This window comes from Polynucleobacter rarus (genome assembly GCF_003072505.1).
Lineage (GTDB): Bacteria > Pseudomonadota > Gammaproteobacteria > Burkholderiales > Burkholderiaceae > Polynucleobacter > Polynucleobacter rarus.
The window spans coordinates 1,270,002-1,385,344 of record NZ_NTGB01000001.1 but is presented as its reverse complement, the minus strand read 5'-3'; the positions used below and the strand labels follow the sequence as shown (position 1 = coordinate 1,385,344).

Here is a 115,343-nt window from a genome sequence, read left to right as displayed (position 1 = left end):
TCATTTGGTGGTCTAGTCGGTAGTCAATTAGTCCTCACTCGGGGTCATGTAGGGCATCTAGCCATCTTGGGAGCTGTGGGCCATCATGTTGAACGACGTCCACGGGGGGAGCTTGTTAATTGGAAAGAAGCCTACGCTAATAATGATCAGAAGGCTTTATATGATGCCATGCGACACAATTTATTAATGCACATGATTTATAACGAATCTGTCATTGATGATAACGCGGTTGATATTCAAACTAGAGCTTGTACAAGCTGTCGCTTTAGAAGTCGCGAAATTTCTTGGTCAGGTGGTCTTTTTGAGAAATTGGAAAGAATAAAGGAATCAACTGCCACTCAAGTCATTCTTATTTGGGGTGAATTTGATGTTACTGGCGATCCTGCAATGCTAGCGGAAATTGCGTTAATGAGATTTCCTCATTTTAGGGCTAGAGTGATGTTTGGAGCAGGGCATTGGGTACAGTTCGAAAAAGCGAATGAAATTAATGAACTTTTGTTAGAGTGGTTAAGCTTACCCAATTTGAAAATTGCTTAGCGAGTCCAATCTCCTAGCTTGCCTATTTCGATTTTAATACTAGAACGCTTTGGTTATCTTTTGAATAGTTCATTGATAACGGAAGGTAATTATTTTGACTCCACAGTCCGAGATATTCTCTATAGCGCTTACTTTGAACCCAGCCAGATTGCCCCCCGATTCCCATAAAAACAGATTGATCGAAGTTACTTAAGTCGTAGATAACCCTCATCCCAGGAGCTAAATTAGTCGCATAAGGCTCCTCTGCATTACTGTAATTCATGCGTCCAACATTGATCGTAAAAGTATCTCCTGGAAAAGGAGCTTTTAATTCAAATAACTTTCCTAATAGTGGAGCTTTACTGAGTGGGTTATGTTGACTAATTGCCGGATGGGCTTGACCCCATTTCCAAGAGTTAGGATTGGAACCATAACGATTTGATAAATAATCTATTGCCAAGTTCAAGGCCTGTGGACTTAGATCACCACACAATTCAATTTTTGGTGTTTTCGAATCGTCGCACCAAATAGAATCTTTATTATTCAGGATTTGGATAAGACCCTCTCTAAGATTTTTTTGATGATAAATATCGTCGAAAAATATACCTAATTTGGGTTTAAATACCAACCGTGTTAATTGATCAACCCAAGCGTTAAATATTAATGCGCCGCTATCATTGCTTTTCATATCACCTTGAAAATTTTCTATCAAGGGGTGAATTCTCTCCCGTGAAGCGTTTTTACTTACAGTATCTTTGAGTAATTCAATTAAGGGTGTTGCCGCAAGGGATAGCGTATCAGCTTGAAGAACCATATTTGATGCGACATCGTGTTTTGCTTTAGATTGTAAAAGTTGGTTGATACGATCATAGCGGTAGGGGGACGTCCAATCTGCAGTTAATGTGTAATTTACATTTTCGCTTTGTATTTTATGATTTGCAGTTGCAATCCAATTGAGGTTTGATGAAAAGTCTTGTGGTAGTTCTTGTGGGGTAAGGAGGGAGCTCCACTCATTTTTTACTTCCCAGCCAAAAACTGGGGCAACGCCGCTCATACCGGAATGTTTTAGTCTTTTGGGAGCGGTTCCTGCGACCATAAAGCCAATATTTCCATCAACATCTGCCATCACAATATTTTGAACTGGGGCATAAAAATTACTAAAGGCCTTCTTTAAGTCCTCCAAAGAGTTTGACTTATTTACTGCAAGGAGGGAGAGGATCGACTGGTTTTTTTTATCTAGCGCAGTCCACTTCATACTTACTACAAACTTCTCAGTATTGATTAATTTTTTCAAGGGCTCATAAACATCTGAAATTACTGGACCATGTATCGTTTCTCTGACCAGGATGGTGAGTGGCTTTTGTCCTTTGATTGAAATTGTTTCCCGGCGGATTTTGAAAAGCTCACTTCCGGAGGCAGTTTCATATTTATTTGGATTATTTGCTTGAATTTGATCGATATATAAATCTTGGACATCTGCTGCAGTATTAGTAAACCCCCATGCAACCTTTGGTGTATGTCCTAAAATCACGCCCGGTAGGCCAGGAATAGATCCGCCGATGATATTCATCTCTTTTGATTTGAGGTGTACAAAATACCATGTGGAGGGGGTAGATAAGCCTAAGTGTGGGTCATTGGCGAGAATAGGTTTACCCGAAATTGTTTTGTCTCCAGAAATGACCCAGTTGTTAGAACCCTTTCCATCTTGCCCCATTGGTAATACATCTTGCAAATGATAGAAATTGGAGGCAACAGTTTCATTACTATCTGTGACTTTTTGATAAATCCCCTTGTCTTTATATAGTTTGGCAAAATCGAGGTTGGTAGCGGGAAGATCATCTTCGTAGGGTGGCAGTATTTGCCAAATTTCTTCTGTGGTCAAAATACTGGCTAGTTGCAATCGCATGACTTCTTTAGACCAGTTATCCCCTAGATCTAGTGCCATCATCATCATCCAACTCATACTATCGATGGGAGTCCACAAGCCTGGCTTAGTGCCCAGTAAAATAAATTCAGTAGGCAAGGCCCAGCCAAGCCCTGCAAAGCCTGCATTAATACCATTCGTATAAGCCTCTAGGGCAAGTTTGGTTTCGCTTGGCAGCAATTCATATTGATTTCTTGCGGCATTTCTTATGCCTAGAGTTCGAATAAATTGATCAACTCGGATGGTTTTTTCCCCGATGATTTCAGATAAAGAACCGGAGGCTAGACGCCGGTTAAACTCTAATTGCCAACCACGCTCTCTGGCATGTAAATAGCCTAAAGAATACAATGCATCATAAGAAGATTTTGCTTCAATATGAGGAATATCACTCTGATCAAATGTAATCAATACTTCATCTCTTAGACCAGAAACTATTTCCTTTCCAACAGGTGATGATTTAGCACTGAACAAATAGAAGCCAATGACCAGACCTGCTAAAACAAATACTACAGAAAAAATAACAAAAAAATATTTACCTATTTTTATGAATGGGCGAAGGAATTGAGTTTTTCTCATTTATCAGGTTTAGATATTCTTATTTAAGTGTTTGTATTAAATGATGAAGTTTGAATATTTGAACAACTAAGTGATTGCATTTGATTTGGTGGGGGTATTTAAATAAAACTGTTGAAACCCTGAATAAAAAATGGCCTCATTGATTTGAGGCCATTCATGAAAGTATTTACGATTAATGGCTTCCACCAAGGTAAGCAGCAATCACAGCTGGATCATTTTTTAATTGTTCTGCAGGACCATGAACTTTAATGTTGCCATTTTCCATTACGTATCCATAATCAGCAACAGCTAGGGCTGCAGCAGCAAACTGTTCAACCAAAAGCATAGTAACCCCTTGGCTTTTCAACCTTTCTATAATACGAAAGACTTCATCTACTAAAATGGGTGCTAAACCCATTGAAGGTTCATCCAAAAGGATGACCTCAGGATTTAACATAATTGCTCTTGCCATCGCAAGCATTTGTTGTTCTCCGCCGGAGAGAGTACCAGCTAATTGGTTTCTACGTTCTTTTAAGCGTGGAAAGAGTTCCATTGCTTTTTCTAAATCACCTTTAACATCCCCTTTAGGTCTACTGAATGTCAATCTAGGAAAAGCACCGAGGATTAAATTATCACTGACAGACATCGTAGAAAAGACTCTTCTGCCTTCCGGAGAGTGAGCTAGACCAAGTCTTGCTACTCTAAAAGAGTCAGCCCCAGTAATATCTTTACCATCCAATAAAATTTGTCCATGGGTGGGTTTAATCATGCCAGTAATAGAGCGCATGGTCGTTGTTTTACCCGCACCATTAGAACCGATCAGAGTAATCACCTGACTTTTAGGTACTTCAATATTGATGCCGTGTAAAACCTGAACTTTGCCGTAACCCGCTTGTAAATTCTTAATTGATAACATGATGTAATCCTTCTTATTAGAGATGATGTTTTAGGCTGCAGAACCACCTAAATAGGCTTCAATCACCTTCGGATTACTCTGAATTTCAGAAGCAACTCCCTCAGCAATTTTTTCACCAAAGTCTAAAACAGAAATCTGATCTGAAACACTCATTACCACGTCCATATGATGTTCGATCAAAATAATCGTAATACCGTGGTCTCGTATTTTACGAATCACCACTAATAGTTCTTTAATATCAGGAGCCGTTAAACCAGCTGCTGGCTCATCTAGTAATAATAGATTTGGATCGAGTGCCAGCGCTCTCGCAATTTCTAACATCCTTTGCTTACCATAAGGAAGATTACGAGCTTCTTCATTTGCGAGTGATTCTAAACCCACAAATTTTAATAAGCCAAGAGCGCGTTGCCTTGCATTTTTCTCCTCTTTTGTAAAGCGAGGTAAGTGAAGCGCAACATCAACAAGGTTGGATTCAAAAGTATGATGAAGTCCTACTAAAATATTTTCAAGGGCGGTCATTTCGCCAAACAACTGAACGTTTTGGAAAGTACGAGCAATCCCAGATAAAGCAATTTCAGATGAAGTTTTACCTACGACACTTTGATTTTCAAACTTTACATCTCCGGCCGTTGGGATATAGATACCCGTTAGCACATTCATCATGGTACTTTTGCCGGAGCCGTTGGGACCAATTAAGCCGTGGATTGACCCACGTTTGATGGTGATGTCTACTAAGTTGAGTGCTTTAAGTCCACCAAATTGCATTAAGATAGATTCGATTGTAAGGATATTTTGTCCTCTATCTTTTGTATTGGCATCATTAATAATATTGTCAAAATTCTCATTTGTGATGATTGATTCTGTAAAGACATCAACCTTCTTCGTGAATAGAGATGAATAGAAGCTCCTAAAGAATCCAACAATACCATCCTGAAGATAGTAAACAACCAATAGGATCATGACACCAAAGATACTGAGACGCCAATCAGTAATATTGTCTAACCATAAAGAAAACAGGGCTAGGGCGATGGTGCCTGCGACGGGTATAGACACCTTTTTCAAAGTAGTAATACCTTTAGTAACAGCCAAAATTGAACCCAACGCAACGAGTGTTGCCAAAGTAATTGAAACGATTCTAAATAGTCCGATATCGTCTAGTAACTTTGGTAATAGAACGATAATAGTTGCTCCTAAAATCGCCCCTAAGCGAGATTTACGACCGCCCATAATAATCCCTAACAAGAATAGAACAGTAAGTTCATTGTTATAGGTGTTTGGCGAAATATATTTTTCTGAGTAAGAGTATAAAGCTCCAGCGAAACCTGCGAAACCGGCACTAATTACAAACGCATACACTTTGTAACGATATACCGATACCCCCATACAGTCACAAGCAACAGGACTATCTCTCAAGGCTTCAAAGGCGCGACCCAGTTGAGATTTTAAAATACGGTGAACCACAACTAATGCAAACAGCATCGCGATTGCTGCTATCCAGAAGAATTCTTTTTCGGAAGCTTCGTGACCGAAGACCATTGGTTTTGTCAACTTAATCCCCAAAGGTCCCTCAGTTAAAAAACTCATCTCATTGATCAAGATTTGTAAAATCGTTCCGAAAGCAAGTGTTACCATCGCCAAGTATGGACCAATTACCTTTAAAGCAGGAAGTGCCAGTAAGCCACCAAAAATTGTTGTAACAATAATTGCTGCTGGCAGTGTCAAGTAAAAGGGCACGTCCAAATGAAAGAAAAGAACGCCGGCTGTATAGGATCCAACACCAAACAAACCCGCGTGACCCAAAGAAACTTGGCCAGTATAGCCAACCACAATATCCAAGCCAAACAGCAAAATAATGTAAATCAGGATGGTTGAGGCGAGGTGGATGTAATAAGGGTTGCTCAGAACTAATGGAAAACATAGTAAAGCGACAACAGCCAACAACATAGGTAGTAATTTATTAATTTTCATCATCTTTAAACTTTTTTAATTGCAGTTTTACCAAATAATCCGGATGGTTTTAAGGCGAGAACTAAAAGGAGTAATAGCAACCCTGGAACATCTTTATATCCAGTGGAAATATAAAATCCAGTAGTTGTCTCAGTAATTCCAAGAATTAATCCGCCAATGATGATGCCAAACCCACTGGAAAGACCACCAATAATCGCAACTGCGAACGCTTTTAAACCTAAGGAAGCTCCCATAGTTGCCCCTGTTAGCGTTAAAGGAGCAATTAACACACCAGCAAAAGCAGCGGTGAGGGAAGAAAGGCCATACGAAAACATAATCACAATACCGGTATTGATACCCATCAAACTGGCAGCATCACGATCGTTTGATGTTGCTACGACAGCTTTGCCATAGATTGTTTTGCGATTAAACCATTCAACCATAACCATCATCAAAATTGCGCCTGCGACAACCAAAATCTCCATAGGCAAAATATTTGCCCCTAAAAATGGAATTGGATCCTCACTGATGGGGGATGGGAATCTTAAGTCATCTCGGCCCCAAATATTTTCTGCCACATTTTTAAAAATAATACCTAGAGCGATGGTGGACATAATCCAACCAAATTCGGACTTAATTTTGATGGCGGGTCTCACTCCAATAGCTTCTACAAAGCTACCCTGTAAGGCACCAAAAATACAAACAATTGGAATCATCAACCAATAATTGATGCCCAGATCCTCAACGCAGGTAAGTCCAACCAAAGCACCCAGCATTAAAGCCTCGCCTTGACCAAAGTTAAGCGTTCCTGATGTTGCGAAAGTCAGTTGATATCCAAAGGCAATGACAGCATAAATCATGCCAAGTGCGATGCCACTAAAGATTAATTGAATCAGAATTTCCATGGAATAACCAATAGTAAGTTAATAAATAATGAACAGGTCATTATAAATAAAAAGAGGGCAAAATAAACAATAGGCGCTATCTAAATAGCGCCTATTGTAAAAACTAAGAAAAATTAAAGAATTATTTTTTCTTTTTCAAGCGAATATCAGCACCTTTATCAGCATCTTCCTGATAAGCATAGACAACACGACCGTTTTTAACTTCACCCATTACTGGAATGTTGTCAGTTACAGATTCGTGATCAGTCTTGGAAAACGGCTTGTCATACACAGTCACAATACCATCAACTTTTGTATTTAAGTTTTCTAAGGCATCACGAATTTTTTCACCATCGGTTGATCCTGCTTGTTTAATAGCTGCTGCTAGTAGGTAAACTGAATCGTAACCTTGAGCAGCAGAAACTGGAGAATCGATACGACCATTTTTGGGCTTAAAGTTTTTCAAATAAGAGTCAATAAAAGTTTTACGCTTTTGGGTATTGCCTTCTTGAATGAAGGTTTGTGGCATACGTGCACCTTCACCATTTTTACCGGCTGTATCGATAAAGTTAGCCATTGACAAAGTCCAGCTGCCAATCATTGGTTTTTTCCAACCGAGTTTTGCCATGCCGTTTGCGATCTGAGCAAGTTCAGGTCCAATAGCATAAGTAAGAATGACTTCAGCACCAGCTTCTTTAGCTTTCAACAACTGAGATGTCATATCAACATCTTTAATGTTGAATTTTTCAACTGCAACTGGAGTAATACCTTTGGCTGCCAATGCTTTGATTAAGTCTGCTTTTCCGAGTTCGCCGTAGTTGGTTGAGTCAGCTAAGATCGCTACTTTTTTAAAGCCACGTTTTTCGATTGCTTCTTTAACAATCATTGGCGCTTGAATTTCGTCTCTAGCAGCGTTTCTGAAAATATAGTTATTTGGTTCTTTATCAAATTGCTTTGTAATGATTGTGCCTGTAGCAACGTTATTAAATACAGGAATTTTTGCATCTTGATAAATTCTTTGAGCTGCTAATGCAACACCAGTATTAATAAAGCCAACATCTGCAACAATCTTCTCGTTATTTACTAACTCTTGAGCAATGGCTACACCACGTGCATTTTGAGCCTCATCATCACGCTCAATCAATTGGATTTTTCTACCAAAAATACCACCGGCTTCGTTAATTTCTTTTGTTGCTAGACGGACACCGTCACGCATACTGACACCCATGGAGGATGATCCGCCAGTAAATGGACCTGTAACACCGATCTTGATCGTATCTTCTGCCATCGCATTGCCTACTAACATAGCACTGACGAGTGCAATTGCTTTAATTTGATTTGTAAACTTCATCTTTTCTCCAAGTTAAACGTTAAAAGTCAATTTAAATAACTGAAATTAATTATCACACTTATGAATTCTAACTGTAACAATTTTGTAAATCACTAGGGGTTTGCCCTTTGAGTATAGTTTGTGCTAGAATCTTTCTTTCGCGTGCCCGAGTGGTGAAATCGGTAGACACAGCAGACTTAAAATCTGCCGACTCAAAAAAGTCGTGCCGGTTCGATTCCGGCCTCGGGCACCAATCGAAAATAGAAACCTAATTCAGCACTACTCTACAGGCGCTTTCAAGGATGTTACTAATAGGTGATGTCTTTACATCAATCTAAACACGATTATTCACTTAGATCATTTCAATTTCAAACAATTTAAATTTCTAGACTATATGGATTAAAACACGATCCAATTGTTGTATTTTGAAGCTTTATGAGACCAATAATAACTTTTATCCACAACACCAGTTCATTGAAACTGGCTTTGTGTAGTGAACATATAGATTTGTAATCCCCGATAACAGATTTTGTTATCAGGGTAATTGCTTGAGTAATTAGTTCATCAAATTAGGTGAAACTTTACCGCCATTTTCAGCTAACTTCTTCATAACTTGTTTGATTAACCAAACATTCATCGTTGCTGTATCTTTGGTATCTCCGGTATATCCTAATTCGGTTGCTAACTCAACACGATGAGCAAGACTACTGTCTAAACCTAATAATGTCATTAAATCAACAATTGAAGTCTTCCAATTGCTTGGACGACCAGCTTTAGCAGCTAAATTGGTCAAAACTTCTTCAACATCCACTTGAGCTATTCCTGCTGCTGGGGCAGGGGCAGCAGCTGCAACTTGTTCCACCTGAGCGGCTTCTTCTTTTTTGCCAAAAATACTATCTTTAATTCTTCCAAAAATACTCATTTTTAACTCCAATTTAAATTAAGGAACTTTTATCCTATGCTATAAATATTTCAAAATATTTAGATGATTGAATTTTTAGTGCAAAATTAGACCCTTAAAATAAATTTTTACATATAGCCTTGAAATCATGACAATAAATTTGATGCGTTTTTTGCTTTTATTCATCGCTTTTTCTTTGAATCCTACCTTTTTAAAGGCTAAAGATTTCCCACAAAAACCGATCAATCTGGTAGTTCCCTTTGCGCCCGGCGGCGGAACAGATAGTATTGCTAGAGATTTAGCGAAGAACTTAACCGAGCAGTTGGGCCAAGCAGTAATTGTTGATAATAGAGCCGGTGGAGGGGGCGCGATAGGGGCCCAAATGGTAGCAAAGGCCGAACCAGATGGCTATACCTTATTGTTTGTGACTTCTACCTTCATTACCCATGCTGCCACTGAAAATACCTTAAGTTATGATGTGATCAAAGACTTTACGCCGATCGCAATGATTGGTCGTGGTCCATTAATGGTAGTTGCCAACTCTGAACTTGGACTCAAATCTATTCAAGATTTAGTCAAATATACAAAGACTAATCCAAATGGAGTTAATTTTTGCTCAGCAGGGCAAGGTAGTATTAATCACTTAGCCGGCGAATTATTCAAGCAAAAAACCAATTTAGAAATGACCCATGTTCCATATAAGGGGAGTGGTCCAGCTACCCTTGACCTTTTAGCAGGTAGGGTTCAAGTCTTTTTTGCCACGATGCCAACCATGTTGCAATATGTCAAATCCAATAAAGTTACCTTGCTAGCAATGACTAGCGATAAAAGGTCTAGCCTGTTTCCACTGGTGCCAACGGTTTCAGAGTCGGGTGTACCAGGTTTTAACATTACTACTTGGTGGGGTGTAGTTGCTCCGGCTAAATTACCCCCAGAAATTCTCAAGAAGTTAAATCAAGAAATCCGAATTGCTTCCACAAAAGAGCCCTTAAAAACAAGGTTAGTGAGTGAAGGGGCTACCCCATTTCAAACAGAACCGGATGAAATGCAGGTCATACTCGAGAAAGAGTTAAAGATGTGGCGGGATTTGGTAAATACAGCCAATATTAAAGTCAATTAATTTCCTTTTTACGACTTAGAGTAAAAAATAAGCTTAGTTAGCTTCAGTCACAAAACCGATTTTAGTTAAGCCGACCTTTTTACTTGTACTGAGAACCTGAGCAACGATTTCATACATCACTCGTCGATCGGCTCTCAGACTTACCTCTGGTGGTGGATTATTATTTGCCACTGCCTGTGCTTTTTGGGTATATTCGGCAAGAGTCACTATTTCATTATTCCAATAAATTTGACTATTTTTATCGATTGAAACTTGAATCATCTCTGGTTTTGCAGCGCTCACAGAACTACTTGCTTTAGGGAGTTCGATTTTGACTGAATGTTGGATGACAGGGAGGGTAACGATAAAAATAATGAGAAGAACCAACATCACATCCACAAAGGGTGTCATATTGATTTCGGCCATCAGTCCTTGGTCGTCATTGTCGGAAGAATTACTAAATGCCATATTAGTTCCTCTTATCAGCTGAAGTGGTCATCATGAAGGTATGTAGGTCCTCAGCAAAGTGTTTTAACTCGTTAACTAAGTCCCGGTTAGCTTTATTGAGCGCGTTGTAAGCAAGTACTGCAGGAATCGCAACAGTAAGACCCAATGCCGTCATCACCAAAGCCTCGCCAATAGGACCAGCAACTTGATCTAATGAGGCTGAGCCAGTTGAGCCGATTACCATCAACGCATGATAAATGCCCCAAACAGTGCCAAAAAGACCAATAAAAGGGGCTGTGGCACCCGTTGAAGCCAAAAATGCAAGGCCATTTTGTAAGCTCTTAATAATGCTATCAAGCTCTGATTTGATGGCACTTGCAAGCCAATCTTCGGCGGTTAAATGCTTTGATAAAGATTTATTGGTCACTAAAGCTTGGGTCGATTCGCGATGTTCTTGAGTGACGCGATAGGCTGAGATTGCTAACTGCTGAAAGGGGTTGATATCTGGTTTGGTAAAGTAATTTAAACCATCCTGCCAAGAAGTTTGTTTCCAAAATTCCCCCACTTCTTTGCTGAGAGATTTGATTTTCCAAAGGTGGATGAATTTAGTAACTAAAACAAACCATGAGCCAATTGACATGAGTAAAAGTAAGATAGCAACAAAGTGGGAAATAGTGTCCCCTGATGCCCAGAAGTGAGAGATGCCAAATTCGGATGAGGTAGTAGTTGGATTCATAATTTTTTCTCAGTAACTATTTTAATTTAACGGTTCATTTCAAATTTAATGGAAATTCCAGCACTTACTTTTGTGGGATTACCATCCACTAAGTAGGGGTTAAAACGAATTCTTGCACATAATTCCTCAGCAGCCTTATCTAGACGTTTAAAACCACTTGATCGAAGCACCTCTGTGCGAGAAACGGAGCCAGATTCGTCGATGTAAAGAATTACACCAACCATCCCTTGCTCACCAATGTCTTTTGAAATTCTAGGGTAAAAAACATTCGTATCCGGTTTATAAATCATTTTTAATTGGCTCAGCTTCACCGAGCCACCTTCAACACCTACATCATTTGTGCTGGGGGATTGCGAAGCTTTACTTACAGGCGCAGCAGTTTTTGCGTCTTGCGTGCTAGCCGTTGGCTCAGGCGCAGCTTCTGCAATTGCTTTTTTCTGGGGAGTTTCTTTGACAGGCTCTGGTGAAGGAGTGCTTAAAGGTTTAGCCTTCTCTGGTGCTATCGATAAAACCTTCGGTTTTGGGCTTGGTTTTTCAGGAGTTTGGGGCTCTTCTTTTTTGGGTGATGGAGGCTTTGGTGAACTTGGTGAGGGGATTAATTCTGCCTGTAACATCTCGATTTTTTCTAATACCGGCCGCTGTTGATCCTTTAGTTCTAAGATGATGAATAAGAGCGCATGCACCGCAATAATTGAAAGCAAAATGACTGAATCACGGAAGAATTTTAGGCTGAGCTGCATTAGATGATGATTGAAGACGCGTTAATCTGTATCGTTGGGTTTAGGGCTTGAATGAGTTGATTCGTTTGTTTTAGAATCAAATTAGAATCACCTGTAGAGAACAATTTTACCTCTGTTGCTCCTTTCCTGGGTTCTATTTGCGCTTTTCGACCTAATTGTTGAATAATTGCCGAGCTTGTATCAATCAGATGTAGTTGATCCCCAAAATTTTTATTAATAATAGGGATCAGAAAGGGGTAATGGGTACAACCAAGAACAAGGGTATCTGCACCGAAATCTAAAACCTTTTGCACATAATCAGTAATTAACTTTTCTAGTTCAGGATCATTCAAATCCCCCCGTTCTATGAGGGGCACTAACCCTACTCCGGCTTGGCTGATAAATTGACAATCGCCAACTAAAGAATCTAATAAATGCTTGAACTTTTCGCTTGATAGAGTACTTTGGGTAGCTAAGACACCAATCTTTTTTTTGGGGCTGATGGCTGCAGCGGGTTTGATACCTGGTTCTACACCGATGATTGGCGTATTTGAAAAATGTTCTCTGATGATTGCAATGGCTTGGGCTGTTGCGGTATTGCAGGCAACGACAATCGCCTCGCAGTGTTGCTTTTCAATTAACCAAGTACAGAGTTTTAAGCTTCTATTTGTAATCCACTCATCTGGGCGCTCACCATAAGGTGCATTAGCTGAGTCTGCTAAATAAATATATTCATGGCCCGGAAATTGGCGCAAAGCCTCGTTCAGAACTGATAGTCCGCCAATCCCCGAGTCGAATACGCCAATCTTAGTCAATGAGTAGCTTGGTTATATTAAATGATGACGATTTACACGATCTTGACAGGAATTTTACCAATCTTGACCTGCCATTCTTTTGGACCCGTATTATGTACGGAGGTACCTTTTGAGTCCACCGCAACAGTTACTGGCATATCTTTTACTTCGAACTCATAAATGGCTTCCATACCCAAATCAGCAAAACCAACTACCTTGGCAGTTTCAATCGCTTTAGAAACTAAATAGGCAGCACCACCCACGGCCATTAAATAGGCAGCTTGATGCTTTTTGATCGCTTCGATAGCCGTTGGCCCACGTTCTGCTTTGCCAATCATGCCGATAAGCCCCGTATTAGCGAGCATCATCTCCGTAAATTTATCCATCCGAGTGGAAGTCGTTGGACCTGCTGGACCAACAGCTTCATCACGCACTGGATCAACTGGACCAACGTAATAAATGATTTTATTTTTAAAATCAACTGGCAGTGGTTCACCTTTTGCAATCATTTGTTGAATCCGTTGGTGCGCAGCGTCGCGACCTGTGAACATTTTTCCGTTTAGCAATAGAGTCTGGCCTGGTTGCCAACTGGCAACTTCTTCGGGTGTTAAGGTATCAAGATTAATCCGTTTAGATTTTTCAGTATCTGCCTTCCAAGCAACATCTGGCCAATCATCTAAGTTTGGCACTGGGAGAATTGCTGGACCTGCACCATTTAAATGAAAATGAATGTGACGCGTTGCTGCACAGTTCGGAATCATGGCAACTGGGAGGGAGGCTGCGTGAGTTGGGTAGTCTAGGATTTTTACATCGACCACAGTAGTAAGTCCACCAAGGCCTTGGGCACCAATACCCAAGGAATTCACTTTGTCAAACAGTTCTAAACGTAACTCTTCAACTTTATTTTGTGGTCCTTTTTCGATTAAGTCATGAATATTGACCGGATCCATGAGGGACTCTTTCGCAAGTAACATCGCTTTTTCAGGAGTGCCGCCGATACCAATTCCGAGGATGCCAGGAGGACACCAACCCGCTCCCATTGTTGGTAAAGTTTTTAAGACCCAATCTACGATTGAGTCAGATGGGTTGAGCATGACTAACTTACTTTTGTTTTCAGAGCCGCCACCTTTTGCGGCGCAAATTACATCGACAGAATCGCCTTCCACAATTTCATAATGAACCACGGCTGGTGTGTTGTCCTTGGTGTTCGTTCTTTTTCCGGCAGGATCTCTCAAGATGGAAGCTCTTAACGGATTATCATGGTTCCCATAGGCACGTCTAACGCCTTCATTAACCATATCCGTGACACTCATCGTGGCATCCCACTGGACATTCATCCCGATTTTTAGAAATACGACGGCAATCCCAGTATCCTGGCACAAAGGACGTTTACCTTCAGCGCACATGCGGCTGTTTGTTAAAATTTGTGCAATGGCATCTTTCGCTGCAGGACTTTCCTCACGATCGTAGGCTTTCCCTAGAGCCTGGATGTAATCAAGTGGGTGATAGTAGGAAATATACTGAAAGCCATCAGCGATACTTTTAATAAAGTCTTCTTGTCGGATTATTGTCATAGTAGGGATTAAAGAGGGTTTATATTAATAAAAAGAAATGAAATGAAATTGAATAAACTAAAACTAAAACTTAAACAATAGATCAATTTTAATGGTTTTAAATCAAACACCTTAAAAACTACATTTTTACAAAAAATATCAAAAAATGATGGTTTATAAGGATGTCAAAATGATAAACAAAGTTGTATCCTTTATCGATTAGTTACTCATATTATAGGAGAGAAGCATGTCTGGAATGTCTCAAATGTTAGTTGAAGATCGCCTTTTTCAACCCCCTAAAGCTTTTTCTAAAAAAGCTGCTATTTCGAGTATGAAGCAATATAAAGCCATGTGTCAGGCTTTTGAAAATGATTTTGATGGTACTTGGGCGAGATTGGCGAGAGAGACTATCTATTGGAAAAAACCTTTTAAGACCGTTTTAGACGAATCTGAAGCGCCATTTTATAAGTGGTTTTCCGAAGGCACTACCAATGCTTCCTATAACTGTACTGATCGCGTTATTAAGGCTGGGTTAGGTAATAAGACAGCAATCATTTTTGAATCTGATGCAGGCGAAGTGACCCATGTTACTTATCAAGAATTACATGATAGAGTCTGTAAATTTGCGAATGGCTTAAGAGGTCTTGGGGTTGGTAAGGGCGACCGAGTTGTTTTGTATATGGCAATGTCGATTGAGGGTGTGGTAGCGATGCAAGCTTGTGCCAGAATCGGCGCAACCCACTCGGTTGTTTTTGGTGGTTTTTCTGCTAAATCCCTAGAGGAAAGAATTGTTGACGTAGGTGCTACAACAATTATTACCGCGGATGAGCAAATGCGCGGGGGTAAAAAATTACCTCTCAAGTCCATTGTTGATGAAGCGCTGGAATTAGGTGCAAAAGCAATTGTGAAAAATGTGATTGTTTACAAGCGTACTGGTTCTGAAGGGGTTCCTTTTACTCCTGGGCGCGATCATTGGATGCATGACGTCAGTGCCAAGCAATCAAAAAAATGTGAGCCAGAATGGGTAGAGGCAGAGCATCCACTCTTTGTACTTTATACCTCAGGATCCACAGGTAAACCAAAGGGCGTAGTGCACGCTACCGGGGGTTATCTTTTGTGGGCAAGTCTTACGATGCAATGGACTTTTGATATTCGTCAAAAAGATGTATTTTGGTGTACGGCAGATATCGGTTGGATTACAGGTCACAGTTACATCGCTTATGGTCCATTAACTGTTGGTGCTACTCAAATTGTTTTTGAAGGATTGCCAACCTATCCTAACGCTGGTCGTTTCTGGGATATGATTGAGCGCCATAAAGTGAGTATTTTTTATACAGCACCGACGGCTATTCGATCATTAATTAAAGCGGCTGACTTAAACCCTGCTACCCATCCAACAAATTACAATTTGAGTAGCTTACGTTTACTTGGTTCCGTTGGTGAGCCGATTAACCCTGAAGCTTGGATGTGGTATCACAAAAATGTTGGTGGTGAGAAGTGTCCTATTGTGGATACTTTCTGGCAAACTGAAACGGGTGGTCATATGATTACTCCTTTACCAGGTGCTACTCCGCTTGTTCCAGGCTCATGTACATTACCACTGCCAGGCATTATGGCCGCAATCGTAGATGAAGCAGGTCACGATTTGCCAAATGGGCAAGGTGGGATTTTAGTGGTGAAAAAGCCATGGCCATCCATGATTAGAACGATTTGGAATGACCCAGAGCGTTTTGTGAAGAGCTATTTCCCGGCTGATCTTGGCGGTAAGTTGTATCTTGCCGGTGATGGTTCCATCAGAAATAGTGAAACAGGGTACTTTACGATTACCGGTCGTATTGATGATGTATTGAATGTTTCAGGACATCGTATGGGCACGATGGAGATTGAATCCTGTCTAGTGGCGCATCATGATGTTGCGGAAGCTGCAGTTGTAGGACGTCCAGATGATTTAACTGGTGAGGCAATTGTTGCTTATGTGGTTCTCAAAGGATCAAGACCTGAGGGAGAGGATGCTCAGAAAAAAGCATTAGAGCTTCGTAATTGGGTGAATAAACAAATTGGCCCGATTGCCAAGCCTAAAGAGATTCGTTTTGGGGATAATCTTCCCAAGACACGCTCTGGAAAAATTATGAGAAGACTTTTAAGAGTTTTAGCGAAGGGTGAAGATATCACGCAAGATACTTCTACTCTAGAAAATCCTGCTATTTTGGAGCAACTTAAGCAGGCTGTTTAATTTTTAGATGAGTGAATTTGGGTTTGTAAAAGAAGAAATTCTTTGAAATTTGAAACTCAACGTATAATACGAAGTCTCACGGAAGGGTGGATGAGCGGTTTAAGTCACACGCCTGGAAAGCGTGCGTAGGTTAATCGCCTACCGCGGGTTCGAATCCCGCCTCTTCCGCCAGTAAGATGAAAAGTGCCACTTTTAAAGAAGTGGCACTTTTTTTTGGCTCTTCTTCATAAACTAGCCATTGAGCTGAGCTTTTATTGAGAGGCTCAAGATGATGTTTTAGCCCAAAAGAAAAATTGATCAATTTAAAAAAATAAATTGATCACCTTAACTCTATTAAAATTCATTGCATGATTAAAATTGTCTTCGTGTTAGTTTTTATTGTTCTTTGCTTTTTATTTTGGAGCAGGTTTTTAAGCTGGAATTCATTTTTGAAGCTTCTTCCAATATCAATTATTTCGGTTGTAATCTTCGCTATAGTAATTGGAGTAATCACAAACTATCGTGCACAAGAAACAAAAGAAATTGTGATTGATAAACCGCAGACTCTTGAATCAAAAAGAGACGATTTTGTTACAAGGCATCCTCAATACGCAAGAAAATGCGCGATTGCTGCAACTAATCCAGCCTATGATTGTTCATACGAAAATTTAAATTGGGAAAATTCAATCGATGAGGCGATTGAAGCGGAAAATAATAAAAAAGATCTGCCAATGCCACTCGTAGAAAAATTAGAAAATGATCGGATATGTCAGCATTTTATGGGCGAAGAGGCTTACGATGAAGAACGAGCAAAGTTCATTCAAAGTAGTCTGAAAAAATATTGCTCAAATGGCACTTTACGTTATTGGAAAAAATCAGGTTCTTTACACTAAAGGTAGAACAGGATTTACCTCTCAAGATTAATTAATTTCTCTGATCAATCTGCTTAATTAAATCTTTCCATCCGATGGCTTGACACTGATATCTCAAATCATTGCCTTCACCACCAAAGATAATTTGGGGGACTAAAGTTTCAGTTTGCTGGATTTTTTTCCAGTGCAACACATTTTTACACCATTCCATTTGGAACGTTGATCCAGACTTTACCTCGATCGCTTGTAATCCTAGAGCCGTATCACGAATGATGTCCATCTCAAAACCGGAATGATCCCGCCAAAAATAAAGGTCTATTGGATGACCTTGATTGAAGGTTTCTTTTAATAGCTCAGTAACTACCCAATTTTCAAATAGGTGTCCTCTTGATGGATGAATATCTAGTTGATTGACCTCTTTTATACCGAGCAACCATGCCATGAGGCCTGTATCGATAAAATATAACTTCGGTGTTTTAACTAATCTTTTTCCAAAGTTATTGAAGTAGGGATGGATAATTTTGACCACATAGGTAGCCTCTAAAACACTTAGCCATTGTTTTGCAGTAACCGATGAAATATCACAATCATTTGCCAAAGAAGATAAGTTTAATAATTGCGCAGACCTTGCAGCACAGAGTCTTAAAAAACGTTGAAAACGATTCAGGTCTTGAATCGCTAAAACATTCCTAATATCTCGCTCAACATAAGTTGCCACATAGTTAGAAAACCAATCATTTGTGCTGATTTCGCGATCATACAAAGCAGGATAACCCCCTGTTAATAAGAGTTCATTCAGTGAATTTGGTAAGACATTACAAAGTAATTCATTCCCTGCCAAAGGTAAAAGTTCTAGGCGACCAATTCTTCCCGCAAGTGATTGATTCATTTCTGACATTAAGTCTAGTTGAGCTGAACCAGTTATGATGAAGTCGCCCATAATTTTTCGATCATCTACCAGGGTTTGTAACCAGGATAATAGTTCTGGGCAACGTTGAACCTCATCCAAAATAGCACCATTTTTAAATCTTGCCAAAAATCGTTTTGGGTCGTTAATAGCGAAGTTTCGTTCATCTAAGTTTTCAAGGCTTACATAGGGTTTTTCATGAAAAAATGCCTTTGCTAGTGTTGTTTTTCCTGATTGACGCGGTCCAGTGATCGCTACTATCGGGAATCCCTTACTTAGCCTTAAGAGTGTAGAAGATGCTTTTCTTGGAATCATTAAGAATTTGTAAAATCTAAGTTTTAAACTTAAATTTTACACGAAAAGTAAAATATACTGCCCTGTTGACTAAGAATATTTAATATTTGCGCCTATCAATATTCCTTATCCATTAAAACTATCGAGAATCTCAACTAACGGTTGGGGGTTACCCCCCTACGCAAAACGTTTGAGAGCTCTTGAAAGTAAATTTTTAAGTTCCAATATGTAACAACTAAATTGGGATTGCTACAACAGCACATCCATGCACCATCAGAATAAATGTAAGGCAGATGAGTAGTTTCATAAGAGCTCCTAAGGTGAACTTTAAATATACTCCCGATTAACTAGCTGTTGAGCAGTTAATAGTGCTTTAAAAGAGAAACAAAAAATATACCTAGCTAAGTTCTTTAGAGCACTGAAGGCTATTAAATTTTGCCCCAATATGAATCCTTATCTAAAACATGAGGAGTATTGAAATGAAAAACAACTTAATGGTAATTACCATTGTTTCTGCAGTAGCAACAGTTGGAGTTCTTGGAACTGCTCAAGCTCAGTCAAAGTTCGAAGGTTTTTATGGGCAAATCGGTGTAGGGTATGAAAATACCCATCCTTCTCTCTCTTACGGCAATGTCAACGTTACAGGCACAGGGCCTTTTGTTGGAAGTTACCCAATGTCTTCGACAGTTGGAAATTCAAATAGTTTTGCAGGTACTGTAACTGCTGGATTTTTCTTTCCTGTAAATAAAGAGTTTTACATGGGCTTTGGAGCTGAGTATTCACCAATTGCGGGAAACACACAAAACTTTAGTGCAAATGGTTCCGGTTTGACAGCGAATGGCCAATACAACAAAGAAAACTCCTACAATATTTTTATAACCCCAGCCTTTCCTATTGGTGATGATGCAATGATTTATGCAAAAGTTGGTTACACAATAGCATCTGTTAAATCTCAATACTCTGGGGGCAACTCAACTACCGATAGCCTAAACGGATATTCTGTCGGTCTGGGATATAAACAGATCATTCAAGGCGGTTTCTACGGTTTTGGAGAAATTAATTATGCTAAATACGGCGACAAAACAATTAATCAAGTCGCCACCATCGGCACTTACAACTTATCACAAGACACCACTATGAGTGCTTCGACTTATAATTTATTAGTGGGAATTGGTTACAAGTTCTAAAACTGTTTCTGCAACCATTGACCCTCTGTATTTATTAAAAACACCAAAGGGTCAATGAGCATTAGATAATCACTCATTTCAATTAGTTCAATCAATCCCCGAAGATCTTTGTCTGCCGTCAAAGATTAAGCTTAAAGTCAAGATTTGTACCTAATAAGTAGCATATCTTAAAGACAATTCAGACCATGAGAATGTAACTTGATTAACTTATTTCTTTGTTAGAATGAGTTACATTTCATTGTGGAGTCACAAATTGACGTCTTTAAGATTTAAAAATCTATTAAAAACCAAAGAATATAAACCCAAAACTTTAGTTTATGCTTTTTTAGGCGTTTTATTGCTGTTGGCTATCCTTGGCTTGACAAGATATACTTTTCTTCAGAGTAATCACTCGCAACTTGAGATTGCCCTCATTGTAAGTTTTGATGATCAAAACGAATCTGAGTCAAAATTATTAGAAAAGGGACTCATCGATGGCTTGAATTCACTCGGAATGGCCAAACATTTCTTGATAAAAAACATCAACGATGACCAAACTAGAAACGGTTTAGCAGCAAATAAAACAAGTCTAGAGTCGAATAACTCCCTATTTACAATGGTTGGCCCCCTAAGCAGGGCATCTTCCTCAGATTACCCCGAGATTGCAGAAGAATTAAAGATCCCTTTATTAATTCCTAGAAGTACCCCAAAGGAATTTCAGGACCCAGAGTGGTCTTTCTCCATGCAACCAAATATGTTTACCAAGTCAGGCTTGGTAAATAGCGTTCTTTTAAAAGATATTCAGCCCAAGAGAATTGGTGTTGTTATTAATGCAGCAGATCGAGGCAGTCCCTACTTTACAGGGATCACTCAAACTCTACTAGATAGTAATATCCAAGTAGAAAGTACCGAATTAGTCAAATTAGCCACTTTGGATGATGCTAAATCTACTAGCTCTTTAGTCCAGTTTGATTTGTTATACCTGGATTTGAGTACTGATTTCGCAGCCGCAGTTGTCAAAAACTTGAAAGATCAAAACTACTCAGGAAATATCGTCCTTTTTGATGATCGTCTCAAACCGAATTTTTATCAAGAGTTTGCAACTTTCCCCAAAGAAAGGGAACGCCCAGGCTTTTATACCAATAACTTATTGATTGTTAGTGCTTTTTCTGGGGATGTAAGTAATGACCAAGGGCGCTTATTAGCTCAAAGCTATATTGATAAAAATGGTAAAAATCCTGAATCATCGTATGTCTCTGGATATGACACTGGAGTTTTATTAGCTAATTACTATAAAAATAAATATCAACTTGAGAAAAAGCATCTGACGACAGCAGAAGCTCGAGAGGATTTTAAAGTATGGTTGTCTAAATTAGAGTCAACCAACATCACCATGAGTAACTTTAGTGGCGATGTGAAGTTTGGAGTTACACACGAAAGAAATGTTCCTCCCCGTATTTTGAAATACAAAGACAATAATCGTTTAGAGCCCTATTCATCTCAGCTATCCAACATGCCGCCAATTCGAGTGGCTGACGATGATAGAACGATAGTTATAGATTACCAAGATCCAACTTACGCGATTGTTAACCATCTAAAGTACACAATTGTTCCAGTAGCCTTTACAGGCATTCACTTGCGTTCGATCTCCGATATTTCGATCAATAAGGGTATTTATAAAGGGGACTTTGATATTTGGTTTAGATCGAAGACTGTGATTGATCCGCAAGATATTATGTTTGACCCGGCCCCCGATGAGATTCCTAAAGCTGAGATTGTCGAAACTGAAAAATCTGGTGATATGCAATACACAAGGATTCGCTTTAAGGGCACTTTTCCATTTTATATTCAACCAATTGATATTGGATTGGGTACGATTAATGTTCAAATTCGTTGGTTCAATAAAAAACTAAATTCCTCGAACTTATTTTTTGTTATTGACTATGACGCATTGAACACTGGGAATAAAATTGATCCGATTTATAAGAAAATTAATCGTGAAGGAACGATTGATCCTTCTGCGGGTTATTCAGCGATTAACTCGATGCTTTCTGCTGCCGAGTCTCAATTCCCTTCTTATGGCAATCTTCGCACCATTGGCAATACGGATAGTTATTCCACCAGTTTATTAAAACTGACGATGAGCTCAAGTGGTGGTTTATTTTCTAAAGCTTCCATCGTAAATTTTTTACCTAACTTTACTTTAGGTTTAATTTGCCTTTTAATTGTGGCAGGTATTGTTGGCGTAAAATTCAGTAAAAAAATCATTCCTACTGTGAACGTCCCTCCGATCGTAGGATCTATTTTAGGCTTGGCCTTACTGTATTTTTGGGAGATGTTCTTCTTTACTAATAGTTATACTCAACTTCTCCCCAGAGGTTGGATGTTGTTGATTCGAAATTTATTAGATTTAGTCAACTACCTATTACTTGCTTCCATCCTATCTGATTTGGTTGGTGCGTTGTTCAGGTCGAGAAAAAACTACAGTGGTGTCGGTGGTACCATCATTAAAGCGATTCGCTTTATGATTTATGTGGTTGCCATTGCACTGTTTTATACCAATGTCCTAGAAAGAGATATCCTTCCAATTTTGGCAACCTCTTCTGTTATTTTGACGGTAGTGGGTTTGGCCGTTCGTGATGTGATTTTTGACTTTGTAGCTGGTATTGCTATTAGTTTTGATAAAACCTTCAAAGTCGGTCAATGGGTGAACTTTCAATCAAAAGAGCGCCGAATTGATGGAGTAATTGAACATCTGACTTGGCGTAATGTGATGATTCGTTCAAAAGACGAAACCAAGCACGTGATTCCTAACTCCCAAATTTACGCGATCATCATTTCAAATAATTCGATTACAGACGGAAATCGCCGGGTTGATGCTACTTTTTTCACCAATACGCATGTTGATATTCATACTGTGTATCAGGTAGTGATGGCAATGACTTTAGAAACCCTTAAAAAAATCCCAGGCGTGCCATTAGATAAGCCGGTTCGTATTATTTTTGAGAAGATTCATGCAGACGGCTTGCAATTAAAGTTACAGTTTTTCTTGCGCGATCGTGAGTCTGGCGAACAAGCGAGGTCTATCTTATTACATGACCTTCACTCAGAACTGGCAAAAATTAACGCTTTACCGGCAAAAATGGTTCAGAGTCAGGACTTTAGCTTTTTAGAAGACCAGGTGATAAAAAAAATGTCTGCTGGCGCAGAAGATTATTAAATAGGTCTATAAAGATCCTCTAAATGGGATGTTTACTCAAAATTTGTTCGTGCTTTAAAAAATGCATGTAACTAAAGTGTCATAAAAATTCATTATCATGAACAATGTATCCTTCTAACTTTCTTCTTTAAGTGATTTCTAAAATGGCAATTGATTTAAAGTATGACACACTCGCTAACGGTGTTACTGTAGTTAATTTAACTGGCACAATGGATGCGTTGGGTGCCCAAGCAATTGATTTGCGTTTTAATGCAATTTCGGGTAGCCAAACTAAAATAGTTGTTAATCTAGAAAACGTTGATTATTTATCTTCAATGGGTATTCGTACCATCATCATGGGCGCAAAAGTAGTCCAAAGAAATAATGGCAAGATGGTTATTCTTAAACCATCCTCAGATGTTGAAAAAGTGTTGACAGAAAGTGGTGTTGATACGCTTATCCCTATTCTGCAAGAGATGGATGCAGCTGAAGCACTCTTGTTAGGATAACAAGATCCTTTTCGGGTTTACTTTTATATGATTAGTCAAATAACTGTCCAAGGTAAACTTGAAAAGTTACTAAATATCAATCAATGGTTGGATAACCTGGCTGATCAAGGTGATTTATCCAAGTCGTCTCTCTTTGCCATGAAGCTGTGCTGTGAAGAAACGTTTATGAATATTGTGATGCATTCATATCAACCTGAGAATTTAGTAGTTCAAGAAGAGGATAAAGTTGTAAACCTAGCTGTAAAAAAATCCACAGAGGATATTATCTTATCAATAGAGGACAACGGATTTCCATTCAATCCTCTTGAAAAAGAAGAAAAAATAATTCCAACGGATTTAAAGGATGTACAAATTGGTGGACTAGGAATATCTTTGATGAAAAAGTTTTCCAAATCGATCCACTATGAGCCAAAAAACACCGGAAATCGTCTGATTTTCCAATTTCAACAATAGCAGTTGATTTTCCAACTGTCTATATTGAATTTATCAATGGGTGAAAATTTTTGTGATATTTTCATCTAATCATGAATATTAAATCAGCTTCTAAACCTCTACCTAACCATCTTCGAGAAATTGATTTGTGGGCTTCTGCCATTGATGTTGAGGCGCCGGTTTTTCAAATTGAGGCTGAATTTCGAGAGCAACCAAGATTGCCAGGTTTTATCCTTCTGCATGAAAATAAAATCGTAGGTATCGTTTCTCGTTCACGTTTTGCCTTTGCATTAAGTCGTCAGTTTGCACGCGAAATATTTATGAAGGGGCCGATTAAAGTCTTATTTGATTTTGATGTGATTGATAAAGATCCGATGATTTTGGATGAAAATTTGAGTGTTTCATCAGCAGTGCAAGAGGTACTTTCTCGTTCTTCACTCTTAGCCTATGAGCCGGTCATTGTGATGCATCAAAATACGCCAAAACTTTTAGAAGTTGATTTGTTAATGCGCTTGCAATCCGATTTACTTCAGGAGGCACTTCATCTTCATCAACGCTTGATCGATGATGAAAGAAATACTGCTGCTGAACTTCGGCAAACTATGCTTAATTTAGAACAAGCACGCGATCGATTACAACGGTCTGAAGAAAATTTAGAAGCCCAGGTTATTCAACGGACGCTGGAATTAAAAAAAGTAAATGAAGATTTAATTGCGCAGCAAAAGCAAATTAATGAGGATCTAGAAGTTGCTAGAACCTTACAGCAATCCATTCTGCCGAGCGTTTTTCAACAACATAATGATTACAAAGCACACGCATTTATGCGCGCTGCAAGAATGATTGGTGGGGACTTTTATGACGCCTATCAAATCAATGATCATCTGTTTGGTTTTGTGGTTGCTGATGTAAGTGGTAAAGGAGTACCAGCAGCTTTATTTATGATTTTGGTCAAAACCATACTAGAAGAGCAGGCCATTAATCATGCATCACCTGCCGCTTGTTTACAAAGATTAAATGCCCAGTTACTCCTTCACAATCCCTTGTCACTCTTTGTGACCCTGATTTATGGGGTATTAGATATTAGAACTGGAATTTTCACCTTTTGTAATGCTGGACATAGCATGCCGTATATTATTCGGAATAATCAAAAGATTGAAACAATATCGAATAAGTCTAATCCATTGGTAGGATTGCTAGACCATCCTAAATACACCAATATCTCAATTCAGCTCGGTAAAAATGATCGGATTTTGTTGATGACTGATGGCGTTACGGAGTGTTTTAATAGTCAGGCAGAGCAATACGGTGAGTTACGTTTACTTCATTTACTTGAAAAGACCCATGATATTCATCATATTGATGAGTTAATCAAAGCGCTAATTGATGATCTTGATCAGTTCTCGAATGGGACTCCTGCCTCAGACGATATTACAGCACTGATCCTTCAATATAACAAAGAAGCAGTAGTAAATACGAATTTAATTGATAATTTGGGCGTTCTTAAAGAACTGACTTTGCACTAGGCTAGTCACTCAAAATCCTTTAAATTTTTTCTAATTTTTCCTTTTAAGATGACCCCTGATACTTTAGAAAAATTAGTCAGTATGAAAATGCCTTTTGGGAAGCATGCTGGGCAATTACTATGTGATTTGCCGGCTAACTATTTATCTTGGTTTGCAAGAGTTGGATTTCCAAAAGGTGAAATAGGAGAGTTGTTAGAGGTGATGCACACCTTAGACCATAATAACCTTAAGCACTTACTGACACCATTGAAAACTAAGGATAAAGGCGAGTAGTTGAGAGTCAATTAATACTGGGCTAAGCTTTTTTTCATTTCTTCAACAATCTTTTCTTTAAGCGATTTAGGTTCAAGTACCTCTACATGGGAACCATGCTTGAGAATATCCATAATGAGTTCAGGGTCCTGATTAAAATCAAACTCAATGATTAGATATCCATCATCATCTACTGAAGAGACTTGATCTGGATGCCACAGTTCTTTTTTAATATACCTTGCACGCTCCGGATCAAATCGCAATTTTGCTCGCTGGGTAGATTTGCCGCTAAATATTCCATAGCTTTGGGTAAAGTGTGCATTTAGTTCTGAACTAGCAACCTCTAATGCGCTGACATCGCTAATCTTTGCACTAATAATCCCATCCAAAGAAAAACTACGTAGATCCTTTCTTAAATGACAGTGAGCATCTAAATACCAGTTTTCACGGTAGTAAATCATTTGTTGCGGACTAATGATACGGCTAGTAGTCTCATCTCTTGATTTGACATAGTACTCAATTTCAAGCTGCTTCCTATTAAGAAGTGCTAATCCAACCTCTTCAAAGTTAGTAATGGAGGTTTTACGAGAAGACATTCCAATAACTTTTATTCGCTGACGAAGTTGATTGGTTGAAGTTTGTGCACTTCCTAGTAATTTATCAACAAATGAGGCTAGTGGTGCAATTCTGGGACTAATGATCCCCGATTGATCTAGCTCTGTTAATAAATGTTGCATTAAGACTAAGGCGGTTAACTCTGATTGTGAAAACCAAAGTCCAGGTAAATGTTTTCTAGGACCTGCTGACGGAGTGCCAATCGTATAGGCTTCTTCACTGTGATCATATACGATGGGTACATTATATTGGTCACGCAGTTTTTCAATATCTCTCTTAAAGGTTGCTACTGAGACCTCTAACTTATCCAAAAAATCTTGCTTTGTTATATATTTTCGGGACATCAGCATGAGTTCAATTTCTCTTAAACGTTCAGTTTGGGCCATTTATGTCCTTATTTTTTTTCTTAAATAGATGGTTTTGAATTGAAAATCTTTACAAAAAAGATGGCAGGGAGGCAGAAGGTTTAATACTGTAAATTTTTGTAAATATTGTTTTAAAACTTATACTTATGTTCAGAATTTGCGTCAATTTGGCAGGGGTCAAGTTAAGATAATTTGTCAATTTACAAGATAATCTTAAACAATATTTTAAATTTACAACGAAGTAAACCCATAGGGGGTAATTTAAACTTCAATCAATGAAGTAAAAAAATGAAGGACTGAGCAAGCTTCAATGGAGAGACCGTTATCAAAGAAAAACTGGTCTTATCAAAAACACTGTCAAGAATTTAGATATGGGGTTTAATTCTTAAAAAGTAAATTCGATATAAAAAATCAATTTCGTTTAATCAGAAAACTGTAATTCAGCTAATGTCGAGTAGATGCCGCCTTGCTGAATGAGTTCATCATGCGTACCAATTTCGACAATCCTGCCTTGGTCAAATACAACAATTCTGTTTGCTTTTTTAACGGTTGCTAAACGGTGGGCAATCACTAGGGTTGTTCTATTTTGGGTGGCTTTTTCAATTGCTATTTGAATTAATCGCTCAGACTCGGAGTCAAGCGCACTAGTAGCTTCATCTAATAAAAGTAAGGCTGGATTTTTGAGTAAGGTTCGAGCAATCCCAATCCGTTGTCGCTGACCGCCTGATAAACGAATCCCGCGGTCGCCTAAAAAGGTTTGATAACCTTGGGGTAAGTTCAGGATAAATTCATCAGCAACAGCAATTTTTGCTGCTTCAAAGACTTCAGTATCCGTTGCTTCAAGTTTGCCATAGCGAATATTTTCTAGCGCATTATCTGAAAAGATCACAATATCTTGCGGAACAATTCCTATTATTTGTCGTAATTGATTTAAACTCAATTCATGTATGTTGACTCCGTTAATTTTGATCACACCATTTTGTGGATCATAAAAACGTTGTAATAATTGAAAGAGAGTCGATTTACCGGCACCTGACCTGCCAACAATCGCAATTAATTCTCCAGGCTCAATCGATAAAGAAATATCTTTTAAAACACTTTGAGGATTTGACGGGTAGTGAAAACGAATCTGATCGAACTGCAGAGAAACCCCATTTTTAGGAATTTGATCGAGAGATAACGGCTTATCGGGATTTTTAATATGAGAATTTAGTTTTAATAACTCTAATAATCGCTCGCTTGCACCAATGGCTCTTTGGGTATCACCCAGGACCTCTGCTAATCCCGCAATCGCACCCGCAACAATGACAGAATACAAAATAAATTGGGTTAGTTCTCCACTACTTAATTGCTTATCTAAAACAGCATAGGCACCCAACCATAAGACCGCAATAATGCTACAAAATCCAAACACAATCGCAATAAAAGTGAGTAGGGCGCGCGCTCTAAAACGCGTTTTAGCAGCTTGGAAAGCTTCCTCTACATAGCCCTTAAATAGAGTACTTTCAGCAGCTTCATTAGTGAAAGACTGAATGGTTGTAATTGCATTGAGTTTTTCACCAGCAAGGCCTGAAGCATCTGCAATTTTATCTTGAGATTTGCGCGAAAGTTTGCGCACCTTTCTGCCCATGATCATGATGGGAATAACGATGAGTAATAACATGGCAAATATCAATACTGATAAATGGGCACTAGTAAAAAACATCATCACCAACCCCCCTGTAAATAGTAAACAATTTCTTACAAACATCGAAACACTTGTGCCTATGAGAGTTTGAATTAAAACTGTATCGGTATTCAGCCTAGACAATACCTCACCACTTTGAGTCTCTTCAAAGAATTCAGGACTTTGTGAAATCACGTGAGTATAGACTTGTTGGCGTACATCACTAGTAATGCGTTCACCCAACCAAGAAACCAGATAGAACCGCAGTGCTGTAGTGACTGCAACCATAACTGCAATCATTAAGAGAATTAAAAAGGTACGATTGATTTGATCATAATCACCGTTACTCGGACTCACAAATCCCATGTCAATAATCTGGCGAAATGAGAGAGGGACCACAAGTGTTGAGCATGCAGCCAGAATTAAACTAATTGCAGCCAGAATAAATTCTTTTTTATAGGGCTTTAGAAAGGGTAATAGTGCTTTTAAGGAATTTAATCCTGAGGTGTTTTTTGCCGAGGTCATAGTAGATGCTTTTGCAAAAAAATTAAAGTAATTTCTCTATCGGAGTTCTTAATTTATCAGGAGCGTGCATCGAGCTAAACCTCTCGACCACTTTGCCTGATTTATCGACTAAAAATTTTGTAAAATTCCATTTGATTGCTTCAGATCCTAAAAGACCAGGGGCCTCATTCGTTAACCATTGATATAAAGGATGGGCTGTAGCTCCGTTCACGTCAATTTTTGACATCATCTGAAAAGTAGTATGAAAGCTCATCTCACATTGCTGCGCAATTTCTTCGTTACTACCAGGTTCTTGACTACCAAATTGATTGCAAGGAAAGGCAATAATCATCAAGCCTTGATTTTTGTAAGATTGATGTAAGACTTCTAACTCATTCAATTGCCCAGCAAAGCCACATTTTCTGGCAGTGTTAACAATTAAGAAAGGCTGACCTTTGAAATCGGCAAAACGAAATACTTGATCTTGAATTGTTTTTGCTTCAAAGTCATAGAGTGATGGCATGCGAGATTATTTCATAAAGGGTTGAACACCAATCAAAACACGGTGTAAATAGAACGCAAAGATAAGCCAAGCACTAACTCCAATCACAATCGCGGGTATAGTTCCCTGCCAGTTTGCTATGCTGGCTGATGATTGATTAGACGCAACGATCTTCTCATCTCGCGTGCGCGATGATCTAAAGTCGAGGACTGCCCAAATTAAAAAACTTCCAAAAAGAACCATTGCCGCCAAACTGCCATTCGCTAACAAATGTGCTAAAGCCCATATTTTTACAGCAATAATCATGGGGTGTTTCAGCTTAGCAAAAATGATATTTTTAGGTCTTTTAGAACTTGCTAGCAAAATAAAGCATAGGAGCATGAGTAAACCCGTTAAATGGCCAGTCCAACTGGGTGGTGACCATACGAGTATTCTTGATTCTTGAGCTAATGCGTAGCCCTTAATGATTAGGAAAAAACCAATGAGGGAGAGTAGGGTATAACTAATTTTCCAAACAGCTGGTCCACGTTTTTCAATTTGACTATTGGTCCAGTCATTTGCGAAAATGCGAACCGAATGCGTTCCGAGAAATAGAATCAAGCCTAAAACGAGCTGTGTCATATTGGATCTTTTTGTAAAATTTATTAAATCATCTTACCAAAGAAAGCGAATGTCCACTAGCATCGATTGGTTAAATCAAAATACCGAGTGTTCTTTTAAATCTATGCTCGTTTTGTTAGTAACTAACTCTTCATAAAACTCAAAAAGAGTTTGAGAGCCAGTAGACGGGGTCAGTTTTTCATCATATTGTCCTGTAATAGGATTCAAAACTAACATGGACTCTGTAGCATAGTAACGACCAATTTTAGCGAGTTCAGCTTTCTCTTTTAAACTCGGAATGATCGAACCTAGTATAGATAGAATTGAAATAATGACACTCATAAGACCAATTGGTACTCTGGAAAACTTAGGAGTTTTACCAAGGAGTTCAAATAATTTTTCACCTTGTTGCAAAGGAGTAACCGCCTTACCTGGACCGCCAATCGGTAGAATTTGATAATGTAGAGCAGAGTTATCAATACAGCTTACCAGGTATTCTCCTAAATCATGATCGCTAATAGGTTTGCAAGAGGTGAGTTGTCCATCACCAAAAATTAAGAAGGACTTACCACTCTGAACCCGCTTGATTTGCCCGGATAAGGATTTAAAAAACGCAGTAGGTCGTACGATGGAATAATTTAAACCTGAATTTGTTAATAATTTTTCAAAAGCTAATTTAGCCTGCTGGAAAGCAAGTAACGGTTTTTGTACGCAGATAGCAGAAAGCAAGATCATCTGTCCAACCTGCATTTTTTTTGCGCATTCTAAGATATTGGCATGCGCTTGATAATCAATCTTCCATGCATCTTTTGGAGAACCCGTTCTTGAGGCTAAACATGAAACGATTACATCAAAGCGCTCACCACAAAAGCCATTAGCTAAAATGGATGAGGAGTCTGATACATCCACAAACCGTATCTGAGCACCCTTTAAAAAAGGATATAAAAGATTTGGCTTCTCCGCACTATTTTGTCCTTTAGTTGGTCTGATTAAACAGGTCACATCATAACCTTGTCTCACGAGTGCTTGCGCAGTTGCTTGGCCAATAGTTCCTGTCGCTCCAAAAAGTAGGACACGTCGAGGAAGTGATACTTCAATAGAGATTGACGTAAGAGGGGATGCAAGACTAGAGAGAGGGTGAGTCATGTTTTCGACGGAGTTCGTAAAGTTAAATTACGCGAGATGATTGCATATCTTATTGTTGAATTATTTTGGATAAGAACTCTTTTGCTCTAGGAGACCTATTCCCTGAGTCATTAAAAAATTCATCTTTAGTACAGTCCTCAACGATCTTTCCTTGATCCATAAAAATGACTCTATCAGACACTTTTTTTGCGAAGCCCATTTCATGGGTCACACAAATCATCGTCATGCCGTCCTGCGCTAATTGAACCATAACATCTAATACTTCACCAACCATCTCCGGATCAAGTGCCGAGGTGGGTTCATCAAACAACATCACTTTAGGTTGCATGCAGAGCGCCCTTGCTATGGCAACGCGTTGTTGTTGTCCGCCAGATAGTTGGCCTGGAAATTTATCCTTATGTTCAATTAATCCTACTCTATCTAAATATTTCAAACCTTGAGCTATGGCCGTTGACGGATCTTTTTTCATTACCTTGATTTGTGCCAAAGTAAGATTTTCTGTAACGGACAAGTGTGGAAATAATTCAAAATTCTGAAACACCATACCGACTTGTGAGCGCAGCAGGGTGAGGGAGGTTTTAGGGTCGCCGACTGATATGCCATCCACCATAATTGAGCCAGCTTGAAAAGGCTCTAATCCATTGATAGTTTTAATCAAGGTTGACTTACCTGAGCCAGAGGGACCACAGACGACGACTACCTCACCTTGTTCAATATTGGTAGAGCAGTCTGTGAGCACTGCGAAGGAACCGTACCATTTGGAAACATGTTGCATTTGAATGAGAGGCATAAACTAAACCTTAAAAATTATCGAATAATAGCGACTTTAGATTGAATCTTACGAACGACTCTCGATAAACTAAAGCAGATTAAAAAATAGACAACAGCAGCTAACAGATACGCTTCTATCGGCCGGCCAAAATTTTTACCGGCCACTTCAAAACCTTTGAGAAGATCATACGCACCTATTGCATAAACCAAAGAGGTATCCTGAAACAGAATAATAGTCTGGGTCATAAGTACTGGAATCATATTGCGAAAAGCCTGGGGTAATACAATATATTGCATGTTTTGTGAGTAGGATAAGCCCAATGCTTGCCCAGCAGCTGTTTGGCCTTTTGCGATGGAACCAATTCCAGCTCTAACAATTTCTGAAAAGAATGCCGCCTCAAAAGCAATAAAAGTGATGTAAGCAGATAATTCAGCACCAATCGATTTACCAATAATACTTGGCATCAGTAAAAAGAACCATAAGATCACCATGACTAATGGAATCGACCGCATTAAATTGACATACCAAGTAGCAGGTGTAGATAGTAGTTTTTGACCCGATAAGCGCATTAAAGCCAAAATAGTCCCTAATACAATCCCACCAACTGTTGCAACCAAAGTGAGTTGTAAACTAAAGAGCAAGCCTTTTTGTAAAAAGTTTTTAAATAAATCCCAATTATAAAAACTAAAATCTAACTCCATTAGTGCGCTCCACTCGGTGAAGATAACAATAGCCCTGGGATTCTGGTTTTTCTTTCAATGATGCCCATGATTCGATTAACTGAGAAGGCCGTGATAACGTAAAGAACGGTAACAGCCAGATACATCTCAATACCGCGAGAAGTCTCTTCCTGAGTTTGCATGGCAAACATGGTCAATTCTGAAACAGAAACTGCAAAAGCAACCGAAGAGTTTTTAACGATATTCATTGCCTCTGAAGTAAGGGGTGGAATGATAATTCTTAAAGCCATCGGGAGAATAACGAAACGATAACTTTGATAAGTTGAAAGTCCCAAGGCCATTGCAGCTGCATGTTGTCCTCGAGGTAAGGATTGAATGCCAGCTTTTACTTGTTCGGCAATTCTGGCGGAGGTAAAAAATGCTAGAGCAAAACTAACTAATAAATAGGAAGGTACTGATTTTAAAAAAGGGAGCATCAACGGGATGACGTGATACCACAAAAATACCTGAACAAGTACTGGAATATTTCTAAAGAGCTCAACCCAACAGTTGGCAAAGTACAAACTACTTCTACCAATCAGTGACTTTCCTGGAAGAGTTCTGAGAGTTCCAATCGAGATACCGATGATTAACGCGAGGATGAGTCCAATAATGGATACACTCAAAGTCCAACCCCAAGCTTTTAATAACCAATCGAGGTAGGTCTGGTCATTGATGCCAATTAAAAGAGGTTGGAAGGTTTCCCCAAAACAGATTGGAGAATACTCTTCCTCTAAAGTACTTTTACATAGAATGGATAAGTCAAAGGTCATGAAGAACTAATGTGACCTTAATCAATTATTTTTTACTGTATTCTTCAGCGGGCTTATCGTTGGGGTTCGCCCAAGCATCTTTCGTATTTTGAGAAAGTTCAAGTCCAATTCTGACGTTTTTAGGAGGGATAGGATCTAAAAACCATTGTTGGTACATTTTAGCAATGGTGCCGTCTTTCATCATTTTGATGATCGATGCGTCCACGAATTTTTTGAATTCAGCATCTTCTTTGGGTAGCATTATTGCAATCGGTTCAGTATTCAATATTTCACCCACAATCTTAAAGTCCTTAGGGTTTTTTGACATTGCAATATTACCCGCCAAAATGGAACCATCCATTACAAAGGCGTCCGTTCTGCCTGACTCTAGCAATAGAAAACTATCCGCATGATCTTTACCAAAAACTTCTTCGAAATTGACACCATTGGCTTTTTCATGTTTACGCAAAAGCTGTACAGAAGTTGTGCCTGTAGTAGTGGCCACTTTCTTATTCACTAACTGGGAAATAGAGGTAATACCTGAGTTAGCTTTAACAGCAATCCTGACATCTTCAACGTAAGTGGTAACAGCAAATGCCACGTCTTTCTGGCGTGCGGCATTGTTAGTGGTTGAACCACATTCAATATCGACGGTACCATTCTGAACGAGAGGAATTCTATTTTGAGAAGTGACTAATTGGTATTTAGTTTGCAGAGGTATTTTTAATTGCTTTTCAAGATCAGCGATTACTCGTTTACAAATTTCCACATGAAAGCCAGTATATTTACCATCACCAAGAGTATATGAAAGAGCACCAGAGGAGTCTCTGACACCCATGGTAATTGATTTACTATTGGTGATTTTCTCCAGCGTGCTATTGGCAAACGAAGGATTACATACAAACAGACTCAAGGTTGTCATCAAACCAACCAGGGCAGTAGACGTAGGGGTAAAGGTTAATTTTTTAGTAATCATCTTAAAGACATAGTTTAATTTAAAGGAAATTTTATACTAGTGCGTTATCCAATATTACCTTGTTTTTAGCCAAATCTAATTTGTCAATGAACAAAATAATCAAATTAGATTTTCGGAAATGATCTCGCAGCCCAATAGATGGTTCCTTCTGCACCATATTTTTCAGCGTGTGGTGTTTCAGGTTCCATCGTAAAGGTGTCACCAACCTTTAAATGTTGAGTGTCATCTCCTCTGGTCATCCACATTTCACCCCTTGCAACGATCGCATGTACGGCAAACTCATGCGTATGAGTCTCGCTGACCGAATTGGGTGCCCATTCTCTAATAGAGACACTTTCATAACCCATCTCTTTAGTCCGTTGTGTGAATTCTGCTAAGCTAGGTAATGACATTTTTTTCTCCTTAGGCTAATAGGGGTTTGATTTTGTTGGCGGTCAATGGTAAATCGTAGATTCTTTTACCGATTGCATTCGCAACAGCATTCGCAATTGCAGCGCCGCCAGGACCTTGAGAACCCTCACCAACACCCACTGATTTCTCATTTGGACGATCAATTAATTCGACGCTAACATGTGGCATATCCTCAAAGCGCAAAATGGGATATTCAGCCCATGAACTTACTTGTAGACTATTCTTATCAAAAGCCAATTCTTCATGTAAAGTCCAACTTGTAGTTTGAACTAGTCCACCCTCTAATTGATTTTTAAAGCCATCAGGATTAATAATGAGTCCAGCATCAGCCGCACTATACATATGTAGCACCCTTACTTTACCTGTTTTACTATCTACTTCTACATCAGCGATGACTGCGCAGTAAACTTGAAGATTTTTATATTGGGCAAAACCGATGCCGCGACCAAATAACTTATCACCTTTTTTAGACTTCAATGGTCCATTCTTACTCCACTTCGCCATACTTGCAGCTTTGTTAATAACATCTTTCGCTCGCTGATTTTCTAAATGATTTAAGCGGAATTCCACAGGATCTATCTTTGCAGTCTGAGCTAACTCATCCATCATCGACTCGATGGCAAAAACGTTTGCATATGCTCCCAATGTTCTTAATGCTGAAACTCGAATAGGCATTTCTTCAATCAAATGATTCGTTACTTTTTGATTTGGAAATGAGTATAAGGGCAAGGCATTACGATGCGAACCACCAGCAGGCAATGGAATATTAGTAACAGGTGAAGGTGTTTGTGGTTTATCCATATACCAACTGGATACCAAGTTGTTTCCTGTTTTTTCTCCAGGTCGAGTACTGTGAGTGTTACTCCATAAATCGTACTGCCAATCCACTATTTTTCCTGAGTTATCAATAGATGCCTTAATTTTCATTGACATCGCACTGCCGTAGGGTTCCCACTTGAACTCATCTTCACGCATCCATTGCATCTTAATCGCTTGCTCAGGGAACTTTACAGCAACTAAGGCTGCATCAAGTGCGACATCATCAGCACCACTTTGGCCATACATACCGGAGCCTTCAACGTGCATGCAGACAACCTTTTCAGTTGGCATACCAAGTGCTTTGACGATATCAGTTCTTAAAGGATACATACCTTGACTATGTGTATAAACTTTTAATACACCAGAATTCATCACTGCTATCGCGCAAGAGGGGCCAATACTACCGTGCGCAGTAAAGGGCTTGGTATATTGTTGTTCAATAGTTTTAATCGCCGGATTAGTCGCTGTTGTTTTAACGCCGTGTTCAGTATCAATCGACTTCAAGGATTTCATCGTATTTAACCAACTGCCAGTAGAAGTAGGCAGATCGTTGACAAGTTCCCATTGTGCTACTTTTTTGGCTTCTTCCATTGCTTTAATGGCTTGCTCTTCCCGTTTAGCAACCACGGCAAGAAAACTACCATTTCGAACTAATCCAACAACTCCCGGCAAACTAGTGATCAGATTTTCATTGATACTTTTAAGAGTTGCTCTTGGGGCAGGTGGACGGACTACCCTGGCATATAACATACCGGGTATGCGCATATCTTGAACGTAAGCAACCCCACCTGAAACTTTAGCTGGAATATCTACGCGTGGAAATGACTGTCCGATGTATGTCCGCTCTGAAGCGCCCTTAGGCTTATATTTCAAGTCAGCTTTTTGTTTTAAAAGCTCTGGTTCAACGAGTTTCCAATACTCGACAGACTTGCCGTTGGCTGAACTAATCACGCCATCTTTAATTTTTAAGGATGACTGTGGAACATCCAATTGCTTGGCTGCTTTCTCTAGAAGCGTTCCTCTAGCCTGAGCGCAAGCATAGCGGAGCGCTAAGCCTCCATACTCAACGGATTGGCTACCAGAAGTAACACCCTCGTTGGGAGATAGACCAGTCGTGGTTGGTACCATGACAATTCTAGAAATGTCCACGTCCATTTCATCTGCAGCAATCTGTTTGAGGGCTGTAGTAATTCCTTGCCCGAACTCGACTTTACCGGCATAAATAATAATTAAGCCTTTGGGGTCAACGGCTAGCCAACTATCAATATTTGGATTATTAGGTAGGTCACCAGGTAAAACAATGGCTGCATTTTGTGCAAGGAGACTTGGCATCCAACTAAAACCAATAATCAAACCAGAACTTTTTTTCAAGAAACTGCGGCGAGGATTTTGAATGGGTGCGTTCATGCTAGTTCCTTTGCTGCGCGTTGGATCGCTTTTAAAATACGCGTATGAGTGCCACAACGACATAAGTTACCATTCAAGGCAGTCTTAATTTGTTGTTCTGTGGGGCGTTTGTTGGTATCGAGCAGTGCTTTGGCACCCATCATCATCCCTGAGATACAAAACCCACACTGAGCCGCTTGTTCAGCAATGAATGCTTTATTTAAAGCTTTCAAAACACGATCCGTCTCATAGGATTCAAGAGTGGTGACATTCGAGTTCACCGAATTAATCGGCGTAATACAAGAACGCACTGCATTGCCATTAATAATTACCGTGCAAGAGCCACACTGGCCAAGCCCACAACCGTATTTTGCGGAGTTAATGTCACAGTCGTTTCTTAAGGCGTAAAGTAGGGGAGAGCTTGGATCGGTTTCAACCGTTTGCACTTTCCCATTGACTTTTAATGATGTTGTCATCTGATCTCCATTTTTAAATTATTTAAACCATTTTTTTATTCATTCATACTAAACTAAAGTACGGATTTACGGAACTAGAACTATAAAAACCAAATTTTTAATTTAGCTGAGTTTCATTGCTAAACCGGTGATGAGGGCACCTGTTAAGGCAGCCACAATTAACCACCAAGCGGGTACTTTTCCCTCATTATTTAAAGTTTGTTTCGCTGGACTAATTCGGGTAATCCCTGAGTTTGAAGCAGAGTTGCTAGAAGTACTATTTAATTCTTGATTCTGTGTATTTGAAGAGATTACTTCATCAGCCACTTCAGGTGTCACTGGAGATAACTCACGATTGAAGGCTTTAAAAAAGTCGTCAGACATTTTTTTTGCCACGCTATCAATCAATCTTGAACCGATTTGTGCCAACTTACCACCCACATGTGCTTGAGCGTTGTAGGATAGTTCTGTGCCGTTCTCAACGGTAGTAAGAGTCACCTTAGAAGAGCCCTTGCCAAAACCTACTGCACCACCTTGGCCCTCGAAAACCAAAATACAGGATTCTGGTGGATTTGCTTCAGTTACTTGTAAAGTGCCTTTAAATTTCGCTTTTAAAGGTCCTATTGCAGTAGTAATAGCCACCTTAAATTGATCGGGTGCTGTTAACTCGACAGATTCACAACCAGGTAAGCAATTCTTCAATACTTCAGGGTTATTTAAAGCATTCCAAACAGTTTGTTTATCAGCTGGGATGACTTGAGAGCCTAGTATTTCCATGAATTACCTCTAAAAATTAATCTTAATATTAAAAATGATAACAGTATGAGAATTTTAATGACAAATTCGATAGCGAAGTCAAAAGGCGTAAAATATTTCTTCTTATTGAGTATTAAATTCAACAATCCCTCCCACCATCATATTCAGGAATAAATAATGAAAATCGTAGTCTTAGACGATTATGAAAAATCAATGATTTTTCTTAAAGAAAATAAAACGATCACTAGTAAAGCATCAGTTGAGATTTACCATGACCGACTCATGGGTTCAGCTTTAGTAGATGCCATCGCATCAGCCAATGTCGTAGTCTTAATGCGCGATCGGACTCCATTTAAAGCTGATTTGATTAATCAATTACCAAATTTACAATACGTTATTTTTACCGGTAATCGGAATATGGCAATTGATTATGATGTGTTGGCAGCTAAAAACATCCCCGTTAGCTTTACGGAGTTTGGGCCCTCAAAAGAGACTACAGTTGAGTTGACTTGGGCATTAATTTTGAGTGCCTATAAGCGTATTGGTGAACAAAATGCAGTGGCAATGTCAGGTAAGTGGCGCAATGAACACTCTATTTTGCCAGCCTTACATGGTGAACGTTTAGGTGTTTTAGGTCTTGGTTCTATTGGTTCAAAAGTTGCCAAGGTTGGTCTAGCCTTTGGTATGGATGTAGTTACTTGGAGTCCTAATATGACTCAGGAGAGGGCAGATGTCCATGGGGTCAAAGCAGTCAGTTTGGATGAATTATTACAGACTTCAAAAATTGTTTCATTGCATTTGGTACCCGGTACAGGCACAAAATATTTAATGAATGCAGAAAAATTAGCTTTGATGCGCCCCGACTCTTTCCTAGTAAATACTTCAAGGTCGACTTTAATTGTCACAGAGGATTTAATTCAGGCATTAAAGTTAGGTCGGCCAAGTATGGCTTTGTTGGATGTCTTTGATCATGAGCCAATAAATGTTAAAGATGCGCTTTTCCAATTAGAGAATCTATTCATAACGCCACATCTTGGTTTTGTTCACCAGCCTATTTTTAAGAATTTAACGATGGGTACCAAAATGGCTCTTGAAGCATGGGTAAAAGGCGAGCCATTAGTCAATCAAGTGAAATAATTATCTTCTTTATAAATATAAAAGCCGGTCATTTTTTAGATGACCGGCTTTTTTGTCTTCTTGACGCTTAGCTCAGGTTTTAAAACAAGATGCTTAAGTAAATTAAAAAAACCAGCAATACAAGATAGACTTTTTTTGATTCCATTAGACCTTAATAATTGGTAGTGATCGAATTCGTTTTCCAGTTGCTGATGCGATAGCATTTACAACGGCTGGCGCTACGCTTGGAACACCGACTTCACCCATGCCAGAGGGTTTACCACCACCCTCAATGATCGTAATGTCCATTAAAGGTGCCTCAGACATACGCATCATTGGGTAACTATCAAAATTTTTCTGCTCTACAACACCATCTTTAAAAGTGATTTGCGTTTTCATGGCAGAAGATAAGCCAAGAAGCATACCGCTCTCGAGTTGGGCTTTGATTTGATCTGGTCGTACCGCAACTCCAGGATCTACTACTGCTGTCAATTTGTGAACTTTGGGGGTTGCTTTGGCATCTTTACCAATTGAGATTTCCGCAATAACAGCAATATAAGCGCCATATGCTTCAGTTTGCGCAACACCTAATGTGTGACCATTTGATCTATTTTCCCCCCAACCAGCTTTTTTGGCTGCCGTGGCAAGTACTTTTTGCGCACGTGGGTGTTTACTGAGTAAATCCATTCTCATTTTGACCGGATCTTGAGAAGTTTGTGCAGCAACTTCATCAATAAAACTCTCCAAGGCAAAGGTATTGAGGTTGTTACTCACGGCGCGCCAATAGCCGACACGCACACCTGTTTCATGAATCACGTTTTCAATACGAAGGTTAGGAATGTCGTAAGTTAAATTAACGGAACCTTCATTCATAAATGGGTCATTACCGTCCACAACAAAGGGTGGAAAAGCACGAGCTGTTACCGATTGAGAGGTCATTTTAGAGGACAAGCCAGTAATTTTTCCCTTCGCATCAACACTGGCAGAAACTGTATGAAGACTTATTGGACGATAGAAATCATGCGTCATGTCATCCTCACGTGTCCAAAGCAAACGAATCGCTTTACCTGAGGCTTTAGAGATGGCCACTGCTTGAGAAATAAAATCTAACTCAAGTTTGCGACCATAGCCACCCCCTAAAAAGGTCGTATGGATAAATACTTTTTCAGGAGCAACGCCGGCTGCAGCAGCGGCAACTCCCTGAGCACCTTGTTGGAACTGAATCGGGCCCCAAACATGGCATTCGCCATTATGCACATAAGCTGCACAATTCACGGGTTCTAAAGTGGCATGAGCTTGGTAAGGCATCATATACTCAGCCGTAATCGTTTTTTCACCGGCTTGTAATGGATTAGCAAAATTACCTAATTTGCCTACAATAGCGCCATTTTTTTGATGTGCAGCGCGTAATCCTTGCTCAATTGTAGCCATACTATCCGTCGCTTTGGTATCACCGTTTTGCCATTCAATCTTTAAAGCATCACGTCCTTTTTGGGCCAGATAAAAGTCTTTCGCTAGTACCGCAACTCCATCAGGGATTTCAACTACTGCGTCAATCCCTTTTAATGCTTTAGTAGCTGAGCTATCGACTGATTTCACCTTGCCCCCGATAACAGGTGACTGAGCAAGACTAGCTACTAACATGTCCGGTTGACGAACATCAATCCCGTAAATAGCGGTACCATTCACTTTTGTAGGTGTATCCAATCTTGGAAATGCTTTACCAATGTAACGGTATTCTTGAGGGGATTTTAAAGTTGGTGTCCCAGTCACTTTGATAGTGGAGGCGGCTGTAGCCATTTCGCCATAAGTTGCACGATTTTTACCTGAACTGAGCATACCTTGATTTGCGGTCACACTCGTTACAGGCACATTCCATTTGGCCGCAGCAGCAGCGATTAATTGCGCTTTTGCCGTTGCTCCAACAAGTCGTAACTTATCCCATGCTTCACGCACTGAAGTTGACCCACCAGTAATCTGACCACCTAGTAAAGAATTGATATAAACCGCATTGGCAGGGGCAATTTCAATTTTGACTTTATTTAACGGATACTCTAATTCCTCTACGATTAACATTGCCATCGTGGTGTAGGTATCTTGACCCATTTCTGAGCGAGCATTGTTGATAGTAACGGTGTTATCTGGAGCAATTCTCAACCAGGCATTCGTGTCAATGGCTTCAGCACCTATAGCAATTTGTTGATTAGCACCAATCCCAATAATGAGACCAGTACTTACAACGGAACTAGTTTTAATAAATGAGCGACGATCCATGATGTTTCTCCTTAAGCTTTAGCAGCGCGGTGAATGGCGCGACGAATACGTGAATAGGTTCCACAGCGACAAATGTTGCCATCCATTGCGTTGGTGATGTCGTTATCACTAGGATTTTTATTTTTTGTAAGAAGTGCCGCTGCAGACATCATTTGTCCATGTTGGCAATAACCACATTGTGGAACTTCCTCTGCAATCCACGCGTCTTTAATTTTTTTAGAGAGTGTGGCAGGTAAGCCGTTAATGGTCGTAATTTTGTTATTAGTGACAGCAGAAATCGGGACTTGGCAAGATCTAGCAGGTTGACCATCGATATGCACTGTACAGGCACCACACAAACCAGCCCCACAGCCAAATTTAACTTCCTTAACATCCAAATGATCTCGTAATGCCCAAAGCAGAGGCGTGTCACCTTGAGCATCGATGTCGAGTACTTTACCGTTGATATTTAATTTCATTTATATTTCCTTTTGGAAAAATGGGATAAAAACTTTTGGATCTACTGGAAAATGCATCAACTAACCACCAAAAGATTCAAAAGCAAAATGGACTTAAAAGAGCTACCTGAATAATTAAACCTATAATAAATAATTACTAATTTCTCTAAGTAACATTCTTATTTTAATTATAAAAAATAATAATTTTATTTTTTTTGAAAGAATCAATAAATTGTATTTATTTTTTTGTTTAACTTCTATCCTACGAAAGTATTTTTTTGTGGCAAGCTGTTTTTTGGGGTTTCTCCTGGCTTCAGAGTACCTAAATGCCCAAATATTGAATAAAACTAGGGTAAAACCACCAATAGTTCTCGCCGCCGCAAGCCTACGACCAGCTTTAGAGGAAATCGTTCTGAATTACCAACGAATATCAAATGTTCAACCTAAAATTATTTACGGATCGTCAGGTAACTTTTACCAACAAATTCTGAATGGTGGAAGATTCGATATTTTCATGAGTGCTGATGAGCATTTTATAAATCAACTTCGGGATAAAAAATTACTCCAAAATGATGGCATTATTTATGTTCAAGGCAAATTAGTGATTTGGTTATCAAAAAGAATGTTTCCTGAACAGATGACTCTTGAAAAGCTTCAACCCTATTTGAAGACTCAGCAAGTAAATAAAGTGGCAATCGCAAATCCTGGTTTGGCACCTTATGGGAAAGCTGCTGAAGAAGTGTTGCGGAAATGGCAAGGATGGCCTGAAATTAGTAAGAAATTGATTATGGGTGAAAATATAGGGCAGGTTGCTCAGTTTGCATTGTCAGGCTCAGTGCCTGTCGCGCTTTTACCCTTATCCTTGACTTTGAATCCAGAGATGCAAAAAACAGGTTTTGTTCTATCTGTCCCAGATGAGTCATATGAGCCAATTTTTCAAAAAATGGCACTATTAAGTAATAATCCTGAAGCGCGTGATTTTTATCAATTTATCTCAGATAAACAAAATAAAAGGATTTGGGAAAAATATGGTTTTACAGTACCCCAATAGAATGAAATATAAAGACTAATTAAAATGGATTTACAAGCGCTCTTCTTATCTCTTCAATTAGCCACTCTTACCGTAATCATCCTGATTCCATTGGGCGTTCTTGTAGCGCATTTTTTTCCGATGAAAAATACGCTTGGGTCATTCGCAAAAGAGGCCGTGATTACCCTTCCTTTGGTCTTACCCCCGACTGTACTTGGTTATTATTTACTCGTTGGATTTGGCGGTAATAGTTGGTTTGGACATTGGTTTGAAATGATGACAGGTCAAACTTTGGTCTTTTCTTTTTTAGGGATTTTGATCGCTAGTTTGATTTTTAATATTCCGTTTGCCTTGATGCCAATTCAACGGGCATTTGAAGCAATTCCACAAGATTTAAAGGATGCGAGCTCCACTTGTGGTCTCCCGCCTTGGCAGAGATTATTCAAAATTGAGATTCCCCTCTCTAATAAAGGCATCTTGAGTGCGGCGGTGATGACCTTTACTCACACTTTAGGAGAGTTCGGCGTAGTGCTCATGATGGGGGGCAATATTCCTGGTCAAACGAGAACCTTGTCGATTTCGATTTACGATAGCGTTCAGTCGCTTGATATGCAAGGTGCTGGGGTGATGTCAATGTTCTTACTCGTGTTTTCATTTGTCGCACTGATTTTTACTCAACGTCTATCCTTAAGTGCTCGGGACTTTCAAGGAAATCTTCGATAATGACTTTAAGCGTGGCACTTAAACATACTAATGGCATTCATTTAGAGATCGATTTTGAATGTAAATCAGGAGAGCTTTTAGCTTTAGTTGGTCCCTCGGGGAGCGGTAAAACAAGCACCTTAAGAGCAATCGCAGGCCTCATGCCGATTGAGCAAGGTAAGATTTATTTACAGGATCAAGAAAAAAATCATATTTGGCTAGATACGCAAAACCATATTCATATTCCTAGTTTTGAGCGTCAAGTGGGGATGGTATTTCAAAACTATGCGCTATTTCCTCATCTCACAGCCTTACAAAATATCGCTCTCGCATTGCCGAAGGGGGATTCAATCGAAATTGCTCAGCAACTGATGGAAGACATGGGTTTGATAGATTTTCATGATCGCTTGCCCGATCAATTATCAGGCGGACAAAGGCAACGTGTTGCACTAGCGCGAGCATTTGCCAGAAAACCGCAAGTTCTATTATTGGATGAACCATTTTCAGCTGTTGATCATCCAACCCGTAAAACACTTTATGAAGAGTTAATTAAGTTGCGGGAAAATATTTCTATTCCCATTGTGATTGTGACGCATGACTTGCGGGAAGCAAGACTTCTGAGTGATCGATTATGCATACTAGATCAGGGTAAATCGCTACAAATTGGTCATCCCGAACATATTGTTTCAAGCCCTAGAAATGGACGGGTTGCCGAACTCGTTGGTCTGACAGATATCTTTTCTGCGACTTTTTTAAAAGCACAACATCCTGATCAAATTTTACAAAAACAAGCGACCCTTTTATGGGGGCAAGGAGTAGAAGCATTTCCTCTAACCATCTTTGATAAAGGGCGCTTACCTGATCAAACGGAAGTCAAATGGGTGATTGCAAAAGAATTTGTTGAAATCAGTAAAAAACCTTTTGAAAGAATCAATACCCTCAGTGCTAAAGTGCTTCAAGTAAGAAGATTGGGGGAAATTTCTTCAGTAGATTTTGAAGTAGAGTTAGCCTTTGGTCCTACGATGCATTTTGAGCTAAGTACCCGCCTAGTGAACGAATTAAACATTGATATTGATGATCAGGTTTTCCTTTACTTAGATCCTAAAGGGATTCATATTATGCCGGTATATAGTAGCCCAGCGCACAAAGAAGTTGAGAAAAAAAAACGAGATAAGCCCCTCAAAATTGTGGCAGTAATTTTGGTCGCTGGTGAAGGTTCTCGACTTGGAAATTTGCCGAAATCGCTGATTAAAATCGATGGACAAACGATTTTAGAACGACAATTAAACGCATTACAGGAACTTGAGATAGAAGATATAGTCCTTGTCACAGGTTTTTATCAAGAGGCTTATAAAGAGCTTAATCTGCCCAGTAATGTGTTACATGCTCATAATGAGCAAGCCTCAATAGGGCAAGGTAGTTCTGTTCGACTCGCTTTGAAGACGGTCTATGAAAAATTAGAAGAGGTTGATGCCATCATTATGTTGCTAGGTGATTTACCACAAGTTAATGCTGCAGATCTGCGACAATTAATTGAGCAGTTCAAGATACGCTCAAAAGGTGAGGTCGTGATGCCATTAGTTAGTTCACAGCGTGGTAATCCCGTCATTATTTCTGAAAAAGTACTGAAAGAGATTGTTTCTTCAGAAAAATTAACCGTGCGAGGATGGATGGATCAATACCCGAATGAAGTTGAGGTTTGGCAAACAGAAAATCAACACTTTACATTTGATTTTGATACCAAAGAAAATATTGAAACTTTTGTCAAAAAGACCGGTTCTAAAGTTGAATTACCCAGTAAACCATAGTAAACACTAATTGAATTTGTTTTTAGATCGTGCATCATTAGAAAATCATCACTGCTTTAATGGAATAGAAATAACTCGGATCAATGGAAAATATTGAAATTACCGTATTACGTGAATTGCTTGATTGGCGGTTAAATAACAAAGCTGCTAAGCTAGTAACAGTTGTTAGAACCTGGGGATCCTCGCCTCGGCCGATTGGATCAATCATGGCTATTTGTGAGAATGGTAAAGTCATGGGTAGTGTCTCAGGTGGTTGTATAGAAGATGATTTAATTAGACAAAACACGCAAAGCCCTATCACCTCTGCATCTAGTCCCGAATTTTTAAAGTACGGGATTTCAGCAGATGAAGCCCATCGTTTTGGACTTCCTTGTGGTGGCACTATTGAATTATTCGTTGAATATAATCCTGATATCCAAGCTTTGAAAGAATTAATTACGCACTTGGATCATGGCAAGCTAGTGAAGAGATCGGTTAATACACAAAACGGTCAAGTCCTCTTAGAAATAACGAATAACCCCGCAGAACTAGAAATCAATGGCACTTCTCTGATCAATACTTTTGGTCCTGAGTATCGGATGTTAATTATTGGCGCGGGTCAATTAAGCGAATATTTAGCGACGATGGCTCTGTTTAATGGCTTTGCAGTAACGGTCTGTGATCCAAGAGAAGAGTATGTTGGTCACTGGGCAGTCCCAAATGTCACGGTGGTGACGAAGTCACCTGATGATGTCGTTGTCGAATTTAAACCCGATGCTAGAACTTGTGTCGTAGCGTTGACTCATGATCCTAAATTAGATGATCTGGCATTACTAGAAGCATTAGAAACTGGGGCGTTTTATGTTGGTGCCATTGGCTCAAGAAGGAATAATGCAGCCCGCAAACAACGCATGATTGAATATTTTGATCATACAGAAGAGAGCTTAACTAAATTGCGTGGACCAATCGGAATCTTCATTGGTAGTAAGACACCTTCTGAGATTGCTGTGAGTATCATGGCAGAAATATTGGCCGTGAAAAATAATGTTCAGTTGCCGAGAGAGATGGAAGTAGCGATTGCTAAAAATGCCTTATCAATCTCAGAGAACGACGGCGTCAATGATGAAAATGCGTGTAAGATTAATTAAAAAAATATAGACCTTAACATCTTTATAAGGAGACTTAGATGGACCATAAAAAGAACTTGAATTCCTCTTCGATTGCTTCAGACTCTGAAGAGGCTGCAACCGCCTTACCTAATTCCCAGCGAAGAAGATTATTAAAAAGTTCATTAGCTACCGGGGTTTTGTTTAGTTCAGCTAATCCAGCTTCGCAAGCCCAGGGTCTGGTTGAAAAAGATGCAACAAGTAATATCGCGGTGCCTAAAATCGCTAAGGGATTAAGATTAGTTACTTTTTCGCCAACTGCAGACCAAAAACCTCGTATCGGAGTGGTCCTCAATGATGGTCAAGTCATCGATATCGCGATGGAACTGCAAAATTCAAAAATGGTAAGCAGCTTTGATCCCTATTCAATGCTTTCCTTGATTCACCGTGGGAATGAAGGACTGAATCAAATTCAAGAAATACAGTCTCGAGCCATGCGTCTGCGCATTATGCGTCCCACCGTGAACCAAGTTAAACTTTTTTCACCGATTCCAAGACCACAAAGTAATATTTACGCAGTAGGTTGGAATTACTTAGATCATTTTGAAGAGGGGCGTGAGGCAAGAGCAGATAAAGCCATTCAGGAATTCCCCAAAAATCCCGTATTCTTCACCAAAGGTGTTTACACCATGAACGGGCCGTTTGATCCAATTCCCTTTGATGCGACGAATTCAATTCAGGCAGATTGGGAAGTTGAGTTGGCTTTGATCATCGGTAAAACGGGAAGAAATATTTCAGAAGAAAAGGCCATGGATTATGTTTATGGCTACTCTGTATATAACGATACTACGTTGCGGGAAGTTCAGCAAAAACGTCACGGAGGACAATGGTTTAAGGGGAAGAGTCTAGATGGCTATGGCCCAATGGGCCCGTGGATTTTGACTGCCGATGCAGTTGATTTAAATCAAACCCGCCTCATTTGTCGTGTCAATGGCGTGGAAAAACAAAATGGTACCTATGCACAAATGTACTTTAAAATTCCACGAATTATTGCTGAACTATCACGTGGCCTGACCTTAGAAGCTGGAGATATCATTGCCACCGGCACTCCACCTGGTGTTGGTTTTAGTAGAAAGCCCCCAGAGTTTTTAAAGCCAGGGGACATTATGGAATCTGAAGTAACTGGAATTGGTATTATTCGTAATCCAATTCGTTCAGAAGTTTAATGATTTATTGAATTCAAATTACTAACTTAGTTTAAAAATTGCATTAACAATTTTTCCTGTTAATGCAATTTTCATATAATTTAGGTAAGATGAAACAATGATGATTAATAAAAATTCTTTTACCTATCTAGTCTTATTCTTAGCCCTTAGTCTTCTATCGGGATGTGCTAACTTCTTAGATGTGAAAGTGACTCGGTATCACGTATTACCGATTCCTAAATTGGCACCACCTCCATCCCCATCAGGTGTTAACCCACCAACTTCAACCATTGGCTTAAATACCAATGTTCCTCCTACCGTTTTTAACGGACAACATTTTGCAATGGTCAAAGAAGTTGAGAAGGTCGAGGATTTGGAGTTTAAGCAATTTGTCAGAGTCATTGCGAACGAGCTAAGTTATTTGGGGTTAAAAGAGAGTGAGCCAAGTGACTTTTTGATTGATTTTAGACTTAGCTCACCAGCTTCCGTTGGGGAGAGAATGCAACCTTATACAACTCCGTACACACGGGTGAATTGCCTCAGGGATGTTTATGGCAATCCTAACTGCGTACCGATGACTTCTTATCAAACGAACTATTACCCGGTTAAGTACAACTTCTTTACAAACGAACTCAGCCTGTTCATTATTGATGCAAAAACTAATCAACGGATTTGGCAGGGACGAGCTGAGGCAATTAGCTATGATGAGCCTAATATGAAAGGGCTTTTGCCATTCTTGACGCGTGCTGCACTGAGTAATTTCCCAGGCCCTTCTGGTGTAACTGAGACAGTTCGTTTTAACTTAGAAAAAAAATAGATCTAAATTCCGAACAAGCACCATTGCCAGAGAAGTCCAATACCTGCACAGGCTAAAAGTAATTGAATAATACTTAATTGCCAACGTATTAGGGCTATGGTTGACATTACAATGAGGGTCATGGAAAACCCGCTTTGTAAGAATGAGATATCTTTACCCATTCCAGTTGGGAAAACAGTGTGGTACATAAAAAATAGCGATAAACTTGTAATCACCCCAGTGACTGCGCAGGAGATACCCGTCAAGACGGGCGCTAATTTAAATTCATGTCTGGTTGATTCAATAAATGGACCACCTAAAAAAATAAAACAAAAAGAGGGTAAAAAGATAAACCAACTCACTATGCAGGCGCCTAGAATGCCAGATAAAATCGGCGATTCTACAAATACACTGTTTAGAAAAGCGGCAATGTAACCAACAAAAGCTACCACAATAATTAAAGGACCCGGCGTTGTTTCACCAAGCGCTAAACCATCCATCATTTGCGTGGCACTCAACCAGTGGAATTGTTCAACGGCTGATTGAAAAACATAGGGTAATACTGCATAGGCACCACCAAAGGTGAGTAGAGCGGCCTTAGAGAAAAAGATGGCTAATTGAGTATAAATTCCACTCATACCCCATATTTGTATCAGTATGGCCAAAGGTATTACCCACAGCAAAATTGAAACCAATAAAATCTTAAAAAAACGTCGTTGATTAAACTCGGTGTGGGCTAATTGAAAAGAACTATCGTTAATAATTGCGTCAAAATCATCCGATTGATTTTTACTACCATGTTGTGCCGAGCTCACAAGCAACCAGTTGGGAGAATAACGATGAGCCATCCATGCCATGGCGCCAGCCGTAAAGATAATAAGTGGGTAAGGAGTCCCTATCAAGATACCCATTAAAGCTCCTGCTGCAATTGCAAACTGAAATGGCGTTTTAAGAATCCGCTTACCAATTTTATAACCTGCATGGATAACAATGGCAGTTACCGCTGGTTTGATGCCTAAAAAAATACCACTGATAAGCAAGGTACTACCAAAGGTCATATAGACAATTGATAGAACGATTAAAAGGAGTAGTGCTGGCAAAATAAAAAGCAAGCCAGCAATGATGCCGCCAATCGTGCGGTGTAATAACCAGCCCATATAGATCACCAACTGCAAAGCTTCAGGGCCAGGTAAAAGCATGCAGTAATTTAATGCATGCAAAAATCGCTTTTCGGAGATCCAATGTTGTTTTTCAACTAGCTCATGATGAACCGTCGCTATTTGCCCTGCAGGTCCTCCAAAACTGATGAAACCTAATTTGAACCAAAATTTCAGCGCTTCCTTGAATTGAACCGATGTTGGATTTTGGTCCATTGTGTTGAATTGTCTGCGGTTAATGTTCAGATTTCATCCATGCCACCAACTACATGACTAAAGCCTGCATCAACATAGGTGATTTCACCAGTTATACCGCTTGCTAAGTCAGACATGAAGAATGCGGCTGCATTCCCAACATCATCGATACTGACATTTCTGCGCAGTGGAGCATTTTTTTCAACAAAATCTAGTATTTTTCCGAAACCTTTAATCCCTGAGGCAGCCAAGGTTTTAATTGGGCCTGCAGAAATACCGTTCACACGAATACTCTTTGGACCCAAAGAGCCAGCTAAATAACGAACACTGGCTTCAAGAGAGGCTTTGGCCAAACCCATTGTGTTGTAGTTGGGTACGTTTCTCATTGAGCCCAAATAGGTGAGAGTTAAGAGCGCTGAGTTGGGATTTAACATTGGGAGTGCGGCTTTTGCCATTGCCGGAAAACTGTAGGCAGAAATATCATGGGCAATGCGAAACGACTCACGAGATAAACCATCTAAAAAGTCACCAGCAATCGCTTCTCTTGGCGCAAAGCCTATCGAATGTACTAAGCCGTCAAATTTTGGCCATGTCGAAGCTAAGTCCTTAAATAATTGATCGATTTGTTCATCACTACTGACATCGCAATCAAAAATTAAAGTACTATTAAATTCACGAGCGAATTCTGTAATACGATCTTTAAAACGATCACCTACATATGTAAAGGCTAATTCTGCACCTTCGCGATGACAAGCTTTGGCAATGCCGTAAGCAATAGACCTATTGGATAATAAGCCAGTCAAAACTATTTTTTTTCCGGTAAGAAACCCCATGTATATTTCCTCAAATAAGGTATTAAATGAACAAAAAAGGCAAAACTTTTTTGTCCTCATTACAATTGTTACATATCAATATCTTGAAATTGTGATTTGAATGTTAGCTATCGAATGAGAATCATCCTAATTTTATTCCTTTTTTTCTGTCAGCCTCTGAATAGTTGGGGCTCGCATGCATTTGCCCAATATGGTAGTCCGAAATATCCAAAGGATTTCAAGTACTTCGATTTTGTCAATCCGAATGCTCCCCAAGGTGGAACATTAACTTTAGCCAACCCCGACCGGCGTACCAGCTTTGATAAATTTAATCCATTTACTTTAAGGGGGGTCGCTGCCCCGGGAGTTGCTGGTTTAATGTTTGAGTCTTTAGCAATTGGTAGTTCAGATGAGACTTCAAGTATTTATGGCTTGATTGCCGATGACATGGTAGTGGCTCCAGACCACTTATCGATGACTTTTCACTTGCGTCCTGAGGCAAAGTTTAGTGATGGTAGCCCTATCTTAGCTAGTGATGTCAAATATAGCTTTGATACCTTGATGAGTAAAAAAGCACATCCACAATTTCGAACTGTTTACGCAGATGTGAAGCAAGCGGTAGTTCTAGATGACCATCAAATTCGTTTTGATTTTCATGAAAAAAATGGTCAAGCACCTTTATTGGTTGGCACGATGCCCATCTTCTCGCCCAAATGGGGACAAAAAGCTGACGGGAAAAAAATAAGTTTTGATGATTTGGCATTTGAAATGCCGATTGGAAGCGGTCCTTATGTAATTGATTCTTATCAAATGGGACGCAACATTGTTTTTAAAAAGAACCCAAATTACTGGGGTAACCATATTAACGTTCGAGTTGGTAGTAATAATTTTGAACGGATTGTTTACAAGTTGTTCAGTGATGATACTGTTCGACTCGAGGCTTTTAAAGCGGGTGAGTTTGATGCCATTGTTGAGTACCGAGCTAAATTGTGGGCAAAAAGCTATGTGGGTTCTCAGTTTAAAAATGGTCAGTTAAAAAAAGAAGATTTTGTTCATCATAACGGTGCTGGTATGCAAGGTTTTGCAATGAATACTAGACGTGAGATTTTTAAAGATCCAAGAGTACGTCAAGCATTGGGCTTGGCCTTAGATTTTGAGTGGTTAAATCGACAGATTTTTTACAACCAATATCGCCGTTTAGACAGTTATTTTTCTAACTCACTACTTGGTGCCAGTTATGAAACTAATAGTTTGCCTAAGGGCGAAGAGCTTGCTCTGTTACAAAGACTGAAAAGTCGGTTCCCGAATGAAATTCCTGAGACTGTTTTTGGTCCAATGCCTTCAGCAAATAGTACAACTCCACCAAATTCATTGCGTGGTAACTTATTAAAAGCTAGAGATTTGTTAGCACAAGCTGGGTGGAACTATAAAGATGGTGCACTTCGAAATGCAAAGGGCGAGATCTTTGAATTTGAAATGTTGGAAGATAGCCCATTTTTACTCCGTATTTTGTCTGCATATGTGCGTAATTTAGAAAAATTGGGAATTAAAGCAAATGTAAGAACTACCGATTTTGCTCTTTATCAAAAACGCCTTGATCAGCATGACTTTGACATGACGACCATTCGATACATGGATAGCCAAAGTCCCGGTAATGAATTATTGGATCGATTTGGAAGTTTGGCGGCAGATCAAAATGGTTCAGACAACCATATTGGTGTGAGACTAAAAGCGGTGGATCAATTAATCGCTGAAATTACGAATGCATCTACTCCTGAAAAACTGTATTCTGCATCTAGAGCTTTAGATCGGTTATTAATTCATCAATATTTTGTGATACCCCATTGGTATAACCCAACCCATCGCGTAGCTTATAGTACCCAGTTGGGTTTTCCTCCTCCGCCACTTTATTACACTGCTGAGTGGTGGATCCTTACCAATTGGTGGAGAAAATCAGATACTCAGGAAGCTAAATAATGCAACACGGATTATTACCCTATATTTTTAAACGTCTTTTATTAATGATTCCGACCTTAATTGGTGTCATGACATTAACTTTTGCTGTCGTACAGTTTGTTCCTGGTGGACCAGTTGAACAAATGGTGCTGGAGTTAAAAGGGCGTGGCGGGGCTGGTGTTGGGGCTGGAGAAGCAACCGGCGCTGGCAGTAATTATCGAGGTCGGCAAGGCATTGATGAAAAAAATCTAGCAGAAATTAAAGCACTTTATGGCTTCGATAAGCCACCAATTGAGAGATACTTTGATATGTTAAAGCGCCTTGCAACCTTTGATTTAGGGGATAGTTATTATCAACATCAAAGTGTATGGAGCTTAGTGGTTTCAAAACTACCTGTCTCGATTAGCATCGGCCTGTGGACATTTTTTATCACTTATTTGATTTCAGTGCCTTTAGGCATCATGAAGGCGGTTCGTGATGGTAGTCGATTTGATACCACTTCGAGTATTTTTATATTAATTGGTTATGCGATTCCGGGTTTTGTGATGGGGATTGTTTTGTTAGTTTTGTTTGGTGGTGGGAGTTTCTGGCAACTCTTTCCGCTTCGAGGTTTGGTTTCGGATCAATGGGAAAATCTTTCGTGGAGTGCAAAAATTGTTGATTACGTTTGGCATCTCGTACTCCCCATAACGGCCTCAGTTTTGGGTAGCTTTGCGGTGATTACGATGCTAACAAAAAATTCGTTTATTGAAGAAATTCGTAAACAGTATGTCATTACAGCAAGGGCCAAAGGCCTATCAGAACAGCAGGTACTTTGGAAGCATATTTTTCGGAATGCAATGATTCCTTTAGTAACTGGTTTTCCTGCTGCTTTTATTGGTGCTTTTTTTGCTGGCTCTTTATTAATCGAAACCTTATTTTCACTCGACGGACTTGGATTGATGTCTTTTGAAGCAGTTTTAAGAAGGGATTATCCAGTTGTCTTGGGGACTTTATATATATTTACCTTAATCGGCCTAGTTACCAAGTTGATTTCAGATGTCGCTTACGTTTTAGTTGATCCACGTATTCAATTCGATGCTGGGGGGAATTAAGCGATGGTGACTATTACAAACGCTTCAAAAAGAAATACTGCATGGAAACGATTTAAAAAAAATCGACTAGGCTATAGCAGTTTTTGGATTTTTTTGGTTATATTTACGGTAAGTTTATGTGCAGAACTAGTGGCAAATGACAAGCCAATTATTGCTGTATATCAAGGGCAAGTTTTTTTGCCCATTATTAAAGACTATCCTGAAACTGCTTTTGGAGGTGACTTCGAGTCCAATACAGATTTTCATGATCCCATCATTCGTAAGAATCTTTCAGAAAAAGGGAATTGGGCAATTTATCCATTGATCGGATTTAATTATTTAAGCCTGAATTATTTTGCCAAAGAACCTAATCCAGCTGCACCCAGTAGCGATAACTGGTTGGGTACTGATGATCGTGGGCGTGATGTCTTAGCTCGGCTGATTTATGGCTTTAGACTTTCTGTCTTATTTGGTTTAGCCCTTACATTGGTTGGTGTTGTAATTGGCGTATTGCTAGGCGGATTAATGGGGTATTTAGGTGGTACGTTTGATCTCATTACACAGCGTATTATCGATGTTTGGCGATCGCTTCCCGAATTATATTTATTGATTATTTTTGCTTCAGTATTTAGTCCAAGTATTTGGTTACTGGTTATTTTGTTATCCTTATTTAGCTGGATTAACTTGTCCGATTATGTGCGGGTTGAATTCTACCGAAATCGGAGTTTAGAGTATGTTCGTGCTGCGCGAGCACTTGGCGTATCTGATTTTCAAATTATGCGCAAGCATATCCTACCCAATAGCTTAATTCCAGTAATTACTTTTTTACCATTTCAAATGAGCGCTGCAATCCTTTCCCTAACTAGCCTTGATTTTTTGGGTTTGGGCGTGCCACCAGATACTCCTAGCCTTGGTGAATTGTTGTCGCAAGGGAAGTCAAACTTAGACGCTTGGTGGATTTCATTAGCAACCTTTATTGTGTTGGTGGGTACGCTTTTGTTGTTAACTTTTATTGGTGAGGGACTTCGTAATGCTTTTGACCCTAGAAGAGGGAGTCAGACATGAGTTATGACTTGAGTATTCAAGGGTTGAGTATTGGATTTAGCGATGGTCGCAAAGAAAAGAATGTGGTCAACAATATTAGTTTTGATCTCCAGCAAGGCCGTCGACTTGCAATTGTTGGGGAATCTGGCTCTGGAAAATCGATTACAGCACTTTCCATTTTAGGTTTGTTGCCAGAGACTGCTCAGATTCAAGGTGAAATTCTGTGGAATGGCAAAAATCTGTTGAGTTTGAGCAATCAAGAAATTCGTCGGATTCGTGGGCGTGAGATTGCGATGATATTTCAAGAGCCCATGACGGCTCTTAATCCATTGTTTACGGTGGGTAATCAAATTGCTGAAACGGTAGCCATCCACGAAGTTACTTGGACTAAATCTCAATGTCTCGACCGTGCATTACAAATGCTTGAGAAAGTGGGATTGCCAGATGCCAGAAATAAATTAAAGGTTTATCCGCATCAACTGTCTGGTGGGCAAAGACAACGCGTCATGATTGCAATGGCATTGTCTACCAAACCGAAATTACTCATAGCAGATGAACCAACTACTGCCTTGGATGTTAATTTACGTCAACAGATTCTCAATTTGATTTTAGAGTTACAAAATGATCCAGATGGTCAAGGCATGTCAGTCTTGTTGATTACACATGACTTACATTTAGTCAAAAAATTTGCTCAAGATGTTGCTGTGATGTATCAAGGAAAAATCGTCGAGCGAGGAACTGTGCAGGAGATTTTTGAGAATCCGCAGTTGCCTTATACACAAACTCTTATCAATAGTCGCCCCGAAAACAAACTCTTACCGATTGTGCCTTTGGCTACGGAAATTTTAAAAGTCGATGAAATATCGGTTACCTATCCCATTCCTAGAGTAGGTTGGGACCAATTTAAAAAAGTATTCAGTCCACCGAGTTTAAAGTATGTGTTAAACGAAGTTTCCTTCAATTTAAGGCAGGGTGAAACAATTGGTGTAATTGGTGAGTCTGGTTCGGGTAAAACTACCTTAGGCATGGCCTTACTTGGTTTGTCCCCCGGTATTTTTGCCAAAGTAAAAGGCTCGGTCGATGTTTTTGGTAAGCCTTGGTTAAGTCTCACAGATTATCAACGAAGACCTTTAAGGGCAAAAGTGCAAGTGATTTTTCAAGATCCTTTTGGTTCTTTATCCCCTAGGATGTCTGTGAGAGAAATTATCGGTGAAGGCCTCTCAGTACATGCAAAAAATTTAAGCCCCGGTCAAATTGATCAAATGGTGACAGATGTTCTTTTAGAGGTAGGTTTAGAAAAGAGTTCTGCAGATCGATATCCGCATGAATTTTCCGGCGGACAACGACAACGAATTGCCATTGCTCGGGCCCTTATCTTAAAACCTGAAATTTTAATTCTGGATGAACCGACTTCGGCTCTAGATGTCACTATTCAAAAACAAGTATTGAGTTTGTTAACTGATTTACAACATAAATTTAACTTAGCTTATGTTTTAATTACCCACGATCTTGCAGTAGTACAAGCAATGTCACATCGCTTAATGGTGCTTCAAAATGGTGCAATTATTGAACAAGGTGATACACAACTGGTTATTTCCCATCCTCAACACGCATATACTAAAAACTTAATTAACGCAGCATTTTGATAATCTTCACTAAAATCGTATAAGCCCTAGGGTCAAATAAGCCCTTGAAATTTTGTGTAAAGGTGTCTAAAATGTTAAAAGACATAAAATCTAATAATACTCAATAAAGTTATCATGAAATTTCAAACACTTACCAACAAATCACTACAAGCTGCATTGATAGCTACTGCATTGCTATCATCAGTAGGTTTTGCTCAAAGTATTGAAGATAACCAATTATCAGCTCCAAATTCAATTGGAAATAGTACTGTATTGAATTCAAGTAATGCACCAACAAATACATCCTCAAACACTTCAGTAGCTGCTCCTGTAAAGCCTAATTTCTACGGTAAGGTAACCACTCAACTTTCAGAGAGTTCTTCTTCCCTCATTAACAATGCCATGAACCTTATTGGAGTTCGTTACCGTTGGGGTGACAAAGTTCAAACCGGATTTGACGCTAGTGCTTTTGTAAAGTATGTCTTGAAAGATAACTTAGGATTTTTGTTCCCAGTAAAAACGACAGATGATATGAGTAAGGTTGGCCTGCAAGTATCAAGAGAAAGTTTAAAACCTGGTGATTTAGTCTTTTTTAATACCCTAAAACGCGAATATTCTCACGTGGGTATTTATGTTGGTGAGAATAAATTTATTCATTCACCAGCTAGAGGTTCAGGTGTCAGGGTCGATGATATGACTTCCGTTTATTGGGATATGCGCTTCGACGGTGCCAGAAGAGTGAATGAATCGAAGTTTCCTAAAGAAACCTTACTTTCTCAATAATTATCTGAAATTACGGTAATACTCGTCTATTTTTTTCTTCAGTAAGTCCATTTGTTGTTGCATTGCTTCTTCCCCTGCAATGATTGCGGTATTTCGGGATTTAAAATCCGTACCTTTCATTGAGCTTAACTTAGGAACAACGACTATATCAGCGAGTGGCATTTCGAATAAACTGATATTTCTTCCCATAATGGTCGTTGTTTGAAGAAGTACGCCTAACGTGCCACTAATATCTTGATCTGCAGGCTCTGAAGAAATATTAACTGCAATCACAATATCTGCGCCCATTTGTTTAGTAAAACGAATGGGTACTGGAGATGAGAGTCCACCATCTACATATTCTCGATTCGAGATACGGGTTGGAGAAAAAACACCAGGCACCGAACTCGAAGCCCTTACTGCTTGGCCTGTATCACCTCTACGAAACAGGATAGCATCGCCCGTTTTTAAATCGGTAGCAACAATTCCGAGGGGGATTTCCATTTGGTCAATGGGTTTATTTTTTACTAATTTATTAACATGATTTTGTAGCGCATCCCCTTTTATAACGCCACCAAATTTATTCGAAAATGGGTTAGCCCAATCAGTAATGCTAGCTTCATCGAGGTTAATCGCAATCCGCTGAAGTTCGCTTGCGGAAATTCCAGTTGCATAAACTGAGGCAATAACACTGCCAGCACTAGTACCCACAATTAAATCAGGTTTGATCTGATTTGCTTCTAAGACCTTTAAGACGCCAATATGGGCAAAGCCCCTAGCTGCACCGCCCCCTAAAGCTATGCCGATAACCGGGGGTTTTCTTACTGGAACACTTGAGATACTAGATGAAGGTGGGGGTGGCGGAGTTTGACAAGCAGATAAGCTGATTATCAAGCTTGCAACACTGAAAAACTTGAGTATTTGGGGGTGGTTAAAAAAGCTTGGTTTTGGGGACTTCATTGGAAAGTAAATTCTTAATATTCTAGTTAACAGTGTATTATCGCAATTAATGGTGAAAGAGCATACTTCTTCACTTTAAATCTTTAGAAAGTGGATTTTGCTTGGCTTAGAGTAAATTCGATATATAATTGCGTTATTCTTAGAGAGATACATCTTTTGAATTTCAGAGATAGTTCTTCTGATGACACTTAAAGCAAAATTAAAAGTAAAAATTTAGCATTGATTGCTAATTGAAATTTCTTGCTAATTACCATTGAAAGTTTATTAATAGCAATTATTATTGCGAAATATCATGATTGAAAACCATTACAAGTTAGTCCTTGAGACTGCTCTATTGTGTTCAACAGAACCACTATCCTTAAATGAATTAGGTCGTTTATATGGTGATGAAGTTACTCCTGAAAACATTATTGTTTGGATTCATCAATTACAAAATGATTGGTCTGAAAAAGGCCTTGAGTTAGTTCAAGCTGGAACCGGATGGAGATTTCAAAGCAGGCTCTCAATGCGTGAGTATTTAGATCGATTAAATTTTGAAAAACCGCCTAAATATTCCAGAGCTGTAATGGAGACTTTAGCTATTATTGCCTACCGTCAACCTGTTACACGCGGTGAAATTGAAGAAATCCGTGGGGTTGCAGTGAGTTCCCAAATCATTCGACAACTCGAGGACCGGAATTGGATTGAGGTAATTGGACATAAAGATACTGTTGGTAGACCAGGTTTATTTGCTACGACCAAACAATTTTTGGATGACATGGCAATTTCAGGTTTGAAATATTTACCAGCATTGGATGATGGAACGCCCGTGGCAGATATTGCCCAACAAGTAATTAATTTTGAAGAGTTAGCAACGGGCGACAATTCAGAAACAGAAAATACGCCCGTTGATTTTCAAGAAGTGATTAACCCCGAATCATTGGAAAGTACCGCTCCGGTGAATGAGATAACTTCTTCCGATATAAGCATTGAGGAAGAAAACTTAAGTAGCATAACTGAAATAAAAAATAATGAATGAACATGAAAAGAATGATCTGGCAGGTACAGCAGATAAAGTGGACAAAGTAATTAATCAAGATAGTACCGAGGGAAAAGAGTCCCACTCCCAAAATAATTCGACAGCATCTGAATCCAGTGAATTAAATGCTGAAATGAAGCCAAAACAAAGGCGCTCTAGAAATCCAAAATTCAGATTGAAATCAAATCGTCGCTCGGACAATAGCGCTTCGGCTGATCCTTCAGTTTCACCAGCAGAACATTCTCATAGCTCTGAAAATTCCTCAACCCATGCGGAAGGGGTTTCGAATGAGAGTCCTTCGCAAAGTATAGAAGGACAAGCTGATTTAACTCAAGGAGGAGTAAATCCTAATCCGAGAAATCGTAATCAACCAAGGTCTAATCAATCACGAGATCGTAATTCAAGAGGTAGTAAAGGGGCTAAGGGCGGGCAAAGAGTAAATAATGATTCTAGGCCTAAACAATCTTCTTCGGGAAATCCATTAAATACGCAAAGTCAGGAACTGTTTGCAAAAGTTGTGTCAGGAGAGTTTGATGCACTATTAGATACTCCCGAGTTATCCCCGCAAGAACCTGCTAATGGATCGTCACATGATGGTGAGTTATCACAGAATGCAATTGTTGATAGGAGTTTGCAAGCACTCGAGAATGCTGAGAAGAATGATCGTCATCATGATGACCAAGATGGCAATGACGATTCATCTCAAGAGTTCCCAGAAGGGGTAGGCAATAATCAATATCAATTTTCTAATCTTGATGATTTGCCAATGTCTTTACGAGATGAAGTTTGGTCTGATCTAGATGGTTTAGATGATGACGCGGATGATGAAGATACTGTTAAATTACATAAAGTTCTTGCTGACGCGGGAATGGGTTCAAGACGCGAAATGGAAGACCTCATTATTCAGGGGCGAGTTTCTGTTAACAGTATGCCTGCACATATTGGTCAAAGAATTGGGCCAACTGATCAAGTCAGAATTAACGGTAAGGCAGTACATCGTAAGCTAGCTACAAAACCACCAAGGGTGCTGATGTACCACAAGCCTGCAGGAGAAATTGTGAGTCAGGCTGATCCAGAGGGGCGTCCATCCGTGTTTGATCGCTTACCAAAACCAAAGGGTGGGCGTTGGATTGCGGTAGGTCGTTTAGACTTCAATACCGAGGGTTTGCTGTTGTTCACCACATCAGGTGAACTAGCTAATCGATTGATGCACCCACGATATGGTATCGAGCGAGATTATGCGGTACGAATTCTGGGGGAGTTGGAACACGAGCAATTAAGTCATTTGAAAAATGGAATTAGTTTAGATGATGGGATGGCTAAGTTTTTAAGGATTAGTGATGGCGGTGGCGAGGGTGCGAACCGTTGGTATCACGTAGCCTTGACGGAGGGGCGTAACCGTGAAGTTCGCCGTATGTTTGAAGCTGTTGGTCATATTGTTTCCAGGTTAATCAGAACTCGGTATGGTATTTTCGTGTTGCCCCCTAGATTAAGAAGAGGGAAATTCGAGGAGGTGCCAGTTGATCAGGTTGCTCAATTAATGAAAGCGGCAGGACTAAAAGTCCCGCAAAATTTTCAGGGATCCAGCACATCTAATCAATCTAGACCGAACCGGGGATCATCAAATCAGGATCAACCTGATCCGATGCAAACTTCAGTATCTTATTGGGGATCAAGAGAAGCTCTAAGAATGGCTGATAACCATACAGGGATTTCTCAATATAAAACCAACTCCTCTAATGGCTCTGGAAATGGTCAAACGAAGAATTCAGCAGGAAAGAAACCTGGTCGAAATGGGAAACCAGGCAGCTCCATGAAGGTTTCTCACGAACATGGATTTGCCCCATCACCTGGAGAATTGCGTAACGCGAGCTTGAGAAGATCGCCTAAAGGTCCTAAAAAACCAGCAGGTGGAGGCTTTAGTGGTAAGCCAAAATCAGGATTTTCAGGCGGTAGAGGAAGAAAACCTAGCGGAAATACGTAAATTACGTTATAATTTCGTTTTATTGATCTTAGCGAGTTAAGTTCAACAAAAATGGGCAATATGCCCATTTTTTTTTACTAAACAAAATAAGTCCTTAATCCATATTAAGACCGCTTTGAGATTAATTATAAAAACCTGTGAGTTAAGTAGAAATTTTGGATCAAAATTTAGTCATTACCGAAGTAGTTGAGAGTTTAGGATATTTTCTCGTGGATATTGAGCGAGAGGGTAGAGGCTTGCTACGCGTAACGATTGAAAACCGAGATTTTAATCAATTAATTAACGTTGGGGATTGTGAAAAAGTGAGTCATCAACTGACCTACACTTTAGCAGTTGAAAATGTTGCATTTGAGCGTTTAGAAGTTTCATCACCAGGCGTTGATCGGATTGTTAAAACTCCTCAGGATTTTGAGCGTTTTACTGGTTTGGAAATTACCTTGAAGCTGAGAGTGGCGATGGGTAATCGTAAGAATTTTTCTGGAGTGTTGCAGGGTCTTATTAAAGGCGAAGCACAGTCTAGGGATGCTGTTTGGGGGTTGTTGATTGAGCCAAAACCTGGTGAATCTGCAATGCTTGAGTTCACACTAGCTGAAGTTGAAAAAGCAAGGCTGGTTCCTGTTCTAGATTTCAAAGGAAAAAAATCATGAATCGTGACGTTCTCATATTAGCTGATGCGTTAGCACACGAGAAAAACGTAGACCGTACAGTAGTTTTCGAAGCGTTAGAAATGGCGTTGTCTTCAGCTACTAAAAAATTATTTGCCAATGAAGGTAAAGATGTTGATATTCGTGTAGCGATTGATACGCAAACTGGTGAATACGAAACATTTCGTCGTTGGTTAGTAGTGCCTGATGAGGCGGGATTACAAGAACCCGATAAAGAGACTTTGCTGTTTGAAGCAAAAGAAGATATTCCTGATATTGAAGTTGGTGAACATCTTGAAGAACAAATTGAATCACTAGCGTTCGGACGCATTGGTGCACAAGCCGCTAAACAGGTTATTCTCCAAAGAATTCGTGATGCTGAACGTGAGCAAATCCTCAATGACTTCTTAGAACGTGGCGAGAAGATTATGAACGGAACCGTTAAACGTAATGATAAAAATGGCTTAATTATTGAGTCTGGCAGGGTTGAAGCAATTCTTCGTCGTGATCAAATGATTCCGAAGGAAAACTTGAGAAGCGGTGATCGTGTTCGTGCTTATATTCTAAAAGTTGACCGTGAGGCACGTGGTCCTCAAATAGAGTTGTCACGTACTTGTCCAGAATTTTTATTGAAACTTTTTGAAAATGAAGTACCAGAGATTGAGCAAGGTCTTTTGGAACTCAAAGGTGCGGCACGCGATCCTGGCATCAGAGCTAAGATTGCTGTAGTTACCCATGATAAACGGGTCGATCCAATTGGCACATGCGTTGGCGTACGTGGTACTCGCGTTACAGCTGTCAGAAACGAAGTAGCTGGTGAAGCAGTTGACATTGTTTTATGGTCAGAAGATCCAGCTCAATTTGTAATTGGCGCACTGGCTCCGGCACTCGTTACAACGATTGTTGTTGATGATGAAAAGCATAGTATGGACGTCGTTGTAGATGAAGAAAATCTAGCTATCGCGATTGGTCGCAGTGGTCAGAATGTCCGCTTAGCAAGTGAATTAACTGGCTGGCAAATTAACATTATGACCCCAGAAGAATCCGCGAAAAAGACAGAAGATGAAGTTGGAAAAATTCGCTTAGTCTTTATGGATAAGTTGGATGTGGATAGTGAAGTAGCGGATATTTTGATTGAAGAAGGCTTCAATACTTTAGAAGAAGTTGCTTACGTTCCATTGTCTGAAATGCTTGAAATTGAAGCATTCGACGAAGATACGGTTAATGAATTAAGAGAACGAGCAAGAGCCTCGCTTCTCACAATGGAAATTGCTGCAGAAGAAGGTAAAGAGCCTGTGTCCCAAGAGTTGAGTTCCGTAGAGTCAATCAGTCAAGAAGTGATTGAAAAACTTATCGCAAATCAGGTGAACACAAGAGAAGATTTGGCCGAATTGGCCGTAGATGAACTAATTGAGATGACCCAAATGGATGAGGAAAGCGCAAAGCAACTCATTATGAAGGCTCGTGCTCATTGGTTTAATTAAAAATGAAGGGATCGCATGGCGACCACAACTGTAAAGACATTGGCTGAAGAGCTAAAACGTTCGACCGACAATTTACTGGAACAATTGCGTGCTGCTGGTGTTTCTAAAAATGCTGAATCAGATGTTTTATCTGAAAATGATAAGCAGGTTTTACTAGAGCATTTGCAAAAATCGCATGGCACTGTTACCGCCGATGTTGCAAGAAAAAAAATCACACTCACAAAGCGTGAAACGAGTGAAATTCGTCAATCTGATTCAGCAGGAAGAACGAGAACTGTTCAGGTTGAAGTACGTAAAAAAAGAGTCATAGTAAAGCATGAAGATGGCCTTAGCCCAGAGACTCCTGTTGTGGCAGAGCCCGTTATTCAAGAAGAGTTGCCTGAAGTTTTTCAGTCAACGATTTCTGAGGCAGAAGAGAAAAATTTATTAGTTAGGGAAGCTGAAGCAAATCGTGAAGCTGAACTACTGAAAATTCAAGAAGCAGAAATGCATGCTGCAAATGAAGCTAGAAAGCTTAAGCAAAAATTGGCGCAAGAGCTTGCGGAAAAAGAAGCTTCTGCAGTCAATGATTTACAGGTTAAAAAGCCAACTAAAGCGGTTGAAAAAAAATCAGATAAAAATGAGTCAGAAGCTGCTAAATTAGTTTCTACTGACTCCTTAGCAACTCAAGCTGACACTCAGGAACCAGAAGTTAAGCCTTCCGAGGTTGTTGCAACTGATATTCAAAATGAAACCCTTAACCCAGATGTTACTGCTCTTAGTCCTGCACCGGTTAAAAAAATGGCCAAAGATGCTTCAACAGAAGCTACCAAACCGGCAGTTAAGGACACCTCTGAGGCAGATTTAGAGTCAATTCGTAAGCGTAGAGCCATTGCAGAGGCTGAAGCGTTGGCAATTCGTAATATGATGAGTTCGCCAGGCATTAAAAAAGCACCTGTGCAACCTGCGCCTGTAGCGGCGACTCCGGTTGCTGATGACAAAAAAGGTACGATTCATAAGCCAGTTAAAACTGAAACTGCTGATGATAAGAAAAAGGCGGTGGTAAAGCCTACTGGTAAGTTAATTAAAGCCGCTGAAACCTCATCAACTTGGCAAGAAGAAGGTGCTAAGAAAAAATCTAGTCTCAAAACTAGGGGAGATTCTTCTGGTGGCATCGGTGGTGGTTGGCGAGCTGGTGGTGGTCGTAAAAAGTCACACTCTAATCAAAGTGATGCTCAGACAAATTTCGTGGCACCAACTGAGCCAGTAATTCGTGACGTTCATATTCCAGAAACAATTACAGTTGCTGATCTTTCCCACAAAATGTCCGTTAAAGCCGGTGAAGTGATTAAATTACTCATGGGCATGGGGCAGATGGTGAGTATTAATCAAGTATTAGATCAAGATACTGCGATGATTATTGTTGAAGAAATGGGTCATAAAGCCTTTGCAGCCAAATTGGATGATCCAGAAATTGATTTAGGACAGCAAGCTCATACTGCTGAAGAAAAGACCAGACCACCCGTAGTAACGGTAATGGGTCACGTTGACCACGGAAAAACTTCTTTACTTGATAGAATTCGTTTGTCTAAAGTAGCCTCTGGTGAAGCCGGTGGTATTACTCAGCATATTGGTGCTTATCATGTGGAGACACCGAGAGGAATGATTACTTTCCTAGATACTCCGGGTCATGAAGCCTTTACTGCTATGCGAGCCCGTGGTGCTAAGGCTACGGATATTGTGATTTTAGTAGTTGCTGCCGATGATGGTGTAATGCCGCAAACGAAAGAAGCGATTGCGCATGCGAAAGCTGCCGGTGTACCAATTGTTGTTGCGATTAATAAGATTGATAAACCTGAGTCAAATCCTGACCGCGTTAAACAAGAGTTAGTAGCTGAGCAAGTGGTTCCAGAAGAGTATGGTGGTGATGCACCTTTTATTTCTGTATCTGCAAAAACTGGTTTAGGTATTGATGAATTATTAGAAAACGTTTTATTACAAGCCGAAGTTCTAGAATTAAAAGCTCCCGTCGATGCGCCTGCAAAAGGTCTCGTTATTGAAGCAAGGTTAGACAAGGGTAAAGGTCCAGTTGCAACCATCTTAGTTCAATCAGGCACTTTAAAGCGCGGTGACATGTTGTTAGTTGGACAGTCCTTCGGTCGTGTTCGTGCAATGTTAGATGAAAATGGTAAGCCATGTTCTGAGGCAGGCCCATCCATCCCAGTTGAAATACAAGGTTTGTCGGAAGTTCCTGCAGCTGGTGAAGATGTATTGGTCGTGGCTGATGAAAGAAAAGCCAGAGAAATTGCTTTGTTCCGTCAGGGTAAATTCCGTGACGTCAAGCTGGCTAAACAGCAAGCAGTCAAGCTTGAAAATATGTTTGAGAACGTCGGTGAAGGTAGTGTTGCAACGAAGTACTTGCCAATTATTATCAAAGCAGACGTCCAAGGTTCACAAGAAGCTTTATCTCAATCCTTGATGAAACTTTCTACGCCAGAGGTTCGAGTTCAAATCGTGCATGCTGCAGTTGGTGGTATTACTGAGACCGATATTAATTTAGCTGTCGCCTCTAAAGCAGTTGTGATTGGATTTAATTCCAGAGCTGATGCCTTAGCTAGAAAATTAGCTGAAGCCAATGGTGTTGATATTCGTTATTACAATATTATTTATGATGCTGTAGACGAAGTAAAAGCTGCGATGAGCGGTATGTTAACGCCAGATAAGAAAGAAGAAGTAACTGGTTTGGTCGAAATTCGTCAAGTGTTTGTTGTTTCGAAGATTGGTTCTATTGCTGGTTGTTTAGTGGTAGACGGCGTTGTTAAGAGAACGTCTAAGGCTAGATTGCTACGTAATAATGTGGTTGTATGGACTGGTGAGCTGGATTCTTTAAAACGTTTCAAAGACGATGCAAAAGAAGTTCGTGCTGGTCTTGAGTGTGGTTTATCACTTAAAAACTACAACGATATTAAAGAAGGTGATCAGTTAGAAGTGTTTGAAGTAACGGAAGTTGCGAGAACTTTATAAGTACTTCTACACTTTTATGAAAACATCTAAACATCGTAATCAGCGTGTTGCCGATCAAATACAACGTGATTTGGCTGAGCTTATTCCTCGGGAAATCAGAGACCCTTCAATGGGTCTAGTGACTCTTCAGTCTGTGGAGCTAACTCCAGATTTGGCGCACGCTAAAGTTTATTTTTCCGTATTAGGGGCTGAGCCTGAAGTTGCCTTGAGAATTTTTCGCGAAAAAGCAGGTTACTTACATTCTTTGCTATTTAAAAGACTGCATATTCACACTGTTCCGACATTACATTTTTTGCATGACCAATCAATTGAAAATGGCTTGGCCATGTCCCAATTAATTGACCAAGCAATGTTAACCACTGCCCCCGAAAAACCTAAGGACTAAAACGTGCGCGACACTATGCCGCGCTGGACCGATGGGGTAGTGTTATTTGATAAACCTCTTGGAATCAGCTCTCAAAAAGCAGTAACGATTGTTAAGCATGCCTGCCTAGCTAATAAGGCAGGCCATACTGGTACGTTGGACCCGTTGGCGACTGGTTTATTAGCTGTTTGTTTAGGGGAAGCAACAAAATATTCCCAAGATTTATTTAACGCAGATAAAACCTACATAACCAAGATTCATTTTGGTGTTACCACTGAAACGGGTGATGCTGAGGGTAAAATTATTTCGCAGCGTCAATACGAAGGAAATACTGATAATCAGGTTTTTCTTGAGACCTTAGAGGGCATTTGTCCTAGTTTTACTGGGGCTATTCAACAAGTTCCACCGATGTATTCAGCCATTAAAAAAGATGGTCGCCCTTTATATGCATATGCTCGTGAAGGTGAGATGTTTGATTTAGCTGCTAGAGAAGTTCATATTCGTTATTTAAAGTGGCTTAGTGTCGATTTTCCCTACGCTGAGTTGGAGGTGAGTTGTAGCAAAGGGACCTATATTCGAAGTCTAGTAAGTGATATGGGCGAGTTATTAGGTTGTGGAGCGCATTTAACGGCATTACGTCGAACCAAAATTGGTCATCTTCAGATAGAGGATGCCCAAATTGAAGAAGAAGTTAAAGTTTCAGCAAATTTAATGGCAGTTGACTCACTAATTACGCATTTACCCGCTATTATCTTGAATCAAGAAGTAGCCCTGCGGTTTAAGATGGGCCAGCGAGTTGCAGTAAAAGATATTGAGTTACCAAACTCCCCAGAAGCTAATCAAGGGGATTTGGTAACTATAAACACATTCAAAATCTATCATTTAAAGGATAAGCCAGAAATGTTTATGGGGCTAGTAGAACTCAAAAATGGAGTTTTACATCCCAAACGTTTAATGGCTACGGATAGATTGGAATACCTACTTGGATTAGGTGGTTCTGACCCTTTTTTAGGAACTGACATATCCATACGGCATCATTTAACCAAACCGATTCATTAGTTTAATTTTTAGAGAGTAACAAGATGACTACAAGAGCGATTCGAAATATTGCAATTATTGCCCACGTTGACCATGGTAAGACTACTTTGGTTGACCAACTATTACGTCAATCAGGAACATTTAGAGTAAATCAGGCCGTGACAGAACGCGTGATGGACTCGAACGATCTTGAAAAAGAACGTGGTATCACTATTTTGTCAAAAAACTGCGCAGTAGAATTTGACGGTACACACATCAATATTGTTGATACCCCAGGCCATGCCGACTTCGGTGGTGAAGTTGAACGGGTCCTATCCATGGTTGATGGTGTTTTGTTACTAGTTGATGCGGTTGAAGGTCCAATGCCACAAACTCGATTTGTGACTAAAAAAGCATTAGCGCTAGGTTTGAAGCCGATTGTAGTAATCAATAAAGTAGACCGTCCAGGTGCGCGTATTGAGTATGTTGAAAATGCCACCTTTGAACTTTTTGATAAGCTTGGTGCAACTGAAGAGCAATTGGACTTCCCGATTGTTTATGCATCTGGTTTGAATGGTTTTGCTGGTTTAACACCTGACGTCAGAGAAGGAACAATGCGTCCGCTGTTTGAAACCGTAATTAAGTATGTTCCAGTGCGTGATGATGATACAACGGGACCTTTACAACTTCAGATTTCATCCATTGATTACAACAGCTATGTAGGTAAAATTGGTGTTGGTCGTATCTCCCGCGGCACGATTAAGCCAGGTATGGATGTGATCTGTATGAATGGCCCTGATGGTGTTCCATTTAAGGGTAGGATTAACCAGTGTTTGAAGTTTAAAGGTTTAGAGCGTGAGCAAGTGGCCGAGGCAATCGCTGGAGATATTGTATTAATTAACGGTATTGAAGACATTGCTATTGGTACCACGATTTGTGCGGTGGATAATCCAGATCCATTACCAATGTTGAAAGTAGATGAGCCGACCCTAACGATGAACTTCATGGTAAATACGAGTCCTCTCGCTGGTCGTGAAGGTAAGTTCGTCACTAGCCGTCAGTTACGTGATCGCTTAGACCGTGAGCTAAAAGCTAATATGGCTTTGCGAGTCAAGGAAACTGATGATGATACAGTTTTTGAAGTATCTGGTCGTGGCGAATTACATTTAACGATCTTAATCGAAAATATGCGTCGCGAAGGATATGAACTTGCTGTTTCTCGTCCACGCGTTGTTTTCCATGAAGAGAATGGCGTTAAAAAAGAGCCATACGAAAACTTAACCATTGACGTTGAAGATACTACTCAGGGATCTGTGATGGAAGAGTTGGGTAAGCGTAAGGGTGAATTATTAGATATGGTGAGTGATGGAAAAGGTAGAACTCGTCTCGAATACAGAATCCCGGCACGTGGCTTAATTGGTTTTCAGGGTGACTTTTTAACAATGACACGAGGTACTGGTCTCATGAGTCATACCTTTGATTGCTATGATGATGTTAGAGAAGGTATTTTGGGCGAACGTCATAATGGCGTTTTGATCAGTCAAGATAATGGCGAAGCAGTTGCCTACGCTTTATGGAAATTGCAAGATCGCGGCAGAATGTTCGTTGTACCTGGCGATCCTTTGTACGAAGGAATGGTAATTGGTATTCATAGTCGTGATAACGATTTAGTTGTGAATCCAATTAAAGGTAAGCAATTAACCAACGTTCGTGCTTCAGGAACAGATGAAGCCGTTCGCCTTGTGCCAGCAATTCAAATGTCTTTAGAGTATGCGGTTGAGTTTATTGCGGAAGATGAATTAGTTGAAGTGACTCCTAAGAGTATTCGTTTACGTAAACGTTACCTCAAAGAAAATGAGCGTAAAAAAGCTTCACGTGACTAATTGATTTTTGGTGCTTTACTGGAATAGGGAAGATGAACTTGTTGAATATTCAGATTCCCATTCGGGATGGTGTTGGTGCTAGTAAGGTCTTTCTGCCAGAGGGACCTTACGCAACTGTGCTTGATTTCTTGGAAATTCGCTTTCCAAGAGGAACAAGGCAAGGGTGGGAAAACCGTATGCGGGAGGGGCGAGTCCTTAACCAATTTGGCCAGCCTGTTTTACCCGAGTCTTTATACACTCCCAAACAAATCCTTTATTACTATCGTGAACTAAAAGCCGAAGCTAAAATTCCATTTGCTGAGACGGTCATTTATGAAGACGACTGGATTGTTGTAGCCGATAAGCCGCATTTCATACCCGTAACCCCCATAGGTCCTTATTTACAAGAAACACTGCTTGTCAGGTTAAGAAATCGGCTTCAGGTCGATCACCTTAGTGCTGTCCATCGTCTTGATTTAGAAACTGCTGGACTGGTACTCTTCACGAAACAAGCGCATACCCGAGATACTTACGCTTCATTATTTAGAAACCGCTTGGTAAAAAAAGAGTATTTAGCCGTTGCTAGGTTTTCAGCGGACTATGAATGGCCAACCACGCACTTTAGCCGTATTGAGGCTGGTGAACGTTTTATGCAAATGCAGGAGGTGAGTGGTACGCCTAATTCAGTAACAAATATTTCTGTGATTGAAACGATTGATAACTGGTCTTTATATCTTTTAGAACCTATTACTGGTAAAAAACATCAGCTCAGAGTGCATATGAATGCGATGGGATTGCCAATCCGAGGTGATCAAATCTATCCGCAATTGAATGATTATGTTGTGCCGAGTCAAAGGGACTATGCCTCTCCTTTGCAGCTTTGCGCTAAAAGGCTTTCATTTCAAGATCCGATGACTGGAAAAGCGCATTTTTTTGAGTCAAATATGCATTTACAATGGCCTCCTGCTGATTTTAAGTAAGGCGATCGCTAACTCAAGGGAAAACCATAAGTATCACAGGGTTAGCAAAAGTGTTATAAATATCGGTTGGAACTTCAAATCTTATCAAAATTACTCAGAAATCTTCAAACTCTTTGTGTTTAAAGTGACGCACATTGATTTTTTTATTTTTTTAAGGCTAATTGATCATTTATATATTTATTTTTATTAAAAATTTAAGCTTTTAAAGTTAAATTAAGTTTCTTTAATAAATTATTTTTATTTTTATTTTTTGAATGAAAACAATGCTTAATTAGGTATTTATGCCTACTTAATTTTTGTTAAGTGCGTAGTAATCTGAATCTTTCAGATTACTATAAGGGTTTTCCATAGGTGGTATTTTTTTGTAAATAGATTAGCATTTGATCATTAATTATCAAAGGAGATAAATATGTTGCATGGTAATTTTCGTAGAAGCTTATTGATAGCATCCCTTGCTATCATGGGAGCAGTAGGTTTTGGCTCAGTAAGTGCCCAAGAAAAGCCACCATTACGGATTGGTTTTGGTATGGCCGAGACTGGTGCGATGGCAGCAAATGGTAAAGCCGCAAAATTGGCGATGGAAATTTGGCGTGAAGATATCAACGCTAAAGGTGGATTACTAGGTCGTAAAGTTGAATTTGTAACTTATGACGATCAAACGAATCCATCACTAGTTCCTGGTATTTACACAAAGTTAATTGAATCTGACAAAGTGGATTTGGTTGTATCTGGTTACGGCACGAACTTAATCGCTCCTGCAATGCCAACTATCATGCAAAGAAACTTAACCTTTGTTAGCTTGTTTGGAACGGCCGTTAATCAAAAATTTAACTACCCACGTTATTTCCAAGTGATGCCTAATGGTGAAGATCCCGCAGTTGGTTTGACTTATGGCTTCTTCGAAGCAGCAATGCAAGCAAGTCCAAAACCAACGACAGTTGCTTTAGTTGGTGGTGATGCTGAGTATCCAGCTTTGGCTCTCGAAGGCGCTAGAATTAACGCCAAAAAAATGGGCTTGAAGATTGTTTACGACAAAACATACCCACCTAATACAACTGACTATGCTCCAGTCATTCGTGCCATTCAGGCAACGAATCCTGATGTAGTGTTTGTTGCATCATATCCACCAGATACTGTTGGTATGATTCGTGCAGCGAACGAAGTTGGTTTAAAGACGAAGGTTTTTGGTGGTGGCATGATTGGTTTGGGCTTTGCTGCTGTGAAAAAACAATTAGGACCTTTGCTCAACGGCGTTGTTGGATTTGAACTTTATGTTCCAGAGCCAACTATTAAGTTCCCAGGAGTTGAAGCCTTCTTGAAAAAATATCAAGGCCGTGCTGAAAAAGAGGGTGTCGATCCACTCGGTTTTTACTTACCTCCTTACGGCTATGCAATGATGGAAGTTTTAGGAACTGCGATTGAAAAGGTTGGTAGTCTTGATCAAGGTAAATTAGCTGATTACATGCACAAGAATACTTTCAAAACAGTGGTAGGCGATATTACTTTTGCTAATAACGGTGAATGGAAAGTTGGACGTCCTTTATATGTTCAATACAAAGGTGTTCAAGGTAACGATATTGATCAATTCCGTAAGCCAGGAAAAGCTCCAATTATGTTCCCTAAAGACTTGAAGTCTGGTGAACTTCGTACTCCTTACGAAGAAGCTCGTAAACAGTAATTCTTCTCTCTGAAGCCCTCTAGCTTAAATGCTAGAGGGCTTTTTTAAATATTAGTGGATTTATGGACATTTCTTTTGATTTATTACTGAATGCAATATTTTCTGGCCTTTTACTAGGTGGTTTTTATGCTGCATTATCTTTGGGTGTTTCCATTTCTTTTGGAATGCTTGATATCGTGAACATCGCTCATCCTGCGATGGTGATTCTTGGTGCATACCTGAGTTGGTGGTTGAATGAAAAATTTGGCATCGATCCAATTCTTGCTGGATTTCTGTTAGGGCCCTTCTTTTTTCTAGTTGGTAACCTTATTTACCGACTTTATTATGATCGCTTTGAAAAAGGTGGTGGGGGAGATTCTTTACGCGGCCTCGCTTTTTTCTTCGGAATTTTATTCATCATTGAGATGATTCTGATTCTGGCTTTCGGCGTTGATTATCGTAACGTTAATACGAGTTATACCGATAAAACTATTAGTTTTGGCGTAGTTACGGTTGCTTACCGTCTGCTAATTCCATTCGTGATTTCAGTTGGTTTGTTATTGGTGATTCGTTGGGCATTTAAGAAAACCTATTTTGGTCGCGCAGTCAGTGCGGTTGCTCAAGACCCCTTAGCTTTGCAACTAATGGGTGTAAATCCTGTAAAAATTAAAGGTTATGCCTTTGGCCTTTCTTTGTTTACTGCGGTTGTTGGTGGTGCGATGTTGATTATTATTCAATCAGTGCAACCTTCTGCAGGACGAGAATATATTGGATTGGTTTTTGCCATCGTAGTGCTGGGTGGTATGGGTAATTTAACGGGTACTTTACTGGGAGCGATGATTTTAGGGGTTGCTGAAAGTATGACAGCAACATTCGCAGGTCCTTCTTGGGCTCCAGCAGTTTCATTCGGATTACTTTTATTAACATTGGTATTTAGACCACAAGGTATTTTTGGAAAATGAATAAGAATCGTAATTTCTACCTCGGTCTGGTTTTGGTGTTGCCTTTATTGGCTTCACTCCCGTTTTGGGTGCAATCAGAATATTTTTTCTTTGCGGCGTATTCCGTGTTGCAATTTGTTATCTTGGCGGTAGCCTGGAACATCTTAGGTGGCTACGCAGGCTATGTTAATTTCGGTTCTGCAGCATTTTTTGCAATTGGTGCCTATTCGACAATTGTTGGTTATAAACTTCACTTTCCACAGGGCGCTAATATTCTCCTTGGTACTTTCATGGCCGGCTTAGTTGGACTCGGTATGGGATATATCACGCTTCGTCTCAAAGGTGTTTTCTTTTCAATTGCTACTTTAGCGATGTCAGTTGTGTTGTTGACTATCGTAACGAATACTCCTTTCTTAGGTGGTGCTCGAGGTGTGTACGTGATTGTTTCTAGAGAGTCACCCATTGGCACGGGTCCTTATATCCACTGGCTATATTTTCTGATTTTAGCGATGGCAGTTGTTTCAGTCATTATTTCTAGAATCATCGAACATTCATGGCTCGGACAGGGATTGATGGCCATCAGAGACGACGAAATGGCAGCAGAAGGTCTAGGTGTTCCAACACTTAAATTAAAGCTCATCGCAACTTCTATTAGTGGTGCGTTAATGGGCTTAGCGGGAACTACTTTCCCTTACCTAATTACTTACGTCGAACCAACCGCGACTTTTAATTTGTCCTTTGCGGTAAATAGTATTGCAATGCCGATTGTAGGTGGACTTGGAACTTGGATTGGTCCCTTGTTAGGTGCCTTATTACTGGGTTCAATACAGCAAATTGCTTCGGTAACGCTTTCTTCATCATGGAATCTACTCATTGTTGGTGGTGTTCTAGTTTTATTTGTGACTCTTGCGCCAAATGGTTTAGTTGGATTTTTTAAGAAATGGTCTGGAAAATAATGGAAAACACAACTCAGACACAAATGCCTTTAGTAAAGGTCAGTGCAGTGACCAAGAAATTTGGTGGTTTTACTGCCTTAAGTAATGTTGATTTAGTCATTGCTCCTGGTGAGCGAGTCGGTTTAATTGGACCCAATGGTTCTGGTAAAAGTACCTTAGTTAACTGCATCTCTGGTATGTTGAAAATTGACGGTGGATCAATTGAATTTGCAGGTGAAAATATTTCTAGCTTGCCTCCGCATGCGAGAGTTCATGCTGGTATTGCCAGAAGTTTTCAGATTCCACGACCCTTTAAGACGATGACAGTTTTTGAAAATATTATGGTAGTGCTGAATTTTTCAGGAAATGATCGAAAAAGTGCGGATGATCTTCGTTCCACTGAAGAGCGCGCAATGGATATTGTTCAAGGTGTCGGATTACATAGCAAAAAAGATCACGTCTCTGCCAGTCTTACCCAAGTGGAGTTACGTAAGTTAGAGTTAGCACGCGCCATGGCAGCAAATCCAAAAGTATTGATTGCTGATGAAGCTTTAGCAGGCTTGTCCGGAGCAGAGGTAGACGAAATTCTTGACCTCATTATGGGCATGAAAGAAAAAGGTGTTTCAGTATTAATGATTGAACACATTATGAGCGCAGTAATGCGCTTCTCTGAGCGTTTAGTGGTTCTGGTGGCTGGCAATAAAATTGCTGATGGATTGCCCCAGGATGTGATTAACAATCCCGAAGTGATAAAGGCATATCTTGGCGAATAAGATCATCTTAAAAGAGATTAATGCCGCCTATGGTGCGGTTCAAGTCTTACATGGTATTTCAATGGAAGTTGGTAACGGTGAAACGGTTGCTCTCCTTGGAACAAATGGCAATGGTAAATCTACCTTAATTAAATGCGTTGCTGGATTAGTTAAGCCAACTGCTGGTCAAGCTCTAGCAGTGATTGATGATGTCACGCATGACTTAGGTAAGCTAAGTCCTGAGGAGATTGTTAATTTAGGTATTGCGATGGTTCCGGAAGGTCGTCGTCTTTTTCCTTTATTGACGGTTGAAGAAAATTTATTACTCGGTGCATCTAGACCTTTTGCTCGCAATCATGTAAGTGAAACTCTGGAATTTTGCTTTGAAGTATTTCCAAAGTTGAAAGATCGTCGTACTCAAAGAGCTGGCAGTATGAGTGGCGGTGAACAACAAATGGTGGCACTTGCTCGTGCACTGATGACGATGCCTAAGATTCTCTTGATTGATGAACCATCTGTGGGCTTAGCTCCCATCATCGTTAAGCAGATGATTGATAAAATAGCAGAGCTAAAAGTTCAAAAGGGTCTTACAGTTTTAATGGCTGAACAAAACTTTACACAAGCAATGAGAATTGCTGATCGTGGTTATGTGATTGTGCACGGTGAAATTAAAATTGAAGGTAGTGCGAAAGATTTAGCGAACAACGATGTTGTACGTCAACTTTATATGGGTATGTAATTTCAAGGAAAATTTATGTCTTATGCTTTAGCGAGTGATCGCGTACCATTTTTACCAATCGTTGATCGACCACAATGGAAAATTCCAGGCGACAAGAACTTACTTGTCTGGTTAATTGTTAACGTTGAGCATTGGACGATGGCCAATCCTATGCCGAGAACAGTTCTTAGTCCTCCAATGGGTCAGCCCCTGCAGCCTGATGTACCTAACTGGTCATGGCATGAGTATGGGATGAGAGTTGGTTTTTGGCGGATATACGATGCATTAGTAGCAAGAAACATTGTTCCCACTCTCGCGACCAATGGCATTGTTTGTGAATCTTATCCACGAGTTGTTGAATCAGCGATGAAACACAATTGGGAAATGATGGGTCACTCTTATATTCAAGGACCAATGCATAAGTTAGATGATCAATTAGCAACGATTCAGAAAACGATGGAAACCATAGAGCGTTTTACTGGTCAGCGTCCGGTTGGTTGGGAAAGTCCTGGCCTAACAGAGACTGAAGTAACCATTGATCATTTATCGGCTGCTGGCATTGAATATGTTGCTGATTGGCCATTAGATGATCAACCAACTTGGATTGCAGCTAGTCCTAAGCCAGTTCTTTCAGTGCCCTACACAGTTGAGACAAACGATATCCCAATGATGTTATTGCAGATGAATCGTGGTGAAGAAATGTTCTTGCGCGGTAAAGAGCAGTTTGATCGTTTGTTACAGGACAGTAAGACAATTCCACGTGTCATGGCAATCAGTGTCCATCCTTATATTACGGGTGCTCCGCACCGGATTGGATACTTTGAAAAATTGTTGGATTATGTGCAAGCTTCTTCAGGTGCTACGATCTGTACTGGTAAAAATATTAACGATTTATACAGAGCGCAATTTCCAGCTTAATTCTGATTCTGTAGCAAGGATTTACAAAACTAAAAAGTCCAACAAGTTTCTTTGTTGGACTTTTTTTCATAGGGTATCAGAAGAAATCAACCTAACTTTGTTGCAGTTGTTTGGACAGGTCAACAGCTGTTTCGAGCATGACACGCTTGGCAATGCCAGGTAGGTCCTTTTTAAGCTCTTCCTGCCCCTGTTCAGTCATGTATTCACCAAGATAACGTGCACGTTCAATGATTTTTTGACCAATAGGTAAACGAATATTTTCATAGGTAGATAAAGCCTGAGCATTTGCTCCGAATTGATCGATTACTTCGCACAAACACATTGCATCTTCCGCTGCTTTTGAGACGCCCATGCCTACATGAGGTCTGGCAACGAAGCTGGCGTCTCCCATCAAGCCCACTCGATTAAATGCAATTTTTTCAGAGTAGACATCATAAATTGCTTGGAAAAATACCAAAGCTGTTTTCTCTAAAAGCTCAGCCCATTGCGGAGCAAGTGTTTTTCTAGCTGCTTCGCGAATGGTTGCAATATTTTTCCAACTCACTTTAATCGGCGAAATACCCTGAGGATAATAATTGCCATCAGCATCGGTTAATAAATCAACTAACTCTGCTTCATTTGTTTTACGGTACCAAACAAAGTTATACCGACGCTGACCTGTTTGAATATTATTATTTAATCCAGCTACTGGGTAACCTAATATTTGCTCACCTGGTGGTAGCCCAAATCCAAAAGTTTCAAATAAGGTCGACAAGGAAAGTTTACTGAGAAGGTGTTCATCACACACCCCCCGCCAAGCCACATAACCAGCATATTCTGGCACTACATTAGGAGCCAGTAAATGACGAACAGAAGAGCGAAGTCCGTCCGACGCAATGATTAAATCACCCGTGTAAGAAGTGCCATCTTCACAATGAACTGTTGCACTATGCTCATCTTGATCAAGCCCTTTGATTGATTTACCATCAAGATATAAATGAGAAGGTAAATTTTCTTTTAGAAGATGGTAGAGCTTACTCCAAGAGGTCAAAATTTGAGGTAAGGTCATTTCGGCAATGTCGTGTCCTAATTGATCTAGAGTAACGCGACGATCTACAGGGATACCGATATTGTTATCCGTTTTTATTCCACATAAGGTGAGGGCTTGCATAAGACTCGGATGGGTGACGATTCCAGCTCCTCTGCCATCTAAAGAGCCAACTACTTTTTCTAATAAAGTTACTTCATGACCACGTTGATGCATTAAATTTGCGGCAAATAATCCGCCAAGTGAACCACCTACAATAATAATTTTTGCCATAAATAATGTTAATTTGTTGAATGTGAAGCGTTTGTTAATTTACTATCTAAATCAGTTCTTTCATGAGCTGGATAATTTAGCTCAATCGTGATGCCATTGGGATCTTCAAGAAATAATTGATGTAATTTAATCGTTGGAACTAAACGTTCTCGATATTGCACTTGATGAAGTTGCAAATGATTCAACATCTCTTCTAGTCCCGTAGCGTAAAAAGCAATGTGATCAATTGCTCCCGAGCCTTTGAGGGACGGCATTTCCTTATCACCCAAGTAATCAATTAAGCCACTAGGGTCGTTCAAATCAATTTCTACAATATGGACGACTGCATTTAAGTAGTTATTGAGGTCTGAGTCGGCTTTATACATCCAATAACCTGGGAAAGGAAAATCAGGTCTAGGGCCAGGTACCAAACCTAATATAGTGCCAAAAAAATTCTTTGTTGCATTTGCATCCGGACTGCGAATCGCGAGATGATTAATAATGAATTCACTCATGCTATTTCTTCTCCTGTAATAAATGTTGTGCACTTAATAAATATGATGCTACGCGGTCTTTAATGATGTCTTCATCACTCATGAAGTTTGTTTCAGACTGAAAGGATGCCCCGTATATCCAACGCCTGATCCCTAAATAAAAAATGCCTCCATGCAGTCCTAACAGTAACTCCATTTCTTTTTCAGAAATTGCTTGGTCTGATTTGAAGTTGCAATATTTCCTGGTCTCAAAAACTAGTAAGGGAAGGATATTGGTTTGGAGTAATTTGAAAAAACGGTCACTAAAAAGTTTGTCGGATAATCCTGAAAATATTAAAATTCGCACGAAGTCGTGGGTCAAAATTGTTTTTGCATAATCGATATAAAATTCTACGAATTTAGCTTCAGTAGATTTTCCTTCATCAGATAATAAAACTTGCCATTCTGGTTTCCAGTGATCAAGTACAACCTCTTGATAAACCCTTTCAATCAAATCTGCTTTAGTCGGGAAATAGTGGTAAAGCAAGGTATGTGTAATCCCAAGATCTTCAGTCAGAGTTCTTAATTGACCCTCAAATCCATGCTTTGCAAAAAAAGCAATTGCTTGATTAACAATTTGCCTTTCTCGTTTTTCAGGGCTCATTCTCCTAGGAGAAGGATGTTCTCCCTGTGATTCAGTCAAAGATGTTTCCTCAATAGGTTGAGTTTGCATAAGAGGGATAAGGGTTTACACGAATTGGTTCTTATTGAGCATTTGTTAAATAATAACAGTATTGTTATTTTAAATAAATATTTATTGAGCTATCAGACAGAATTTTGGAGAGAGAATGAAAGCAGCAGCCTTTGATTACCGTAAAGTACAAACGATTGATCAAGCTATCGGTTTATTACAAGATTTTGGTGATAATGCAAAGTTAATCGCAGGTGGTCAAAGTTTATTGCCTTCCTTGAATATGCGCTTATCTGCACCTGAGTTATTGATTGATTTAAATGGTGTCGATGAATTAAAAGGCATTCAAGTAAGAACAGAAAATAATCAAGAAATTATTTTCTTAGGTGCTATGACGACTCATACAGAGATTGAAGATTCCGCTGTGGTGGCAGAGAAATTACCACTCTTAAAAAAGGCCGTTCCGCATATTGCCCACCGTGCAATTCGAAATCTTGGTACATGGGGTGGATCCATCGTGTATGGTGATCCTGCTGCAGAATGGCCAGCCTGTGCAATTGCTTTAGGCGGCGTGATGGTGATTGCTGGGCCAGAAGGACGACGTAAAATTGCTGCGAAGGACTTTTTTATTGATTTGTACACGACCGATTTGCAAGCGAATGAAATTTTATTAGGCACTGAATTTGCGATCTCAACATTACAAACGAAAGATAATTTTGAAGAGTTAGCAAGACGACATGGTGATTATGCAATTGCCGGATTAGCAGTGCAAATAGAACACCTTGATGACGTTATTAAAGCTGCTCGAATCGTTTATTTTTCTGTGGCTTCCACACCCATGATTGCTTCCCAGGCGCAAACTTTATTGGTGGGAAATTCACTAAAAAAAATCAATCAGCCGGAATTGATTAAACAGTGTCAATTAGCCGTTCGTTCTGAAATTCAGACCATGTCTGACTTAACGAACTCAGTCAAAATGAAAACACATTTAATTGGTGTCTTGATTGAAAGAGCGCTAGTTGCGCTTGCAAAATAATCAATACTTTAACTATTTCAACCTAGAAAATTTTATATGTCACAAAAAACAACAATTCGGATGACCTTAAATGGTCAAGTTATTACAACTGAAGTTGAACCAAGACAACACTTAGTTGATTTTTTACGTGATGACCAATTTTTAACTGGGTCTCACTTAGGTTGCGAGCAGGGGGCTTGTGGCGCTTGTACTGTGAAATTAAACGGCAAAATTGTACGCGGTTGTTTAGTGCTAGCTGTTCAAGCTGACCAAGGAACGGTTGAGACGATTGAGGGGCTAACAGCTACTGGAAACTACAAAGATCTTCAACAAGCTTTCTTAAAGTTTAATGCTTTGCAATGTGGCTTCTGTACTTCTGGAATGCTTCTTGCTGCAGCTGAGTTAATAGAACAAAAACCATCGGCAACAAGGGAAGAAGTGCGTGAATGGATTTCAGGGAATTACTGTCGTTGCACTGGCTATCAAGCTATTGTTGATGCAATTTGTTTTGTCTTAGAAGAACGACTTGCTCAAGTTGTTCATCAGTCTTGAATGGATAAGGAATCATCGTGAATAAACCAAGTGAAATAAAAGAACAATTAAGTCCAGTAACCAGTGAGCAGCGTTACATTGGCATGAGCGAACCACGCCATGGCGCTAAAAGGCTAACTGAGGGTAATGGTAAATACATTGATGATATGTCTTTGCCAAAAATGGCCCATGTTGTCTATTGGCGCTCGCCAGTAGCTCATATGAAAATTTTAAAAATCATTAAGGAGCACGCGTTAAAGATGCCTGGCGTGATTGCAGTGGTTGACGGTAATGAATTGGCTACTATCTGTAAACCGTGGGTTGCTACATTGAGTCATTTGGCTGGTATGAAATCAGCACCTCAATATCCACTTGCCATTGATCGCGCATGTTGGCAAGGTGAGCCTGTTGTGGCAGTGGTAGCAAAGACGCGTGCACAAGCTGAGGACGCATTGCCATTTGTGGAAGTAGAGTGGGAGGATTTGCCTGCGTTACTAGATATGCAAGCTGCACTGGATCCAAACTCTACCATTATTCATCCTGAGTTAGGCGATAACATTTGTTTTAAACGTTCCTTAGATACGGGTGATGTTGATGCTCAGTTTGCTAAAGCTGATGTGGTTGCATCGGCCGAGTTTCGTTTTGGAAGACACACTGGCGTGACCTTAGAGCCTCGTTGCCAAATCGCAGATTTTGGTGCAGATGGCAGATTAACTGTGTATCACTCTTTTCAAGCGCCGCATATGATGCAAGATTTATATTGTCGTCAGTTTGATTTAGTGGAATCAGATGTACGCGTGATTTGTCATGATGTCGGAGGTTCATTTGGTATTAAGGTTCATGCTTATCCAGATGATTTTGCAACGGTTGGATTGTCAATTTTGCTCAAGCGTCCAATTAAGTTTGTGGCCGATCGTCTTGAATCCTACCTCAGTGATATTCATGCCAGGGAACACATTATCCAGGGCAAGATTGCGGTTAGCAAGGAAGGCCAGATTTTAGCTTTTGAAATCGATGACCTTACTGGTATCGGACCTTACTCGATGTTCCCACGTACTAGTGCCATCGAAGGTAATCAAGTAGTGAATTTAGTGGGTGGTCCTTACAAGCATCTCCAATACCGTGCCAATCTGAATGTGGTATTTCAGAATAAAACGCCTACCTGTCAGTATCGTGGGGTTGGTCATCCTATCGCCTGCGCAGTAACTGAAGGTCTTGTAGATCTAGCTGCTATGAAATTACAGATGGACCCTTTAGAGATCAGAAAACTAAACGTGATTCCTGATGATGCCTATCCTTATACCGGTGCGTCAGGTATCAAACTTGAGGTACTCTCGCATGAGCAGTGTTTAGCAAAGCTTGAAGATCTGATGGATTATGCAAGTCTAAGGAAAGAGCAAGAGGAACTTCGTAGTCAGGGAATTTACCGTGGTATTGGGATTGCAACCTTGATTGAACTTACGAACCCAAGCCCTGCATTTTATGGTGTTGGAGGTGCGAGAATCGCATCTCAAGATGGTGCTACGATTCGCTTAGATCCATCAGGCGTAATTTCTGTGGCAGTGAGTGTCGGTGAACAAGGGCAAGGAAATGAAGCGATCTTTGCACAGATTGCAGCGGATGCGGTTGGCTTGCCGATTGAGCACGTTCGACTCGTTACCAGTGATACTAGCGTTACACCTTATGGTGGAGGAACTTGGGCTTCGAGAGGCGCGGGTATTGGTGGTGAAGCAGTATTGCTCGCAGGTCTTGCCTTAAAAGAAAATATTTTAAAAATTGCCGCAGCGATGCTTCAAGTAGAAGCCTCTACGCTAGCTTTGAAACAAGGAAAAGTCATTGATAGAATGACGAACGCTGAAAAACTGCCCTTGAGTGAAATTGGTCGAGTTGGCTATTTTAGAACTGATACCTTGCCTAAAGATCTCCAAGCGGATTTAACGGTAACAAGGCATTATTCGCAAAAAGATTTTCCATTCATCTTTACCAATGGCGTACAGGCTTCCTATGTTGAAGTCGATACCAATACTGGTTTCGTGAAGCTCTTAAAACATTGGGCCGTTGAGGATTGTGGTCGTGTCATTAATCCAATGTTAGTTGATGAACAAATGCGTGGAGCGATCGTTCAAGGGATTGGCGGTGCGCTGTTCGAAGAGTGCCTCTATGATGACATGGGTCAAATGATTAACGGCAACATGGCGGATTATTTAGTACCAATGGCTGCTGAGATGCCTGATATTGAAGTAGCTCACGTACAAACTCCAACCAAGTCTTCTTTACTGGGTGCTAAGGGCGCTGGTGAAGCAGGTACTGCAGGAGCACCTGGTGCAGTGATCAATGCGATTAATGATGCTTTGGCGCCGTTTAATGTGCATAGTTTTGATCAGCCACTTACGCCTGAGAAGATTCTAAAAGCCTTAGGAACGATTTAATAGTCGTAAAGCTTCGATGAGAATTATTCGCTAGGCGGAATAATTTTCATCGAGGTATCAAAAAAACTTATAGCCTCAAGGTCCAACACTTCAATATGGGATTGATTAAATACTTGCCAACGCCATTTCAATATCCCTACATGGGGTTTGCTAGTGGAGTATCTGTGGTCGAGTACAGTTGTTTGAACCATTAATTCATCATCAGGCCTGACAGGTGCTGGCCAACGTAAGTAGGACAAGCCTGGTGAGCCACTGGATTCTGATCCTTGTAAGATTTCATTTGCAACTAAACGCATGGCAATGCCACAAGTCATCCAACCACTACCAATAAGACCTTGAAAAGGACCCGTTTTAGCGGCTTCAATATTTGTATGAAACCATTGCGGGTCATACGCCTTGGCAAACTGAATAATTTCTTCTTCAGTCACTTTATAAGCACTGGTTTTTAAAACTTGGTCTTTATGAAAGTCAGTAAATTTCATTAAATTTTTACTTTACTAAATTCTGGCGCTCTTTTTTCTTGAATAGCTTTGAGGCCTATTTTCGCATCATTCCCAGCAAAGCCAAGGATTTCGAGGGTTAAAGAGTGTTCAAAAGCGGGCCAAGCTGCTCTTAACCAATGATTGAGAGAGCGCTTAGTAAAGGCTAAAGCAGAAGGGCTACCACTAGCTAAAGTAGTGGCGATTTCCCGGGCTTTACTTAGTAACTCTTCATCAGGAACCGCAAGGCTCACGAGTCCAATCCGTTCAGCTTCTACACCGTCAATCGTATTACACATCAATAAGTGATATTTCGCTTTTGCCATCCCACAAAGTAGCGGCCAAATGACTGCTGCATGGTCCCCGGCAGTTACACCTAATTTGGTATGACCATCAATAATTTTCGCTTTAGTACCAGCAATTGAAATATCGGCAAGTAATGCTAAAGCTGCCCCAGCACCAACCGCTGCACCGTTGATAGCTGAAATAATGGGTACGTCACAATCAATCATGCTCTGTACTAGTTCTCTTGCTTCTCTTAGAACCCGAAGTCTAGCATCTTGAGAGTTGATCATTTCTTCTACTACCGAGAAAGATCCCCCAGCACAAAATCCCTTACCTTCACTACGAATCAGAATTGCACGAACTGATGGATGTTGGTTGAGTTTCGTAAATACCGTTCCTAAAGCGGCGTGCATCACCTCATCGGTCATAGGCATACCACCAACTGGACCAATAATTAATTCAGCAACCCCATTGGGTAAAATTTCTGCTCGTAAATTAGGGCAAATTTCTAAAATTTCACTCATTCAGTAAATCCTCACAAGATTTTCTTCGTAGCATTGGACTTACGCGATATCTTTCACCGCGATAAAAATCATCCATGCTATCTAATAAAAAGGCAACATCCGCCGCCGACCATTGTTCTAACCAATCGAATGGACCCTGAGGATAATTAACCCCAAGGCGCATCGCTTGATTCACTGCTTCTTCAGTACAAACACCCTGATTGACAGCGTCACATGCTTCGTTAATTAACATAGCAATCGTTCTCGCAACGATGAGACCTGGTGAGTCAATCACCTTGATAGGCTGAATTCCTAAATTAATTAAGAAATTTTCAACAGATTTCATTAATTCTTTAGAGGCAGTTGTGGAATGAGTCCATGCTAGATGCATCCCTGCGTAAGGTGCAAAGGATTGATCAAGGAGCACCGCGTTATGGTCCATTTCTGTAGCCATCAATCCATCTGTGATGCGAATTTCAATTTGGTTATAAGAAATTCCTGACCAATCACTTTCTTCATCGAATTCAAATTTTAAATTGATGGCCTCTAATTGCTCACTGAAGAAACTAATTAATGGTTGAGCACCATGTAGTACCACTTTTACTTTAGAGGGGAGTGGCTTTGGATCTGGCGTAACGATGTTAGGCTTGACTGCATCGCTTGAATAATCGTAAAAACCTTTACCAGATTTTCTGCCGAACAGCCCACCGTCCACTAATTCTTTTTGAACTAATGAAGGTGTGAAGCGCTTATCGAAAAAATTCGCTTCATAAACACTGGAGGTGACAGAAAAGTTCGTATCATGTCCAATTAGATCCATCAGTTCACAAGGACCCATCTTAAAGCCTGCTGACTTTAAACAACTATCAATCTCAAAAGGACTAGCGACTTGCTCTTGTAACAGGCTAAGGGCCTCAGCATAAAAGGGGCGCGCGATACGATTCACAATAAATCCTGGTGTGGATTTGGTATGCACGGGTACTTTTGACCAAGCTTGTGCGAGACCAAAAATGGCGTTTGCTATGGCAGGATCGGTTTGTAAACCGCTGACGACTTCAACCAACTTCATGACAGGTACTGGATTGAAAAAATGCATACCAACAAGTCTTTGTGGGTGTTGCATACCGTTGGCAATAGCGGTTACTGAGATAGAGGAGGTATTCGTCGCTAAAATGCAATCTTTGCTCACCACGGACTCTAACTCTTGAAAAAGGGCTCTCTTCACCTCTAGTTTTTCAACGATGGCTTCGATGACTAAGATGGCATCTTGTGCCTTGGATAAATGGTCAATTGGCTGAATATTTTGTAAGGTGTGTTGCATTTTTTCAGCGGACATCTTACCTCGAGAGACTAAGTTCTCAAGGCTTTTGCTTAAAGATTCAATTGCTTTTGTATTTGCTCCATCCTTGGCATCAAACAAAGCAACTTGATGACCCGCTTGCGCTGCGACTTGTGCAATACCTGTGCCCATAATGCCAGCACCAATGACTAAGATTTTTCCATTGGATATTTCAATCATGGCTTTGGAATCCAATTTGCTGGTCGTTTATTTAAGAAGGCATCAAATCCCTCCTTTGCCTCTTCAGTACCTCTGACACGACTAATTGTTTTGGCAGTGAGTTCAATCACTTCAGGCGTTACTGGACCGTGTGCTAACTGGCCAAATAATTGCTTGATTTCTTTGATGGCATTTGGGCTACTAGCTAGCAACATAGTTACATTCTGATCGACTACCGCATCTAATTGATCTAAGGTGGTTACTTCGTGAACTAAGTTGATTTTGAGAGCATCATTAGCGGAAATTTTCATGGTAGTCAGAGCGAGTCTTCTTGCTTGACGTTTACCTATAGTATTAATTACGTAGGGTCCGATAGCAGATGGCAGGATACCAAATTTAGCCTCACTAATGGCAAAACTTGCTTGTTCAGCCGCAATCGCAATATCACACACACAAGCTAAGCCAAATCCCCCACCAAGAGCGGCTCCTTGAATACGTGCAACTACCGGTTTTGCCGATTGATCAATGCAACTTAACATCTTTGCGAATTTGCGTGCATCCTCGAGGTTCCATTCCTCAGAAGCAGTGCTCGCTCTTTTCATCCACTGAAGATCTGCGCCAGCACTAAAATGTTTGCCTGTGCCGGATAAAACAATCACACGAATTTCTGCTGAGTTATTTGCGAATGCGAATGCCTCTTTCATTTCTACAATCATTGTTTCGTCAAAGGCATTAAAAACCTCGGGACGGGACATCTCAATTTCGAGCACTCCCGGTGCTCTGTCTTTTAGAATTAAAGTAGTGTATTTTTTCATCGTATTTTTCAAAGGAACCCGCTTTTTAAAGCTTGGTTGGGACTAATAAGTTTCTAAATGTAATCGACCTGTAGATTTGAGTTGATTACCGAATTCGTTCCAGTTTAATCCATCCTTTTCGATAATTTCCTCTAAAGCCTTCATAACGCCATCTTCCATCGCTTTAAGACCACAAACATAAACATAGGTATTCGGGTTTTTAAGCAGTGATGCTACATCCTTAGCCCTTTCTATCATCGCATCTTGGACATATTTTTTAGGCTCATTAGGAGTTCTAGAAAAAGCTAAATTAATATCTATAAAGTCTTTTGGTAAATTTTGTAAGGGGCCAAAATAGGGGAGCTCAGATTGAGTTCTAGCACCGAAAAATAGCATCAGTTGACCATTTTTAAATTTACCAGATTGAGTTAATCTTCTGCGCCATTCCGTCATTGCTCTCATTGGAGCACTACCTGTACCAGTGCAGATCATAATGATATTGGATTCAGGATGATTCGGCATTAAGAAACTCGCACCAAATGGTCCAATTACTTCTACTTCATCACCAATTTTTGAATCACACATGAAATTGGAAGCAACGCCTTTAACAGGATTGCCAGAATGATCTTCTAAGACGCGTTTAATCGTTAAAGATAGGTTGTTATATCCGGGTCTTTCACCATTTCGAGGACTTGCAATGGAATATTGTCGGGCATGATGGGGTTTTCCTTGAGCATCTGTGCCTGGAGGGATAATACCAATCGATTGGCCCTCTAAAACCGGGAATGGTGTGTCATTAAAATCTAAAACAATATGATGTGTATCGTAATCGGAACCAACTTCAGTAACTCTAAAATTACCTACGACGGTCGCTTTTACGGTTTTTATCGCAGATTTTGGTCCATATAAATTGACATAGGGATGGGCTGCAGACCATGGTGGAATAGTGGAACCGAAATGAGCCGGTTTAATATGCTGTTGAGATGTATTTTTGCTTTGATCAGCGGAACTCTCTTTTTGTTCCATGGATACTGATGAATTGGATAATGTTGATTCTGAAGAATCCAAGTCCAATAAGGCATCTTCTGATAAGGTTTCTGGGAGTTCATCCCAAACGAGTTGCTCTTCGATGCTATACGCTCTTGCTTTAGGAATTTTTCGCCAGTTATCGATTGAACCCGTTGGGCATGGTGGCACGCATGCCATACACAGATTACAAATGTCCGCATCCACTACGTAGTTTCTGGAGTCATGCGTGATTGCGCCGACTGGACAGGTTGCCTCACAAGTGTTGCAACGAATACAAATTTCGGGATCAATCAGGTGTTGGTCGATGATTTCTGTGGACATAAGTAAAGTTGTTTTTAATAAAATTAATAAAGTATGTTTACATTCTAAAAGAGAGCACCTCTAGTGCTCTCTTTTTTATGAAACGTTAATTAAAACGCACATATTCAAAGTCAACGGGTTGACGATTTACGCCCATTACAGGTGGAGCAATCCAGTTTGCAAATTTACCAGGTTCAACACAGCGACCCATTAAGCTTGCTACAAATGCGCGATCTTCGGGGGTTGGTAACCACTCGTTTTTACGTGCTTGCCATTCGTTTTCAGAAATCATTTGACCTGCGGGTGAAACCTTAATGCCTGAGAGGGCACCAATATTTCTATGGAATGCTTTATGAGGAACTTTCAAACGGAATGGAATACCTGCTTTTTCAATCACTTTATTCCAACGCTCAATACCACCAACGCTATCTTTAATATAGTCGTCACGTAGAACTTCATTTAAGGCGTTTAACAACGGTACTTCTTTTTCGACTAGGTTGCCATTACTTGCATGCAAAATTCTGTATGAATCATTTTTGAGGCTATGGTCATCCATACGCTTGCCTTCTTCGTAACGACCTTTTAAGCCAGTTGAATAGAAAGTTGCGGCATTACTAGATTCATCGGCTCCAAACAAGTCAATGGTTACACTGAAATGGAAGTTGAGATAACGTTGAATGGTTTGCAAATCGATTACTCCTGCTGCACGAAGCTTCACTGGATCATCAGTTTTTAATTCATTCATTACTTGGCAAGTACGGTTAATTACGCGTGAAATACCACTTTCCCCAACAAACATATGGTGCGCTTCTTCCGTCAGCATAAATTTTGTTGTGCGTGCAAGCGGATCGAAACTTGACTCAGCTAAAGCGCATAACTGAAATTTACCATCGCGATCTGTAAAATAGGTGAACATAAAGAAGCTGAGCCAATCAGGAGTTTCCTCATTAAATGCTTCTAAAATTCTTGGGTTATCTTCTTGACCGCTTCTACGTTGTAATAATGCTTCGCCTTCTTCACGCCCATCACGACCAAAATATTTGTGTAACAAGTACACCATAGCCCATAAATGACGTCCTTCTTCGACGTTAATTTGGAATAAATTACGCAAATCATATTGGCTTGGTGCAGTTAAACCCAAGTGACGCTGTTGTTCTACAGAAGCTGGTTCAGTATCACCTTGAGTCACAATAATTCTTCTCAAATTTGCGCGGTATTCACCAGGAACATCTTGCCAAACTTTTTCACCTTTATGATCGCCGAAGTGAATTTTTCTGTCAGCGTCACCAGGATTTAAGAAAATACCCCAACGATAATCAGGCATTTTGACATGGCCAAACTGAGCCCAACCCTGAGGGTCGACGCTAACAGCAGTTCTTAAATACACATCAAAGTTACCAGAGTGATCTGGTCCCATGTCGTTCCACCAATTGATGTAATTGGGTTGCCATTGTTCCAGCGCACGTTGTAAGGTGCGATCTTCACTTAAATTCACATTATTAGGAATTTTTTCGTTGTAGTTAATGCTGCTCATAGTTATCTCCGAAGGTTAGTTACATTAATTAATTAAACACGGTTCCAATCAAATTGCGCTTTCTCGCCTTTGCCATAGACCTTTAAAGCGCCTTTATCGCCGACTGCGTTAGGTCTTTGAAAAATCCAGTTTTGCCAAGCAGTGAGGCGTCCAAAAATTCTGGTAAACATATTTTCTGGTCCATTAAATCTGAGGTTTGCCTCAAGTCCTGTAAGGGAGTCAGGTGACATAGATAAACGTTCTTCAAGAGCAATCCGAACTTCATCATGCCAATCAATATCGTCTGGATTCATGGTATTCAAACCAATTTCACTAGCTTGATCGGCATCGAGTAGTTGACCCGCTTTTGAGCGAACTGCATTTAATGCTGGTTCTTCGTCATAAAAGCGACGACCCAAGCGACTTTGATTTGTAATCATTGGATAGGTTCCAAAATTAACATCATTCACCATGATTTTTGGAGTTGTATCCATGTCATCCGGTAAGATTAGATGATAAATACGATCGCAAGTTAGGGCCAGTTCTAGGAAGGTGCCATTGAAACATGATCCTTCATCAATTAAGGCAAATAAGCTTCTGGATGAAACGTCAAGACGACTTAAGGTTCTTCTGAGTAAACCGATGGTTTCTCTGACTAGCCAATGATCTTGATTACTTACCAAGGTGGCATCCATTGCCTTAACATCATCATGATTACCCAAGGTCTTGATAATCCAAACGCCAACATCCAGCTCATTGGTGCGCATCATTAAAATAGCATCTTCTAATTCACGAGCCATCATGAGTGGATACCAGTTTGAACCTGCAGCTTCAATTCCAGCAACATCAGTGGGTTGATTGCCATTAGGTGCTTTAACTGTGAAAGTGGCAACACGTTTTGCACGATCAATTTCTACCGTTACATATTTGTACTTAAGTGCGTCTGCTTCCACTGTTCTATCTAGTGCAATTAACTCAACACCAGTAGCTACATCTGGGCGAATACTCTTTTTTGCTAGCTCTGCAGCTCTTTGCTTAACGGTTTCCAAGAAAACGGCTGGTTTTGCGATCTCATCAACTAGTCTCCAGTCTTTTGCTTTTTGGCCACGAACACCTTCGCTAGTTGTGCAGAAAATATCTGCTAAATCATGACGCACATGACGCTTATCTGTAACGCGTGTTAGCCCGCCAGTTCCAGGCAATACACCGAGCAGGGGAACTTCTGGCAAACTCACAGCACTTGATCTGTCATCAATTAACACGATCTCATCACAGGCTAAAGCTAATTCATAGCCACCACCAGCACAAGCGCCATTCACAGCAGCTAAAAATTTCAAGCCACTGTGAGTAGATGAATCTTCTAAACCGTTTCTTGTCTCATTTGTGAACTTACAGAAGTTCACTTTCCATGAGTGACTTGAAACGCCTAACATGAAAATATTTGCTCCTGAGCAAAAAACTTTATCTTTGCCACTGGTCATAATGACGGTTTTGACTTGCGGGTGTTCAAAACGAATTCTGTTAACTACATCATTCAGCTCGATATCTACACCGAGGTCATAACTGTTGAGTTTTAACTTATAGCCAGGTCTTAATCCACCGTTCTCATTGAAATCTGCAGTGATCGTTGCGAATGAACCATCAACTGATAATTTCCAGTGTTGGTATTGAGATGGATTGATTTGATAATCTACGGATAAAGCAGTGTTCATGTAAGGTCCCCTTATTCAAAATAAACAAAATCATACGAGCATATGATGAATAATAATGCATGAAGTTTAATTGTCAAGCACTTTTGTGCATATTTTTAAAATATTTATAGATTTAGTGCGCCACGAACAATTTTGATCAGTAATTGGCAGCTTTCTTCAAGAGGTTGTTGGCTTGTATTAAGTTGAAATTGCGCTTGAGAATAAAAAGATGCGCGACCAACTAAGATTTTCTTTAAATCTTCCATCGCTTCTTTATTGTCAGCCATTGGGCGTAAATCACCTTGTTTTCTGACTCGCTCCATATGGTCTTCAGGGCTTGCTTGTAACCAAATAGTTGTACAGTGATTGAGTAATAGGTTAAAGCTTGCCGGATCAGAAACGATGCCGCCTGGAGTTGCAATGACAGCTTCTGGATAAATTTGAATCGTTTCCTCTAGGGCTCTACGTTCGTATTTACGATATGCATTGACGCCATATAAACCTTGAATTTCTGCAATACTACAACCAGCAAATTTTTCAATTTCGCGACTTAACTCAACAAACTGAAAGCCTAAATCTTCAGCTAGCATATAGCCTAGAGTCGATTTTCCAGCACCACGTAAGCCAATTAAAGCAACACTTGAGTTAAAGCTTTTTGTGGTGGTTTCATTTTGGCTGAATTGATTAAGAATTAATAATCTAATTCTTTTCAAAGAACTTTCATCTTGATTTAGCAGTAAATCTCTCAGCAGCAACCACTCAGAGGATGAGGTGGTTGGGTCACCAATAATCTCCGCCATCGTGCATTGCATTGCCTCGGCAATTTGCGTTAATACTAGAAAAGAGGCGTTACCTTTACCGTATTCTAAGTTGGCTAGATGTCTTTCTGAGACGCCAGATGATTGGGCTAGGGCCTTGCGGGTCATTCCTCTTCTGGATCGAATCGAGGAAACACGCTCTCCGAGTGCTTTTAAGGCGATATTGTCTTGAATAATTAAATCAGTCATAGTTTATTTTATCAGTATTTACCCTTGAAGGTGAATTATAGTGCTTGACTTATCAAATTTTAAGAATTAAAGTTCTTTATGCACAATAATTCATATTAAATTAATTTTCAAGTGAAATGAAATGAATACATTAAATCTGATAGAGATCCACCAAGGTGAATTTAGAAAAAACCTTTCCACTATTACTCAATTGATAGGCATTCGTAAATTAGATAGCGATTTGGAATTATGGCTCAATCAAAATTTTGGAGTTAATTCTGTTTGGTATCAGGAAACAAAAAAACTTTGTATTACTGGCGTTGAGGAGGCTTGGTTGTGCAATCGCGAAGGGGGAGGAATTCGTTATGGTCGAATTTTTAAACCTGCTGATGATTTAGCAAGTTTTTCGGTTGATGTAGTAGAAATGGAAAATATAGCTGGACCGTACCATGTTCATCCTTTGGGGGAGATTGACCTAATTATGCCAATCGATGGTGAAGCATTATTTGATGAGCATGCGGCTGGTTGGATGGTTACACCTGCCGGTAGTGCTCATGCTCCCACAGTTACAAATGGTAAAGCATTAGTACTTTATTTGCTTCCCGAAGGTCAAATCCAATTCACAGAGAAAAAATAAGATGACTACATTGTTAGCAAATTATGTCAATGACCAATGGGTCAATGGTACGGGTCAAGGAATCGTATTAAAAAATCCGATTTCTGGTGAAGAACTTGTCCGAGTTGACTCTACGGGTCTAGATCTTGCTGCTGCTTTTAAACATGCCCGAGATATTGGTAGATCTCAGTTGAGCTTATTGAATTATCAGAGTCGTGCAAGTTTACTGAAGCAAATTATTGGTGTTTTAAATGAAAACAAAGAAAAGTATTACGAAATTTCTGAAAAAAATAGTGGTACTGTAAAAAATGATTCAGCAGTTGATGTCGAGGGTGGAATTTTTACATTGGGCTATTATGCGAAATTAGGGGATTCCTTAGGAACCAACAATTTCCTGTTAGATGATAGTCAGGTCAGTCTAGCGAAAGATCAAAGTTTTGCTTCGCAACATCTTTATGTACCCCTCCCAGGCGTGGCATTATTCATCAACGCATTTAATTTTCCGACTTGGGGATTTTTAGAAAAAATGGGCCCCGCGATTCTATCGGGTGTGCCAGTCATCGTAAAACCAGCCAGTTCAACAGCGTGGCTTACCCATGAGATTGTAAAAGATATTATTTCAGCCAAAATTTTACCTGCTGGCGCACTGTCTTTGATTTGTGGCAGTTCAGCAGGTTTATTAGATCATTTGGAGCCTTTTGATATGGTTTCTTTTACCGGCTCTGCCCAGACGGCAAAATTAATCCGTTCTCACTCTGCGATTACTGAATCTTCAGTGCGTATCAATATCGAAGCGGACAGTTTAAATTCTGCTTGGTTAATGGCAGATGTAAAAGCTGATGATGTAATTTTTGATCTATTCATCAAAGAAGTTTGCCGTGAAATGACGGTTAAATCAGGCCAAAAATGTACGGCTATTCGTCGAATTTTTGTCCCTGAACATCTTTTTGAACAGGTATCAACCGCTTTATCTGCAAGGCTTGCTAAAACAGTCGTTGGTAATCCTAGTAACCCCTCCGTGAGAATGGGGTCTCTCGTGAGTATTGAGCAAAAACATTCGGTTTTAAAAGGTATTCAAGATTTATCAGCAGTCGCGGAGATTCTGTTTGATGCCAATCAATCGCCATTCGTAGATGCAAATCTAGATTCCTGTTGCGTAGCTCCCGTATTGTTTGGTATTAAAAATGCTGAATTAGCGGATTCCGTAAAAGAAGTCCATGAATTAGAGGTATTTGGACCTGTAGCGACTTTAATTGCTTATCGCGATTCTGCTCAAGCTCAAGAATTGATTGCTCGAGGTCAAGGATCTTTAGTTGTATCGTTGTACGGGGACCAGCACGAAAGTCTAGTAGCGGCAACTTTATCTGTCGCAGCGATGCATGGACGGGTTCATATTATTAGTTCAGAAACTCTTTCTCAAACAGGTCATGGCAATGTGATGCCACAAACAATTCACGGTGGTCCCGGTAGATCTGGTGGTGGTGAGGAGTTAGGAGGAATCAGAGCACTTTATTTTTATCATCGAAAAGTAGGGGTTCAAGCACACCCTAATTTACTGAATCATTTATAAGATTTGAGGAGTTTATATGTCATTAACGAATCATCAGGAATTCTTAGGCACTCAATTTAATTTTGCCCAGTTTATCCATGATACAAATTTAAATCGTTTGAATAAGGTCGCTTATATTGATGATCATGGATCACTCACTTACGGTGATTTATTCGATCAAATGAAGAAATTTGGTAGTGCCTTACTTACAAGTGGCATCAGAAGAGAAGAGCGTGTGCTATTACTAATGTTGGATTGTAATGAGTGGCCAATTAGCTTTTTAGGCTCTATGTATGCTGGCATCGTGCCAGTTGCCGTAAATACCTTATTGACGGCACAAGACTATTCTTTCATGCTTGAAAACAGCCGCTCTCAAGCCGTTTTTGTTTCTGATAATCTGATTCCTGTATTAATTGAAGCCCTCGATATTGTCAAAAAAAATACTCAATGCGAAGTTCGGTCCATCATTGTGCCGAGAATTGAGCATCAGCATTTAGAGATGTTTCAGAAGTCTCATCCCGAAATTAAAGTCCTTAATTTTTCTGATTTTGTCGCAAATCCAAAAATAATGGAATCTGCTAAAACAGCACCAGATGATCCTGGATTTTGGTTGTATTCTTCTGGATCTACGGGTAGGCCAAAAGGAACTGTTCATACCCATGCAAATCCATATTGGACTGCAAAATTGTATGCCACGCCTATTTTAGATATACAAGAAAACGATATTTGTTTTTCTGCGGCAAAATTATTTTTTGCTTATGGTTTAGGTAATGGATTGAGTTTTCCTCTAAGTGTTGGTGCAACGACTGTTTTAATGGGTGGGCGTGCAACCCCTAATGAAGTTTTTAAAAGGTTTACGGAGTTAAAGCCAACGATCTTCTTTGGCGCACCAACCGGATACAGTGGCATGTTAGCAAGCTCAGAATTACCAGCAAAAAACCAAGTCGCTTTAAGAATGTGTTCGTCGGCTGGTGAGGCTTTACCCAAAGAAATTGGGGAGCGTTGGACAAATCATTTTGGCTGTGAAATTATTGATGGTCTCGGCTCGACCGAAATGCTACATATCTTTTTATCGAATCGACCTGGTGACGTGAAATATGGTACATCTGGCAAGCCTGTTGCTGGTTATGAGTTAGAAATTCGAGGGGAAGATGGATTACCAGTTCCCGTTGGAGAAATAGGTGATTTATATATTAAGGGGCCAAGTTCTGCCACAATGTATTGGAATAACCGTGAGAAATCACGCGAAACCTTCCAAGGAGGCTGGACGAAGAGTGGCGATAAGTACGTCAAGGATGAAGAAGGTTATTACACCTATTCTGGACGTAATGACGATATGTTGAAAATTAGCGGTATCTATGTTTCACCTTTTGAAGTGGAAGGTACCTTGGTACAACACCCAGCAGTTTTAGAGAGTGCAGTCATAGGCGTTCACGATGAGACTGGCCTTGTCAAAACGAAAGCTTTTGTGGTCTTAAAAGAAAATCAACAAGTTTCAAAAGAAGAGTTACAAGCTTTTGTAAAGGATAAATTAGCACCTTATAAATACCCAAGAATCATTGATTTTGTAACTGAACTCCCGAAAACTGCTACTGGAAAAATCCAGCGCTTTAAATTAAGGGATCAAGAAAAAGCAGTTTCTTAATTAACTTATTGACTTGATATGCAAACGACTCAAATCATCTGGAAAAATCAATCGATTGATATTGAATATCAGTGGTTGAATGAAACGCAAAAGGAAGCTCCCATCCTCCTGTTTTTGCACGAAGGCTTAGGTTCCATTGCTTTATGGAGAGATTTTCCTAAAACTTTGTGCGAGACCTTAGGATATAGGGGTTTAGTTTATTCAAGACCAGGTTATGGTTGGTCCACTCCAAGACCAACCAAAGAATATTGGCAAATTGATTTTATGCATCAACAAGCGATTGATGTTTTGCCAATATTTTTAGAGAGTTTGCATGTGCAATCTCCTGTATGGATACTTGGTCATAGTGATGGAGGCTCCATTGCCCTATTAGCTGCGGTGAATAAGCCCTTTCTAGTTAAAGGGATTATTGTCCTAGCTCCACATATTTTTGTGGAAAATCTTACTATCTCAAGTATCAAAGAAGCCAAAGAGCAGTATTTGAAAGGGGATTTGAAACAAAAATTAGCAAGATATCATCAGGATGTTGATTCTGCATTTTGGGGTTGGAATGATATTTGGCTTGATTCTGAATTTAAAAATTGGGATATTACCAATGAGATATCTTCAATTCAATGTCCTGTTTTAGCAATTCAAGGATTTGATGATCCGTATGGCACGATGGTACAAATTGATGGGATTAAAGAGCGTGTTCCTAATACGACTTTGCTCAAAATACCAGATTGTGGTCATTCCCCACATCGAGACCAACCTATAATTGTTGTTGATGGAATAAAAGAATTTTTAGTATCACAAGTAGCTGCAATTTAAGTTGTATTTTTATAATCATCCGGAGATTAGATATGAAATTAATTAAAGTTAGTTTGTTGGCCACAAATATCATTTTGGCCTTAAGTTTGGGTGCTGCTCAAGCACAAAATGCACCAAAGCTGAAGGTTGGCATGATGTTACCTTACAGTGGTACTTTTGCTTCCCTAGGAAATGCGATCGATAATGGCTTTCAATTGTATGTGAAAGAGCAAGGTGGCAAAATCGGTGGTCGTGAAATTACTTATGTTCGTGTTGATGATGAATCAGAGCCCTCAAAAGCAACTGACAATATCAATAAACTTATCAAACGAGATAATGTGGATGTTGTTATCGGAACGGTTCATTCTGGAGTTGCAATGGCGATGGCTAAGGTAGCTAAGGAGTCAGGTACGTTGTTAATTATCCCTAATGCCGGAGCTGATATCATCACTGGCCCAATGTGTGCAAAAAATATTTTTAGAAGTTCTTTTTCAAATAGTCAGCCTGGCTATGCGATGGGTGAGGTAGCTGCTAAAAAGGGCTTAAAAAATGCCATGACCATTACTTGGAAGTACGCCGCTGGTGACGAGTCAGTTAAGGGTTTCAAAGAGTCATTTGAAAAGGGTGGCGGTAAAGTTACGAAAGAATTGAACTTACCATTTCCAAACGTAGAGTTTCAAGCGCTTCTGACCGAAATTGCTGCAGCTAAACCTGATGTTGTTTATTCTTTCTTTGCTGGAGCTGGTGCAGTGAAGTTTGTGAAAGATTATGCTGCTGCTGGTTTAAATAAAACAATTCCACTCTACGGCGCAGGATTCTTAACGGATGGTACTTTGGACGCTCAGGGAGATTCTGCAAAAGGCATGTTGACTTCCCTTCATTATGCTGATGGTCTCAATACAAAGCGTGACAATGCATTTCGCTTAGCTTATGCCAAAGAGTTTAAATTACAGCCGGATGTTTATGCTGTTCAAGGTTACGATGCGGCCCAGATGTTAGCGATTGGTTTAAATGCAACTGCTGGTGATGTTTCGAAGAAAGATGATTTTGCCAAAGCAGTTACTGCCGCAACAATTGATAGTCCACGTGGTCCGTTTAAGTTATCTAAAGCACATAATCCAATTCAAGATTTTTATTTACGCGAAGTTCAAGGTAAAGAAAATAAATCGATTGGTATCGCGTCAAAAGCATTAGCTGATCCTGGCCGTGGCTGCAATATGTAATTATTGAAGGATTTATGGACTTCTTTACTTTCTTGATTCAAACGCTGAACTCTGTCCAGTACGGTTTACTATTATTTTTATTGGCCGCTGGCTTAACCCTCATTTTCGGTATTATGGGGGTTATCAATTTGGCTCATGGTAGCTTCTACATGATTGGTGCCTATTTAGCCTATGGACTTGCTCCGATTGTTACGGGGATGTTTGGCGGTGGTTTCATTACTACGATGTTATTTGGTTTAGTTGTATCCATCCTATTAGGATATTTTCTAGAGTGGGCTTTTTATAGTTATCTCTATCAACGCGATCATCTTCAACAAGTATTAATGACATACGGTTTGATATTGGTTTTTGAAGAAGTCCGAAGCATTTTGGTGGGCGATGATGTACATGGCGTTCAGATGCCTGATTGGCTATCAGGTAGTATTCAACTCAATGATGTTATGACCTATCCAACTTACCGCGTATTTATCTCCGGTATGTGTTTACTTCTCGCGGTTGGGATGTATATCGTCTTGACACGTACCAAGCTTGGCATGATGATTCGCGCCGGAAGTGTAAACCGTGAAATGACTCAGTCCCTAGGTATCAACATTCAATTTTTATATAGAGTGGTTTTTGCTTCAGGTGTGGCAATCGCTGCATTTGCTGGGATGGTTGCTGCTCCAGTTTCTTCAGTCTATCCAGGTATGGGGCAAGGGATTTTAATTATTTGTTTTGTGGTGGTTGTCATTGGTGGTATCGGTTCAATTAAAGGAGCCTTTGTTGCTGCGTTATTGATTGGTTTTGTTGATACCTTTGGGAAGGTCTTTCTTCCTCAAATAGCGGGTGTTTTAGTTTATATCTTGATGGCTGTCATTCTTCTTTGGAAGCCAAGTGGGCTTTTTAAGGCGGGCTCATGAAAAAATATCCAGTTATTTTCTTGGGGTGTTTACTTCTTTCTTTTGCTGCAATCCCTTTGTTTGGAGGTGATTATGGTATTGATTGGATGACAAAGACAATTATTTTCGGCATTTTTGCTTTGAGTCTTGAGTTGTTGGTGGGCAGGACCGGATTAGTTTGTTTTGGACAAGCAGCTTTTTTTGGAATTGGCGCCTATGCGACGGTCATTTTTTCTACGGATGTTGCTCAGCCTTTAGTAGCTTTTTTACTTCCCATTAGTGTTTTATTAGCAGCACTCTATGCGTTATTTGTAGGAGCTTTATCCTTAAGAACTAAAGGCGTATATTTTATTATGGTCACTTTGGCCTTTGCCCAAATGGCTTACTATGTGATTCACGATACCCCAATCGGTGGAGGTACTGATGGTATTTATTTATACGTCAAGCCAAATCTCCCTGGAAATATCTCGTTGAATAGTTCCTTAAATTTTTATTTGTTTACTGTTTTCATCTTGTTTAGTGTTTTGGGACTATTGGGTTTAATTACAAGGTCTCGCTTTGGTAGGGCCCTGCTTGGAATTAAATTAAATGAACAAAGGATGAAGGCCACCGGGTACAACACTTATTTTTATAAACTAGCTGCTTTTGTAATTTCTGGAGCGATTGCTGGTTTAGCTGGTTTCTTATTTGCTGTAAAAGATGGCTATGTCAACCCTGAGTTATTAAGCTGGCATCAGTCAGGAGCGGTCCTCATCATGATTATTCTTGGTGGCCTTGGCCATTTAAGGGGTGCTCTTATCGGGGCATTTGCCTATAACTTATTAGAAGAGTTCTTTAGATCTGAGGCAATATTTGGGGTATTTACGAAGCATTGGCATTTGGGACTTGGGATCGCAATCATTCTCTGTGTAGCCTTATTACCGAAGGGTTTGATTGGTCTGCCTAGTCTTTGGCAAAACAAACTCGTTGGTAAAACAGCCGAAACTCCCGATGATAATGATCAAGTTAGCTCTTCAGGAAGTGGACATTAATGATGACAACTCATAATCAAGATATCGTTTTAAGAGGGACTAATCTTACAAGGCGGTGGGGTGGTTTAGTGGCTGTTAATGGCGTGAATATTGAACTTTTAAAGGGGCAGATTCATGCTGTAATTGGTACTAACGGGGCTGGTAAATCAACCTTAATCAATTTGCTTTCTGGAGAAATTGAGCTATCTGATGGTCGAGTCGAATTGCTAGGAAAAGATGTTACTAACTCTGCGCAACATGAGCGAGCTCGTTTAGGTTTGGGCAAGAGTTATCAAAGAAATACGATTTTTAACGAGTTAACCGTTTTTGAAAATTGTCGTTTGTCGGCACAAGCAAACTATCAACAGCCCTGGAAATTTTGGCAGGATGGAACATCCTGTAAGCTAAGTACTGAACAAGCGATGTTCGTGATTCAAAAAACCGGTTTAGAGCATATTATGCATCGGCCATCTGGGGTAATTTCTCATGGTCAAAAGCGTCAGTTAGAAGTGGCGATGTGCCTTGCAACCAATCCCCAAGTCTTATTACTTGATGAGCCTTTGGCGGGAATGGGAGCGGATGAAACCGATAGAATGTTGAGTTTCCTCATGGAGATTAGAAAAGACCATGCAATTCTACTGGTTGAGCATGATATGGATGCTATTTTTAAAGTGGCTGACGTGATTACGGTAATGGTCAACGGTTCTGTGATAGCCCACGGAACAGCTGCTGAGGTCAAAGAAAATAAGGATGTAAAAGTCGCTTATTTAGGGGAGGAAGCTTGAATCATTTATTAGATGCGCGTGATATTCATGCTTGGTATGGCTCTAGTCATGTGCTACATGGCATTGATTTACATATTCAGAGTAAGGAGACGATTGGACTTCTCGGTAAGAATGGTATGGGGAAAAGTACCCTTATTAGAACATTACTTGGCCACGTTGCCCAACGTGAAGGACATATTGCTATTCGCGGTGTGGATGCCATGCAGATGCAACCTTATCAAGTTGCCAGACTCGGCGTTGCCTATGTTCCAGAAGGGCGGGGAATTTTCGGTAATTTGACGGTTAAAGAAAACCTATTAATGGCCTCAAGACCCGGTCGTCATGGTGAAATGGATTGGACTTTAGACCGCGTTCTTAGTACATTTCCTCGGTTAGCAGAACGATTATCTAATTTAGGTGATCAGTTGTCTGGGGGGGAGCAACAAATGCTATCCATCAGTCGTGCACTGATGACACATCCGGAGTTATTGATTTTAGATGAGGCAACTGAGGGGCTAGCGCCCTTGATTGTTGCTGAAATTTGGCGTGTAATTAAAGAAATCCGCGGAAGTGGCATTGCAACTTTAATTGTCGACCGTGACTGGCGCAAAGTGCTTCAACATTCTGACCGGGCTTTAGTTTTACAAAAAGGACAAGTGGTTTTGCAAGGGAATTCCCAAGAAGTTTTTCAGCATGCCGATCTATCCAAATACTTAGGAATTTAATTCCAGTTTATATCGGATAGATAATCGAATTAGAAATCATTTCTGAATCAAAGACGCAATTTCTGGATTTAATTTTTAATTGCTGATTTTCAAAAACCAGTACATCAATGTATCGCCCCACATTCATGACTTCCGTTGTTTCACTGAACTTGGTTCTAAAAACGGCATAGTTCGTCTCACAAAAAATCTGCTCCTCAGTGGCCTTTAAAATCAGGGGTAAACCAATGATGTGCCTTTGGTAGTATGGGTCATGATAGAGGGTATTCGTAATACCGTAGACACGGTCCTTTAGCATCCCTTTGGATAATAGAGCTAAAGTACATAATGGCATTTGACGATCAAAGTTTTCTCTAGGTTGAATTTTATAAGAGCAATCCTCTACAAAGAGGTCCATCCATGCTTGCCAATTTGCTTGGTTCACCACACTTGCGTATTGCGCATTCAAATGAATAATTTTTAAAAGTAAATTATCTTGATCCATTTATTTCTCCATCACTTTGCGCCAATATTGATACATGCCGCGAATCAGTGTTTCAGTAACCATGTGATCCGTATTTTCAACGCTGTATCCGCCTAATTGAACTAAAGCTCGGTGGCTCGGTTTTTGTTCAAAGCCTTTTTGAGAGAGTTCAATAACTTCACCATCATCCGCTGATACAAATCCCGCTGGGCCAAAGAGATTAGCTTGTATGAGGCGTCGTTGCGTCATTTCTTCGCTATCGTCTTTAAAACCGAAATGCGTCCAAACAAAGTCGAAAGAGCCATGCCCATTCGGTTGAATATGACGAGTTGAAACACTATTGACTTGCTGTTGAATAATGACAGAGGGAAAGAGGGTCAGCATGACTGCTGTTGGACCATTCCACCAAGGCTCTTCTACGATATCAATTAAACGTTTATCTTGGATTTGCATGGTATCTTTAAAGGTTGTTACACCCGCTGTTACTTCTTGGGACTTAACACCGGCATTACCCCTGCGTGAAATCATCGCCGCATGACGATGATGTTTGTCCATTAGTAATTTTGATTCATTATCTGCACGCCATAATCCGTAAGTGACAAACCAAGTATGTAATAAACCAGGGTGATAGGGGTCTTTAATATTTTCTTGCATCAATTTCCAGTTCCCCGGAATTTTTTGACGGTTATAGCCCAAAATCGTGAGTTCTCGCCCATCAAATAGACGATCGAAGTACGTCAGCATGTCTTCACCCAAAAATTCTTCAAGGGATTCGATTTCGTGATCAAAGCTGGCAAAAACGACACCACCCCGAGTAGCGACTTTTAACTGCGTTAAATGATTCTCACTCGGATTAAACTCTTTTGGCATGCCACCTTGAACTTGACCATCTTTTTTTACCCCTCTACGAAAGGGGACACCCTGTAAATCACCTTTTAAACTATAGTTCCATTGATGGTAAGGACAAACAAATTCTTTTTTATTGCCATGGCTTTCACGACAAAACTGCATACCACGATGGGCGCAGACATTTTCAACGACATAAATTTCTGAATTTTGACCGCGAACTAAAATGACAGAGCGCTCGCCAATCACTGTTCTTTTAAAGTCTCCTGCATTGGGGATCTCAGCTTCTAAGCCAACATAACACCAATGATTTTTATAATAAAAACGATTTAATTCTTCTTTGTAAATCTCTAGATTTGTGTACACCTCAAAAGGCACGTGACTTGTATCTTTGAATGGCCATTCAAATTGATCAATTTGATCTATGCTGGAATGAACTTGCTGTGAAGGATTATTCATTGAAATTTTATAACCTATTTTTCGGTGATTCGCTTAATTAATTCATCTTCATTTTAATCTCCTAACGGAGTCATCAGGCTATTTATTAGAATATTAAGCTATGAATAAGTGTTAGATAACTCAAGACGTATTTGGGTACTAATTTAGTGCTTAGGTGAAGTAGGTTAAAAAGCTGGAAGGTCATTACAAGAATTAGCTTCGGCCTATCTTTTAAAGATCGCTAAGCTAATATAGCCTGCTATGTTTACTGAAAAGAAATCTTTATTTGGGAGAAGTAGAAATGAATTGTCGTATCAAAGCGAATAATTAATATTGAAATAACGGGATGAATTATTGATCACCATAAGTTAAAGCAATTGCCCGAAATGTTTCCAATTCATCAATAAAGGCATCAACGATTAACGGGTCGAAACGAGTCCCTTTTTCACGCTTGATTTCTTCAACTGCGTCCTCGTGAGTCCATGCTTTCTTATAAACACGTTTGCTGACTAAGGCATCATAAACATCAGCTAGCATCATAATCCTAGCTTCAAGCGGAATAGATTCACCAGCTAAGCCTCGGGGATAGCCAGTTCCGTCCCATTTTTCGTGATGACCTCCAGCAATCTTAATCGCTTTTGTGATTACATCAGACTGGGCATCATCATTTTCGATGTCGCCGGATTGTAATATGGATTCTCCAATTAATGTGTGTGTTTTCATAATGGTCCACTCAGTTTCAGTGAGTGAGCCTTTCTTTAACAATATTTTATCTGGAATACCCACCTTACCAATATCATGCAACGGCGCTGCTTTAACTAATGACTTAACAAAGCTATCTGAAAGTTCATGAAGGTAACGCCCATTTTTTCGTAAACGTATAGCTAGTAAGTTGACATAGTGTTGGGTGCGGACAATGTGATTTCCCGTTTCGTTATCCCGTGCCTTAGCAAGTGCAGTGATAGTCGACAAGAATTGGAATTCTGAGTGACTTAACATCTCTTTGACTAGTTCAGCATTGATTGAATCATTGTCTGCAATCGACTCTAGCTTTTTGCGCCAATCGCTTTTGAAAGATATGTGGGAAGTTAAGTCCTTTGAAATAAAAGATCCAAGACGCGCCTCAAGATAGTTGGCTGTCAAATGTTGTAAAGAAGTAACCGCCATTTTTTGCATTACTCTCGATTTATGTATCTTTACGGTAGATTCAGAAATATTTAAAATCTGCGCAACCTCTTTACTTAAAGGAACTTTTACCAGTAAATCACAAACCTCTTTTTCCTTTGGGGTTAATAGGGCGTATAAATTTTGAATCCTATTTTTTTCATCGAGTGAATTCTGTGATTGACGATCTGCTTCAATCGCCAATTTAATTGGACTTAATAACTGTTGATCACTAAAAGGTTTTAAAATAAAATCTTTTGCACCATTTCTAAAAACATCAATTATTTGCTTTTGATGACTTTGACCGCTTATAAAAATGATTGGTGTCGTTTTACCTTTTTGGAGTAGTTTCTCTTGCAATTCTAGCCCAGACATTTCTGGCATTTGCATATCTAACAAAATGACTGCCGGCGACTCAATTGGAAATGCATCTAGAAACAAACTTGCTTTAGAAAAGCTGAAAACCTCGTAACCCATGTCCGTTAAGGTCAGGGTTAAAGAGTCTCTTATTGCCTCATCATCATCGATAAGATAGATGTATCCCAAAGTTTTCATTTATAACAATTCTCAAAGATTTTAATATAACGTTTAAAAAAATCTTACGCTATTGTCCCTAGGGATTATTCGTTTTAAAAAGACGTGGAGTTAATATTTTATTAGGTATGGAGAGAGTAAATTTAGCGCCGCCCATGTCACTTCTCTCATAAACTATTTTTCCATCATTTTTTGTAACAATGTATTTGCACAGCCATAGACCAATTCCCATCCCGATATTTTTTTCATTACTTAATAATTCAAATAAATTGTGATGTCGGTCTGCACTAATCCCTCTCCCACTATCTGAAATTGAGATACTAGTCATGTTTTCGGTAGAAGTCTGAGTCCCTTTGATGAGTATTTCTTTATGTGTGACATCAGAATTGGATAACTCTCTAATCGCGTTAGTCAGAAGATTTAATAAAATTTGATTCAATTCAACTTCATTCATCGATACTTGTATCTTAGGTTCAACATCAATATTTATAGAAATCTCTTTCTTATTAGCTTCTGGCATGATGATCGAAAGGACTGACTGAAGAACATTATCAAAGTTAATTAATGCGTTTTTCGTGTAAGTCTCTAGAAAAATAGATCGTAGTGATTGAATAATAGTACCTGCTCGGTCATTATCCCTAGCCAATAGGGCTAGAACCTTACTAGTCAGCTCAGGGTCTAGTTCATTTTGATTCAGCTTTTTTTGTAAAAATTGTATATTTAAATTCGACGCACCGATTGGTTGATTTAATTCATGCGCAATTGATGCCGCTAGAGCGCCAGTTACCGATGTTTTGTTCGCCCTGAGCAAACTAACAACAAGTTGTTCTTTTTCTTTTAAGAGCCTTGACGTTTCTTCATTTAACAAGGTTAATGAATCAACAGTTTTAGCCTTCATCTCAAACTGTTTTCGATTTGTGATGTCAATAATATACCCGCTCCAGGGAACATTTTTAAAGTCCTCGCCTCTTGGTGAAGAAGAAACTTGAATCCATTTAACTGAACCATCTGCCACGATTAACCTAGTTTCAATTAAAAAAGTATTACCAGAGTAATACGCTTCTAAATTGGTCTTCCAAAAGTGTTCTTGATCATCTGGATGAATTTGTTCGATGATCAGGGACGAGTCCGCCATAATTGACTCAGCGTCGTGTCCAAGAATATCCTTAATGGAAGGGCTAATGTACGTGAATTGACTAGAGTAATCGGGAAAAAGCACGAATTCATAAAGGGCGCACGGCAAAGTTGTTGCCATTCCTTCAAAGCGGTTAAGTGCTACTTGCTCAGCTTTACTTGCTTGCGAATAGAGAAAAGCACTAAAAGTAAAATACCAAAAGATACCCAAAACAAATATGCAAATAAAAATAAGTGAATTGATCATGTTCGTATCAAAGGCACTCGCAGATATTCCAAAGGGTGCAAATATAATTCTAAAAGCCCAAACTAAGGAGCTTAAGAAAGCCGTGACAGCTAGTATTTTTATGTGTAAATTAGGATTTTTTCGATTAATCCTAATACAGATGTAGCCACAATATAAATATATCGTGAATACAAGAGTTGATACACAAATTGTTTGATAGGTTTTACTGAAATACAAGCCAATAAAACTTAAAGCACTGCAATATAGTAAAAGATATCCAATCGAGTAAATTACCTTATGTTTGAATTTACTTTCATTACCCTCAATCTGTTGGAGTCCGATAGCGAAGAAGATATAGGCATTAAATGCGAGGCCATTTGAAAGGAGATAGGCTAATGATAAATTCGATTCAGTTCGGAATATCGTAAAAATCGTAGCAATACCCATCAATAAAGCACCAAAAGCCCAGAAAGTAATAGCAGAATCTTTAGTTTTACTAATGAATTGAAATAACACACCTGCATAAGCAAGAGACAAGATTCCATAAAACAAGAAAATAGATGAGATGAGAGTAATATTCATTTTTTTTTAATCTGTGAGCAATCAATCTTAATCTGAATTTCAGGAATTAAGAACAAACTACAAGGCGTTTTAAAAAGTTTGAAGAATCATTATTACATGGTCTGAAACTGTTTTTAGGCTGGTATTAAAGTAGACTTTGTAATTGTAGGTTCTTCTCTAATTGTTAAAAAAAATGCTTTTGTATTCGCAATAGTTTACCAATGGTGACTAATTACATTCTTGTTGGTCTATTACTCGTCCTAAAGTAAGAAGGATGTCGCCCATTCGATCAACTCTCAAATCAAGAAGCGAAGATGGTTAGATTGCTCTCTGGCAATGAATTTAGATCAATTAAAGCTGTGTTTTGCAGCAATGGCTACCGTGGTCACAATAATTAAAGAAGTTAATGGTGGTGATGTAGATCATTTTTTGGATCTTGTGGCAAAATCATCGTTAGTGGTCCGAACGTAGTAATAAATATCAAGGTTGTTGTAGTATGAGGTTTAAGTAATTTTTTTTAGTATTTAATTCATTAGATAATATATTCATGATAGTAAAAATTCACGTAGATTTCGTTTCAGATGTCGCTTGCCCATGGTGCGCGGTTGGCCTTGGACATCTTGAACAAGCAGCACTGAATGTTGGCGATCAAGCTGAAGTAGAGATATTTTTCAGACCATTTGAATTAAATCCAAATGTGCCAAAAGGTGGGATGAATACAATCGAGCATTTGTCCGAGAAATATGGCTCATCGGCCCATGATATAAAAATCAATCAAATTAAAATTCGGGAACATGCTCGCTTAGCTGGATTTGATTTTAATGATGAAATTAGGCCGATGATTTATAACACTTTTACTTGTCATCGCTTGTTGCATTGGGCTTTAGAGGAACATGGATACGTAGCCCAATATCGATTAAAAAGAGAGTTGTTAGAGACGTGCTTTTGTCGGAATGAAGATTTAGAGGATCCTTATAAGCTTTGCGCGGCAGTGGAACGGGCAGATTTAGACCCATTACAAGCACTTGAAATAATTAACTCAGGTCAATATGGCCAAGAAGTACGCGAAATGGAAGAGCATTATCGACATTTGGGGATTCAGTCAGTTCCATCCATTATTATGAACGGAAAGTACTTACTGCAAGGTGCGCAGCCCATCGAAGTATTTGAAAATGCATTCCAAGAAATTGTGGATGAATTTCTAGCAGATACAAAATAGTAATCCAATTTAAACGATAGAAATTTTGTTTTGATTGAAATTACTCCAGAATATGAGGCGGTGCTGGCCGCTATTGAAAGCAAAGATCCTTACATTTTTATTAGTGGTAGAGCTGGAACTGGTAAATCTACTTTAGTTAATTATTTAAGGACAAACTCTACCCAGGAACTGGCTGTTGTGGCCCCAACCGGTGTTGCTGCTCTGCAGGTTCGGGGAATGACCATTCATTCTTTCTTTAAATTTCCCCCGCGTTTAATTTTTCCTGAAGAAGATATTAAAAAACTCAAAGATCGACGCCTTTATAACAAACTAGGTGTTTTAGTGATTGATGAAGTGTCCATGGTTCGAGCTGATATGGTCGATGCGATTGATATGTTTTTGCGAGTCAATGGACCAAGAGAAGGGCGGCCATTTGGAGGAGTGCAAATTATTTTTGTCGGTGATTTATTTCAGCTCCCTCCAGTTGTTAGAGCTGAAGAACTCGAAGTCTTAAGAAGTAGGGACTATGAAGAACCTTATTTCTTTCATGCAATGGCTCTGCGTAATCGAGAGTTAACATTTATAGAGTTAAAAAAAATCTTTCGCCAAAAAGATGAATCCTTTACTAGCTTATTAAATCAAGTTCGGATTAATCAAGGTGTTGAACAAGCCTTAAGAATTATTAACGATAGTTGCTATCAACCAAACAATCCGTCCAATAATCACACTATTGTCCTAACTACGACCAATCAACGTGCTGACAATATTAATCAACAGGCTATGAGCGCCCTGAACACCACTACGAAAATTTACCGTGGACGAATGGAGGGGAAGTTTGTGGTAGATGAGAGAAACTTACCCTCGCCTATGGACCTCACTTTAAAGTTAGATGCTAGGGTCATGTTTACTGCAAATGATAAAAATATCCCAAGAAAGTGGATGAACGGTTCACTCGGTAGAGTAGTGCAATTTTCAACTGATAGCGTCACAGTTGAATTAGATCCACCGCTTGGAAAATCCTCAAGATATTCAAATTTTGTCGAAGTACCAGTCTTCACATGGGAGTCTTATCAGTATGAGTACGACGATAAGTTAGACCAAATCAAACCAGTGGTAAACGGTAGTTTTCAGCAATTCCCCTTGATGCTTGCTTGGGCAGTTACTATTCATAAGAGTCAAGGAAAGACTTTGGAGAGAGTTACAGTTGATTTAGCGGGAGGTGCTTTTGCACCTGGTCAAGTCTATGTGGCTTTAAGCCGTTGTACGACTCTAGATGGAATCAATTTAGCTAAACCCATCAAGCCATTGGATGTGCGAAGTAACTCACACATCCAACATTTTTACCGACGTTTAAGCCATTAATTAAGATTTAGATACTTTTTTAGTGCTTTTGATAGGGGCTTTTTTAACAGCACTTGTTGACCAGTTCTCTAATACTTTATAAACAACTGCTGTGTCATCCTTTTGATGACCTAGTGCTGCTGCAGCATGATAAATTGGCATGCATGAACTAAAGAGTGGGGCTGGGACATTGTAAGACTTGATAGCTTCGCCAATTAAATGCATATCTTTCGCCCAGACCTCAATCTTCATAGTCGCTACATTCCAAGTACGGTTGGCCATCGATGGGCCACGGACCTGGAACATTCTTGAACTACCAGCGCCGTCACCAATTACTTCAACAACTTGGTTAGCATCTAAACCCATTTCAGCACCAAGCAGAATCGCCTCAGCCGCTGCCACGTTATGAATCGCTACTAAATGATTCGCCACCAATTTCATTTTCATCCCTTGGCCAAACTCGCCAACATTATATCTGGCACGGGCAAAACCTTCAAAGACGGAATCCATTTTTGTAATGGCTTTCTTATCACCACTCGCATATACAGCTAGGTCTCTAGTAATCGCTTGAGCACCAGTTCCGGAGAGAGGGCAATCCAGCAATATGATGCCTTTAGTAGCGAGTAATACTCGAGCTGCTTCTTTTGCATCATGGGGTAGAGTACCTAATTCAGCAACGATAGTACCTTTTTTTGCATTTGCAGCAATCTCTTCAGAAACGGCTTTTAAAGCATAAACAGATGGCAAAGATAGCAATATGTAATCACAGGATTGTGCCACCTGCGACACTTGTGCACAGATGGTAATTCCTACTTTTTTGAGTAATTTTTGTTGTTCTTTGCTCGGGTCAAAGCCAAAAACATCGAAGCCTGCAGCATGCAAGTTTGTCGCGATTGAAGAGCCCATGATGCCCAAACCAACCACCCCAACTTTAGTTGTCAGGACGATTGTTTTTTCATCGCTAGATACATCAGATGCGGACGTTAATTTTGTTTTAGGACTCGTCTTAGTGGGCGTTTTTTTAGTACTTGTTTTCGTTAATTTGTTAGTCATCTTAGAGTTCTTTAAGTATTAATAAGTTAGTGGGTTAAAAAGTAAAACAAGACTACAACGATTGTTTAGTTTTTGATGAAATCTTGAATTGCCGCATAGAATGCCTCTGGATCTTGTAGTTGTGGAACGTGAGCTAAACCAGGCAAAATGTTCAGACTTGCTTTCGGAAGTAAATTTGCCAACTCCTCAGACATCGCCGGTGGAGTTGCTTCATCCAATTCTCCACAAAGCACAAGTGCTGGAATCTGCAAATCTTTTACTAAGGGTCTTAAATCCATTGTAGCAAGAGCATTACAAGCGCCGTGGAAGGTTTCCATATCAATACTCAAAAAGCGCTCTTTACGCTGTGCAATTAACTCTGGATGTTGTTCTTGGTAAGCGGGTGCAAAAAGCCTACGCATCGCCACATCAGCAATTGCGGTCAAGCCTTTGTTTTTGGCATTCTCAGACATTCCTCTGAACGCTGCACGACCAGGTTCTGTGAAGCAGGCGCCACAATCAGCTAAGATCAGTTTGGAGACTAATGCTGGGTGTCTAATGGCCGTATTGAGTGCCACAAAACCACCGTAGCCATTCCCTAAAAAGATGGGAGCAGGTGATAAATTTAATGTTTTTAAAGCGCCGCCAATTTGATCTGCTATAGCATCTAGTGAACCACCTACGAAGCTCGATGATTCAAATCCCGGCAAACTTAATACGATTACTTGATGATCTTTGGCTAAGTTGGGTAAGACTTTATCAAAACTCGTTTGATCTGCTAACAAAGAGTGAAACAAAACAATGGATGGGCCTGCGCCGTAAACTTTAACGCTAAGTTGGTGCTGGTTAAATTGCAGATTGACGGATTCGAAGTTGATAGACATATTGATTTTCCAAAATTAGCGGTTAGTGTTTGACAGGTCTCTTATTGAATAATTTTTAATGAATGGAACTGTTGGATGAAAACATACAATTGCCAATTATACTTTTTTCAATCGCCTAAATATAGCATAATTGAGGCACGATTAATAAGGAGATAATAATGCAACTTAAAAGAAAAACTTTAGCCATTCTGATCGCTGCATGTGGTTTTAGCTTGAGTGCTATTCAACCATCTCTAGCCGCTTCTACAGAGCCTATTCGAGTGGGATTTTTAACGATCAAATCAGGTGCATTAGCTGCTGGTGGCATCCAAATGGAAGAGGCAATTAAACTTTTCTTAAAAGAAAGAAATAATACAATTGCTGGTCGCAAAGTTGAGTTATTTACTGGTGATACAGGTGGTCAACCGGCAATTACTAAATCCAAAATGCAAGAGATGGTCGAAAAAAATAAAGTACAGGTTGTCATTGGACCTTTAGCAGCCTTTGAAGCCATCGCTGTGGATGACTTTATCAAACGCTCTGAAATACCTACGATTTCGCCATCAGCTGGGGCTGAAGATCTAACGCAGCGTAAACCAAATCCATGGTTTGTTCGTGCTGTAGGAAGTTCTGCGCAAGCGAATCATCCCCTTGGTGAATACGCTGCTAAAGAGTTGAAATACAAACGTATTGCAATTATTGGTGATGATTTTGCTTTTGGTCATGAAAACGTAGGTGGCTTTCAAAGAACCTTTGAAGAAAATGGTGGCAAAGTAGTTCAAAAATTATGGGCCCCATTAAATACAGCTGATTATGGAGCTTACATTAGTCAAATTAAACCTAATATTGATGCTGTTTATATTGCCTTTGCTGGAAGTAACGGCGTTAAATTCCTCAGACAGTACAAAGAGTACGGGATGAAAGAAAAGCTTCCGGTCATTGCGAATATGACAGCTGTTGATGAAGGCATTTTGGGCTCAATGGGTGATGAGGCCTTGGATATTATTTCTTCTGGTTGGTATGCTGAGACAATTAAAAACCCCAACAATGAAAAGTTTGCTCAGGGCATGATGAAGGACTTTAAACAAGCGCCTGGTTATTATTCTGTGGGTGCATACGGTGCAGCTCTAATGCTAGAGAAAGCACTAAAAGAAGTAAAAGGGAATATCGAAAATAAAGCGGAATTTATGAGTGCTCTTCGTAATGTTACCGTTAGTGACGATCCCCGCGGAAAAATCACTTTAGATGCTTTGGGTAATCCGATTATGAATGTTTATATTCGTAAAGTAGTGAAGATAGATGGTCGTTTAACCAACTCCATTATCAAAACTTACCCAAATGTGACGCAGTTTTGGAATTACAAAACTGCCGAATTTATTTCAAAGCCAGTTTATTCCAGAGACTATCCAGTATCGAATAATATTGAGAAATAAAACTTAAATAAAAGTTTCAGCTACAAAAAATCCCCTTAGTTCAAACCTGAGGGGATTTTTTTTAGTACTTAAAAAATTGAAAATTACTTGATTTTAATTTTCATCATCTTGACAGCATTACCACCTTCAATTAATTTACGATCTTCAGAAGACAAACGCTTCACGCCTCTAATCGTATCTAATGGATGATCATCAGCCATGTCATATGGATAGTCAGTACCAAGCATCACATGGTCAGCACCAAAGCGACGGATGAGGTTGCCTAACATTTCTGAGTCATGCGTAATCGTATCGAAATAAATCTTTTCTAAATATGAAGAAGGCTTTTTCTTAATGACGGTACGACAGTCTTTACGAGCACCCCATGCATGATCCATACGAGCCCAATAATGTGCTAAGAATCCACCACCATGTGCTGCGATGAATTTAATTTTTGGATAGCGCTGAATGATGCCATCAAAAATCAAGTGACTTACTGCAACAGTAGTTTCTAAAGGATTACCAATAACGTTATTAAAGTAATGGTTACGTAAACGATCACCTTGTGTAAATCCTAAAGGATGCATGAAGATGACACAACCTAGTTCGTTTGCCTTGGCAAAAAACTTTTCAAGTCCAAGACTTGGATCGGTTAGGTTTTTACCATTGACGTTTGTACAAATTTCTACGCCTTTGAGACCTAAAGTCTTAACACAATACTCGAGTTCTTTTACTGCTAATTCTGCGTTTTGAAGAGGTACTGAACCAAGTCCAACAAAGCGATCCGGATTACCCGCCACTACATTGGCAATACCGTCGTTTACATCACGCGCTAAACTGGCACCTAGATCTGCTTCGGTGAAGTAAAAATAATGATACGGGGCTGGAGCTACTGCTTGAATATCCACGCCCATTTTGTCCATATCTTTTAAGCGCTCATCAACGCCCATCAATTTTGGAGCCCTAGTTTTCATTTGGGCAATATTGGTCTCATTCGTAATATCTGTAGCAAAAATAACGGTTGGATCATATGACGGTGCATTGAGGTGAGCCGTTTTAGCATTCACTTCTGGATTTAAATAATGGCAATGAATATCAACGACTAAATGTTGACCTTTTTTGTTTTTTACCATTGTTTGAGTAGGTGCTAAAACTTTCTTTGCTGGCGCTTTTTTAGCCGCTGTTTTTGCTGCACCTTTACTACTTGCAGATGCTTTTTTTGTAGCATTAGTAGCCATCATCTCAGCTGAGTCTGATGAACCATGGTTATGCGCTGGGTTAGAACAAGACGAAGAACAAGTGTAAAACATAATGACCTCTATTTAAAAAGAAAAATTAAAAAACACCGAGATGTTTAGTTGCCAACTCAGGGTTTTCATGAACATCTTTGGCTGGGCCTTGGTAGGCAATTTCACCAGTATTAAGAACAACTACATTATCCGCTACGCTCATCGCTAGTTGAAAGTTTTGTTCGACGAGAATAATTGATAAGCCTTCACTTTTAATGAGTTCAATACCACGCGCCACTTCAGCAACAATTAATGGAGCAAGTCCTTCGGATGGCTCATCAAGCAGTAATACATCTGGATTGCCCATTAAAGCACGCCCAATGGCCAACATTTGCTGTTCGCCACCTGACAAGGTTCCTGCTCGTTGTTTTGTTCTTGTTACAAGTTGTGGGAAGAGTTCATAAACTCTTTTTAAATTCCACATCGCTTTGATTGGTCTTTTTTGCTCAGCAACCAATAAGTTTTCTTCTACAGATAAACTTGGGAAAATACGACGACCTTGCGGAACCAGACGAATACCAGCTTTGGCGATAAATTCAGGTTTCTCTTTGGCGGTATCTTTGCCAAACAATAAAATCTCACCACTTTTTGGTGTTAGCAAACCAGAGATGGTTTTCATGAGAGTTGTTTTACCAGCTCCATTACGACCCAATAAAGCAAGTAAGGTACCTTCCTCGAGGTTCAGCGAAAGATCATATAAAACATGACTATCGCCATAATAGGAATTAATTTTCTTGAGTTCAAGAGCATTAGTGGCCAAGATACACCTCCTGAACTTTAGGATCATTGACAACCGTGTCACGGTCACCATCAACAATGACTTTACCGTATTGCAAAACTAAGATTTTCTCCGCAAAGGCAAGGGCAACATCCATATCATGTTCAATCATAACGATGGCAGTTTCTTTTGAAATAGAATTAATTAAATCAGCTACCAATACACGTTCATCACGCGAAAGACCAGCTAAGGGCTCATCGAGAAGCAATACCTTTGGTTGTTGCGCAAGGGCTAAAGCGATTTCAACACGACGCTGCTCACCATAAGAAATTTCTGTAACCCGACGGTGTGCCTGAGATTTGAGACCAACGCTATCTAGTAGTTCAAGCGCTTGATCATAAAGTGGATCATTGGCGGGCAAGCTCTTAAATAGTTGATTTTTTCTTTTGTGGATACCTAACAAAGAAAGCACGACGTTATGTGCCAGACTATCTTTAGCAAATAGGGTAATAATTTGGTAAGTTCTACTCATGCCTTGATGGGCACGATCATGAACTGGCTTACCAATCATGTTTTGACCATATAAGAAAACTTCACCAGAGTCGGGCAGTAAATCGCCAGTTATTTGAGCAAATAGAGTTGTTTTACCAGCGCCATTGGGGCCAATAATTAACCTTCTTTCGCCAGGCATCACTTGTAAATTAACACTTTGGGTAACAGCAACTCCCCCAAAGCTTTTTTGAAGATCCTTTACTTCTAATGCGATAGTCATTTTTTACCTCCAAAGAGACGATTCTTTAGTTGGATGATTCCAGGAACCATTCCAGTTGGCATAAAGATGACGATAAATACGAAAATAATTCCGAGTAACATATTCCAACGTTCCACAAAACCTGACACATAGTTTTTTAACAAAACAATCAAAATGGATCCAAGGATAGGTCCTGCCAAAGTACCAGCACCTCCAGCAATCACGCACAATAAACC

General features: G+C 39.8%; 103 protein-coding genes and 2 tRNA genes (2 of these 105 cut by a window edge). 54 read left to right on the top strand and 51 right to left on the bottom strand.

From position 1 onward, the window contains the following. Positions 1–537, top strand: the 3' portion of a protein-coding gene (locus AOC35_RS06480; RefSeq protein ID WP_211307489.1) for an alpha/beta fold hydrolase. It extends 339 nt beyond the left edge of the window; 537 of the gene's 876 nt are visible here — the last part of the coding sequence; its start codon lies beyond the left edge, outside the window; it ends in the stop codon at positions 535–537. Positions 538–559: 22 nt separating this feature from the next. On the opposite strand, the gene AOC35_RS06475 is transcribed toward AOC35_RS06480, so the two are convergent. The 5 genes from AOC35_RS06475 to AOC35_RS06455 form a co-directional block, all read right to left on the bottom strand. Further along, entirely contained in the window at positions 560–3,016 is a 2,457-nt protein-coding gene (locus AOC35_RS06475; RefSeq protein ID WP_108646315.1) for a penicillin acylase family protein, read from the bottom strand. Between the two features lie 172 nt (positions 3,017–3,188). Continuing rightward, positions 3,189–3,911: an ABC transporter ATP-binding protein gene (locus AOC35_RS06470; protein WP_108646314.1), complete on the bottom strand. Its 723-nt coding sequence runs from the start codon at positions 3,909–3,911 to the stop codon at positions 3,189–3,191. A 30-nt stretch (positions 3,912–3,941) separates the two neighbouring features. Beyond that, the gene (locus AOC35_RS06465; protein ID WP_108648746.1) at positions 3,942–5,879 is read right to left on the bottom strand and encodes a branched-chain amino acid ABC transporter ATP-binding protein/permease; all 1,938 of its coding nucleotides are present in this window, start codon (positions 5,877–5,879) and stop codon (positions 3,942–3,944) included. 5 nt (positions 5,880–5,884) lie between these two features. After that, positions 5,885–6,763: a branched-chain amino acid ABC transporter permease gene (locus tag AOC35_RS06460; RefSeq protein ID WP_108646313.1), complete on the bottom strand. Its 879-nt coding sequence runs from the start codon at positions 6,761–6,763 to the stop codon at positions 5,885–5,887. Between the two features lie 121 nt (positions 6,764–6,884). Next, positions 6,885–8,048, bottom strand: coding sequence for an ABC transporter substrate-binding protein (locus tag AOC35_RS06455; RefSeq protein ID WP_425440639.1), 1,164 nt, complete (start codon positions 8,046–8,048; stop codon positions 6,885–6,887). Between the two features lie 188 nt (positions 8,049–8,236). On the opposite strand from AOC35_RS06455, the gene AOC35_RS06450 reads away from it, so the two are divergent. Next, positions 8,237–8,325: transfer RNA gene (locus tag AOC35_RS06450), tRNA-Leu, on the top strand. A 303-nt stretch (positions 8,326–8,628) separates the two neighbouring features. Here the strand turns inward: AOC35_RS06450 and AOC35_RS06445 are convergent. Further along, a complete protein-coding gene (locus AOC35_RS06445; protein ID WP_108646311.1) occupies positions 8,629–8,994 on the bottom strand; it encodes a DUF3597 domain-containing protein in 366 nt (121 codons plus the stop codon). A gap of 127 nt (positions 8,995–9,121) precedes the next feature. Between AOC35_RS06445 and AOC35_RS06440 the strand changes: the two genes are divergently transcribed. After that, positions 9,122–10,093: a tripartite tricarboxylate transporter substrate binding protein gene (locus AOC35_RS06440; RefSeq protein ID WP_108646310.1), complete on the top strand. Its 972-nt coding sequence runs from the start codon at positions 9,122–9,124 to the stop codon at positions 10,091–10,093. A 33-nt stretch (positions 10,094–10,126) separates the two neighbouring features. Here the strand turns inward: AOC35_RS06440 and AOC35_RS06435 are convergent, their stop codons facing one another. From AOC35_RS06435 to AOC35_RS06415, 5 genes are read right to left on the bottom strand one after another with little or no spacing between them, the layout of a single operon-like run. Beyond that, complete coding sequence (locus AOC35_RS06435) at positions 10,127–10,540, bottom strand: ExbD/TolR family protein (protein ID WP_108646309.1); 414 nt, start codon at positions 10,538–10,540, stop codon at positions 10,127–10,129. Between the two features lies 1 nt (position 10,541). After that, positions 10,542–11,255 (bottom strand): MotA/TolQ/ExbB proton channel family protein, encoded by a 714-nt coding sequence (locus AOC35_RS06430; protein WP_108646308.1) that lies wholly within the window; start codon positions 11,253–11,255, stop codon positions 10,542–10,544. Positions 11,256–11,281: 26 nt separating this feature from the next. After that, positions 11,282–11,995 (bottom strand): energy transducer TonB, encoded by a 714-nt coding sequence (locus AOC35_RS06425; protein WP_108646307.1) that lies wholly within the window; start codon positions 11,993–11,995, stop codon positions 11,282–11,284. Beyond that, the gene (gene murI, locus AOC35_RS06420) at positions 11,995–12,789 is read right to left on the bottom strand and encodes a glutamate racemase (protein ID WP_108646306.1); all 795 of its coding nucleotides are present in this window, start codon (positions 12,787–12,789) and stop codon (positions 11,995–11,997) included. The genes AOC35_RS06425 and murI overlap by 1 nt, the downstream gene beginning before the upstream one ends. A 32-nt stretch (positions 12,790–12,821) precedes the next feature. Further along, positions 12,822–14,342 (bottom strand): fumarate hydratase, encoded by a 1,521-nt coding sequence (locus tag AOC35_RS06415; RefSeq protein ID WP_108646305.1) that lies wholly within the window; start codon positions 14,340–14,342, stop codon positions 12,822–12,824. A 226-nt stretch (positions 14,343–14,568) separates the two neighbouring features. Here AOC35_RS06415 and acs point away from each other — a divergent pair, with 226 nt between their 5' ends. The 3 genes from acs (at position 14,569) to AOC35_RS06400 (ending at position 17,426) form a co-directional block, all read left to right on the top strand. Continuing rightward, positions 14,569–16,554 carry an acetate--CoA ligase gene (gene acs / locus AOC35_RS06410; protein WP_108646304.1) on the top strand — a complete coding sequence of 662 codons (1,986 nt, stop codon included), beginning with the start codon at positions 14,569–14,571 and terminating at the stop codon, positions 16,552–16,554. Positions 16,555–16,634: 80 nt separating this feature from the next. Beyond that, positions 16,635–16,725: transfer RNA gene (locus AOC35_RS06405), tRNA-Ser, on the top strand. A 176-nt stretch (positions 16,726–16,901) separates the two neighbouring features. Further along, entirely contained in the window at positions 16,902–17,426 is a 525-nt protein-coding gene (locus AOC35_RS06400) for a BAR domain-containing protein (protein WP_108646303.1), read from the top strand. 31 nt (positions 17,427–17,457) lie between these two features. Here AOC35_RS06400 and AOC35_RS06395 read toward each other — a convergent pair whose 3' ends face one another. Then, on the bottom strand, positions 17,458–18,627 hold the full coding sequence (locus tag AOC35_RS06395; protein ID WP_108646302.1) for an ATP-binding protein: 1,170 nt from the start codon (positions 18,625–18,627) through the stop codon (positions 17,458–17,460). 458 nt (positions 18,628–19,085) lie between these two features. On the opposite strand from AOC35_RS06395, the gene AOC35_RS06390 reads away from it, so the two are divergent. The 6 genes from AOC35_RS06390 to AOC35_RS06365 all read left to right on the top strand — a co-directional run bounded on the left by AOC35_RS06390 (position 19,086) and on the right by AOC35_RS06365 (position 25,708). Further along, a complete protein-coding gene (locus AOC35_RS06390) occupies positions 19,086–19,793 on the top strand; it encodes an outer membrane protein (protein WP_211307488.1) in 708 nt (235 codons plus the stop codon). A 253-nt stretch (positions 19,794–20,046) separates the two neighbouring features. Then, positions 20,047–22,992 carry a mechanosensitive ion channel domain-containing protein gene (locus tag AOC35_RS06385; protein WP_159077498.1) on the top strand — a complete coding sequence of 982 codons (2,946 nt, stop codon included), beginning with the start codon at positions 20,047–20,049 and terminating at the stop codon, positions 22,990–22,992. Positions 22,993–23,135: 143 nt separating this feature from the next. Further along, positions 23,136–23,480 carry an STAS domain-containing protein gene (locus AOC35_RS06380; RefSeq protein WP_108646300.1) on the top strand — a complete coding sequence of 115 codons (345 nt, stop codon included), beginning with the start codon at positions 23,136–23,138 and terminating at the stop codon, positions 23,478–23,480. A 27-nt stretch (positions 23,481–23,507) separates the two neighbouring features. Beyond that, complete coding sequence (locus tag AOC35_RS06375; protein ID WP_108646299.1) at positions 23,508–23,933, top strand: ATP-binding protein; 426 nt, start codon at positions 23,508–23,510, stop codon at positions 23,931–23,933. 71 nt (positions 23,934–24,004) lie between these two features. Continuing rightward, entirely contained in the window at positions 24,005–25,435 is a 1,431-nt protein-coding gene (locus AOC35_RS06370; protein WP_108646298.1) for a PP2C family protein-serine/threonine phosphatase, read from the top strand. Between the two features lie 48 nt (positions 25,436–25,483). After that, positions 25,484–25,708 carry a DUF3820 family protein gene (locus AOC35_RS06365; protein ID WP_108646297.1) on the top strand — a complete coding sequence of 75 codons (225 nt, stop codon included), beginning with the start codon at positions 25,484–25,486 and terminating at the stop codon, positions 25,706–25,708. 11 nt (positions 25,709–25,719) lie between these two features. Here AOC35_RS06365 and AOC35_RS06360 read toward each other — a convergent pair whose 3' ends face one another. The 13 genes from AOC35_RS06360 to AOC35_RS06300 form a co-directional block, all read right to left on the bottom strand. Next, a complete protein-coding gene (locus AOC35_RS06360; RefSeq protein ID WP_108646296.1) occupies positions 25,720–26,688 on the bottom strand; it encodes a helix-turn-helix transcriptional regulator in 969 nt (322 codons plus the stop codon). A 400-nt stretch (positions 26,689–27,088) separates the two neighbouring features. After that, positions 27,089–28,858 (bottom strand): ABC transporter transmembrane domain-containing protein, encoded by a 1,770-nt coding sequence (locus AOC35_RS06355; RefSeq protein WP_108646295.1) that lies wholly within the window; start codon positions 28,856–28,858, stop codon positions 27,089–27,091. 22 nt (positions 28,859–28,880) lie between these two features. Then, the gene (locus AOC35_RS06350; protein ID WP_108646294.1) at positions 28,881–29,360 is read right to left on the bottom strand and encodes a glutathione peroxidase; all 480 of its coding nucleotides are present in this window, start codon (positions 29,358–29,360) and stop codon (positions 28,881–28,883) included. 6 nt (positions 29,361–29,366) lie between these two features. Continuing rightward, the gene (locus AOC35_RS06345; RefSeq protein WP_108646293.1) at positions 29,367–29,960 is read right to left on the bottom strand and encodes an NnrU family protein; all 594 of its coding nucleotides are present in this window, start codon (positions 29,958–29,960) and stop codon (positions 29,367–29,369) included. Between the two features lie 75 nt (positions 29,961–30,035). Then, positions 30,036–31,085 carry an NAD(P)H-binding protein gene (locus tag AOC35_RS06340; protein ID WP_108646292.1) on the bottom strand — a complete coding sequence of 350 codons (1,050 nt, stop codon included), beginning with the start codon at positions 31,083–31,085 and terminating at the stop codon, positions 30,036–30,038. Between the two features lie 49 nt (positions 31,086–31,134). Further along, positions 31,135–31,875, bottom strand: coding sequence for an amino acid ABC transporter ATP-binding protein (locus AOC35_RS06335; RefSeq protein ID WP_108646291.1), 741 nt, complete (start codon positions 31,873–31,875; stop codon positions 31,135–31,137). A gap of 17 nt (positions 31,876–31,892) precedes the next feature. Further along, the gene (locus AOC35_RS06330) at positions 31,893–32,558 is read right to left on the bottom strand and encodes an amino acid ABC transporter permease (RefSeq protein WP_108646290.1); all 666 of its coding nucleotides are present in this window, start codon (positions 32,556–32,558) and stop codon (positions 31,893–31,895) included. Then, positions 32,558–33,349: an amino acid ABC transporter permease gene (locus tag AOC35_RS06325; RefSeq protein ID WP_108646289.1), complete on the bottom strand. Its 792-nt coding sequence runs from the start codon at positions 33,347–33,349 to the stop codon at positions 32,558–32,560. Before AOC35_RS06325 ends, AOC35_RS06330 begins: the two co-directional genes overlap by 1 nt. 25 nt (positions 33,350–33,374) lie before the next feature. Beyond that, entirely contained in the window at positions 33,375–34,250 is an 876-nt protein-coding gene (locus AOC35_RS06320; protein ID WP_108648744.1) for an amino acid ABC transporter substrate-binding protein, read from the bottom strand. A gap of 158 nt (positions 34,251–34,408) precedes the next feature. Continuing rightward, entirely contained in the window at positions 34,409–34,696 is a 288-nt protein-coding gene (locus AOC35_RS06315) for a cupin domain-containing protein (RefSeq protein WP_108646288.1), read from the bottom strand. Between the two features lie 10 nt (positions 34,697–34,706). After that, a complete protein-coding gene (locus AOC35_RS06310; protein WP_159077497.1) occupies positions 34,707–36,941 on the bottom strand; it encodes a xanthine dehydrogenase family protein molybdopterin-binding subunit in 2,235 nt (744 codons plus the stop codon). Next, complete coding sequence (locus AOC35_RS06305; protein WP_108646286.1) at positions 36,938–37,396, bottom strand: (2Fe-2S)-binding protein; 459 nt, start codon at positions 37,394–37,396, stop codon at positions 36,938–36,940. Before AOC35_RS06305 ends, AOC35_RS06310 begins: the two co-directional genes overlap by 4 nt. Before the next feature lie 102 nt (positions 37,397–37,498). Then, entirely contained in the window at positions 37,499–38,152 is a 654-nt protein-coding gene (locus AOC35_RS06300; protein ID WP_108646285.1) for an SRPBCC family protein, read from the bottom strand. A gap of 156 nt (positions 38,153–38,308) precedes the next feature. Here AOC35_RS06300 and AOC35_RS06295 point away from each other — a divergent pair, with 156 nt between their 5' ends. Further along, complete coding sequence (locus tag AOC35_RS06295; protein ID WP_108646284.1) at positions 38,309–39,268, top strand: D-2-hydroxyacid dehydrogenase family protein; 960 nt, start codon at positions 38,309–38,311, stop codon at positions 39,266–39,268. Positions 39,269–39,412: 144 nt separating this feature from the next. Here the strand turns inward: AOC35_RS06295 and AOC35_RS06290 are convergent, their stop codons facing one another. After that, positions 39,413–41,521 carry a xanthine dehydrogenase family protein molybdopterin-binding subunit gene (locus AOC35_RS06290; RefSeq protein WP_108646283.1) on the bottom strand — a complete coding sequence of 703 codons (2,109 nt, stop codon included), beginning with the start codon at positions 41,519–41,521 and terminating at the stop codon, positions 39,413–39,415. An 11-nt stretch (positions 41,522–41,532) separates the two neighbouring features. Beyond that, positions 41,533–41,979 (bottom strand): (2Fe-2S)-binding protein, encoded by a 447-nt coding sequence (locus AOC35_RS06285; protein WP_108646282.1) that lies wholly within the window; start codon positions 41,977–41,979, stop codon positions 41,533–41,535. 316 nt (positions 41,980–42,295) lie between these two features. Between AOC35_RS06285 and modA the strand changes: the two genes are divergently transcribed. The 6 genes from modA (at position 42,296) to AOC35_RS06255 (ending at position 48,605) form a co-directional block, all read left to right on the top strand. Further along, the gene (gene modA / locus AOC35_RS06280; RefSeq protein WP_159077496.1) at positions 42,296–43,009 is read left to right on the top strand and encodes a molybdate ABC transporter substrate-binding protein; all 714 of its coding nucleotides are present in this window, start codon (positions 42,296–42,298) and stop codon (positions 43,007–43,009) included. A gap of 24 nt (positions 43,010–43,033) precedes the next feature. Further along, entirely contained in the window at positions 43,034–43,711 is a 678-nt protein-coding gene (gene modB, locus AOC35_RS06275; protein WP_108646280.1) for a molybdate ABC transporter permease subunit, read from the top strand. Further along, positions 43,711–45,498, top strand: a complete 1,788-nt coding sequence (locus tag AOC35_RS06270; protein ID WP_108646279.1) for an ATP-binding cassette domain-containing protein — start codon at positions 43,711–43,713, stop codon at positions 45,496–45,498. Before modB ends, AOC35_RS06270 begins: the two co-directional genes overlap by 1 nt. An 83-nt stretch (positions 45,499–45,581) precedes the next feature. Further along, positions 45,582–46,625 (top strand): XdhC family protein, encoded by a 1,044-nt coding sequence (locus AOC35_RS06265; protein ID WP_108646278.1) that lies wholly within the window; start codon positions 45,582–45,584, stop codon positions 46,623–46,625. 38 nt (positions 46,626–46,663) lie between these two features. Next, positions 46,664–47,809, top strand: a complete 1,146-nt coding sequence (locus tag AOC35_RS06260) for a fumarylacetoacetate hydrolase family protein (protein WP_108646277.1) — start codon at positions 46,664–46,666, stop codon at positions 47,807–47,809. Between the two features lie 100 nt (positions 47,810–47,909). After that, a complete protein-coding gene (locus AOC35_RS06255; RefSeq protein ID WP_211307487.1) occupies positions 47,910–48,605 on the top strand; it encodes a DUF4136 domain-containing protein in 696 nt (231 codons plus the stop codon). A gap of 2 nt (positions 48,606–48,607) precedes the next feature. Here AOC35_RS06255 and chrA read toward each other — a convergent pair whose 3' ends face one another. Together chrA and fabI are read right to left on the bottom strand one after the other, a co-directional pair. Next, positions 48,608–49,957, bottom strand: a complete 1,350-nt coding sequence (gene chrA, locus AOC35_RS06250) for a chromate efflux transporter (RefSeq protein ID WP_108646275.1) — start codon at positions 49,955–49,957, stop codon at positions 48,608–48,610. 26 nt (positions 49,958–49,983) lie between these two features. After that, positions 49,984–50,769 carry an enoyl-ACP reductase FabI gene (gene fabI / locus AOC35_RS06245; RefSeq protein ID WP_108646274.1) on the bottom strand — a complete coding sequence of 262 codons (786 nt, stop codon included), beginning with the start codon at positions 50,767–50,769 and terminating at the stop codon, positions 49,984–49,986. Between the two features lie 114 nt (positions 50,770–50,883). Between fabI and AOC35_RS06240 the strand changes: the two genes are divergently transcribed. The 5 genes from AOC35_RS06240 to AOC35_RS06220 all read left to right on the top strand — a co-directional run bounded on the left by AOC35_RS06240 (position 50,884) and on the right by AOC35_RS06220 (position 57,229). Further along, on the top strand, positions 50,884–52,725 hold the full coding sequence (locus AOC35_RS06240) for an extracellular solute-binding protein (RefSeq protein WP_108648743.1): 1,842 nt from the start codon (positions 50,884–50,886) through the stop codon (positions 52,723–52,725). Next, the gene (locus AOC35_RS06235) at positions 52,725–53,798 is read left to right on the top strand and encodes a microcin C ABC transporter permease YejB (RefSeq protein ID WP_108646273.1); all 1,074 of its coding nucleotides are present in this window, start codon (positions 52,725–52,727) and stop codon (positions 53,796–53,798) included. The genes AOC35_RS06240 and AOC35_RS06235 overlap by 1 nt, the downstream gene beginning before the upstream one ends. A 3-nt stretch (positions 53,799–53,801) precedes the next feature. Then, positions 53,802–54,842: an ABC transporter permease gene (locus AOC35_RS06230; protein ID WP_108646272.1), complete on the top strand. Its 1,041-nt coding sequence runs from the start codon at positions 53,802–53,804 to the stop codon at positions 54,840–54,842. Further along, positions 54,839–56,467, top strand: coding sequence for an ABC transporter ATP-binding protein (locus tag AOC35_RS06225; protein WP_108646271.1), 1,629 nt, complete (start codon positions 54,839–54,841; stop codon positions 56,465–56,467). The genes AOC35_RS06230 and AOC35_RS06225 overlap by 4 nt, the downstream gene beginning before the upstream one ends. Before the next feature lie 114 nt (positions 56,468–56,581). Next, positions 56,582–57,229 carry a C40 family peptidase gene (locus AOC35_RS06220; RefSeq protein ID WP_108646270.1) on the top strand — a complete coding sequence of 216 codons (648 nt, stop codon included), beginning with the start codon at positions 56,582–56,584 and terminating at the stop codon, positions 57,227–57,229. Here AOC35_RS06220 and AOC35_RS06215 read toward each other — a convergent pair whose 3' ends face one another. Further along, a complete protein-coding gene (locus tag AOC35_RS06215; protein WP_108646269.1) occupies positions 57,230–58,168 on the bottom strand; it encodes a patatin-like phospholipase family protein in 939 nt (312 codons plus the stop codon). Positions 58,169–58,460: 292 nt separating this feature from the next. Between AOC35_RS06215 and scpB the strand changes: the two genes are divergently transcribed. From scpB to AOC35_RS06140, 15 genes are all read left to right on the top strand, one after another. After that, complete coding sequence (scpB, locus tag AOC35_RS06210; protein WP_108646268.1) at positions 58,461–59,186, top strand: SMC-Scp complex subunit ScpB; 726 nt, start codon at positions 58,461–58,463, stop codon at positions 59,184–59,186. Beyond that, positions 59,179–61,170, top strand: a complete 1,992-nt coding sequence (gene rluB, locus AOC35_RS06205) for a 23S rRNA pseudouridine(2605) synthase RluB (protein WP_245898444.1) — start codon at positions 59,179–59,181, stop codon at positions 61,168–61,170. The genes scpB and rluB overlap by 8 nt, the downstream gene beginning before the upstream one ends. Before the next feature lie 155 nt (positions 61,171–61,325). Continuing rightward, positions 61,326–61,817: a ribosome maturation factor RimP gene (gene rimP, locus AOC35_RS06200; RefSeq protein WP_108646267.1), complete on the top strand. Its 492-nt coding sequence runs from the start codon at positions 61,326–61,328 to the stop codon at positions 61,815–61,817. After that, positions 61,814–63,298 (top strand): transcription termination factor NusA, encoded by a 1,485-nt coding sequence (gene nusA / locus AOC35_RS06195; protein ID WP_108646266.1) that lies wholly within the window; start codon positions 61,814–61,816, stop codon positions 63,296–63,298. The genes rimP and nusA overlap by 4 nt, the downstream gene beginning before the upstream one ends. Positions 63,299–63,313: 15 nt before the next feature. Beyond that, complete coding sequence (infB, locus tag AOC35_RS06190) at positions 63,314–66,301, top strand: translation initiation factor IF-2 (RefSeq protein WP_108646265.1); 2,988 nt, start codon at positions 63,314–63,316, stop codon at positions 66,299–66,301. A 16-nt stretch (positions 66,302–66,317) separates the two neighbouring features. Then, a complete protein-coding gene (rbfA, locus tag AOC35_RS06185; protein WP_084283296.1) occupies positions 66,318–66,686 on the top strand; it encodes a 30S ribosome-binding factor RbfA in 369 nt (122 codons plus the stop codon). Between the two features lie 3 nt (positions 66,687–66,689). Next, positions 66,690–67,724 (top strand): tRNA pseudouridine(55) synthase TruB, encoded by a 1,035-nt coding sequence (gene truB, locus AOC35_RS06180; RefSeq protein WP_245898443.1) that lies wholly within the window; start codon positions 66,690–66,692, stop codon positions 67,722–67,724. 23 nt (positions 67,725–67,747) lie between these two features. After that, complete coding sequence (typA, locus tag AOC35_RS06175; RefSeq protein WP_108646263.1) at positions 67,748–69,565, top strand: translational GTPase TypA; 1,818 nt, start codon at positions 67,748–67,750, stop codon at positions 69,563–69,565. Positions 69,566–69,597: 32 nt separating this feature from the next. After that, positions 69,598–70,524 (top strand): pseudouridine synthase, encoded by a 927-nt coding sequence (locus AOC35_RS06170; RefSeq protein ID WP_108646262.1) that lies wholly within the window; start codon positions 69,598–69,600, stop codon positions 70,522–70,524. Positions 70,525–70,933: 409 nt separating this feature from the next. After that, the gene (locus AOC35_RS06165; RefSeq protein ID WP_211307486.1) at positions 70,934–72,202 is read left to right on the top strand and encodes an amino acid ABC transporter substrate-binding protein; all 1,269 of its coding nucleotides are present in this window, start codon (positions 70,934–70,936) and stop codon (positions 72,200–72,202) included. 62 nt (positions 72,203–72,264) lie between these two features. Continuing rightward, positions 72,265–73,143: a branched-chain amino acid ABC transporter permease gene (locus AOC35_RS06160; protein WP_108646261.1), complete on the top strand. Its 879-nt coding sequence runs from the start codon at positions 72,265–72,267 to the stop codon at positions 73,141–73,143. Then, a complete protein-coding gene (locus AOC35_RS06155; protein WP_108646260.1) occupies positions 73,140–74,078 on the top strand; it encodes a branched-chain amino acid ABC transporter permease in 939 nt (312 codons plus the stop codon). Before AOC35_RS06160 ends, AOC35_RS06155 begins: the two co-directional genes overlap by 4 nt. Further along, complete coding sequence (locus AOC35_RS06150; RefSeq protein WP_108646259.1) at positions 74,078–74,830, top strand: ABC transporter ATP-binding protein; 753 nt, start codon at positions 74,078–74,080, stop codon at positions 74,828–74,830. Before AOC35_RS06155 ends, AOC35_RS06150 begins: the two co-directional genes overlap by 1 nt. Next, positions 74,820–75,548 (top strand): ABC transporter ATP-binding protein, encoded by a 729-nt coding sequence (locus AOC35_RS06145; RefSeq protein WP_108646258.1) that lies wholly within the window; start codon positions 74,820–74,822, stop codon positions 75,546–75,548. The genes AOC35_RS06150 and AOC35_RS06145 overlap by 11 nt, the downstream gene beginning before the upstream one ends. Positions 75,549–75,563: 15 nt before the next feature. After that, entirely contained in the window at positions 75,564–76,445 is an 882-nt protein-coding gene (locus AOC35_RS06140; protein ID WP_108646257.1) for a polysaccharide deacetylase family protein, read from the top strand. Between the two features lie 91 nt (positions 76,446–76,536). On the opposite strand, the gene AOC35_RS06135 is transcribed toward AOC35_RS06140, so the two are convergent. From AOC35_RS06135 to AOC35_RS06125, 3 genes are read right to left on the bottom strand one after another with little or no spacing between them, the layout of a single operon-like run. Next, on the bottom strand, positions 76,537–77,745 hold the full coding sequence (locus tag AOC35_RS06135) for an FAD binding domain-containing protein (RefSeq protein WP_108646256.1): 1,209 nt from the start codon (positions 77,743–77,745) through the stop codon (positions 76,537–76,539). 8 nt (positions 77,746–77,753) lie between these two features. Further along, positions 77,754–78,239: a VOC family protein gene (locus AOC35_RS06130; protein WP_108646255.1), complete on the bottom strand. Its 486-nt coding sequence runs from the start codon at positions 78,237–78,239 to the stop codon at positions 77,754–77,756. Position 78,240: 1 nt separating this feature from the next. Then, positions 78,241–78,930, bottom strand: coding sequence for a TetR/AcrR family transcriptional regulator (locus AOC35_RS06125; protein ID WP_108646254.1), 690 nt, complete (start codon positions 78,928–78,930; stop codon positions 78,241–78,243). A gap of 115 nt (positions 78,931–79,045) precedes the next feature. On the opposite strand from AOC35_RS06125, the gene AOC35_RS06120 reads away from it, so the two are divergent. Genes AOC35_RS06120 through AOC35_RS06110 form a run of 3 tightly spaced genes read left to right on the top strand, consistent with a single transcriptional unit; the run spans position 79,046 to position 82,863 of the window. Beyond that, on the top strand, positions 79,046–79,924 hold the full coding sequence (locus AOC35_RS06120) for an FAD binding domain-containing protein (RefSeq protein ID WP_108646253.1): 879 nt from the start codon (positions 79,046–79,048) through the stop codon (positions 79,922–79,924). A gap of 36 nt (positions 79,925–79,960) precedes the next feature. After that, positions 79,961–80,455, top strand: a complete 495-nt coding sequence (locus AOC35_RS06115; RefSeq protein ID WP_108646252.1) for a (2Fe-2S)-binding protein — start codon at positions 79,961–79,963, stop codon at positions 80,453–80,455. A 17-nt stretch (positions 80,456–80,472) separates the two neighbouring features. Next, entirely contained in the window at positions 80,473–82,863 is a 2,391-nt protein-coding gene (locus AOC35_RS06110) for a xanthine dehydrogenase family protein molybdopterin-binding subunit (RefSeq protein WP_245898442.1), read from the top strand. A 23-nt stretch (positions 82,864–82,886) separates the two neighbouring features. On the opposite strand, the gene AOC35_RS06105 is transcribed toward AOC35_RS06110, so the two are convergent. The 8 genes from AOC35_RS06105 to AOC35_RS06070 form a co-directional block, all read right to left on the bottom strand. Next, on the bottom strand, positions 82,887–83,345 hold the full coding sequence (locus AOC35_RS06105; RefSeq protein ID WP_108646251.1) for a MaoC family dehydratase: 459 nt from the start codon (positions 83,343–83,345) through the stop codon (positions 82,887–82,889). After that, on the bottom strand, positions 83,345–84,151 hold the full coding sequence (locus AOC35_RS06100) for an enoyl-CoA hydratase/isomerase family protein (protein ID WP_108646250.1): 807 nt from the start codon (positions 84,149–84,151) through the stop codon (positions 83,345–83,347). Before AOC35_RS06100 ends, AOC35_RS06105 begins: the two co-directional genes overlap by 1 nt. Next, positions 84,144–85,649 carry a 3-hydroxyacyl-CoA dehydrogenase gene (locus AOC35_RS06095; protein ID WP_108648739.1) on the bottom strand — a complete coding sequence of 502 codons (1,506 nt, stop codon included), beginning with the start codon at positions 85,647–85,649 and terminating at the stop codon, positions 84,144–84,146. The genes AOC35_RS06100 and AOC35_RS06095 overlap by 8 nt, the downstream gene beginning before the upstream one ends. Then, positions 85,646–86,443 carry an enoyl-CoA hydratase-related protein gene (locus AOC35_RS06090; protein ID WP_108646249.1) on the bottom strand — a complete coding sequence of 266 codons (798 nt, stop codon included), beginning with the start codon at positions 86,441–86,443 and terminating at the stop codon, positions 85,646–85,648. Before AOC35_RS06090 ends, AOC35_RS06095 begins: the two co-directional genes overlap by 4 nt. Before the next feature lie 42 nt (positions 86,444–86,485). Further along, entirely contained in the window at positions 86,486–87,772 is a 1,287-nt protein-coding gene (gene boxA / locus AOC35_RS06085; RefSeq protein ID WP_108646248.1) for a benzoyl-CoA 2,3-epoxidase subunit BoxA, read from the bottom strand. An 85-nt stretch (positions 87,773–87,857) separates the two neighbouring features. Beyond that, a complete protein-coding gene (gene boxB, locus AOC35_RS06080) occupies positions 87,858–89,285 on the bottom strand; it encodes a benzoyl-CoA 2,3-epoxidase subunit BoxB (RefSeq protein ID WP_108646247.1) in 1,428 nt (475 codons plus the stop codon). A gap of 32 nt (positions 89,286–89,317) precedes the next feature. Continuing rightward, positions 89,318–90,976 (bottom strand): 2,3-epoxybenzoyl-CoA dihydrolase, encoded by a 1,659-nt coding sequence (gene boxC, locus AOC35_RS06075; RefSeq protein ID WP_108646246.1) that lies wholly within the window; start codon positions 90,974–90,976, stop codon positions 89,318–89,320. Positions 90,977–91,080: 104 nt separating this feature from the next. After that, positions 91,081–91,962, bottom strand: coding sequence for a helix-turn-helix transcriptional regulator (locus tag AOC35_RS06070; RefSeq protein WP_108646245.1), 882 nt, complete (start codon positions 91,960–91,962; stop codon positions 91,081–91,083). A 121-nt stretch (positions 91,963–92,083) separates the two neighbouring features. On the opposite strand from AOC35_RS06070, the gene AOC35_RS06065 reads away from it, so the two are divergent. From AOC35_RS06065 to AOC35_RS06025, 9 genes are read left to right on the top strand one after another with little or no spacing between them, the layout of a single operon-like run. Continuing rightward, positions 92,084–92,578, top strand: a complete 495-nt coding sequence (locus AOC35_RS06065) for a 4-hydroxylaminobenzoate lyase (protein ID WP_211307485.1) — start codon at positions 92,084–92,086, stop codon at positions 92,576–92,578. 1 nt (position 92,579) lies between these two features. Next, positions 92,580–94,127 (top strand): 3,4-dehydroadipyl-CoA semialdehyde dehydrogenase, encoded by a 1,548-nt coding sequence (locus AOC35_RS06060; RefSeq protein ID WP_108646244.1) that lies wholly within the window; start codon positions 92,580–92,582, stop codon positions 94,125–94,127. A 16-nt stretch (positions 94,128–94,143) separates the two neighbouring features. Next, the gene (locus AOC35_RS06055; RefSeq protein ID WP_108646243.1) at positions 94,144–95,751 is read left to right on the top strand and encodes a benzoate-CoA ligase family protein; all 1,608 of its coding nucleotides are present in this window, start codon (positions 94,144–94,146) and stop codon (positions 95,749–95,751) included. 18 nt (positions 95,752–95,769) lie between these two features. Continuing rightward, positions 95,770–96,561 carry an alpha/beta fold hydrolase gene (locus AOC35_RS06050; protein WP_108646242.1) on the top strand — a complete coding sequence of 264 codons (792 nt, stop codon included), beginning with the start codon at positions 95,770–95,772 and terminating at the stop codon, positions 96,559–96,561. Positions 96,562–96,593: 32 nt separating this feature from the next. Further along, complete coding sequence (locus AOC35_RS06045) at positions 96,594–97,763, top strand: ABC transporter substrate-binding protein (RefSeq protein WP_108646241.1); 1,170 nt, start codon at positions 96,594–96,596, stop codon at positions 97,761–97,763. Positions 97,764–97,777: 14 nt separating this feature from the next. Continuing rightward, positions 97,778–98,662, top strand: coding sequence for a branched-chain amino acid ABC transporter permease (locus tag AOC35_RS06040; RefSeq protein WP_108646240.1), 885 nt, complete (start codon positions 97,778–97,780; stop codon positions 98,660–98,662). Then, entirely contained in the window at positions 98,659–99,672 is a 1,014-nt protein-coding gene (locus tag AOC35_RS06035) for a branched-chain amino acid ABC transporter permease (protein ID WP_108646239.1), read from the top strand. Before AOC35_RS06040 ends, AOC35_RS06035 begins: the two co-directional genes overlap by 4 nt. 2 nt (positions 99,673–99,674) lie before the next feature. Continuing rightward, positions 99,675–100,436: an ABC transporter ATP-binding protein gene (locus AOC35_RS06030; protein ID WP_108648737.1), complete on the top strand. Its 762-nt coding sequence runs from the start codon at positions 99,675–99,677 to the stop codon at positions 100,434–100,436. Next, positions 100,433–101,140, top strand: a complete 708-nt coding sequence (locus AOC35_RS06025; protein ID WP_108646238.1) for an ABC transporter ATP-binding protein — start codon at positions 100,433–100,435, stop codon at positions 101,138–101,140. The genes AOC35_RS06030 and AOC35_RS06025 overlap by 4 nt, the downstream gene beginning before the upstream one ends. A 7-nt stretch (positions 101,141–101,147) precedes the next feature. On the opposite strand, the gene AOC35_RS06020 is transcribed toward AOC35_RS06025, so the two are convergent. The 4 genes from AOC35_RS06020 to AOC35_RS06005 form a co-directional block, all read right to left on the bottom strand. After that, complete coding sequence (locus tag AOC35_RS06020; RefSeq protein ID WP_108646237.1) at positions 101,148–101,621, bottom strand: aromatic-ring-hydroxylating dioxygenase subunit beta; 474 nt, start codon at positions 101,619–101,621, stop codon at positions 101,148–101,150. Beyond that, positions 101,622–102,905, bottom strand: a complete 1,284-nt coding sequence (locus tag AOC35_RS06015; RefSeq protein WP_108646236.1) for an aromatic ring-hydroxylating dioxygenase subunit alpha — start codon at positions 102,903–102,905, stop codon at positions 101,622–101,624. It abuts the gene before it with no gap. Positions 102,906–103,235: 330 nt separating this feature from the next. Continuing rightward, a complete protein-coding gene (locus AOC35_RS06010) occupies positions 103,236–104,603 on the bottom strand; it encodes an HD domain-containing phosphohydrolase (RefSeq protein ID WP_108646235.1) in 1,368 nt (455 codons plus the stop codon). A gap of 58 nt (positions 104,604–104,661) precedes the next feature. Next, entirely contained in the window at positions 104,662–106,524 is a 1,863-nt protein-coding gene (locus tag AOC35_RS06005; RefSeq protein ID WP_108646234.1) for a sensor histidine kinase, read from the bottom strand. 526 nt (positions 106,525–107,050) lie between these two features. Between AOC35_RS06005 and AOC35_RS06000 the strand changes: the two genes are divergently transcribed. Next, the gene (locus tag AOC35_RS06000; RefSeq protein ID WP_108646233.1) at positions 107,051–107,722 is read left to right on the top strand and encodes a DsbA family oxidoreductase; all 672 of its coding nucleotides are present in this window, start codon (positions 107,051–107,053) and stop codon (positions 107,720–107,722) included. Between the two features lie 30 nt (positions 107,723–107,752). Next, positions 107,753–109,063 (top strand): ATP-dependent DNA helicase, encoded by a 1,311-nt coding sequence (locus tag AOC35_RS05995; RefSeq protein WP_108646232.1) that lies wholly within the window; start codon positions 107,753–107,755, stop codon positions 109,061–109,063. On the opposite strand, the gene AOC35_RS05990 is transcribed toward AOC35_RS05995, so the two are convergent. Continuing rightward, the gene (locus tag AOC35_RS05990) at positions 109,064–110,095 is read right to left on the bottom strand and encodes an NAD(P)-dependent oxidoreductase (RefSeq protein ID WP_108646231.1); all 1,032 of its coding nucleotides are present in this window, start codon (positions 110,093–110,095) and stop codon (positions 109,064–109,066) included. Positions 110,096–110,160: 65 nt separating this feature from the next. Then, a complete protein-coding gene (locus AOC35_RS05985) occupies positions 110,161–110,958 on the bottom strand; it encodes an alpha/beta fold hydrolase (protein WP_108646230.1) in 798 nt (265 codons plus the stop codon). Between the two features lie 158 nt (positions 110,959–111,116). Here AOC35_RS05985 and AOC35_RS05980 point away from each other — a divergent pair, with 158 nt between their 5' ends. After that, positions 111,117–112,370 (top strand): ABC transporter substrate-binding protein, encoded by a 1,254-nt coding sequence (locus AOC35_RS05980; RefSeq protein ID WP_108646229.1) that lies wholly within the window; start codon positions 111,117–111,119, stop codon positions 112,368–112,370. 83 nt (positions 112,371–112,453) lie between these two features. Here the strand turns inward: AOC35_RS05980 and AOC35_RS05975 are convergent, their stop codons facing one another. The 4 genes in view from AOC35_RS05975 to AOC35_RS05960 are tightly spaced (at most 25 nt apart) and all read right to left on the bottom strand, a layout consistent with a single transcriptional unit that may run on beyond the window. Then, positions 112,454–113,659 (bottom strand): amidohydrolase family protein, encoded by a 1,206-nt coding sequence (locus tag AOC35_RS05975; protein ID WP_108646228.1) that lies wholly within the window; start codon positions 113,657–113,659, stop codon positions 112,454–112,456. 25 nt (positions 113,660–113,684) lie between these two features. Then, positions 113,685–114,398, bottom strand: a complete 714-nt coding sequence (locus AOC35_RS05970; protein ID WP_245898441.1) for an ABC transporter ATP-binding protein — start codon at positions 114,396–114,398, stop codon at positions 113,685–113,687. Beyond that, positions 114,388–115,128, bottom strand: coding sequence for an ABC transporter ATP-binding protein (locus AOC35_RS05965; protein ID WP_108646226.1), 741 nt, complete (start codon positions 115,126–115,128; stop codon positions 114,388–114,390). Before AOC35_RS05965 ends, AOC35_RS05970 begins: the two co-directional genes overlap by 11 nt. Further along, positions 115,125–115,343, bottom strand: partial view of a branched-chain amino acid ABC transporter permease gene (locus AOC35_RS05960; RefSeq protein ID WP_108646225.1) — the end only. Its footprint extends 726 nt past the window's final position; only the last 219 of its 945 coding nucleotides appear in the window; its start codon lies off the right edge, out of view; it ends in the stop codon at positions 115,125–115,127. Before AOC35_RS05960 ends, AOC35_RS05965 begins: the two co-directional genes overlap by 4 nt.

What these genes read in the sequence shown, in the direction of transcription:
- AOC35_RS06475 (WP_108646315.1), bottom strand. Translation starts at nt 3,016, where the DNA reads ATGAGAAAAACTCAATTCCTTCGCCCATTCATAAAAATAGGTAAATAT.
- AOC35_RS06470 (WP_108646314.1), bottom strand. Translation starts at nt 3,911, where the DNA reads ATGTTATCAATTAAGAATTTACAAGCGGGTTACGGCAAAGTTCAGGTT.
- AOC35_RS06465 (WP_108648746.1), bottom strand. Translation starts at nt 5,879, where the DNA reads ATGAAAATTAATAAATTACTACCTATGTTGTTGGCTGTTGTCGCTTTA.
- AOC35_RS06460 (WP_108646313.1), bottom strand. Translation starts at nt 6,763, where the DNA reads ATGGAAATTCTGATTCAATTAATCTTTAGTGGCATCGCACTTGGCATG.
- AOC35_RS06455 (WP_425440639.1), bottom strand. Translation starts at nt 8,048, where the DNA reads ATGTTAGTAGGCAATGCGATGGCAGAAGATACGATCAAGATCGGTGTT.
- AOC35_RS06445 (WP_108646311.1), bottom strand. Translation starts at nt 8,994, where the DNA reads ATGAGTATTTTTGGAAGAATTAAAGATAGTATTTTTGGCAAAAAAGAA.
- AOC35_RS06440 (WP_108646310.1), top strand. Translation starts at nt 9,122, where the DNA reads ATGACAATAAATTTGATGCGTTTTTTGCTTTTATTCATCGCTTTTTCT.
- AOC35_RS06435 (WP_108646309.1), bottom strand. Translation starts at nt 10,540, where the DNA reads ATGGCATTTAGTAATTCTTCCGACAATGACGACCAAGGACTGATGGCC.
- AOC35_RS06430 (WP_108646308.1), bottom strand. Translation starts at nt 11,255, where the DNA reads ATGAATCCAACTACTACCTCATCCGAATTTGGCATCTCTCACTTCTGG.
- AOC35_RS06425 (WP_108646307.1), bottom strand. Translation starts at nt 11,995, where the DNA reads ATGCAGCTCAGCCTAAAATTCTTCCGTGATTCAGTCATTTTGCTTTCA.
- AOC35_RS06415 (WP_108646305.1), bottom strand. Translation starts at nt 14,342, where the DNA reads ATGACAATAATCCGACAAGAAGACTTTATTAAAAGTATCGCTGATGGC.
- acs (WP_108646304.1), top strand. Translation starts at nt 14,569, where the DNA reads ATGTCTGGAATGTCTCAAATGTTAGTTGAAGATCGCCTTTTTCAACCC.
- AOC35_RS06400 (WP_108646303.1), top strand. Translation starts at nt 16,902, where the DNA reads ATGATTAAAATTGTCTTCGTGTTAGTTTTTATTGTTCTTTGCTTTTTA.
- AOC35_RS06395 (WP_108646302.1), bottom strand. Translation starts at nt 18,627, where the DNA reads ATGATTCCAAGAAAAGCATCTTCTACACTCTTAAGGCTAAGTAAGGGA.
- AOC35_RS06390 (WP_211307488.1), top strand. Translation starts at nt 19,086, where the DNA reads ATGAAAAACAACTTAATGGTAATTACCATTGTTTCTGCAGTAGCAACA.
- AOC35_RS06380 (WP_108646300.1), top strand. Translation starts at nt 23,136, where the DNA reads ATGGCAATTGATTTAAAGTATGACACACTCGCTAACGGTGTTACTGTA.
- AOC35_RS06375 (WP_108646299.1), top strand. Translation starts at nt 23,508, where the DNA reads ATGATTAGTCAAATAACTGTCCAAGGTAAACTTGAAAAGTTACTAAAT.
- AOC35_RS06370 (WP_108646298.1), top strand. Translation starts at nt 24,005, where the DNA reads ATGAATATTAAATCAGCTTCTAAACCTCTACCTAACCATCTTCGAGAA.
- AOC35_RS06365 (WP_108646297.1), top strand. Translation starts at nt 25,484, where the DNA reads ATGACCCCTGATACTTTAGAAAAATTAGTCAGTATGAAAATGCCTTTT.
- AOC35_RS06360 (WP_108646296.1), bottom strand. Translation starts at nt 26,688, where the DNA reads ATGGCCCAAACTGAACGTTTAAGAGAAATTGAACTCATGCTGATGTCC.
- AOC35_RS06355 (WP_108646295.1), bottom strand. Translation starts at nt 28,858, where the DNA reads ATGACCTCGGCAAAAAACACCTCAGGATTAAATTCCTTAAAAGCACTA.
- AOC35_RS06350 (WP_108646294.1), bottom strand. Translation starts at nt 29,360, where the DNA reads ATGCCATCACTCTATGACTTTGAAGCAAAAACAATTCAAGATCAAGTA.
- AOC35_RS06345 (WP_108646293.1), bottom strand. Translation starts at nt 29,960, where the DNA reads ATGACACAGCTCGTTTTAGGCTTGATTCTATTTCTCGGAACGCATTCG.
- AOC35_RS06340 (WP_108646292.1), bottom strand. Translation starts at nt 31,085, where the DNA reads ATGACTCACCCTCTCTCTAGTCTTGCATCCCCTCTTACGTCAATCTCT.
- AOC35_RS06335 (WP_108646291.1), bottom strand. Translation starts at nt 31,875, where the DNA reads ATGCCTCTCATTCAAATGCAACATGTTTCCAAATGGTACGGTTCCTTC.
- AOC35_RS06330 (WP_108646290.1), bottom strand. Translation starts at nt 32,558, where the DNA reads ATGGAGTTAGATTTTAGTTTTTATAATTGGGATTTATTTAAAAACTTT.
- AOC35_RS06325 (WP_108646289.1), bottom strand. Translation starts at nt 33,349, where the DNA reads ATGACCTTTGACTTATCCATTCTATGTAAAAGTACTTTAGAGGAAGAG.
- AOC35_RS06320 (WP_108648744.1), bottom strand. Translation starts at nt 34,250, where the DNA reads ATGACAACCTTGAGTCTGTTTGTATGTAATCCTTCGTTTGCCAATAGC.
- AOC35_RS06315 (WP_108646288.1), bottom strand. Translation starts at nt 34,696, where the DNA reads ATGTCATTACCTAGCTTAGCAGAATTCACACAACGGACTAAAGAGATG.
- AOC35_RS06310 (WP_159077497.1), bottom strand. Translation starts at nt 36,941, where the DNA reads ATGAACGCACCCATTCAAAATCCTCGCCGCAGTTTCTTGAAAAAAAGT.
- AOC35_RS06305 (WP_108646286.1), bottom strand. Translation starts at nt 37,396, where the DNA reads ATGACAACATCATTAAAAGTCAATGGGAAAGTGCAAACGGTTGAAACC.
- AOC35_RS06300 (WP_108646285.1), bottom strand. Translation starts at nt 38,152, where the DNA reads ATGGAAATACTAGGCTCTCAAGTCATCCCAGCTGATAAACAAACTGTT.
- AOC35_RS06295 (WP_108646284.1), top strand. Translation starts at nt 38,309, where the DNA reads ATGAAAATCGTAGTCTTAGACGATTATGAAAAATCAATGATTTTTCTT.
- AOC35_RS06290 (WP_108646283.1), bottom strand. Translation starts at nt 41,521, where the DNA reads ATGGATCGTCGCTCATTTATTAAAACTAGTTCCGTTGTAAGTACTGGT.
- AOC35_RS06285 (WP_108646282.1), bottom strand. Translation starts at nt 41,979, where the DNA reads ATGAAATTAAATATCAACGGTAAAGTACTCGACATCGATGCTCAAGGT.
- modB (WP_108646280.1), top strand. Translation starts at nt 43,034, where the DNA reads ATGGATTTACAAGCGCTCTTCTTATCTCTTCAATTAGCCACTCTTACC.
- AOC35_RS06270 (WP_108646279.1), top strand. Translation starts at nt 43,711, where the DNA reads ATGACTTTAAGCGTGGCACTTAAACATACTAATGGCATTCATTTAGAG.
- AOC35_RS06265 (WP_108646278.1), top strand. Translation starts at nt 45,582, where the DNA reads ATGGAAAATATTGAAATTACCGTATTACGTGAATTGCTTGATTGGCGG.
- AOC35_RS06260 (WP_108646277.1), top strand. Translation starts at nt 46,664, where the DNA reads ATGGACCATAAAAAGAACTTGAATTCCTCTTCGATTGCTTCAGACTCT.
- AOC35_RS06255 (WP_211307487.1), top strand. Translation starts at nt 47,910, where the DNA reads ATGATTAATAAAAATTCTTTTACCTATCTAGTCTTATTCTTAGCCCTT.
- chrA (WP_108646275.1), bottom strand. Translation starts at nt 49,957, where the DNA reads ATGGACCAAAATCCAACATCGGTTCAATTCAAGGAAGCGCTGAAATTT.
- fabI (WP_108646274.1), bottom strand. Translation starts at nt 50,769, where the DNA reads ATGGGGTTTCTTACCGGAAAAAAAATAGTTTTGACTGGCTTATTATCC.
- AOC35_RS06240 (WP_108648743.1), top strand. Translation starts at nt 50,884, where the DNA reads ATGAGAATCATCCTAATTTTATTCCTTTTTTTCTGTCAGCCTCTGAAT.
- AOC35_RS06235 (WP_108646273.1), top strand. Translation starts at nt 52,725, where the DNA reads ATGCAACACGGATTATTACCCTATATTTTTAAACGTCTTTTATTAATG.
- AOC35_RS06230 (WP_108646272.1), top strand. Translation starts at nt 53,802, where the DNA reads ATGGTGACTATTACAAACGCTTCAAAAAGAAATACTGCATGGAAACGA.
- AOC35_RS06225 (WP_108646271.1), top strand. Translation starts at nt 54,839, where the DNA reads ATGAGTTATGACTTGAGTATTCAAGGGTTGAGTATTGGATTTAGCGAT.
- AOC35_RS06220 (WP_108646270.1), top strand. Translation starts at nt 56,582, where the DNA reads ATGAAATTTCAAACACTTACCAACAAATCACTACAAGCTGCATTGATA.
- AOC35_RS06215 (WP_108646269.1), bottom strand. Translation starts at nt 58,168, where the DNA reads ATGAAGTCCCCAAAACCAAGCTTTTTTAACCACCCCCAAATACTCAAG.
- scpB (WP_108646268.1), top strand. Translation starts at nt 58,461, where the DNA reads ATGATTGAAAACCATTACAAGTTAGTCCTTGAGACTGCTCTATTGTGT.
- rluB (WP_245898444.1), top strand. Translation starts at nt 59,179, where the DNA reads ATGAATGAACATGAAAAGAATGATCTGGCAGGTACAGCAGATAAAGTG.
- nusA (WP_108646266.1), top strand. Translation starts at nt 61,814, where the DNA reads ATGAATCGTGACGTTCTCATATTAGCTGATGCGTTAGCACACGAGAAA.
- infB (WP_108646265.1), top strand. Translation starts at nt 63,314, where the DNA reads ATGGCGACCACAACTGTAAAGACATTGGCTGAAGAGCTAAAACGTTCG.
- rbfA (WP_084283296.1), top strand. Translation starts at nt 66,318, where the DNA reads ATGAAAACATCTAAACATCGTAATCAGCGTGTTGCCGATCAAATACAA.
- typA (WP_108646263.1), top strand. Translation starts at nt 67,748, where the DNA reads ATGACTACAAGAGCGATTCGAAATATTGCAATTATTGCCCACGTTGAC.
- AOC35_RS06170 (WP_108646262.1), top strand. Translation starts at nt 69,598, where the DNA reads ATGAACTTGTTGAATATTCAGATTCCCATTCGGGATGGTGTTGGTGCT.
- AOC35_RS06165 (WP_211307486.1), top strand. Translation starts at nt 70,934, where the DNA reads ATGTTGCATGGTAATTTTCGTAGAAGCTTATTGATAGCATCCCTTGCT.
- AOC35_RS06160 (WP_108646261.1), top strand. Translation starts at nt 72,265, where the DNA reads ATGGACATTTCTTTTGATTTATTACTGAATGCAATATTTTCTGGCCTT.
- AOC35_RS06155 (WP_108646260.1), top strand. Translation starts at nt 73,140, where the DNA reads ATGAATAAGAATCGTAATTTCTACCTCGGTCTGGTTTTGGTGTTGCCT.
- AOC35_RS06150 (WP_108646259.1), top strand. Translation starts at nt 74,078, where the DNA reads ATGGAAAACACAACTCAGACACAAATGCCTTTAGTAAAGGTCAGTGCA.
- AOC35_RS06140 (WP_108646257.1), top strand. Translation starts at nt 75,564, where the DNA reads ATGTCTTATGCTTTAGCGAGTGATCGCGTACCATTTTTACCAATCGTT.
- AOC35_RS06135 (WP_108646256.1), bottom strand. Translation starts at nt 77,745, where the DNA reads ATGGCAAAAATTATTATTGTAGGTGGTTCACTTGGCGGATTATTTGCC.
- AOC35_RS06130 (WP_108646255.1), bottom strand. Translation starts at nt 78,239, where the DNA reads ATGAGTGAATTCATTATTAATCATCTCGCGATTCGCAGTCCGGATGCA.
- AOC35_RS06125 (WP_108646254.1), bottom strand. Translation starts at nt 78,930, where the DNA reads ATGCAAACTCAACCTATTGAGGAAACATCTTTGACTGAATCACAGGGA.
- AOC35_RS06120 (WP_108646253.1), top strand. Translation starts at nt 79,046, where the DNA reads ATGAAAGCAGCAGCCTTTGATTACCGTAAAGTACAAACGATTGATCAA.
- AOC35_RS06115 (WP_108646252.1), top strand. Translation starts at nt 79,961, where the DNA reads ATGTCACAAAAAACAACAATTCGGATGACCTTAAATGGTCAAGTTATT.
- AOC35_RS06105 (WP_108646251.1), bottom strand. Translation starts at nt 83,345, where the DNA reads ATGAAATTTACTGACTTTCATAAAGACCAAGTTTTAAAAACCAGTGCT.
- AOC35_RS06100 (WP_108646250.1), bottom strand. Translation starts at nt 84,151, where the DNA reads ATGAGTGAAATTTTAGAAATTTGCCCTAATTTACGAGCAGAAATTTTA.
- AOC35_RS06095 (WP_108648739.1), bottom strand. Translation starts at nt 85,649, where the DNA reads ATGATTGAAATATCCAATGGAAAAATCTTAGTCATTGGTGCTGGCATT.
- AOC35_RS06090 (WP_108646249.1), bottom strand. Translation starts at nt 86,443, where the DNA reads ATGAAAAAATACACTACTTTAATTCTAAAAGACAGAGCACCGGGAGTG.
- boxA (WP_108646248.1), bottom strand. Translation starts at nt 87,772, where the DNA reads ATGTCCACAGAAATCATCGACCAACACCTGATTGATCCCGAAATTTGT.
- boxB (WP_108646247.1), bottom strand. Translation starts at nt 89,285, where the DNA reads ATGAGCAGCATTAACTACAACGAAAAAATTCCTAATAATGTGAATTTA.
- boxC (WP_108646246.1), bottom strand. Translation starts at nt 90,976, where the DNA reads ATGAACACTGCTTTATCCGTAGATTATCAAATCAATCCATCTCAATAC.
- AOC35_RS06070 (WP_108646245.1), bottom strand. Translation starts at nt 91,962, where the DNA reads ATGACTGATTTAATTATTCAAGACAATATCGCCTTAAAAGCACTCGGA.
- AOC35_RS06065 (WP_211307485.1), top strand. Translation starts at nt 92,084, where the DNA reads ATGAATACATTAAATCTGATAGAGATCCACCAAGGTGAATTTAGAAAA.
- AOC35_RS06060 (WP_108646244.1), top strand. Translation starts at nt 92,580, where the DNA reads ATGACTACATTGTTAGCAAATTATGTCAATGACCAATGGGTCAATGGT.
- AOC35_RS06055 (WP_108646243.1), top strand. Translation starts at nt 94,144, where the DNA reads ATGTCATTAACGAATCATCAGGAATTCTTAGGCACTCAATTTAATTTT.
- AOC35_RS06050 (WP_108646242.1), top strand. Translation starts at nt 95,770, where the DNA reads ATGCAAACGACTCAAATCATCTGGAAAAATCAATCGATTGATATTGAA.
- AOC35_RS06045 (WP_108646241.1), top strand. Translation starts at nt 96,594, where the DNA reads ATGAAATTAATTAAAGTTAGTTTGTTGGCCACAAATATCATTTTGGCC.
- AOC35_RS06040 (WP_108646240.1), top strand. Translation starts at nt 97,778, where the DNA reads ATGGACTTCTTTACTTTCTTGATTCAAACGCTGAACTCTGTCCAGTAC.
- AOC35_RS06035 (WP_108646239.1), top strand. Translation starts at nt 98,659, where the DNA reads ATGAAAAAATATCCAGTTATTTTCTTGGGGTGTTTACTTCTTTCTTTT.
- AOC35_RS06030 (WP_108648737.1), top strand. Translation starts at nt 99,675, where the DNA reads ATGACAACTCATAATCAAGATATCGTTTTAAGAGGGACTAATCTTACA.
- AOC35_RS06020 (WP_108646237.1), bottom strand. Translation starts at nt 101,621, where the DNA reads ATGGATCAAGATAATTTACTTTTAAAAATTATTCATTTGAATGCGCAA.
- AOC35_RS06015 (WP_108646236.1), bottom strand. Translation starts at nt 102,905, where the DNA reads ATGAATAATCCTTCACAGCAAGTTCATTCCAGCATAGATCAAATTGAT.
- AOC35_RS06010 (WP_108646235.1), bottom strand. Translation starts at nt 104,603, where the DNA reads ATGAAAACTTTGGGATACATCTATCTTATCGATGATGATGAGGCAATA.
- AOC35_RS06005 (WP_108646234.1), bottom strand. Translation starts at nt 106,524, where the DNA reads ATGAATATTACTCTCATCTCATCTATTTTCTTGTTTTATGGAATCTTG.
- AOC35_RS06000 (WP_108646233.1), top strand. Translation starts at nt 107,051, where the DNA reads ATGATAGTAAAAATTCACGTAGATTTCGTTTCAGATGTCGCTTGCCCA.
- AOC35_RS05990 (WP_108646231.1), bottom strand. Translation starts at nt 110,095, where the DNA reads ATGACTAACAAATTAACGAAAACAAGTACTAAAAAAACGCCCACTAAG.
- AOC35_RS05985 (WP_108646230.1), bottom strand. Translation starts at nt 110,958, where the DNA reads ATGTCTATCAACTTCGAATCCGTCAATCTGCAATTTAACCAGCACCAA.
- AOC35_RS05980 (WP_108646229.1), top strand. Translation starts at nt 111,117, where the DNA reads ATGCAACTTAAAAGAAAAACTTTAGCCATTCTGATCGCTGCATGTGGT.
- AOC35_RS05975 (WP_108646228.1), bottom strand. Translation starts at nt 113,659, where the DNA reads ATGTTTTACACTTGTTCTTCGTCTTGTTCTAACCCAGCGCATAACCAT.
- AOC35_RS05965 (WP_108646226.1), bottom strand. Translation starts at nt 115,128, where the DNA reads ATGACTATCGCATTAGAAGTAAAGGATCTTCAAAAAAGCTTTGGGGGA.